The following is a 94,872-nucleotide window of genomic DNA, read 5'->3' as shown; positions in this document are numbered from 1 at the left end:
TTGCGGAAGTGGCGGAATTGGTAGACGCACCAGATTTAGGTTCTGGCGCCGCAAGGTGTGAGAGTTCAAGTCTCTCCTTCCGCACCATTATCTAGATAGCTTTTGCTATCACCCCGTAGGTCTATCGCCAAGCGGTAAGGCAGCGGCTTTTGATGCCGCCATTCCCTGGTTCGAATCCAGGTAGACCTGCCATATTCAACGTTATTGAGATTTTACCAATTGTCTTGATAACTACGATTAAGTTGCGGAAGTGGCGGAATTGGTAGACGCACCAGATTTAGGTTCTGGCGCCGCAAGGTGTGAGAGTTCAAGTCTCTCCTTCCGCACCATACTTAATCACTTGGCTACGTAGCTCAGCTGGTTAGAGCACATCACTCATAATGATGGGGTCACAGGTTCGAATCCCGTCGTAGCCACCATTAATTTAGATTGCTAGCTAAGGCTAACAGTCCTGTAGATTCAAGACGCGGAAGTGGCGGAATTGGTAGACGCACCAGATTTAGGTTCTGGCGCCGCAAGGTGTGAGAGTTCAAGTCTCTCCTTCCGCACCATCTTGATATAATCTACGTAAACAATTTATGCGGAAGTGGCGGAATTGGTAGACGCACCAGATTTAGGTTCTGGCGCCGCAAGGTGTGAGAGTTCAAGTCTCTCCTTCCGCACCATAAATTGAATAGTCTTTTGACTATGCCCTGCAGGTCTATCGCCAAGCGGTAAGGCAGCGGCTTTTGATGCCGCCATTCCCTGGTTCGAATCCAGGTAGACCTGCCATATTCAACGTTATTGAGGCTTTACCAATTGTCTTAGTAACTACAAATTAAGTTGCGGAAGTGGCGGAATTGGTAGACGCACCAGATTTAGGTTCTGGCGCCGCAAGGTGTGAGAGTTCAAGTCTCTCCTTCCGCACCATTATATAGATAGCTTTTGCTATCACCCCGTAGGTCTATCGCCAAGCGGTAAGGCAGCGGCTTTTGATGCCGCCATTCCCTGGTTCGAATCCAGGTAGACCTGCCATATTCAATGTTATTGAGACTTTACCAATTGTCTTGATAACTACGATTAAGTTGCGGAAGTGGCGGAATTGGTAGACGCACCAGATTTAGGTTCTGGCGCCGCAAGGTGTGAGAGTTCAAGTCTCTCCTTCCGCACCATACTTAATCACTTGGCTACGTAGCTCAGCTGGTTAGAGCACATCACTCATAATGATGGGGTCACAGGTTCGAATCCCGTCGTAGCCACCATTATTTTAGATTGCTAGTTCCGACTAACAATCCTGCAGGTTAAAACGCGGAAGTGGCGGAATTGGTAGACGCACCAGATTTAGGTTCTGGCGCCGCAAGGTGTGAGAGTTCAAGTCTCTCCTTCCGCACCATATCTATTGTAAAACCCAGCTTTATGCTGGGTTTTCTTTTATCTGAATAAAGCGTTTTACTCATTCTTTCCCCAGATATAAAAAATCCAGCCGAAGCTGGATTTTACTTAAAGTCATGACTTTCTAATATGCTACGAAATTACTTTCTTAGCCTAGAAGCCCCAACGCTGAGTTGGGCGCCTGCTTTGCTTGAGCAAGAACGGAGCTAGATGCTTGAGACAAGATCTGAGCTTTTGTTAGTGCTGTAGTTTCTTTGGCGAAATCAGTATCTTTGATTCGGCTCTTAGACGCATTTACGTTTTCGTTAATGTTATCTAAATTGTTAATCGCATGGCTGAATCGATTCTGGAAAGCACCAAGTTCTGCACGGTGGCTATCCACAAATTTCAACGCTGAATCGACAATCGCAACCGCTTCTTGAGAGCCTGCAACCGTAGTGACATCGATAGTATCAACCGTTACCGCTTGGGCTGGGCCCATGCTCAATTCACCAGCCAGTGCCCCACCGAATGTCACATCACCGGTGACACGGTTATTATCAGTAAAGACTTGTAAGTTACCGTCATCTCCAACAGATGCTTTGACCATATCAGTCTGACCATTGATGTACGTAGCCAGCTCTTCAATATCATCACCTTCTTTCGCATTTATAGTGATGTTTTGTTGCTCACCAAATACATCTGTCAGTGCAATAGTCAAGTCATTGGAACCTGCTTGCACAGCCCAGTCTTTGTCTTTGGCATTGGCCGCAGAATAGCTATTACCACCCATCATGCTGTTGTCACTACGCATGTTGTTCAGTGTCAGCATAACTGCTTCACCATTGTCAGCACCAATCTGGAATGACTTAGTTGAGAATGTACCGTTCAGTAGCTTGTTACCACCGAATGATGTGGTTTCAGCAATACGGTTCAGCTCGTCGTTCAGTGCAGTGATCTCTTCCTGAATCGCAACACGTTCAGACTTAGAGTTCGAGCCGTTTGCAGATTGTAGTGACAGATCACGCATACGTTGCAGAATGTTAGTCGTTTCATTCATAGCACCTTCAGCTGTCTGCGCCATGGAAATACCATCATTCGCGTTACGTACAGCAACGTCTAGACCTCGGCTTTGTACATTCAAACGGTTAGAGATCTGCAAGCCTGCTGCATCATCTTTAGCACTATTGATTTTAAAACCAGAAGATAAACGTTCCATTGAGGATTGCTGTGCATTAGATGCGCTATTTAGGTAGCGCTGCGCAGTCATTGCCGCAACATTCGTGTTTACATTAACCGCCATAGTGGTTACTCCTATTGATTTTCCGTAGATCGGAAGTTTCGAAAGGTTTCCGACGTCTCGGTAAACCAAGTTCTCTCAAAGTAACCTTATTAGCGACGATAAAATGATTATCTTTAGAGCAATTTTAAAAATTCCTACGAAAACTAGGGAGAAGAGTAAATATGTTGATCAAATCAGCAGATATGAAATCTATTGCTAAAGTTTTTGCTAAAACAGCCGGGGGAGTGAGAGGGTAAAAGGGTGTTTGTTTAAGAATAGCAGAGGTAGGCTAGCCTGTGTGACAGGCAAAAGAAAAGCCCCTTTTCCTTTGAGAGAACCGGGGCTAGTGTGGTAGCCATTGTGGAGATCGAGAGAAATGATCACAGCCTGGCTGCCGTGTGCATAAGTCACTTGGTTAATTAGAGCAGGTGTGAGAGAGAACTCTAATTACCTTATCACCTATGCTTGCCGAAACATCTTCGCTAGCCCCACGTCTAGGTTAATGCTAGTGAAGATATCTACTGCTACTGCAATAATGACATTGCAGAATTTGGCAACTGTTTTGCTTGGGCTAGAATCGAAGTACCAGCCTGTTGCAGGATTTGTGCTTTGGTCATCGCGGTCGTTTCTTTCGCAAAATCTGTATCGCGGATTCGACTGTTTGATGCCTCTACGTTTTCTTGGATGTTGGCCAAGTTATTGATACTGTGGCTTAGTCGGTTTTGCTTCGCACCTAAGTCTGCACGTTGGGAATCAACGTATCGCAGAGCTGCATCCACAATGCCAACCGCATTCTGCGCGCCACCAACAGTATTTACATCAATATTCTGAACAGTTGTGTTCAGGCCTGGCCCACCATTTAAACCCAGTTCTGAAGCAAGACCGCCGGAAATATTTAGGTTACCTTCCAAGTTCGGCTCTGCGGCAAAGATCTGCAGCTTACCTTCTTCATCCACAGACGCTTTCAATTTATCAGTCTGACCATTGATGTACGTCGCCAACTCCTCGATGTCATCACCATCTTTTGCAATGATGTCTAACGTGATTGCTTCACCATCTTTAGTCGTGAACTCAAACTTGAGATCTTTCGCAGTAGGAGGAACGCCCCAATCTTTATTCTTAGGTTGTTCAGCAATAAATGACTGTCCACCCATACGGAAATCATCCGCACGAATACTGGTTAGGCCCATGATAATTGCTTCACCTGAACTCGCACCTATCTGAAACGATGCCTCACCAAATGAGCCGTTAAGCAGTTTTCGGCCACCAAAAGATGTTGTTTCCGCAATACGGTTTAGCTCATCTTGCAGTGCTTCGACTTCTTCGTTAAGAGCCTGACGCTCAGACGCAGAGTTTGTTCCGTTCGCTGATTGCAATGACAAGTCACGTATACGCTGTAGGATAGATGTCGACTCGTTCATCGCACCTTCCGCTGTCTGGGCAATGGAAATACCATCATTAGCATTTCGCATGGCAACATCCAGACCACGAGACTGTGCTGTCAAGCGGTTAGAGATCTGAAGACCCGCAGCATCGTCTTTTGCACTGTTGATTTTCTGACCTGAAGACAATCTTTCCATCGAGGTGTTTAAATCACCTGTGGCCTTATTCAGATAACGCTGAGCAGTCATTGCCGATACGTTAGTATTTACAGTAATGGTCATAGTTTGCTCTCCTAATGAGTTCGCAAGTGCTTTGCGAAGCGGCCAGCTTAATCTCAGTTGGAAGCACTGACCGTAAATGACTTGCTAAGCAGGAAACGCCTGCTTAAAACCTGTTCGTTAAACTCTTGGTTTTATCAATACAAGTAGTGTGCCAACTTTAGAAAACGAATAATAAAATAATTTTATTCTTTATTTTCAATCCCTTAATGACAACCATACTTTATCGTATAGATGTTCATTTTATCGCCACACAGTAGCGGCAATGACCTTGCCGCCTATTTGCCACTTAGTTGCCATTGCCATACAGGCGATGTTTCTGACCAAAGGGCAATACCTGACTTCGCACATACGGCTTAGCACGTATGGCATTGAAGTTAGATGTAATTAAATAATGTTAAATCTTTGGTTTTACCGAATGCTTGTTGAGAAGCTTGAAGCGCCCGTGAGTTTTCATTGAACTCAATAATGGCATCGGCATAGTCGAGGTCTTCAAAGTTACTCTTGGATTTTGCCAAGGTCATTTTAAAGTCATCGTGTTGTTCTTCTTGAATATCCAGCGTATTCAGGCGAGCGCCGACATCAGTCCTTGCCTTGTTCAGATGAATAAATGCCGCATGGAACTCTTGAGTAATCTGATGAAGCTCCGCAGTATTTGACGTATCTGATACTGAGCCTTCTGCTAATTTCATCGCTTGCTTAAACGTATCAAAGATGCTGTACGTTTTTCGCGGCTCTAAGGTAATCGCATCACCTTTGGTTATTTGGCCCTTGACCTGAATCGTGACATCTTCAAACTTAATCCCAATTGCAGGGTCAAAGTTATCTGCTTTAACTACCGCCCCATCACGCTCAAGCTGATAGCCATAATTTCCATCAGGCATGTCAACAAACGTGACTTTGTACGTCGATTGGTCATCTGGATTGGTATTTATCGCTCGCTCAAGCAGCAACTCTGAGACACCTTTGAGATCATATTGAGGCTCAAAGTCTCCATAAGGATTGTCGATTTCCATAAACAGTTTGCTGCCCGGATCGTTGATTGGCATTTCCAAGCTGTTAGAGATCTTCATCTTACGTTGGTAATCATCACCGGCGTAAACCACATCACCATCTTTATCACGGAAAAACGGCTGGTTTTTCGGCTTAGTTCCAGCAAAGATATAGTTGCCTGATTCATCTTGCACATTAGAGAGGTTGAGGAAATTATTCGAAATTTCCAACAACTCACGACGCTTCGCGATTCGATCTTCAGGTGATAAAGAACCATTAATCATCTCCATGACAGTACGCTTAGCTTCATCAGCATACTGTTCCGCATTGGAAATAATTACTTCATGGTGCTCTAGACGGTTGCGACTAAGTACAATCGCATCGGTAAACTGGCGTAACTGCTCTTTCTGTTGACCGATGTTTTGGATGTAATGCGTCGCTAGCGGATCATCACTGGCTCGCATTAACTTCTTACCCGAAGCTAGCTGAGCTTGGTTGTGGTGAACTTTGGCTTCCTGGCGGCGTAAATCATTCTGTACCGATTGATAGTTATGGAAGCTGGAAATACGATTCATCATTTATCTGCCCCCCTATCTCAACGCCAATATGGTGTTAAAGGTATCGTTCGCCGCTTGCATAATGCGCGATGATGCCATGTAAGCCTGTTGAAACTTCATCATGTTGGCAGCTTCTTCATCGAGGTTCACCCCGGAGATAGAAGCGACCCTTTCTTGCGCGGCTTCTTTCTCCAGACGTGATACGTCGGTTAAGCGAGACGCCGTGGACATTTGCAGGCCTACGTCAGTATTCAGGTTGTGGTAGATATCCAATACCGTTGATTCACCATCATTGAGGTGTTTGTTGGTCTGGATATTCTGCATTTTAAGTAAGTTGCCGTTATCACCTTCGGATGGGACAAGGTTTGCGGTGAACTTGTCATTAGCAATCGCCCCTGCAGACAACTCAAACGTGGTGCCCTGTACAGTCACTGGTCCTGTTGGCGGGTAAGCCTGAGGCTGAAGTAGAATCTTGCCTTTGGTGTCTGTGACGGCAAACTGCTTCCCGTCCGGCGAGATGATCACTTCGAATTCGCGTAAATCGCCCGCAGTATCAATAGAGAAAGTCGCGCTACCTTGGGCAAACGTCGTTGAAGCTTCGTAACTCTGAGCGGCAATAGCAGATGGGTCATTAGTTGCCATCTTCATCTGCGCCGCACCGTTTCGTGTCGGTCTGATCAACACTCGTTCACCCGCTTGCAGGCCGTTGTTGATATCAATACGAATGCCGTCAAGTGATATTGAGTTTCCAACTACAGGAACAATCGACATATCTCCATTAGGGCGAGTTATATAGTAATCACCACCGTTAAACTGAAGCGAGTACTGACCACCTACCAATTTATTCGTATCTTCAATGTACACTTCCAGATCGGCAGTTGAATTAGATGATGTCACCACACGGGACTTGGCCACTACTTCAGAGTTCACATCAGTAAAAACTAACCCACCGATATTACCCCTAAGATCCAGACCTTGAGATTGAAGTGCATTCACATCATAAGAAAACGCGGTCGCCATCTTACCTAATTCGTCCATCAGGTACGGAATTTTCTCGTCACGCATCGTCAGCATCGCACCAAGCTTACCGTCGATATCTTTGGTAGTGATGGCTTTGATGCCTTTACCTTCGATCATCGCCAAACGACGCTGATGAACATCAGGGTAGCCATCAATCATTTTTAGCTGGCTAGCCTCAGTACCCGAGACTAGGGTGTGTCCGTTACCAATATGAACGTTAAAACCTTCAGCGTTTTTGCGCGGCGTTACCGTTACCTTTGTGTACTCAGACAGCTCCGCTATCAGCTTTTCATGCTGATCCATTAAATCATTATGCGGGCCAGGTGTACGCATCATTAAGCGATGCAGGTCCCTGATTTCAAGGGCAAGCTGGTTTACTCGCTCAATGCCGAGATCGAGTTTTTTGTTCGTGACATCAGACTGTCTGCGTATAGTTTCGTGGAAGTCATTGAGGTTCTGCGTAATCAGATCTGCTTTTTCCAGCACTACTTTTCGTGCGCCAACATCATTAGGGCTATCCGCTAGTGACTTGACCGCATCAAACCATTCATTGAGATTTTCAGGAATTTTTTTCGACGCGACGGATGACAACATGTTGGATAGCATTTCCAAGTTAGCCTCATCATCGACCTTGTGAGCGTAGTTAGTCGTTGAGATGTTCATCTCATTGACGGCAAACTGATCCCAAGAGCGGCGAACTTTTTCCACATGCACGCCCATGCCATAGGTTTCCCCGCCGTATTGGCGTGGCATATTCGCACCTTGGATCACCGACTGACGGCTATAACCCTCTGTATTTACATTAGAGATGTTATGACCCGTGGTGTTAAGTTGTCTCTGAGCCGTCAGTACGCTTTGCGAACCAAGATTCAGAAGATCAGACGCCATATAGCCCCCAGGAAACCCAATAAAATCAGTAGAACTGAATAACTTAGTTAACTAATAGCAATATATGTGCCAAATGCGGGATGCGGGATGCGGGATGCGGGATGCGGGATGCGGGATTATTTTGCTTTTCTGAAAGCTATTCCTGTCAATATTTTTGCGACAAAACAAAATTGTAGTCAGCACTCTCTGTAAAGCACCTGTGCTTAAAAAACAAACTCACCCGAAGGTGAGTCTGCTTACATCTGATCGATTTGCGCTTTAACTCTCAGTACCTTGCTAGCATACTGCGGGTCTGTCGCATAGCCTGCCTGATGAATACCATGAATAAACTGCTCGCTGTTGCCTTGGTGGCGAAGTGCCATGGTGTAGCGAGGGTTATCATTCAAGAAACGCACATAATCATTAAAGCTTTCTTCAAAGTTAGAGTACGAGCGGAATGCCGCTTTTTCTTTTACCGGCACACCTTGATGATATTCTAGGGTCTGCGTCGCAACCTTATCTCCAACCCAGCTCTTATCAGCTTTGATGTTAAACAAGTTGTTGCTGCTACCACGGCTATTACTGACCACTTTTTGCCCCCACCCCGTTTCCAACGCGGCCTGAGCCAATAGCAATGAAGAGTCCACACCCAATGCTCGTGCTGCTTTTTCAGCATACGGCTTCATGGATGTCACGAAAGACTCTGGAGACTCGAATGAAGTGGGTGTTGAAGCAGCCGCAGTAACAGGAGCAAGCTCTGCATTCTCTCGGCGAGACTGGCGGACATTATCAATTTTGTTCATCAAAGCTTCGAAGTCGGCTTCGCGACTGGCAGCATTAGGGTTTTCCACTGACCCAGAAGTAAGCTGAGCTACGATCATATCAGCCAGTCCAAGAGAGCCTGAGGAGCTAAGTTCACTCGCCATTTGTTCATCCATCATCTGGCGATAAAACTGCTGATTTTGGCTGTCCATCAACCCTGATTCAAACGTTGAGTTAGCATCACGCATCGATTTAAACAGCATGGAAGTAAAGATGGATTCGAACTGCTTGGCTGCCGCAGTCAGTGCTTCTCTTTCACTGTTTTCATCCCCATCCACCGCTTTCTGACGTAATTTGTCGAGATTAGCGATGTCGTGGATGAAACCGATGTCTTTTCCATTGTTAATCATAACGCTTCTCCTTAGATTACGATCAACTGACCTTCAATCGCACCCGCCTGTTTGAGCGCTTGGAGGATAGCCATAAGATCTGACGGTGCTGCACCAACCTCGTTTACGGCGCGGACCAAATCATCTAAGGTCAAGCCAGGTTCGAATTTGAACATCTTGCCCTGTTCTTCAGTAACTTCGATATCCGTATCGGGTGTCACCACCGTTTCACCACCACCAAATGCATTTGGTTGGCTTACATTAAGGTTTTCCTTGATTGCGACCGTCATGCCGCCATGGGTAATCGCAGCTGGTTTAAGGCGCACATGTTTACCAACCACAATCGTTCCGGTGCGAGAGTTAACAATAATTTTCGCTGAACCCTCGGCCGGATTAAACTCAAGGTTCTCGATGGCAGAGAGGAAAGAAACGCGTTGAGAGATATCACGTGGAGCACGGACTTTGACAGAAGTAGCATCAATCGCTTGAGCCATTTGTGGGCCAAGGAAATTATTCACTGCATCAGCCATACGCTGCGCTGTTGTAAAATCAGACTCAAGTAGATTAAAGGTAATGTAGTCGCCACGACCAAATGGTGACGGGATTTCACGCTCGACAATCGCACCATTAGAAATCATACCCGCTGTTGGGTTGTTACCAACGATTTTAGATCCATCCGCGCCAGTAGCACTAAATCCACTCACGACTAAGTTGCCTTGTGCAACGGCATAAATTTGCCCATCAAGACCTTTCAACATGGTCTGCATTAAGGTGCCACCACGTAAGCTTTTTGCTGAGCCGATAGAGGAGACTGTGACGTCGATAGTTTGGCCTTGCTTAGAAAAAGCCGCTAAGTCAGCCGTAACAATCACAGCCGCAACATTCTTAGATTTCGGCTTGGTACCAGGTGGAAGCTGAATACCGAAATTTTCGAGCATAGCGTTAAAGCTTTGATCGGTAAAAGGTGTTGATTCACCTGTACCCGGTAAACCCGTGACCAAGCCGTAGCCGACCAATTGGTTGCTTCGTACACCTGCCACCTGTGACACATCTTTGATACGTGCGGCATAAGCCGGTGTGGATGCAATGATCAAACTCGTCAATAACAGAATCAGCTTCTTCATCGGGATACCTTTCTTAAATACTCTGTGCCAAAACTTCGACTTCAGATGGCTTTATAAAGCCACATTAAAGAATCGTGCCAAGAATCCCGGCTCTTGCATATCTTGTTGAGTACCTGTGCCTGAGTAGCGAATTCTTGCGTTTGATATGCGGTTTGACGCAATTGTATTCTCATAAGAGATATCATCTGGACGGATCGTGCCGCTTAAGCGGATATACTCATCCCCCGTATTGAGCGTTAACCATTTCTCACCTCGAATCACAAGATTGCCATTGGCCAGTACTTCAACCACTTCAACAGTAATCGAGCCAGAAATGCTGTTACTCTGGTTGGCCGCTGCGCTACCACTGAATTTGTTATCGTTACTTAAATTGTATGAGAAGTTGTAATCGCCAATGTTAAGCTGTTGACCACCAACTTCAAGCGGGTCCATTGATGCGTCGTTGTTTTTCGACAGATCCGCATCCGAGCTTTTGGCTGCCTTAGTATTTTCATCCAAAGTTACGGTGATGATGTCACCTACACCACGCGGCTTGGAATCATCGTAAAGACTGCTTGCTTGAACCGTATTGAATAGAGACCCTGTCTCTGCCGCATAGTGCTCTGGCTGATGCTTGGGGTGAATTGGCGCCCAAGCGGGATCACCTGCAACCGGATCGGTTCTGCCGCGAAGCGTATCAACGATGCCTGAACTTTCGTCTTGAGACTTATCCCCTTCAACAGCATCTACCGTAGTCGTACCCTGAACAACATCGGATGTTTCAATTGGCGCTTCAAGCATCGAACAGCCCGATAACAGGGCAATAGCCAAAATGGTCAGTAAGCGATTCATTAGCAATTCCTCAATATTCCAGGCTTATAGTTGCTGGTTAACGAAGCTCATCATCTTGTCGACGGCAGAGATGACTTTAGAATTCATTTCGTATACACGCTGCGCTTCGATCATGTTGACTAGCTCTTCCGTCACATTCACGTTAGAGGTTTCCAACATGGATTGACGAATGTCACCAAACCCATCAAAGCCAGGAACACCTTCTTGAGGATCGCCACTAGCACCAGTTGGTAAGTACAAGTTTTGCCCGATTGGCTCAAGGCCACCTGGGTTAACAAAATCCACGGTCGCAATTTGCCCTACGACCTGATTATCTTGTTGGCCACGAACACGCACTGACACTTCACCGTCCGTACCAATCGTAATGCTGATTGCATCTTCAGGGATGGCGATTTCTGGCTCTAGTGGATAACCAGCACCTGAAGTCACCACGACACCTTCATCGTTAACAGTAAATTGGCCGTTGCGGCTGTAACCAATGTTGCCGTCTGGCATTAGGATCTGGAAGAAGCCATCACCTTCAATCATCATGTCAAGACTGTTATTGGTCGTTTGAGTATTACCTTGAGTGTGAACCTTTTGAGTTGCGACCACTTTAGAACCCGCACCCAACATCAAACCACTTGGTAACTCGGTGTTTTGTGAAGACTGACCACCCGGCTGATTAATGTTCTGATAAAACAGATCTTCAAATACCGCACGGCTCTTTTTATAACCAACCGTTGACGCGTTCGCCAGGTTATTTGAAATCGTAGAAATATTGGTTTGTTGGGCATCCAAACCCGTTTTACTTACCCATAATGCAGGATGCATATCTCTCTCCTAATAATCTGGTTAGCTCATACGAAGCAAAGAGTCAGACGCTTTGTCCATTTCTTCTGCCGTGCTCATCATCTTGACCTGCATCTCGAACTGACGCTGAAGGTCAATCAGATTGGTCATTTCGCCAATTGCATTGACGTTACTGCCCTCCAGCGCACCGGTCAGCAGTTTGACGCCGGCATCCATCTCGTATGCGGCATTAGGATCTTTGGAACGGAATAACCCGTTAACATCTTTGTATAGTGATTGATTATTAGTGCTAGTGAGCTTGATTCGATCGACGATTTCTATCGCATCGGCTGGCGCGCCCTGAGGGACTACAGAAATCGTACCGTCAGTGCCAACTTCAATTTTGCTGATTGGGATAGGTATCGTAATTGGCGCCCCAGTCTCTCCTAAGACTAAGTTGCCATTCCCCGTGGTAAGCATGCCATTGACATCAACTTTCATGTTGCCGTTGCGAGTAAGGCCTTCTTTGCCTGTGTTATCAAGAACAGAGATCCAACCTTGATCTTGAATGGTGACGTCTAAGTCCCGCCCAGTAGTAATCACACTACCCTGCTGGAAATTATGGCCCGGACGCTCTGTCATGCTGAATACGCGGCTTGGCATGCCATCACCGTATGCTTGCATAGAACGGGCTTGCGCCAAATCAGCACGGAAACCCGTGGTACTGACGTTTGCTAGGTTGTTCGCTCTAAGCTGCATAGCCTGCATATTCTGCTTTGCGCCACTCATAGCGAGAAACAGTGCACGATCCATAATTTGCTCCAATAATCACAATTCAGATCAATTAAAGCAAATGGTGTGCCAGTTTTATATACCGTTAATTATCAACAAGTTAACTAGTGATTTTGTATCATGAAGAGTAATAGATGAAAAGAATTGCCATAGGTGGCAATAATAGCAAGCTGGTTGTTGCCACTAGCCTGCTATTCAGATGATTGCGGAATGTCTTTAAACTCTCAGAACCGTGATTAACGAATCTGCAGGATGTTCTGTTGAGTTTGGTTGTGCACTTCCAGAGAACGTGAGTTCGCTTGGAAGTTACGTTGAGCAGAGATAAGATCCACCAGCTCCTGTGTCATATCGATGTTGGCTTGCTCAAGCACACCACTCGAAATCGTACCAAAGGAGCCCTTGTTTGATTCGCCCCAAATCTTGTTGCCAGAGAACTGAGTTGAATCCCACTGAGTACCACCTTTCTTATCCAGACCTTGCTCATTAGGCACTCGGACTAATGCAACTCGACCTAAGATAATGTTCTCACCATTCGAATAAGTGCCAAGCACGCTACCGTTCTCATCGAAATCAACTTTGGTCAGGAAGCCAGTCGTTGCACCATCTTCATCAAACTTGGTTAATTCAAATGGAGCGGCAAACTGTGTCGCATCCTGCAGGCCGAATGATAGCGCTTGGTTGACATCCGCACCATTTAGCTCTACTGGGGTTGCACCTGTACCAAGTGGCTCAGAAACAATATTCTGACCGTTGTTCAGGCTTGCTAACGTACCATCATTATTGAATCGCATAGTGTGACCAACATGACCCGTAGGCGCCGTTGCATCACCACCAACTATGTTGATTGGCTTCTCACCAGCGCTATCAGTAACGGTGTAATACGTTTGCCAAGTATTGGCTTGGTTCTGATCTTTCAAGTAGTAAGTCGTCAACTTGTACGACTGACCCATGGAGTCATAGATAGTCGAAGACGTTGAACGGTTGTAGGTTTCCGGATCAGAAAAATCAAACAATGCAGGGTCTTTCAACTCCCCACCAGCAGGCAAGTTAACGCCTACATCAATATTCGAAGTCTGCTTAGGTTTACCAAACTCTTTCGGGATATTAATTGGTGAAGGCTCGTAAGACAGTACATCGCCCGTGTCTTTGTTGACCTGATAACCTAACAGGAACTCATCATTCGCTGTTGTCATGTAGTTATCTTTGTTCAGGTGAAACGCGCCATTACGTGTCAACTCGTTGGTCGTTGGTGCCAGACGATCTTTAGCAACAGCAAAGAAGCCAGTACCAGAGACACGCAAATCCATTGGGTTATTGGTATAAATACTTGAACCTTCATGGAATTGCTGTGCAACCTTAGCGGCTTGTACACCCTGACCAGGCGTGGTCTTAGCATGGGTGAACAGTGAATTAGAGTAAACATCACCAAACTCGGCACGGGACTCTTTAAAGCCATATGTGTTCGCGTTCGCAATGTTGTTACTGGTTGTGTTCAGATCTAACTGAGCTGCGGACAAGCCGCTTAATGCAACATAAGACATTCCAAAATCTCCTATCTAGCCAGCGTGATTACGCTTTGCCAACTTCTAGTACTTCAGCAAGTCGAACTGGCGACTCAAAGCCAGCCAGATTGAGTAGTACGTTACCATCACCTTTACCAAGCAATACGCTATTTACGTTAGCGTAAGTCGAAACTTCAAAATCTTTCGCCTGCCCGTCCAACAAACCTGATGCTTTCACATTGTATTTGCCAGCCGGCAATGGATTACCGTTTTGATCTTTACCATCCCACTCAACGCGGTTGTCACCTGCAGGTTTAGAACCGACATCGAAGGTACGGATCAGCTGCCCCATTTGATCTTCTACTCGCACCATCAGGTTATCAACAGATTGAGGTAGTTTGACCATAGCAGCCATGGAGCCATCATCAGCCTTCACCCCTGCTGCACCCGGGACTAATACGTCTCGACCAACAAGTGATGATGCCTGAAGTGCTTGGTTAGAAGTCATCGACGCATTCAGTGTTTCAAACTGATTGTTCATTTTGCCGATGCCATCTACCGTCGCAAACGACGCCATCTGAGCAATCATCTGGTCATTGCTAACCGGCTTAAACGGGTCTTGCTGGGCAAGCTGCTTGGTGAGCAACGATAAGAAGTCTTCTTGTTTAAGATCCTGCTTACCTGTTGTTTCATCAGGCTTATTCTTGTCCTGAAGTTGTTTAAGCTGGTCAACATAGGACAAGCCACTCTGACCAACATTATTATTAATGCCCCCGGCCATATGTTACCTCCTATCCTTATTGACCCATCTGCAGCGTACGCAGCAGCATTTGTTTGCTTGCATCTGCTACTTGAACATTCGTTTGGTATGAACGAGAAGCAGAAATCATATTAGCCATTTCTTCCATCACATTAACGTTTGGCTTGTAGATATAGCCATCGTCATTTGCGAGTGGGTGCTCTGGGTTGTACTCCGCATCAAGCGGTTTATCACTTTCAACTATCCCTAACACTTGTACCGGCACCGTATGGTCTCGACCGTACTTAGCCTTACTTAACTCAGCACCAAACACAGCATGGCGAGCTTTATAAGTATCTTTCGCAGAGCTAGAGACACTGTCGGCATTTGCCAAGTTGCTTGAGGTGGTATTTAGACGAACAGATTCAGCGCTCATGGCAGAACCAGTTACATTGAAAACGTTAAACAAGCTCATCTAGTTACTCCCCTTTAATGCTTTAGTTAAGTTCTTGAATTTACTTCCTAAGAAGTCAAGTGATGCCTGGTGTCTGATTTGATTTTGCATAAACAAGTTACGCTCTAAATCTACATCCACCGTGTTGCCATCACCGGTGTCAGGTTGAGTCGGAAGTCGATAAAGCACTTCCCCTGTCACTTGCGTAGAGGCAGGAATATGCCGACTGTCGGTACGACTAAGCCCAATGCTTGCCCCCGATGTTGCCGCCTGCAATGCCTTTTGGAAGTCCATGCCTTTCGATTTGTAGCCAGGAGTGTTCGCTTGAGCAATGTTGGTGGAAATCACCTCAGCATTGCGCTCACGTACGCCCACCGTGTATTGGTGGATACCTAATGCATTGTCGAAAGATATAGCCATGTTAACCTCTACATAAAGAACTGACCGTTACTACTGAATAACAAAGCAATTAGCGTACCAACTTTAATTGAATCGTAATTTCTTTGTTATAAGCTCATCAGCAATTACCACGCCAAAATGTGAAATTGTGGAGCAATGGAATGTCATTGTAAGTATAGAGAAATAATCCAAATACGAAAAAGCCCAGCGAGTAGCTGGGCTTGAGTTAAATGGATTCGGCTTATTTAAGTTTATAAATAATACCTGGGTTACATCGGACCATCTCGAAACGGTCAGTTAGCCCAGTTAAAGACTCAGACGCCCCAAGTAGTAGGTATCCACCAGGGTTTAAACTGTTAGCCATCTGATTTAAAACCTGTGATTTCATGTCCGGAGAGAAATAAATCAATACGTTACGACAGAAAATGATGTCAAACTTGCCGAGCAAAGCGTAGCTGTCCATTAGATTTTGAGGGCGGAAATTAACTAGACGCTTAACATTGTCTTTAACTTTCATCCGGCCATCGCCAGCATCTTCAAAGAAATTGCGACGACGTTCAGGAGACAAACCACGCCCTAAGGCAAGATTATCGTAAACACCTGCACGGCACATATCCAACATACTTGCGGAAATATCCGTTGCCGTTACAGATACGCTCGGCAACATTCCTGGTTTACGCTGTTGGGTTTCGAGAATGGTCATTGCCATAGAATACGGCTCCTGACCAGAAGAACTTGCCGCTGACCAAATTTTTATTGGTCGTTTGTTTGCCGCCGCTTCCGGCAATAATTTATTAGCAAGGACTTCAAACGGGTAAGTATCACGAAACCACAGTGTTTCGTTGGTTGTCATAGCATCAACAGCGGCAACACGTAACTCTCGGTTACGGCCAGTGACAACATCTCGTAGCAGATCGGACAAAGAGCTGAGCTTAAACTTTGTCACAAGAGGGCTTAACCGGCTCCTCACTAAGTACTGTTTACTGTCACCTAGTACGATGCCACATTGAGATTCTAAGAAACGGCTGAAATCACGATACTCTTGATCGCTTATAGTTATCGCTGTCATTTACTTCTCTTTATTCAGTAAGCGCAGTCTTCACTGCATTACCAAGTTCATCAGGGTTGAATTTCGCAATAAAGGAGTTGGCTCCCACACGTTCGACCATCGCTTGGTTAAATACACCACTGAGTGATGAATGGAGAATAACATAAAGATCTTTAAGATCAGGGTTACGCCTTATTTCTGCTGTTAAGGTATAGCCATCCATTTCAGGCATCTCGATATCTGAGATAACCAAAGAAATCTGGTCATAGATACTACCTTCTGCTGCCATTTCTACCAGCTTCTCATAAGCTTGCTTACCATCAATAACAGCAATCGCTTCAAAACCCAGTGATGTAATTGCACGTTCAACCTGCTTACGCGCTACCGTTGAATCGTCAGCTATCAAAATACGGCGAACTATCTCTTTCTCTGATTCAACCTGGGCTATCTCCTCACCGATTGAAGCGTCCATTGTTTCATCCACTGGCGCGATTTCTGCAAGGATCTTTTCTACATCAAGAATTTCGACGAGCTCATTATCAATGTTGGTGACAGCAGTCAAATAGTTGGATTTACCAGCACCTTCAGGTGGTGGCAGGATCGCTTCCCAATGCATGTTGATGATACGCTCTACGGACGTTACAAGGAAAGCCTGAATCGTACGGTTAAATTCAGCGATCACAACAAAAGCTTTTTCAACGTCAGTAGTCGGACGGCCGCCAACAGCTAAACTTAAATCAATAACTGAAACAGTGTGGCCACGGATATGAGCCACCCCTTTGACTAGGTGGTGCAAGTTTGGCATTGAAGTAAGCTTAGGGCACTGAAGTACCTCTTTTACTTTAAATACGTTAATTCCATAACGTTGTCGCCCCATCAGACGAAACGTTAGGAGTTCCAATCGGTTTTGACCGACGAGTTGCGTACGCTGATTCACCGAATCAAGAATACCCGACATAAGCTCATCTCCATCTCAAACTTTCATGCTAAAAAAAATGGTAGTCTACTAACGGCCATGTAAAACTATTAGAGAAATAGAATGACATACTCAAAATCACACTTATGCTCATTTTCCATAACTAATTGTAGAGCTTTCTATAAAAACTTTTATAAGTCTATCGTCTTTTTATGCTTTTTCTTTAGTTTTTCAGCAACATCAGCCACGCCTGAGCAAATTATCAGTATTCAACAAGCAGCAGAAGAGTACGTCTTATCGACCATCGAATGGCCTACAGGCGGTACGTTAGAGGCAAGAGCGGCAAATATTGATAGCCGTGTCTTTGCCACCGATTGCCCAAGCAATTTAGACGCCTCTTCCTCCTCTACCAACCCCAACGCCAGTAACATCACTGTGTTAGTAGAGTGTAGCGAAGATAACTGGAAATTATATGTTCCTGTCAGACTGACGCGCTCTGGCCCTCAAGTTACGCTCGTTGGGCCGCTTAGCCGAGGCCAGATTATCTCACGACAAGATGTCACTATTAATATGGTAGACTTGCAACGCTTCAGGCGGCAAGGCTTTTCCAACATTGATGCCGTAATTGGCGCAAAAACAAAGAAAAACCTGCGTGCTGGCGAAGTTATTGAAAGCAATGATATATGCGTAGTTTGCCGCAATGAAACGGTCACAATCAAAGCCGTAAAGTCTGGTATGACCATCACAACTAAGGGCACAGCCCTCACAGATGGGTCACATGGTGAACAGATAAGAGTGAAAAATACAAAATCCAACCGTATAATTGAAGGGAGAGTCACAGGGATCTCGGAAGTGACGGTTATTTTCTGATCAATTTAAAAAAAGCCTAAAGTAATCCCTACTCTAGTCGATATTGACAACATAAGATTCTAAACACGAAAGGCTCACACATATGGCAGGCATTGATAACATACGCTCTGGGCAGACGGTAACAACGTCGACAAGAAGCACAGCGCGTAATGAAAATAGCCCTTCTGCAACTGATTCAGCAAAGAAGTCAGAAGTTGCACAAGACTCTGTATCCTTAAGTAAACAAGGTAAGGCAGTCGGTGAAATGCATACCCAACTTGCTAGCCAGCCAAGCTTTGACCAAGCAAAAGTTGCCGCTATCAAAGAAGCTATTGCAAATGGCTCTTACAGCGTTGACCCGCAAAAGCTGGCTGATAATATGATCAAGTTCGAGAAAGAACTTGGTGGTTTCGAGTAACGAGTTTCTGTCATGGCAGCCCTAAGCAGTTTAGTTGAGTTCCAACTCAAAAGCGCAACAGATCTTTCATTGCTGTTAGAGAAAGAGAAAGCTGCGATCGCTAGCAGGGTCGCTAAAGAAATCGAACAGCTTGCCAAAGAAAAACTCACTTTAATTAACCAGCTTCAACAGACTGACCAACGTATTAGCCAGCATCCCGATGTGGCGACTTTGACCAATGATCCAGAGTTGAGCCCTCTAGTCGATCAAATTCGTTCTATCGTCCATGATTGCCAACAAGCGAATGCAGTAAACGGTGAAGCTTTGCAACGCGCACAATTAAGCTTCAATAAGCTGAATAACCTAATGCAACAAACTCAGGGCAAACTGGGTATGACATACACAGCAGAGGGTCAAACCAAGAATGTCACTACCTTAGGCACTAATATCAAAGCCTAACCAACCTGAAAACAAAAAAGCGGCAATGATTGCCGCTTTTTTTGATCGAAGATTTAGAGAGAAATTTAGAAAAGAGTTTGTTGGCGTTTTTCCGGAACGACCTGCACTTCACCATAATCACGGAGCTTGTTCATCTTCTTGATGTCCAAACGCAATTCAGTAACGTAACTGTCGCCCACTTTGTAACTGCGCACCACTTCAGCACCACGAATGACACCATCTACAGCACCTGAGGTTAGTTCAGTCCCTAAACGTTGATCCTGTAAATCTGCACGTCCGCTCACTCGCATACCATATACTTGCTCAGCCAGTTCTCGATAGGCATCAATCTTAGAGGCGCGCATCGCTCGCACCTGACGCTCTTCATCTGTGCGGCCTTTCTGCTCACTGATATTGGCATAGCCAACCGCTGTTAACCAATCATCTGGGCGCATATTCTGCAAAGGTTGGCAGCCAACCATAATCAACGCAACCGCCAGTAAAAATAACTTCTTCATCTCAACTCCCTATGGACGCAGAATAACCGTGTAAGGTTGTCTTATTGTAGGGTCTGAGCGAATCAAAACGCCATCTTCAGTTCGGATACTGTTAAGTGTGTCTAGGTCACGGCCAATTCGATCCGCAGGTAAGAAACCTTGAGCAGTGGCAACGACCACACGTGACTGCATACCGACGACACGAGCGTTAACCAAAACACCGCCTTCTTGACGAAGCATGGTCCCTGTCAGGACATATTGGATATCTTGCTCCTGAGATAAATCTTTCCAGTCACGACTGAAGGCGAAGTCTCCTTGCTGCGTCACTTGGATAGATCCCGTCGTTTTGTAATCAACCACTTTAAAGCCACGGCGTTGGAATTGGTGAATGAACCCTTCTGATACCGAATTACCCAACCAGTTCGTCGCGTCCATATTTTGTAGATCAACAAAAGAGGTGACGGCAATTGGTGTCCGCGCAGACACACTGGTGTTCGAGATCATCAGATCTTCAGTCATACTCTCAATAAAGAAGTCAAGAGTATGACGCGGACTCTCCATCAGCATAAACTGGGAGCCTGGGTACGGTTCTTTACCGTTGTATATTGGGGCATAGGCACAAGCGGTGAGAAACACCACTGGCACTAGCGTTAGCCATCTTTTCATTCTCTAATCTCCGATACATATTAGGCACTGATTGGTTCCATTTCCTATCTCTCATAAAAAGTGGAACAGTCTTTGCTTTTCTAAATCTGCAACCATTCAGAACGGCAATGCCTAAATCAGCTAAGATAGAACAAGCAAAAAATGAACCAACTTGGAAGATGAATATGAAAAAATCGCTTCTTGTCCTGATTTCAACCATTTACGCCTCGCTGTACGCGAGTATAGCGTCTGCCGGATGGTATGAAGTGACCGGAACCGCCACTGTGGTTTCCTCTGAAGAAGTCGCTCGTATTCATGCATTGGAAGATGCTATTTATAAAGCCGTCAGCTTTTCTGGCGCCGATATCGGCAGCATTTCCAACTTGAGGCCGCTACTCGAAAGTGAGCGTAAAGAGTACCAATTCAGCAATACCGAAGTTCGCTATATCTTGGTCGATGAGCAGAAAGTCCGCAGTGGCGTCATGTTTGTCAAAGCGCGTATTGATATCTACCCATCGGCAACGGGTTGCCATGTCAGCCAGTACAAGAAAACGTTTTTGGTCGGCAATATCGATGTAGAGTCACCTCAACAAGCAGTAATGGGCCAGATTTATAGTGTGGGGGACGATTTTGCTATGGTAATTAATCGCCAACTTGACCAGCAATCAGCCAACTTTGTCTCTGTTGGCACCACAGACTATGAGATCAGCCAACGTTACCCTGAACGCCTCAAAATGATCGCGCAAGACACCGGCGCTCAATATATCATTGGTGGCGTCATCACCGACTTAACTGCCACTATTGAACAGAAGCTGTTAAGAGATGACATCATCAACCGTCAGTTTGCACTAGAGATGACCGTATTTGATGGAAAAACAGGTAATGAAGTTTATAACCGCAATTATCGTGAAGTTGCGCGTTGGCCATTCCCCAAAACCAGCCAAGTGGATACGAAAAGTGCCCGCTTCTGGGCGTCAACATACGGTGACATGATGCTCCGTGTCAGCCGTAACATCATGTTAGATCTGGAGTCAGAAGTGTCATGTAAGATCACACTCCCAGAGATCATTTCAAAGTGGAACAATGTCCTTACCATGGATTTAGGCCGTATCCACGGCGTTCAGCAAGGCGATAAACTCAAACTTTGGCACACAGGTTCCTTTATCGATCAACGTGGTTTGCCGCGTAATAAGGTGACAGAATCAGACATTACTCTCACCGTGTCTCGAGTGTATGAAAACGAAGCGGAGCTTACCGTTGATCAGCCTGAGCTTGCAGGCAGCATTCAAATTGGCGATGTTATGCACAAGATGCTTTAAATCAGTGAGTTAAGGTTTAACATCCTGTTTTAATTCAGTATGATGAACCCAAGCTCCCGTGGCACAGCTGGATAGCGCGATCCCCTCCTAAGGGATAGGTCACAGGTTCGAATCCTGTCGGGAGCGCCACATCATATACAAGCCAGATCTAACGTAAGTAGGTCTGGCTTTTTTGTATCTATAATTTTATCTCTCGCCTGTCTATTCCATCCATTACGACAACTTCTCTGTAAAGCAATAAAAAACCTCTTCCCAATCAGGGAAGAGGTCCAACAAGAAGAGTGTTGAAACAAGGATAATTAACATTGGTTCCATACCAAGGTGTTCATTAGGCGGATTCCAATAATGCCACCTGGCTAAAGTGGCAAGTTCGAACAATCGTCAGAGCACATAACCCATACCTAAAACCAGTTTAGCCATGAGAAATGAGTGCTTAGATCTCAATCTAAGCATTGTCCTACAAGAAGTGCTCACTGACACTTGAGCTTCTCGATGGAAAAAAGTGTAATATATGCATCAATTTGTTGTCAAACGTGAAACTTTTTTCAACAAAAAATAATCTCATACTGTGTAACAGTTCATAAAAAACGACTCGGAGAAGCATATTGAAAGATGTCACCACTATTGGCGGGCGGTTAAAAGAAATTCTTTTTGTTAAAGGCGTTTCTGCAGCTGAGCTATCTAGGAAAGTGGGTATTGAAAGAGGCTATATGAGCAAGCTTCTTAATAACAAAATTAAAAACCCACATAAGAACATGACCCAAATAGCGAAGACACTTAATGTATCCTACGAATGGCTGATGACCGGTGTTGAGCGCACTGGTACCTACGAACGTGATTATGATGTCGAAGGAATTGTTAACTCAAAGCTTCAAAAGATTGGTTTTTTTGAAACTGGTATGCCAATATCCAAGTTCCACAAACTCATTTACAATGATGAATCTATAAATATAGTCAGCACTAAGAAGCTTGGTGCTGGAAATTATTTATTTCAGAACGGTGAAGATATTATAGAGCTGTTTAGAGTTGACAATTTTATCAACTTAGCTTGGTATCCTCATGAACCTGAAAAAGACTATATTCCAATTGGCAAGGTTATAACAAAAATAAGTAAGGAACATATCAATGACAAGAAGCTTAAACTTGTTGAAGGTTGAAAATGGCTTAATATATTACACAAACGAAGACAATGACTATGTTTTAAGCTCACCAGCTAGAGGGCTTATCAACAAAGGACTGGTTGTATTTTTCAAAAAAGAGCATCGAGATTTGATCCACGCGATGGATCCTATTACCAAATTTGATATTAAATGGTATGGGTTCCTTACCGCGCTTTATCTCGCCTCTCTCTTAGTTGCGATTCCTATGTCGCCGCATAGTGTTGAAATATTCGGCACCTGGCAGCCTGCTGGTATTTTAATATTCCCATTAACCTTCCTAGTCCTCGATACGATCAACGCAACACTTAGATACGAGTATGCTAAATCGACAACCTATTTTGGCGCAGGAATGTGTGCACTCGCCTCTGGATTAATCGCGGTTACCTTTTTTACCTTTGATATTAAATCTCCTTATAAAGAGGTATTCGAGCCACTTATATATTTATACCTGATTAATAGCCTGTGTATTCTTGCTGCTGACCAAGCTAACAACTTTATTTTCAGAAAACTCAGTATGAAGTTGCATAAAGCGCCAATTTGGGCACGTTCTATTATTTCAAGTACTATTGGCCAAGCATTATATACTGTTATTTGGATCGGATTATTCTTTAATTCATCAACATCATTAACACTATTACAAAAGATTGCTGATAATTATTTATTTAAAGTCGGCTATGCTGTGGCACTAATTCCTGTACTTTATGCTTTAGTGTTTACTTACAACATTCTAAAAGCAAAGAAACAAAATGACTCTTCTGAGTTAGATGAAAACTCCAACTATGCTTAATTAGCCTTCTTCAAAACCAAAAAGCTCGGACTGTTGTCCGAGCTTTTTATTGTTCATGACTTACCTATGCTATCTGATCTAGTCATCACGACCAAAGCAAGCCAATATCCTAGAAATACTCACCTCGATACATTGCTGACTGCGTACCGTCTTATCGATAAAATTTTCTAGATCAGCAGCAAACGCTGGCGGTATCGGTAGAGAGTAGCTTTTCTCCGAGGTATACACTTTATATGCCCCTGACATGAAGAACTGTCTGAATTCCTCCCCACTAAAAGAATATTCAAACTCTTTTGGCATCATTGAAATCACACTAAAACCTCTCGACTCAAACATTTCACGGTATTCCCTCTCATGCTCTAAGTGCATACAGACCATGCGAAAGTCTCGCCCAAGTTGAGGGTAAAAGTCTCGAAAAAACTCACTCATTAGGTTTGAGACCTGTGGACACCAGTCTTGTTTATAAGGAGTCTGAAGCACAAACATACCATCTGGTTTCAGGGCCGTTCTAATTGCCGACAATGCGGCATCATAGTCTTGATACCACTGAAAAGAGGAATTCGATGTGATGACATCAAACCCTTCCTCAGAGGCATAATCAACAATGTCTGCATGCACGAAGTCAATCGGGCTGTCAGGGTAAAGGTGTAGTGCCTGTTCGAGCATTTCCGACGACACATCTATCGCCACCATGGTTTGAGGTGATGAGTGATCGTGTATCAAGTGAGCGACTTTACCTGAGCCACATCCGACATCAAGCAAACGCCCAACCTTAGTGGGTAAAAGTCGAATCAACTCTTTAGCGGCATCAAACTGTACGATTCCATTGCGATGGTATTCTTTGTTGTAATTCATAACGCACTCATCTCTGTTTCAGGCGCAAGATGATAATTCAAAAGCCACTGAGTAACTGTAAGATACACGTCAAATACCACGCTTCTTATCTGGCATTTACACAATAAAATAGGTGAGAACGTAAAGCCTTAATAAAAGCGCTTCCAACACTCAGCGTCTGATGAATCTCAACTACCAAAGATCGGGATGATTGAACACTTCGACACAAACAGGCTTACCTAAAACAGTGTCAAAAGCATTACCATTGAGTGAATTTGCAAGCCAGCCTTGCGGTTGAGTAAATGGGTACGGCGATGCAATGATGGATGTCTCCACCTGTTGAAAGCCCACTTTAGAATAAAAGTTTGGATCACCATAAGTCATTACCAATTCGACGCCTTTCTCTTTAAGCTCTTTCAAGGCGTAACCTATTAATGCCTGACCAATGCCCTTGCCCTGATACTGGGTAGCAATAGCGACCGGAGACAATAAATACGCACTCGCCTTAGAGTCAAAGTTCATTGTTGACAGCAAGATACACCCAACAATGCGGCTTTCTTCTGTAGCGACATAGACCTCAACCTTGGAGGCTTCGGTATTTTTCATCAAGTCAAACGCTAGATTCGATACAAGCAGCCCCTCACTTTCCCCCTCCGAATCGCTGAAAGTGTTTAAAAATAGTTGCTTGATCTCTTCAGCCTGACTCGGGTGATACAACGAATAATGCATAGATCTTTTTCCTTCTTCTCTTTCAAGATGAACGCATCATAAAGTGTGAAGCTTTAGACAGGTCAAGAATTACTCACGAACTTTTTTCCCGCGTGGGATTAATTATTCTCAACCCGACACGCACTGAAAATATCAAGTTTGCTCTGATACTCTTGTGTCGCTACGTCCATCATCCCAAGCAGCGAATGAAAGACATTGTCGTGAGAGTAGATACCCGTTTGTTGAGCCTCTTGCTGAAGGCAACGCGTATTAATGTGTTTCACTTGCTTGAAACCTGGCGACATCCACAACAAGAAAGGCACTCGTTTTTGAAAGTTTGGGGCAAGGCTATAAGGTAAGCCATGTAAGTAGATGCCTTCTTCACCCAGCGACTCTCCGTGGTCGGAAACATAGATGAGCGCCGTGTTGAATTGTTCCTGCAGTGCTTCCAGTTTGCCTATCGTCTGACTCACGACGTAATCGGTATAAAGGATGCTGTTGTCGTAGGAGTTGATGATTTGCTCTGGTGTGCAGTTTTCGATGTCGGAGCGTTCACAATCAGGAAAATACATTGCTCTGTCTTTCGGATAACGTTGAAAGTAAGTCGGGCCATGACTGCCAATCAAATGCATCACCATCATTCGGTTACCTTTAAGGGAATCGACATGTTGTTCAAAATTCTCAAGCAACGCCATGTCATAGCACGTAGTTCCATTGCATTGCGGATCGGTCGGTGCATGCGCTATCTCTTCCTTAGCAACATTTTTGGCTACCTGCTTATCACCACCATCATTATCACGCCAAAGCACATCGACTCCCGCCCGCTTTAGAATGTCTAAGACGTTATCTTGATTATCAGCGAGTTGGCGATCAAAGTGATATCGATCCATATTAGAAAACATACAGGGGACCGATACTGCAGTCGCGGTGCCACATGAACTCACATCTTGGAACGAAATCACGCCCATATCCCGAGTGTAAGGATTGGTTTCCCGGTTATAGCCGTTCAATTGGTAGTTTTGTGCTCGCGCTGTTTCACCGACCATAAATACCACTAACGTTGGTTTAGACTTGGCAGCTTCTAAAGCCTCGGCAGATTGTTGTGCGTCCAACCCCAACTGGTGGTATTTCACTGGAACGACAAAGTAATGCCTTTTAATATAACGAGAGAGGCTGGAAAAAAACTCGGTCGGAATCAACACTCGATTCAACGTATGATGATTGCGACCAACGGAAACATAATTCTGATAGTACAACCCAACAACACCCGTCACCACAACAATAGAGATCACCATCGAAAGCAACTTGCTTTGGATCAAACCCAATGGGTGAGGCGATTTAAATCTAATTTTAGCGACGGCCAGTGCTGGAAGCCCGCCCATCACAGCGACCCACCCAACAGAGTAAACGCTGATATAAGAAAGTGCTTCACTTTGATTGGTCTCAAACAGGTTAGCCATCATCGACAGGTCGAATAACACCCCATAATTGTATCCGGCATAGCTGACAATACTTGAGCAAATCAGCAGTACAATGAAGAAAGGCTTAGTCAGATACGGCCAACTAAAAAGACTAAACAGAAAGTTCAGAGATGCCCACAGAAACAGAGGAATAGACAGCAAGAAGCCAATATTTACAGTATCTGAGTGGCTGTATATCGTGTGCAACTCTTTGTAAAACGGTAAATTAACGACAACGGTAAAGTACAGTGCAAGTAAGGCGGTAAAAATGGCATAGCTGATGCCTTTCGACCTATCAGTATTCAATCCGTTCATAGCATTACATCATTTGTGTTAACCGGACAGGGAGCAACGCGTCGCTGCGCTACTCGCACAGAACTTGCATTGCTTAGCGTCATACTCTTGTGATGCCTTTAAAAGCAATCACTCAAGGTCATACACGGTATAACCTTTGTTGGCTAAGCACTTACGTAAGACCAAAGACTGAGTTTTCGTCGAGTCATTAGCGCCACCCAAAGCCCCAGCACTCGCGCCGACAGCGCCACCAGCCGCAGCACCAACAACCGCGCCTCCGACACCATCCTGAATAACGCCAGCCACGGCTCCAATGACAGCGCCTGATACTGCACCGTTTGTTGCTTCGGTTTTCGCCGCTTCTCCTTTGTCGACTTGCTCAGCGTACCCTTGGCAATACGTAAAATCGGCATCGTATTGCTGCTGATCGACACCAGCCATATCCACTACGGGTTTTTGGTTGTAAGCACATGCTGTCAAGCCGGCAGACAGCGCTATCACAGAAAATGTTCTCAACATTTCAAATACTCCCTCATAAATCTGAGATCAAATGTACAGTGTTTTATTATCGAATTCTGTCGTACTTGAGTAATGGAATGTCAGCCTATGTCATGCGCATATCAATGAAACGAGAAGGGACTACTCGAGCTAGTTCGTGAGAGAAAAATCGGGGCTTCAACAATTGCTGACATTCAACTAAAATAGTTATTAATAAAATTATTCATAAGAATTTAATGAAGAAAAGTAACTTGACCACCAACACTGGTCATCGCTTTATATCTAAAGCCAAAACCGCTTTTAAAATCCACATCCATACACCTGATGACACGGTGCTGCACCGTTCTGTGGGTTATGTTCGTATCGGTGAGAAGAAAGGGCTGCAGAAGGCAATTAAACTTCGTAACGAGCTTGGAAGTGAAATGTGGGGGAAATTTTGGCGTAAGTTGCTCAAAGACCCTTACTTAATGACCCGTTTGCCTCACTCTGTAGAACCTAAGATCATCTTTAAACCACGCCCAACCAAAACCAATCCTGACGCGAAAGATGAATGCTATATTGCTGCTTGGCGAACTTACGACAAAAGCGGCAAGCTAATCTATCAAAGCGTCGTATGTTCAATCAAAAAGCACGGTAGATTGGCTGCATACACCAAAACTAAGAAAGCGTTACTGGAAGCCAATAAAGACAACCTAGAAATTCTCGAATTCATGGGAAGACTAAACAGTATTGACCTCAAATAAAAACACCCCGAATTTTCATTCGAGGCGTTGTCATTAATAAGAACATCAATTAGTTATTGAGCTTGATACTCAAACGCTGGCACCATGATTTCTACACGACGATTCTGTTCACGCCCTTGCTGTGTTTCATTAGAAGCGATTGGGTTATTTTCCCCTTCACCACGAGCACTGATTCGAGAAGCATCAATTCCCTGCTCTTCTAGCGCATCAGCCACTGATTGAGCACGTCGCTCGGACAGTTTCTGGTTGTATGACGCAGCACCACTAGAGTCAGTGTAACCAACAACTTCAACCGTAGATTGCGGGAATTCCGTCATAAACGCGACCAACTCAGCTAGCATCGCTTTGCTTTCTGGTTTCAACTCTGCGCTATTTAAAGCGAAGCTGCTAGAGTCAACAACTTTGGTCTCAAACGTTTTCACGATAGGTTCAACAACCACTTCTTCTTCAACTACTTCCTCAACCATTAACTCTTCTTGTACAGGTTGTGCCGCAGGCTCATCACTGCCACCAAACTTAGCAATAAAACCTAGTGTTAAAGCGTTGCCTTTAAAGCGATGTGTATCAATGTTGATGTCAGTTAAACGCTGATACTCAAGTTGGAAATCGATGGTAGGCATAAAGGCATAGGTGACACCTAAAGCACCAAGAAGAGAGCTATCATCTTTGTTTCCGTATTCCACATAGGCACCACCAACTTTAGCAAACGCATCAAACTTTTGTGAAAGCGGCATGGTGAATCGCGGTGCAAGAGAGTAAGAACTCAAACCTGCATCTGTGTAACCATAACCAGTGGTTTCCCCCAGTGTATCAAGGCCCAGCTCAAGACTAATCATGTCATTGAACTCGTAACCTGCAAATGAACCTAGCGCCCAGGAGTTATCATCACAAGGGCCAGTCGAGCATGAATCATTGAGCCAAGATGCACCCGCTTTAGCACCAAGATAAAACTGAGCATTTGCAGATGTGGAAGCAAGAAGAAGTGTGGTGGAAATTACCGCTGCTAATTTTTTCATTGTTTTTTCCTTATATACCGACAACGCACGCGCGTTATAACTGACAACCAACACGATAACAATCATCTAGTTACAGTATGGCCACATTAACAGTACACCCTGACCCATAGAATGTACAAATCGGTTTATGGATTAATTTCACCTTTTGCATACTAGCAAGTAACTTTCTCATAAATATGACAAAGCCCTGTCAAAACAGGGCTTTGGTTCAAGAATGATTGATTCAGTCCAAACTATGGCTGAACTTCATATTCAAACTCATTCACGGTAACTTCTGCACGGCGGTTCTCAATGCGTCCGTCACGTGTTTCGTTGGTCGCGATTGGATTACTCTCGCCTGCGCCTTCAACATGAATACGTGATTGGTTCACACCGTATTCTGCAATCACATCGGCTACTGACTGAGCGCGCTGCTCAGATAACTTCTGGTTGTATACTGCCGGACCGCTGGTATCTGTGTAACCAACAACGTCAACCGTTGCCTGTGGGTATTCACCCATGAAAGAAGCCACTTCTTTAAGAGCCATTTCACTTTCAGGTGTTAGCTCCGCACTATCAAATTTGAAGCTCACTGAGTAAACCACTTCTGACTCAAACGTTTGGAATACTGGCTTAACAACAACCGTCTCTTCGACAGTTTCCTCTACCAGCATTTCTTCTTGTGCCGGTGCTTCAGCTTGCTCATCACTTCCGCCGAACTTAGTTGTAAAGCCCAGAGTAACGGCGTTACCAGAAATACCATGCGTATCAATATCGATGTCCGTCAGACGTTGGTACTCAACTTGAATATCAATGTTTGGCAACACGGTGTAGCTCAAACCAACGCCACCAACAAAAGAGCTGTCACTCTTGTTTCCATACTCAACGTAAGCACCACCAGCTTTGGCAAATGCATCAATATTTTCAGTCAGAGGCAAACTAAAACGTGGCGCCAATGAATACGAGACTAAACCCGCATCTTGATAGCCTGAACCTGTCGTTTCACCTAGCGTATCTAGGCCAGCTTCGAGCGCCAGGTAATCGTTAAATTCGTAACCAACAAATGAGCCAAGTGCCCAAGAGTTATCATCACACTCGCCCGTTGTACATAAATCATCTACCCAACTCGCCCCTGCTTTTGCACCTAGATAAAACTGCGCATTCGCTGACGCTGATGCAAGAAGGAGTGTGCCAGAAACTACCGCTGCTAATTTTTTCATTTTTCATACCTTATTAATACGCGCTAGATTTGCGACGCTATAGACAATCCGTACAAAAACAAATACATAGAGAGTTACCGTACAGATGTGCGGACACTACACCTTAACGAGATAAATAACAAATAACTTTGTGAGTTTTTATTTAATTTCATCTAATTAGATAACTTTGCGTCGTCCCGGCGCATTGTGAATAAGAAACTGGAACCATAATCACAGGCCGATTAAGGTGTTATCTAAGGTTTAAATTGTCTCATTAAAGTTGAGACACAAAAAAACCGCAGCCTGAAGCTGCGGTTTATATGCTGTATATTTGATTTTTTATGCGTTAGCTTCACGCTCTTCAATAAACGCAATCGCCATCTTGATACGAGCAATAACGCGCTCTTTACCTACAAGCTCCATGACAGCATCAACAGAAGGAGACTGGCCGCCACCTGTGACTGCAACACGCAGTGGCATGCCAATTTTACCCATGCCGATTTCTAGCTCTTCACAAACGGCTGCAATCACACCATCTTTGATGTTTGCTGTTGTCCACTCTTCTAGCGCTTCAACTTTTGCTAAAGCCAATTCTAGCGGGCCTTTAGCAACACCACGCAGGTGCTTCTTAGCGGCGCCAGCTTCAAACTCAGAGAAATCTTCGTAGAAGTAGCGGATTTGCTCTGCAAGCTCTACTAGAGTGTTACAACGCTCGCCCACAAGCTTGATCACTTCGGTGATTGCAGGGCCGTTTTCAATGTTTAGATTCTGGTTGTCTAGGTGCCATTGTAGGTGCTCAGCCACGTACTCAGGAGCCGAAGTTTTGATGTAGTGGTTATTCAACCAAAGTAGCTTTTCAGTGTTAAACGCTGACGCTGACTTCGAAATGGCATCTAGAGAGAATAGGTTGATCATCTCTTCTTGAGAGAAGATTTCTTGATCACCGTGAGACCAGCCAAGGCGCACTAGGTAGTTGTTTAGAGCATTTGGAAGATAACCTTCATCGCGGTATTGCATCACAGATACAGCACCGTGACGCTTAGACAGTTTCGCGCCGTCATCACCTAAGATCATTGCACAGTGAGCAAATGTTGGTACGGGTGCACCTAGCGCTTCGTAAATGTTGATTTGACGAGGCGTATTGTTGATGTGGTCTTCACCGCGAACAACGTGAGTGATACCCATATCCCAATCATCTACAACAACAACGAAGTTGTAAGTTGGAGCGCCATCAGTACGGCGGATGATTAGATCATCTAGCTGTTCGTTAGCGATCTCAATACGGCCACGGATTTGGTCTTCAAAGACTACGCTGCCTTCTTTCGGGTTACGGAAACGGATAACAAACGCATCACCTTCTTTCGCTTCTGCATTTGCAGCAACAATTTTCGGGTGGTTCGCATCGTAACGAGGCATCTCTTTTGCTGCTTCTTGCTCGGCACGGATTTCGTCTAGCAGCTCTTTAGACGCGTAACATTTGTAGGCTTTGTCTTCTGCTAGTAGCTTATCAACCATTTCGTTGTAACGGTCAAAACGCTTTGACTGGAAATAAGGCCCTTCATTCCACTCAAGACCCATCCACTGCATCCCTTCAAGAATTGCATCAACTGCTTCCTGAGAGTTACGCTCTAAATCCGTATCTTCGATACGTAGAACGAATTCACCGCCTTGGTTTTTAGCAAAAAGCCAAGAGTAAAGTGCAGTACGTGCACCACCAACGTGAAGGTAGCCTGTTGGGCTAGGAGCAAAACGAGTTTTAACCGTCATGTAAAATACCTTGATTGTCTAAATGACTGCACCATTCAATAGAGGCCATGAATGGTGCCAAAATTGCGCGTATTTTAGCACTGATGTACAAATCTACAATCCGTCTTGCGCAGAATTCATCATTCATTGAGGTGTTTTACTGCCCACGAGATAAACTCTTGGCGCTGTTGCGGTGTCATCTTAAGAAACTCGCTTTGTAAATCTGCACTCGCCGTCGTTTTTACCTCTGAAGTCGAGGCTGAGTCGATGGTAGACGCAGCGACCGCTTGCGTAGTGTGATTATCGCTACCATGAGCTTGAGACGAGAGCGATGCTATAGCGCCAGTTTGATTGTATTCTTCTATCGCAGCTTCATAGTTTTTGAACGAAGAGAAACCTTTCACCTGAATCAAATCCACTTGGTAATCAACAGGGCTACCATTTTTATCAACCAATGAGAAATCCAAAGTTTGGCGGAACTTCTTCGCCTGATCTATTTGACGAAATACCGGGTAGCTTAAAGTGAGTGGTTCTTGAGAAGATTCAAAGCGCATCACAACAGAAGGAAATACCAGCTTATTTCTTCGGCCGTCTTCAACCACAATCTGGTCTAACCCAAACAGCAACTGATTCTCGCCCTCTTTGAGATTGATAACTTGTCGACTTTGGAAATCGCTCGCTGACATTTCTTTGCCATTAAGTGCTAACGGTTCAATCTCATCAATAATCTTGAGTTCATTTGCGCTGACAGGCAAAGCGACAGCACCCAGTAAGATTGCAGGTAACCAATTTTTCATACTTTTCTCACACTAAATTTTTAAAACCGCGAAAGGCGGCATATCGCCGCCTTATCATAAAATGAAGCTAATTTAGAACCAGTATTCAATACCGACAGACGCTTCATCAAAGCTGTCTGATTTCCAGCGACCTTGGTAGCCTTCCCCTGTTTTACCCGTGTTTTCAAGATCATTGATAGCGTAACGCGCGTAAACCACCGCATTGGTATCAACCGCATACATTAGTTGCATAGAGGTTACGTTATCTTTCGTCCCCTCAATGTCTTGACCATCGACTTCTAGGCCAAGGTTTTCCGCTCGAGCAATCTTAGCTTGCCACTTATCACCTTCACCAAAGTTGTAAGTCAATCCAACAGAGTAAGAGTTTTCAGTCTCGTCACTGCCCAACGTATCTTGCGCTTCAGCAATACGGTAGTAAGCGAAATAACCAATGCCATTGTTGAAACCACCTTGAGCGCCCATTAGGTAGGTTTGGTTGTCCCAGTACTTCTCATTGTCACCTTGCATGGTGTCGTAGTTCATTTCATAAGCGAGATCTAACTGAACCCAACCCCAGTCACCATCAAATTTCTGGTGTGCGGCCATACCATGCCAATAGTTGCTCCCAGCTTCAGTACTCGTTGTGGATCCAGCACGGTCTGCACCAGCACCTACGGCGATATCCATGGTGAAGCCACTCCACAGCTCCTTGGTATCCCAACGAATGGTGTCAGACTGGCGATCGTTAAAGTTGTTACCACCAATGTTTCCGCCCCAGTCCCAGACGTTACCCATTCCAGGGTTAGTCGCAGGCCAGTCAATCAATTCATACATAGGAGTTAATACACGGCCCAGCCTAATCTGACCGATAGAGTCATGTTCAAAACCGACAAAAGTATCACGTCGACCGAGGTAGCCATTGCCCCCATCTTCGCCAGCAAAAGACTCATCGACGTAACCCGACTCGATTTGCCACAAAAAGGTCCAATCTTCTAAGCTGTCAAACTTGGCAGTACCACGCCAACCTAAACGGGATTCGTTGTTGAACTGAACACCATCATTTGCTGGTGAGTTGTCGTAGTCGCGGTTGGCCACCTGCATCGCAATCAAACCGTAAATGCCTTGTTCATACTTTGCTTCTAAATTTGTATCCGCTACTGCTGCACCTGAAAATGCCAGAATCGCACTGGAAACTGCCGCACCAACAAGTGTCTTTTTATAGTTAGACATACATTAACCCCTAGTCATTATGTTTTTCGTCGTTCCCCTCAGGCACTTTTAAGTTCATGTTTTGAAGGGAACTATTTATGGACAGGGATATGTTGGCAAACTTTTTTTTTGCCAAAAAATTGCGAGGAACAATATCTGATTAGCGTCAAAGTCTAAAAAAGAAAAAAACAATAAATCTATTAAAATCAGAATATTGAAATCAAAGGCAAAGAAATAAAAACGTCAAAACTGAACTATTAATCTTTTTAACAACCTTGCCCTCACTATATTTGCCTATCGGATCACGCCCAATTTTGAGTGATTTACCTCAATTGATATATTCCCTATAAAAAATTTGAAATGTCTCGCAAGATAAGACAAAGAAAACACTGTTCTATCGGGGGTTTTGACGTTTTGGTATTTGTTCATTGACAGTGCTTGACCTTCCCCTTGAGGTAAGGTTTATTCTCAGCAACAGTTCATCGTTGAGGGTTATGTTATGCGTCAGTTCGATATTCCACTATCAGGTTTAAGCTGTATGGGTTGCGCTCGGAAAGTTGAGCGAGAACTTACCTCTCAGCATCGGGTTAACATCCATGATTTAACGCCACAACATATCACTCTGGATAGCGACAGCCCCTTTGTAGATTTAGAACAATCAATTCAATCTCTGGGGTATAAGGCAGGTCATCAGTATCAGTTCCACCTATCAGGACTAAGCTGCGGTAAATGTGTGGCCAAGCTTGAGTCTGCTTTAGAAGAAAGTGACGATATTGGACAATTTGATGTATCGAAAACCACGCTTTCTCTTTCGACGTTACTAACACAGCAACAAGTGAAAGATCTTGTCGCCTCTCTCGGCTACCAGGCCAGCGAGTCTGAATCAGAAATAGAAGAGCCGGAGACTCAACCACAAGCCACTCAGCCAAGCTCGCACCTTCACTCTTCCAATAACAAAGAAACCCTTCATTTTTTGATATCAGGAATGACATGCGCCAGTTGTGTGGCGTCTGTAGAGCGAGCACTGACTCAGGTAGAAGGCGTAGACAAAGCTCAGGTTAACCTTGCGGAGCAAAGTGCCTTAGTTTTCAGTACCTCTAAAGACAACAAAACCATAAACACTATAGCCAATGCAGTAGAAGAAGCTGGCTATCAGGCTGAAATTGTTGACGATCCAGCAACACAACAAGAGAAGCAGCAGGCCCAACAAATGGCCGTGCAAGCTCATCATAAGAAAAGTGCGTGGGCTGGTATTGTGATCGGCGTACCACTCATGCTTTGGGGTGTGTTGGGTGGCAATATGATGATCCGTACCAGTCAGGATCAGTTAATTTGGGGCGTCGTTGGGATTATTTGCTTCTGGCTTCTTGCTACCGCGGGAAAAAGCTTCTTCTCCAACGCTTGGCAAGCTCTTACTCACAAGCGTGCAACCATGGATACCCTCGTTGCGTTGGGTACGGGGGCCGCTTGGCTGTTCTCAATGTTAGTAGTGGCTTTCCCAGATTGGTTTCCACCAGCATCACGTCATGTTTACTTTGAAGCCAGCGCGATGATTGTCGGTCTGATTTCTTTAGGCCACTACATTGAGGCAAAAGCGAAGGCCAAAACCACTCGTTCTTTGCAGGCTTTGATCAACCTTCAGCCCAATGAAGCTGTGTTGATTACCCAATCTGGCGACCAAGTGATTGCAATTGACCAGATAACAGAAGGCATGCAACTGCGAATCAAACCCGGTGAAAAAGCTCCTATCGACGGGCACGTCGTTTCAGGTGAGTCTTACCTCGATGAGTCTATGCTTACTGGCGAACCTGTCCCCGTCTACAAACAATCTGGCGATACGATTTCTGCAGGCACGTTAAATCAGGATGGCAGCTTAGTCATTGAAGCAACGGGAGTCGGTAGCAATACCATGCTGTCGCGCATTATTACCATGGTACGGGAAGCGCAAAGCAGCAAACCAGCCATCGCCAAACTGGCAGATCAAATTTCGGCTATCTTTGTCCCTGTCGTTGTCGCAATTGCTCTGTTCTCTGCCCTAGTGTGGTTTATGGTTGGCCCTGACCCGAAAGCGAGCTACATGTTGGTCGTTACCACCACCGTACTGATCATTGCTTGTCCTTGTGCGCTAGGCTTAGCGACCCCGCTGTCGGTGACTGTTGGTATTGGTAAAGCCGCTGAAATGGGGATCTTAATCAAAGATGCGGATGTGCTTCAATCTGCAAGCAATATCGATACGGTTGTATTTGATAAGACAGGTACATTAACTCAGGGAAAACCTGACGTTCAGCATATCTTTGCTCTTAATCAGGACGATAAACAACTGCTAACCGCAGCGGCTAGCTTAGAGCAATATTCAGAGCATCCACTAGCAAAAGCCATCGTAAAACACGCTCAAGAGCATCAGCTAAGTTTGGGTGAAGTTCGCGATTTCAATAACATGCGCGGCATGGGAGTGACTGGCGTATTAGAAAATGAAAGTATTGCGGTGGTTTCTTTGCCTTATGCTCAGAAACAAGAACTCAAGCTTGAAGGAATTGAACAAGAACTGCAGCGCTGTGCAGACAATGCCTGGACTCCAGTGATCGTCGTTCAGCAAAATCAGGTATCAGGTTTAATCGCCATTGCCGACCCAATTAAACAAGACGCGAAACAAGCTGTGGATGCCCTGTTCGCAATGCAAATTACTCCTGTCATGTTAACCGGTGACAACCAGCATGTGGCTAAAGCGATAGCCCAACAACTGGGTATCGAACAGGTGATATCTCAAGTACTGCCTGATGAAAAAGCAGGTCATGTGGCTCAAATTCAGGCAAGTGGAAAGCGAGTTGCTATGATTGGTGATGGTGTCAACGATGCACCGGCTCTCGCGCTCGCAGACATCGGTATCGCAATGGGTAGCGGTAGCGACGTCGCAATCGAAAGTGCACAAATGACCTTGCTTAACTCATCACCGCTGGCCGTTGTTAAAGCCATCGAACTTTCCAAAGCAACGATTAAAAACATGAAGCAGAATTTATTCGGTGCGTTCATTTATAACTCTTTAGGTATTCCGGTCGCAGCTGGCGTACTGTATCCAGCATTCGGATTTTTGCTCAGTCCAGTAGTCGCTGGTGCAGCAATGGCGCTCTCATCAATCACAGTCGTGAGCAATGCCAACCGATTAAGACTCTTTAAATCTTCGATTCGTTCATAGAGGTGTGTATGAAAACTCAAGTTATTTCCTTTGCGTCCCTTCTTTTACTGTCCGGTCACGTACTGGCGGCAGACGTGCTCAACCACAAGTCACCATATTGTGGATGCTGCACAGAATGGACCAAACACATGCAGGAAGCCGGATTCACGGTTGAAGAAAAATTGCACGATGATATGAACCCAATCAAACAAAAGCTGGGGATAAAGCCACAATTGGCCTCTTGCCATACAGCTGAAATTAACGGTTTTGTATTTGAGGGGCACGTTCCGGCACAGGACATTAAAGCTTTTTTAGAGAACCCACCTAAAAATGCTAAAGGTTTAGCCGTTCCTGGCATGCCGATGGGTTCGCCTGGTATGGAATATGGTAATGAAAAAGACGCCTATTCTGTTTATGCGTTTAACGAACAAGGTCAGGTATTTGAATACCGCTCTTACCCTGGAAATTAGTAATAACCATTTCTGTTGATGCTTTTATATTTTTAAACGCCTGACTTTGTCAGGCGTTTCTACTTTACACAGGCCAAAAAAAAACCAGCATTAGCAATTAGTTAGATGAAAAATGTAATTCTATTCAACTATTTGTAAATTTATTTTTCGCCTCTTTCAACATCCTCAGTTAACTTCCCTCCGGCGAAAAAGCGAGCATACGTGACGCATTTCTAATATTGCTGCTAATTGATGGCAACCACTGTTTCTCATCAAATCAGTCCAGGCAATCACAACTAAATACAACCAATTATTTGAGCGTAATACTATGAAAAAAACTCTACTTTTAGCGGCAACAGCTGCACTGGTTTCAATGCCTTCACTTGCTAATGAAAACTACATTGCAGTTGAACTAGGCGCTGGCTCTTACACCACGTCTGGCCAAGATGCCAACTCAGATGTTATCAATGACGATACGGGTTTTTTAAGCCTTAAAGCTGGCCATTATTTTAGCGATAACATCCGTGCTTATGGATACCTTCAAGCTGGTGCAGAATCTACCATCGAGTACCAAAACATCTTTGGCTATACCTATGCTAAGTCTAGTATTACCACTCATGAGTTTGGTGCAGGTGCTGATTATCTTCACAACCTAACAGACAAGTTCTACCTTCTAGCTGGTGGTAACCTAGGTATTTATAACAGTACCTATGAAGTCTCTGAGTTTGGTCTTTCAAAAGACAGTACCAACACGGGTTTAGCAGCTGGCGTAAACTTAGGTATGGGTTACAACTTTACGGATAACTTTAGTATGGAACTCGGCTACCGACACAGCCGTTTCTTCGGAAACGATCACGAGGTTGGTGTAATTAAGCTGAGTGTGGATGCTTCAAACACTGGCTACCTAAACGCTAGCTACTCTTTCTAAGCTAACGTCCATCAGGTGTGGTTGGACTCTCCACACCTGAATTTCCCATCTCTATCATTTAAAATTAAACAATCTCGGTTCAAGTTCTCATTTTTAAGACATCTAATGTCACATTCAGGACTTATAAGCAACATTGATATTGCGGTAGAATTCGCGTCCTCTGTTCAATCACGACGTACTTCGATAGCACTGCATGAATCTACTTGAAAAAGCTAAATCAGAACAATGCAATATTGCTATTGCAGATCTTACCTATAATCCAATGGATAAAACTCTCCATTCCAAACAAGGAGAAATATCTCTTGAACCAAGAAACTTGGCGTTACTGGAAATTTTACTCACAAACGTTGGGAACCCAACGTCAATTGAAGAATTTATAGAGTCGGTCTGGGAAAGTCAGTACATCTCCAAAAATGTGGTCACCAACAGAATTAGCCTATTGCGGAACCTCTTCCGTGAACACTCTGAAGAAGCCGATCCATCGAAGATCATCATCACTTACCCAAAACGGGGCTATTACATTCCAGAAAGCGGTGTTCAGCTTGTAGCAAAAACATCAGACTCAAACAAAGCTCCGCAAGCAGTTAACAAGAAAGTTGAAAAAAAGCAAACAGCGCTGCGCTATTTTTCCTGGAGTTTAAATTTGATTTTGAGTGCGATCGCTGTAGTGTTCGCGATCCACACTTGGTCTCATTTTGAAGAAGATAAAAAAAGGAATACTCTGCATATCCCTCAGGTTAGGCTGCTTCTCGATAGTATCAACCATGAAGAACAGAGCTTGAACCAAACCGTACTCAAATTAAAAGCACTGATCCTGCACTCACAAAGCTGTTCTCCGTATATCCATCTATCAAATATGAGTTCGCCAACCTACTACCTACAAAGCCTAAGCGAACATGAAAACTTCCCCGGCTCAGAAGCCTTTTATGACTCAGATTACACTCTGAGCTTTAATCTGTGGGAAGATACAAACGGAGTGTTGAACTTGGAGAGCCTTCTTCACCACTCTGCTTCTGGCCGAGTCGCTTGGCGCAAAATATATCATCTTCAGCCTCCCTACTTAGCTGCGACGATTAACCAGCTTAATGTGGATTTAAGTGAGTACTTCAAGCTCCCACAGCCGATAAAGCCGTTATCTTCGAAGTTGTCTAGCCAAATTGTACCTTTATCAGAGCTGACTCTTGAACAACTGCTCTCCCGCCAGCTATCTGGGATTGAAGTACTGTTTTATACTCGAGAGTTACTTTTCACTCAGCAATCTAGCGATGGATTAAAGAGTTGGATAAAAAAGGTGAGGAAGCAAACTCCAGTGCCTCCACCAGATCTGCATATGCTGCTGGCACTCCTTACTTATCGTTCGGGTGAAGTTGAACGCAGTTTACGAATGTTGCAAAGAGAGTATGTAACCGAGATACCAGAAAATGCGCTGATCTTGTTACTGCAAGCCAACATCAACCGAAAAATAGGCAACAAGCAAATGTATGTTGCCCACTATCTCAAAGCTATTTCAGCACTCACCAGTACCATTGAGGCTGAGCGGGTACTCGATCACTACTCTAGCCCCGACAGACAGCAGTCATGCCTCGATCTTTGGCGTGAGGTACTAAAAGACGTTAAGTACATTCAGGAACCGCAGTCGGTTCTATGGCAAGGTATTGAGCAATTCTGCCAACCTTACGATTAATTATTGAGGCACAAAAAATCCACCTCGTGAGGTGGATTTTCTAATCAAACTGAGCTGCCTAGCGACCAATAAGTTCAACCATCATCTGAATATGGAGATCATCATCGTTTAAACATGGAATGAAGTTAAAGACTTCTCCTCCTTGCTCAAGAAATACGTCTCTGCATTCTTCCGAAATCTCTTCCAAAGTCTCAAGGCAGTCCGAAGAAAAGGCGGGCGTCATGATATCCAGCTTCTTGATACCTTTTTCAGGCAACTTTTCCAGGGTTTTATCCGTGTAGGGTTGCAGCCATTCTTCACGACCGAAGCGGGATTGATAGGTCATTCCAATCTGCTCTTTGTTCAAGCCTAATTCCAATCTTAATAACTCTGTGGTTGCCTCACAATGCTTGGGATATATATCCCCGTTATCTGCGTAACGCTGAGGAATACCATGGTACGAACACAGTAAATAGTCACCACGTCCTTTTTCTGCCCAAGAACGCCTTACACTCTCTGCCAACGCTTTAATGTAAGTTGGATGGTCATGATAATCGCGGAGCATTTTATACCCTGGCATCACCGGAATATTTTTAAATGCTTTGGTTAAACCATCAGAAACTGCGGCAGTGGTTGTTCCCGAGTATTGTGGGTAAAGTGGCAATACAATCACCTCTTCCACACCCTTTTCTATCAAGGATTCCATCCCAGACTGAAGACTCGGATTACCATAAGTCATGCCAAGTTCGACTGGGATATCGATCGATTTAGCCAGTTTCTCAGCTTGGCGCTTAGAGTAAACCATAAGAGGAGAGCCTTCTTCCATCCAAACACTCTCATACAACTTGGCAACTTTGGGTGAGCGAATAGGCAAAATGACGCCATGTAGGATCGGACACCATAACCAACGTGTCATATCCACAACACGTTGGTCATGCAAGAACTGGCTGAGAAAACGCTTTACTTCAGGAGCTGTAGGTGCATCTGGTGTACCTAGGTTAACCAGTAGCACACCCTGTTTTTTATTGTTTTGCATAGGACCCTGTCGACACTTTAAAAGAGGCTTTACGTTGGAAACTTCTTTATCGATCAATATGTAGCGATAAAAAAAGCGACCCATCTGGGTCGCTTCAACTATATCAAACTTTTAAATTCTGCCGTTAGCAAAATTAAGCCAGTGCTTTCTCAATATCAGCGCTAACTTCGGCAACTTGTTTAGTACCATCGAACTTAAGGTACTTGGTGTTACCTGCTGCCGCTTCTTTACCGTAGTAGTCGATAAGCGGTGCAGTTTGCTCATGATAAACACCTAGACGAGCACGAACAGTTTCTTCTTTGTCGTCATCACGCACAACCAGGTCTTCACCTGTTACGTCGTCTTTGCCTTCAACTTTCGGCGGGTTGTACACTACGTGGTAAGTACGGCCAGAAGGTAGGTGAGCACGACGACCAGCCATGCGTTCAACGATAACGTCATCAGCAACGTCAAATTCAATAACGTAATCGACATCAACGCCCATTTCTTTCAGACCATCAGCCTGAGGAATCGTGCGCGGGAAACCATCTAGTAGGAAACCTTTTTCACAGTCATCTTGAGCAATGCGCTCTTTGATTAGACCTAGGATAATTTCATCAGAAACTAGCTGACCAGCATCGATAACAGCTTTAGCTTGTTTACCAAGCTCTGTACCTGCCTTGATAGCAGCACGTAGCATGTCACCAGTAGAGATTTGCGGAACACCGTATTTTTCCATGATGAAATTTGCTTGTGTGCCTTTACCTGCACCTGGAGCACCTAGAAGAATGATGCGCATGTTGAATCCTCTTAAGATAATGATGATTTATACCGAAGCTCACTATGGTGTTCATAACAAACAACAGCCTTAGCTCACGGTAAGTTTCGGTATAACTGTTCTTTCAATTGACAATAAAACAGGCGTGCACATTACACGCCTGCTCACTTTGTTTCAAGATTGCATTCTATCACACAATCTGTTCGCGTAGCGCAGCTTACGACTAAAGAATGCTTAAACACTCACATTAAGCTGTAAACTTACGTTGTTTTATTCACGATAAGCGCAAATAAATCAAAAAGCCCGCATAATGCGAGCTTTTTGTTACCGTTTGACTATTAGCCCTTAGTCAAAAGCGAGTTGATGGCGCCTACAAATTGAGACGGGTCTTCCATCGAACCACGCTCAGCTAGCATTGCCTGACCAAGAAGCACTTCGACCCAACGACCAAACGCTTCTTCATCGGCTTCGTCTGCCATGCGTTTGACAAGCTGGTGTTCTGGGTTGATTTCGAAGATGTACTTCACTTCAGGTGCAGCCTGACCAGCGGCTTCAAGCAGCTTCGCCATTTGTGTACCCATTTCAAAATCATCGGTCACAACAACCGCTGGAGTTGAAGCTAGCTTGAACGTAGTACGTACTTCTTTTACGCGTTCGCCTAAGTAGTCCTTCGTACGTTCAACAACAGACTTAAACTCTTCTTCCGTTTCTTTCTGCTTTTCTTTTTCTTCTTCGTTCTCAAACTTGCTGAGGTCAAGGCCTGCTTTAGTGATCGACTGGAACTGCTTACCATCAAACTCTGTTAGGTAGTTCATCAACCACTCATCGATACGATCAAACATCAGAATGACTTCGATGCCTTTTGCTTTGAACTGCTCCAAGTGGGGGCTGTTCTTCGCAGCAGCGTAGCTATCTGCTGTCAGGTAGTAAATCTTGTCCTGACCTTCCTTCATACGCTCAACGTAAGAGGCTAAACCGACCGTTTGCTCCGAGGAATCCACTTCTGTAGAAGCAAAACGCAGCAAACCAGCAACTTTTTCTTTGTTGCTCATGTCTTCTGCAGGGCCCTCTTTTAGAACCAGACCAAACTCTTTCCAGAATGACTGATACTTCTCTTCGTCATTTTTCGCCATGCGCTCAAGCATCGTAAGAACACGCTTAGTACAAGCGTTGCGCAGAGATTGCGTCACTTTGTTGTCTTGTAGAATTTCACGTGACACGTTCAATGGCAGATCGTTTGAATCAATTAAGCCACGAACGAAACGCAGGTAAGAAGGCATGAATTGCTCAGCGTCGTCCATGATAAATACACGCTGAACGTACAGTTTGAGACCCGATTTGTGGTCACGGTTCATCATGTCCCAAGGCGCTTTTGCTGGGATATACAGTAAGCTGGTGTAATCGTTCTTACCTTCAACACGGTTGTGGCTCCACACCAGTGGATCAGCGAAGTCGTGAGAAACGTGTTTGTAGAACTCTTGATACTCTTCTTCAGAGATATCAGATTTGTTGCGTGTCCAAAGTGCTTGAGCTTTGTTGATTTGCTCCCACTTCTTCTCACCTGTTTCTTTACCTTCTTCGTCGCGCTCGGCAGTCTGAATGGCAACAGGGATGCCAATGTGATCCGAGTACTTGCTGATCACTTCACGCAAGCGCCACTCGTTTAGGAACTCTTTACCTTCATCGCGCATGTGAAGAACGATATCAGTACCACGAGATTCTTTTGAGATTGTCTCGATGGTGTATTCACCTTCACCAGCAGAATGCCACTGAACTGCTTCATCAGCTGACAGGCCAGCAGCACGAGTACGAACTGTTACTGCATCGGCAACTATAAATGCAGAGTAGAAACCAACACCAAACTGACCAATCAGTTGAGAGTCTTTAGATTGGTCTTCCGACAGCTTTGAGAAAAATTCGGCTGTACCTGATTTTGCAATCGTACCCAAATGCTCGATCACATCATCACGGCTCATACCAATGCCGTTATCAGAAATAGTTAGGGTATTTGACGCTTCATCAAATGAAAGTTTTACACCTAATTCAGCATCGCCTTGATATAAATTAGGATTAGATAGCGCCTGAAAACGTAACTTATCTGAAGCATCAGATGCGTTCGAAATCAGTTCACGCAAAAAGATCTCTTTATTGGAATAAAGAGAATGAATCATTAAGTGAAGTAGCTGTTTTACTTCAGATTGAAAGCCACGAGTTTCTTTGTTTTGTGTTGCTGTATCGCTCATGATAGCTCCGTAACATCTATATTTATCAAGCCTCCGCATTGTCAACGGGGGCGATACTGAGATAATCTGCAAGTTAACATGAGGGTGACAATTGTAAATTCAAGGTCAAAAATCATAAAAACAGTGTTTTTTTGATCTTATTTTGACTATTCTTGCACCTCAAAAAATCAAAAAAACTAAACGTCACCTCCCTGATATAGGGATTTTTGCGCGCATCTGATGAAATCTATACAACAATAATGGTCATATCCAATGAGTAACATAGGCACTAAGTTCAATCTTGCTAACAGATTCACTTTTGACCCCAATACGAACTCTCTGGTGGACAAATCAAACGACAATGAAGTCATTCGTCTGGGAAGCAATGAAAGTCGCATCCTTCTTTTACTGTCAGAAAAACCCAATGACATCGTATCCCGCAACGAACTGCATGACTTCGTCTGGCGAGAACAAGGCTTTGAAGTCGATGACTCCAGCCTAACTCAGGCGATTTCGACATTACGCAAGCAGCTTCAAGACTCAACCAAGTCTCCTCAATATGTCAAAACAGTACCTAAGCGCGGCTATCAACTTATTTGTAATGTAGAACGTGCAACCCCATTTATGAGTGGAGACACTTCAGTAGCGGAAGAGGAAGCACTTGAAGCAGAAGATGTTTCGGTTGAACTACCTACAGACTCTCATGTAGACGAAGTCAGCCCACTTAAGTCGACCGTTACGGAAACAAAATCAGCACCAAGCGTCGCAAAGCAAGTTAAGCCTCAATCAAGATGGGCTATGCGTATTATGTTGGTTTTGGCACTGCTTATCCCTTTGTGCGTTGTACTATTTACCAACCCTGCAGAATCAAAATTCCGCCAGGTTGCGGTTTACGATAATACTCCGGTGAAAACGCCGATTAATCATCCTGATCTCAGTGAGTGGTACCCATCAATTGAGCAATGTGTGAAACGTTACAATGCCGCTCATGCAACCGTCGCTCCCGTCGAAGTAATCGCGACTGGTGGCCAGAACAATCAGTTAGTACTGAACTACATTCATTCACTAGACAACTCTGGTGAAAACATCACCGTTCGTATTTTTGCTGAACAACAAGACCTCAGTAAAGTTTGCCAATAGGAATAACGACATGAATCAGAAAATCGCAGCTGGGTTACTTGTTCTGTCAGCTCTGTTCAGTGGCTGGCTATACTGGGGCAGTGATCTAAAAGTTGAGCAAGTGCTGACCGCGAAGGAATGGCAGTCAAAAATGGTGACAGTAATTACAGACAGCCTTCAAGAAGAGTCAGTTGGCCCGCTTCGCAAAGTAGATGTCACCTCTAACGTGAAGTACCTACCTAACGGTAGCTACATTCGAGTTGCTACTGTTCGTCTGTATGCTAACAATGCAGAAAGTGAAAACGTCATCAACATCTCTGAAACGGGCGAATGGGATATCAGTGATAACTACCTGCTGGTCTCACCTATCGAGTTCAAAGACGTTTCTTCAGCACAAAGCAAAGACTTCACTGCCGATCAGCTAAAACTCATCACTCAGATCTTTAAGATGGATGCTCAACAGAGCCGCCGAATAGACATTGTGAATGAGAAAACATTACTTCTAACGAGCTTAAGTCACGGCTCTACGGTACTTTTCTCTAACTAATTTCTACCTAAGGGGAGCATGATGCTCCCCTAATTTTATCTTACTCATCATGGATTGGATTCACTCAATTGGGCTATTGATCGGCTCATTTATCTCAAATACGCTTGCTTCCTTGTCTGGCGGGGGTGCTGGACTTTTGCAATTCCCGTTGCTCATTTTCTTCGGCCTACCATTTTCCGTTGCGCTTGCAACTCACAAGGTCGCCAGCGTCGCGCTTGGTATTGGTGCAGCTTTCACGCACATTAAGCAAAAAACGATAGACTTCAAAGTCGCTCTGTATGTGATTACGGTAGGCAGTATCGGCGTCATCATCGGCGCCAATATCGTGTTGATGATTCCCGAGAAGCTGGCCGAAACGTTATTGGGGCTGATGATTCTAGCTATCGGTATCTACTCTCGCTTCAAACGACAATTGGGCCAGCAAGAACTTCCAACCAATCGTCATACGCTAGGTTGGATATTCGGCGGGCTGGGCCTGATTCTAATTGGGATAATGAATGGCTCTCTCACGGCGGGCTCTGGGCTATTAGTGACTATCTTCTTAGTTCGCTGGTTTGGTTATAGCTATAAGCAGGCTGTCGCGTTAACAATGATTTGCGTCGGGCTATTTTGGAACGGTATTGGCGGTGCTGCGGTGGCACAAGCAGGCGCCCCAATTTACTGGCCATGGCTACCTATTTTATTGCTCGGTTCCTTCCTTGGCGGAGGACTAGGAGCTTACCTGAGCACTCGTTATAGTAATCAGGTTATTAAGGTTTGTTTTGAATTGCTGACCTTTGCGGTCGGCATCAAGTTATTACTGTGAGTGTTTATGGACAAAGCAAAAATCGATATTTATTACTGTCGCCAATGCAATTGGATGTTGCGATCTACATGGTTATCTCAGGAGCTGCTACATACTTTCAGTGAAGAGCTCGAAACCGTCTCCTTGCATCCCGATACAGGCGGTCGTTTTGAGATTCATTGCAATGGTCTTCTTATTTGGGAAAGAAAGCGTGATGGTGGCTTCCCAGAAGCGAAAGTACTGAAACAGAAAGTCCGAGATATCATAGATCCAGAAAGGGACCTTGGCCATTCTGATACTAAGTAAAAAATGCCCGTTTTAGCGGGCATTTTTTATAGTTGAATCGAGGCTAGCACCTGATTATCGAAGGTCACCACTTTTAGCTCTCCTTCTTCATAGACACCGAAACTAGGTTCAAAACCATTACGTGGGAACGTCACTGAGCCTGGGTTAAAGATGACTTGTTCCCCTTGCCACTGCGCAGCAGGCACATGGGTATGACCATGTGTAATCACGTCCCCACGCTTTAAAGGAGGACGTTTGTCCGTGTTATACAGATGACCATGAGTAACAAACAAGCGATGGCCGCTCTCGAGCAACACCCATGCGTAATCCATCATCATAGGAAAAGAGAGCAGCATCTGATCAACTTCGCTGTCACAATTACCTCTAACAGCAATAATCTTCTGCGCATATTGATTGAGTCGTTCCGCGACTGCTGGAGGGTTGTAACCTTCTGGTACCGGATTGCGCGGCCCGTGATTAAGAATATCGCCCAATAAAACTATAGTCTCAGCGCCAGATTGGTCGAACTGCGCAAGTACTTTCTCGGTTGCAGGCAAACTGCCATGCAAGTCTGAGGCAAAAAACAATTTCATGACATCATTTCCTCAAAATAACTGAGGCTATTTTACGGACTCAACGATGTTTAGTCATCTCTCGCCATGCCATTAATCACAATATTGTTGTAGCTTACCATCCCTATAACCTGACCATCTTCAATCACAGGAGCTCGACTGATACCAAAGCGTTCGAATAAACGAGCGCAGTATTTCACATTCATATCAGGATCCACCGATAATGCTGGTTTTGTCATAATCTCATAAATATTGATCCGATCAGGCGAGCGATTCTTTGCCAGCACTTTTTTCGCAATGTCATTCATTAGCACCAGACCGAACTCATCGTCTTCATTCCGTTTGTTCACAACCAAAGCTTTCACTTCATGGCTGCGAGCTAGCTGAATACCTTCTCTGACGGTTGTCAGGCCATCAATCATGACGTAAGTACTCGCCATCACATCACGTACACGGATTTTTTCATGACTGCTCATAATTCGTCCTCTACTACTTTGGTTAGTTTTTCCACCTGATGAGCAACGCCGACTGCATCTTCAATGTCGATCTGTACCGCTATTCCCTGCCCAGACTCCTGATCAAATTCTCCAACCTCACTGATGGTTTCAAGAATATGACGAGAAAGGTGCTCTTCGACAACGAACAGCAATACGTCTTTTTGCACTTCTAGGGTCAGACCAAAAAAGGTGCGCTTCTTATTTAGGCCTTCCCCTCTGGCGTGATTGATCACGGTAGCGCCTGTTGCACCTGCACTCCTGGCCGCATCCAGTACCGTTTCAGTTTTACTGTCTTCGACAAAAGCCAGTATCAATTTAAAGCGCATTTTCACTATCCTCCTTCGTCGACTCTTTGTTGAGCCAACGAGTGATTTGGGCATAACCCATAACAGAAATCATCGGGAACAAACTGGCAAAGGCAATCAGGCCAAAACCATCAATCATTGGGTTTCTTCCTGGAACGGTAGAAGCAAGCCCTAACCCTAAGGCGGCGACCAAAGGCACGGTGACTGTGGATGTCGTGACGCCGCCAGAATCGTAGGCCAGCGGGACAATTAACTTGGGAGCGTAAAAGGTCTGTATAACGACCACAATGTAACCAGCGATAATGTAGTAATGGATTGGATCGCCAACAACGATCCGATAACTCCCCAAAGAGATGCCAATTGCTACTCCCAACGCCACGGCGATGCGTAGGCCGTTCACACTGATAGAGCCACCCGACACTTGGTTAGCCTTAATAGCGACAGCAATCAGAGAAGGCTCAGCAATTGTCGTACTAAAGCCAATACAGAAGGCGAATAAATACACCCAGTAGTAATCCTGCCACCCAATAGCGCCCGATACGCTGGTTCTGAATTCTTGTAAAAAGGCAGGGGCCGTCAATTGGGTCGCCATCGTTTCCCCGAGTGGGAACAACGCCAGCTCTAAACCGATAAGGAACAAAGATAAACCAAGAATCACGTACCCGAACCCAAGCAATACTTTGGGTAGATTCGTTACTGGGCGGCGTAATACTGTAAACTGAAAGCCGAAAATAATAGATGCGATAGGGATGACATCGCTAATAGTGCCAAGGAAAGTGTCAACAAAGTGCGACCATTCAATCATGCCACCACCATTCCATAAACCATCACAAACATCATAGGTAACAAGGACGCAAAGGCGATTAACCCGAAACCATCTATCATCGGATTGCGACCTTTAATGGCCGATGCAAGACCAACGCCGAGAGCTGTCACCAAAGGGACTGTGATGGTTGATGTGGTCACGCCGCCAGAATCGTATGCCACACCAATAATGGCATCTGGTGCAAACATGGTCAGTACGACAACCCCGATGTATCCGCCGATAATCATGTACTGAATCGACCACCCTTTAAGAATACGGAGTACCCCAAGCATGATGGCTATCCCTACCGATAAGGCGACGGTGTAGCGCAAACCATTAGCATAGTCGTCCTTCGCCACTTCTCCAGAAGCAATCATCCCCCCTTCAGCCGCAACTTCTGCTGCTTCATCGGCTACAGCAGTGAGGGCGGGTTCAGCTACCGTGGTACCAAACCCCAAACAAAACGCGAAGATCATCAACCAGAAAACGCTGCCCTTTCTAGCAAACGCCTGTGCCATGGACTCACCAATCGGAAACAGCCCCATCTCCAACCCGAAGATAAAAAACGTCAACCCCATGACAACCAACATTAGACCGAACAATATCGATAACATATTGGGCAGCGGCTCTTGCAGCACCACCAGCTGAAAAAAAGCAATTACGGCAACAATTGGCAACAGATCCCGCATGCTGCCCAAGAACGCTTTTAGCAGCGCAGTAATTGCCTGCATAGAAACCTCTTTATCCGTGAAGTACTTGTTTATGATGACAAATGGATTGCACAGTTGATGTGACTCGCATAGCGGGATGGCCAACAAAAGTAACAAAATGTTAATTTTGTGATAATCATTAGTTTTGCATAATCAATGATCCTAATAGCTGCTAACTCGCTATAATTACTAGAATTACCATAAATACCACCTGAGTAATCTGGCATTTATGGAGGAGCAAAGGAGAGCGAAATGAAAGTACTACTCACTGGTGGCACAGGTTTTATTGGCAGGGAATTGCTGAAGCACTTCACAACGTACGAAGTCGTTCTGCTCACCCGCTCTCCCGCCAAAGCAAAAGCGGCCGTCAACCATGCTGATTTAGGTAACATCACCTACCTATCAGACTTAGAGCAGTACCATGACCTCAATGAATTCGATGCCATCGTTAATCTAGCGGGCGAGCCCATCGCTGACAAACGCTGGAATAAGAAACAAAAAGAAGCCATTTGTAAAAGCCGTTGGGCTACCACAGAAAAAATCGTTGATTTGATCCATGCGAGCACATCTCCTCCCTCTGTGTTTATAAGCGGTTCTGCAGTTGGGTACTATGGCGACCAGCAGGATCACCCCTTCGACGAAGGACTGCACGTTCATAATGAAGGGTTTCCTCATCATGTTTGCGCAAAGTGGGAGCAGATCGCTAATCGAGCTCGTTCCGAATCCACTCGAGTATGCATACTCAGAACGGGAGTCGTGCTAGGGCAAGACGGTGGAGCACTGGATAAGATGCTGCTGCCTTACAAGCTTGGCCTAGGTGGGCCAATCGGCAATGGCCGACAATACATGCCGTGGATACACATGCTGGACATGGTTCGCGGTATTGTCTATTTACTCGAGACCGAGCATGCCCATGGAGAATTCAACTTATGTGCACCTCACCCTGTGACCAACAAGCAGTTTAGCCAAACATTGGCGAAGTCACTCAAACGTCCTCACCTCTTGTTTACCCCAAAATGGGCTCTGCGTTTAGCTATGGGGGAAAGTTCAGTATTGCTGTTTGATAGTATTCGAGCTAAACCCAAAAAGCTTACGGAGCTCGGGTTTCGTTTCAGTTACTCCCGATTAGAGCCCGCTCTGAAAAATCTATTACAACATCATGAATAATCTTTTACTCTAAGCTATCTCCGTTGCGCTAGAAGAAAGGATCTCATGTCTAAATCTATACTCATCACTGGTTGCTCGACTGGTATTGGTTACGTTTGTGCGCACGCACTCAACCAAAAAGGCTATCAAGTCATTGCGTCATGTCGACATACTGATGATGTTGAACGTCTGCGCAACGAAGGGCTAACGTGTATACAGCTAGATCTGGCTGATAGCGATAGCATTTCAAGCGGCGTTAAACAGACACTAAAACTGACGAACGGCAAGCTTGATGCTCTATTTAACAATGGGGCTTATGGTCAGCCGGGTGCTTTGGAGGACCTTCCCACTCAAGCTTTAAGAGAACAATTTGAAACCAATTTCTTTGGCTGGCATCAGCTAGTATGCGAAATTTTGCCGGTTATGCGCCAGAATGGGCACGGCAGAATTGTTCAGAACAGTTCCGTTCTTGGCTTTGCAGCGATGAATATAGAGGTGCGTATAACGCTTCCAAGTTTGCGCTTGAAGGCTGGACAGACACACTTAGATTAGAACTGCATAGCAGCGACATTCACATCAGCCTAATAGAGCCGGGGCCAATTGAGACTGAATTCAGAAAAAATGCACTCCAAGCTTTTCTAAAGTGGATTGATATCAAAGACAGCGTCCATCATCAGCAATACCAAAATCAATTACAGCGATTAGAAAAGGAGTCTTCTAACAACTCCTTCGTTTTACCAGCTGAATCTTGTATTGCGCCTCTTCTACACGCATTAGAATCAGACAAACCTAAAATTCGCTACAGAGTCACCACACCAACCAAAGTGTTTGCCGTGTTAAAACGGTTACTGCCTAGCCGATTATTGGATGGTATTTTGCGACGCGCTGCTTAAAAATAAATCACCGAGTGTAATTTTTTCGTAACAATAAGACGCTAACTTACACCCTGAAGTTGTTCACTTCATGACCTCATTTAAGCGTTGCATTCGGTAAAAGACATGACATTAAACCAGTTAAACTGGCTAAGTGTGGGTGTTGCGCTAACTTTGTTTATCGTTTTATAAACACCTTCGCTTGCATTAGGCAGCAATCACACCGCTTTCACAAGCGGTGTTTTTGTATCTGCTATTCCCTTGATATCTATAGCAACCGCCCATATGTTTGTTGTATCCAACTCTTTGCAAGGAATCACCAGATGCAATCTCCTTTTATTGTGGAACTGAGCGAACAGAACTTCCGTCAAGTACTGGAAGGCTCAATGCAAACGCCCGTACTTATTCATTTCTGGGCCCCAATGAGCCAAGAAAGCACTCAAATTATTCCCGAGCTGCAAAATCTTGCTCAACAATATAATGGAGCGTTCACACTGGCATTGCTCAACTGCGAACAGGAGCAGATGATCGCAAGCCAGTTTGGTGTACAAGCTCTGCCCACCATTGCATTGTTTGTGAATGGTCAACCTGTCGATGGCTTAGGCGGTCCTCAAGAGCTCCCTGCAATTCAAGCTATGCTTGCCAAACATCTACCGAGCCAAGATGAGCTTAATCTAAAACAAGCTGTAGAATTTCTTCAATCAGGCCAGCATGCTCAGGCTTTAGCACTTCTTCAGGCATTGCCAGATGAGCTAAAACAGAAAGGCGACGTAAAGCTCGCTTTAGCAGATTGCTTACTAGAAACTCAAAGCTTTGATCAGGCTAAAGCCTTGTTAGATACCATCCCTATGGAATATCAGGACAACTACTACAAAGGCTTAGTGGCAAAACTGGAGCTACACGATCAAGCGGCGAACAGCCCTGAAATCCAGTCTCTTGAGAATACGTTGAAAGAAAATCCAGCGGATGCCAAGAACGCCGCAGAACTCGCACTGAGCTACCATCAAGTTAATCGTGACGAAGAAGCACTCGAATTACTATGGACCTTCTTACGCAGTGATTTAAATGCTCTTGATGGCGACATGAAAAAGCACTTTATGGATATTCTCGCAGCACTAGGTCAGGGAAACCCAATTGCCGCGAAGTATCGTCGACAGCTCTACTCTGTACTCTATTAACCTTCCCTCAAATCACCTTTAAAGCCGGCATGTCCGGCTTTAATTTTGCGCGAATTTAGCACTGGTTCTCATTTATGTCATTGTGCTGCCACATGAATTAAGCAACAATCGACATAATAACTTATACAAGGACTCAGATATGGCTATCGACTCTCTCATTACCATCGGCATTTTTCTCATTGTCGCTATCGCGTTCATCATGGCAGGGGTCAAGACTGTACCTCAGGGTAACCACTGGACCGTCGAACGTTTTGGCCGCTACACCCTGACTCTGAAACCAGGTTTGAACATCATCATTCCTTTTATTGACGGTATAGGTCATAAAATCAATATGATGGAGCGCGTGTTAGACATCCCCGCTCAGGAAGTCATTTCTAAAGACAATGCTAACGTCACTATTGATGCCGTCTGTTTTGTTCAAGTCGTCGATGCAGCCAAAGCCGCGTACGAAGTTAACGACCTAGAGCACGCCATTCGCAACCTGACACTGACTAATATCCGTACCGTCTTAGGCTCTATGGAGCTTGATGAGATGCTGAGTCAACGTGATATGATCAACAGCAAGTTGCTGTCTATTGTCGATGAAGCAACCAACCCTTGGGGTGTGAAAGTAACACGTATTGAAATCAAAGATGTGCAACCACCAACGGATCTAACCGCTGCCATGAATGCTCAAATGAAAGCAGAACGTAACAAGCGTGCTGAGATCTTAGAAGCTGAAGGTATCCGTCAGGCAGAAATCTTAAGAGCAGAAGGTCAGAAGCAATCTGAAATTTTGAAAGCGGAAGGTGATAAGCAAGCCGCGATACTTCAAGCAGAAGCTCGTGAACGAGCAGCTGAAGCCGAAGCGAGAGCAACAACTATGGTATCGGAAGCAATTGCCCAAGGTGACATGCAAGCTGTGAATTACTTCATTGCCCAAGGCTATACGGACGCATTACGAGCGATTGGCCAAGCCGAAAATGGCAAGATTATCATGCTACCACTTGAGGCATCAGGACTGATGGGTTCCGTGGCTGGTATCGCAGAAATGTTCAAGCATAAATCCGATCAGAATAAATAGAGGTGCTCTTGTTCGAACTACTAGATTCTCTCAATTATTGGCACTGGCTTGCCTTCGGGCTAGCTTTACTGGCTGTGGAACTGCTTGGTACTGCTGGTTACTTTCTTTGGCTGGGTTTGTCGGCTTTAATCGTAGGCCTACTACTTACTTTACTTCCGATGAGCTGGCAACTGCAGTGGATTGCTTTTAGTGTATTTTCACTCATGACAACCTGGCTATGGTGGAGACGACAATTTAAGAAGGACTCCTCCGACGACCTAAACCGAGACTTAAACCAGAAGCAGAAACAACTCATTGGCCAGACAGTTCTGGTTGAAGAAAACCTAGCGCCAGGAAAGCATCGCATAAAAGTGGGGGATACCACTTGGTCAGCGCAAACTGAACACGCGATACCCGCAGGTACACTCGTAGAAATAACTCAAGTGAACGGTATTATTCTCACTATAGAAGAAAAAAAATAATCTCTATCTCAGGCTCTTTGCTTAACAAAGAGCCTTTTTTCTTCTAGAAACACTTCCCTTGAAGTAACAAGTGATAGTATTCAAATACTTAACGCATTATTGTCTTGAATTAAGTTGCTATTTATACCGACAAATAGCATTAATCAAAATCAATCTTCTCATTTCAAACAAAATAACATTCTAACCATATCATTTAGTTATTAATTAGTTTCTCACAAAAAGTAAGAGTTATTTATTAAAGAAAATTTTAAATAACTAAACTTTTTTTTGATCTTTTATCGTTAAGCGACATACTGATAAATATCTCTTTAATGGGATCTTTAGTGAGGTGTTTATTATGAAATATTTCGTTGCGTTAGCATGTAGTCTTATTTTTAGTTTTTCGGTAGCAGCACAATCACCCGTAGGAAGCACTGCTTCGGGCCCAATAGTGAAATGTGAATTAAGCTCAGGGGTAGTTGAACGTATGCCAATAGTTATATGTGAAAATAGCGATGGTACGGTAATGAGATGAAAAAAGGAGCCTTTTCGGCTCCTTCTCTTTTTATAATTCTAGCAGTTGTTTAATGACTGCTTTTCTTTCTTCTTTCGTTGCTTTTCCATACCAGTAACCAAACATTTCTTGTTGCTTGGAATCAGTTGTAAGCGTCAGTTTGGTTGAGTTGCGATTTTCAACCGCCCAGCTCAATAGATCATCACGTTGTTCTTTTGGCGTTTGCTCAAACCAATATTGTGTCATCTCTATCGCTTTTGAAGACGAGCTGTGAGCTACAGGAGTCGCGGCAGCAACAGGAGCAGCTACCACAGCCGGATCTACATTAGAATTGGCACTGTTCACAATCGCTTCAATGTAACCTGAAGGGATAGAGAAAGTAATGTTATTAGCATTTGAAGCGGTTACATCAAATTTAAGATCTTGATACGGCTGCTGTGCGAGAAGCTGGCTAGACACTGGAAATCTGACATACTGAGTTTGAGTACATACATCACTACAGGTTTCCGCTGATGCAGCGTAAGGCTTTAGAGCAACCTCTTTATTGCTACCTTCAACCTTTACTGTTTTAAATTCGTTATAGTTTTTAAAGTACTGCAATTCCATTTTAATAAAGGAATCTGGTACATTTTTTTTCTGTGTTGGAGTTACATAATTCAACTCTAGTGATGACTTCACCAACTGACTACCATTCACTTCAAGTGCATTCGGCGTTAGTGATTTACCAACAATAATTTGATAGTTCTGTTTAGATTCAACTCGTTTTACAACATCAGTAAAATCGCTCGTTGAATCTAGTGTGGTACAACCTACCATCAATAAAGGAAGTGACGCTAAAATAATTTTCTTCATATAAACCACCCTGGAAATTACTCCGTTATATACTATTCGAATTACCCTTTATCTTCAGGCTCTACCTCTCAATACAACAAACGCTGGCCAACAAGGGCCAGCGCATTTTATTAAGAACAAATTGGAAAACTCTTAGAAACCGTACTCTAGACCAACACGAACAACAAATGTTTCTGTGTTTGTTAAACCATCTGAAGAAAGGATATCACGCTGTGCAATACGCACGTATGGTACGAAACCATTGTGAACATACATTAACTGACCAGATACAACACTATCTTCGTTGTTTGTTTTAACACCTGCAGTTTCTGAATCCATATTGGCTGCGTAACCTAGCTTGAAGCCCCATGGTCCAGTCCAGTATTGACCGATAACAGAGTATGAAGCCTGTTCCGATTTTGCACCACCTTGCTCATCAGACTCACCAGCTTTATATGCTCCAGAAATACCAAAGCCTGCAGGAAGAGACGCTTCAAAGCCGACTAGGTAACCAAACGTATCAGCCAGAGTACCAGCATCTGCATCAGTTTGACGATCCGTTTCAGTTTCCAGCGCAGCATGGAAAGTTAGGCTGTCATTCAGACGATAGTGCGCGGCTGCACCGTAGAAGTAGTTGTCTTTTACGCTTGCATCACCACGACCAGTTGCCAGATTGAAAGTGAAACCGTTGTAATCAACCGAATCGTAGCGAGCCATATCACCATGACGGTCACGGTTGTATTTAACATCACCGCCCCAGTCCCATACAGCACCTAAACCAGGGTTCGCGTAAGGCCAGTCAATTACTTCATACATAGGTGTCAGCATACGACCAAAGCGCACTTTACCCCAATCGCCTTTTAGGCCAAGGAAAGTATCACGGTTACCCAGTGATGCGCCATCGCCATTTTCACCAACGTAGCCAGATTCAATCTGCATGAAAACATTTACGTTCTCGTACATATCTTTGCTAGCACGGAAACCAATACGTGATTCGTTTTCGTAGTCATAGCCGGTACCAGTATCTTTAGTAACACCTGCTTTCGTCTCTTCAGAGTCGTAGTTTACGATCGAGATCGCTGCCACACCGTAAGCTTGGACATTGAAGTCAGAGATAATACCAACCTGAGATGATTCAGCTGCTAATGCACCTGTAGAAACCATCGCCACTGCTGCACCAAGAAGAGTGCGTTTGAACATTTTTTCCATGGAAAAACTCCTAAAAATGGATATAGCTGTTTTTGTTGTTCTCACCTTAAGTTGGCCGCCGAAGGGAGAATCATTTCCTATGACGAAAGCAAAAGATTAATCATTAATTCCTCACTTTCTAATTCTGCATACACCCGGTGTATCCATGGCTTTAAGACTAACTTCGCGACAAAAAACATCAATCAGAACTTAATTTCTAAATAAAAAAATATGACCAGCTACAAATTTTTCTAAACATAGTGATCAAGATCCACCTACCCTAATAACAATTAAGATAAAAACAAAATAATCATTAGAAATCAAAAACTTAAACATAAAAACAGATAAATTAACTTTGAAGTGACTCGCATAAAAATAATGAAAAAGGGAACTTTCTCAGTTATAAGATCTTGATCACTGCATTAATTTTGGCCTCTACAACCGTTAAAAACATCAGTATTTTTACCACAAAAAAAAACCACCCATATGGGTGGCCTTTCTACTATTGTAACTAGATTTAGATCAGATCGACTAAGTCCTGCTCTGTTTTGATTTCTATACCTAACTCTTGTGCTTTTGCTAGTTTAGAGCCTGCATTTTCACCAGCAAATAAAATGTCTGTTTTTTTGCTCACACTACCCGTTACTTTCGCACCTAGCGCCTGCAGTGCAGATTTCGCATCATTTCTAGATAACTGTGACAAGGAGCCCGTAAGAACCACCGTTTTTCCAGCTAACGGCTGGGGAGTGTCTTCACTCTGCTCTTCAATCTCAGGCCATTCTATCCCTTGGTCGAGAAGATCTTGGATGACTTGTTGGTTTTTATCCTGTGCAAAGAAAGCAATAACATGGCTCGCAACAATGTCACCAATATCAGAGACCTCAATGAGCTGTTCGTGATTAGCAGCTTTTACTGCATCCAGAGTTTTAAAGTACTGAGCGAGATTCGCTGCTGTGGCTTCGCCAACTTCCCGAATGCCAAGGGAGTAGAGGAATCGAGGCAGTGTTGTCAACTTAGCCTGGTTTAATGCATCAACAACATTCTGCGCCGATTTCGGGCCCATACGATCTAGGACAGTTATTACCCCTGCAGATAGTTTGAATAAGTCTGCTGGTGTTTCGACCATCTCACGATCCACTAGCTGTTCAATCACCTTTTCTCCGAGTCCATCAACATCAAGAGCTTTGCGCGACACGAAGTGTTTAAGAGCTTCCTTACGTTGCGCCTGACACACTAAACCGCCAGAGCAACGAGCAACCGCTTCACCTTCAATACGTTCCACTTCTGAGCTACACACAGGGCACCGCTCAGGGAATACGATGTCGCGAGCATTACCTGGTCGACGCTCTTCAATCACAGAAACAATTTGTGGAATCACATCTCCTGCACGACGAATGATCACGCTATCACCAACTTTCACGCCAAGGCGTTCAATTTCATCCGCATTGTGTAAAGTTGCGTTACTTACTGTCACACCGCCAACAAACACGGGTTCCAGTTTGGCAACAGGTGTAATCGCTCCAGTCCGTCCGACTTGGAACTCAACATCATTAAGCAAGGTGATCTCTTCTTGCGCAGGAAACTTGTAAGCAATCGCCCATCGTGGTGCTCTAGCAACAAAGCCTAATTGTTCTTGTAATGCAATATCGTCGACTTTAATCACAACCCCATCGATTTCATACGGTAAAGCTTCTCGGCGCTCTAGTATATCTTGATAGTAGGCTTTTACTTCGGTCAAATTAGCAACTCGACGAGTTTCAGGACACATTGGCAGCCCCCAGCCTTTCAGTTGCAGAAAGCGCTCATAGTGGCTTTCAGACAATGCAATTCCTTCCACAACACCAACGCTGTATGCGTAGAAGCTAAGAGGACGTGTGGCCGTAATACGGGAATCCAACTGACGCAGACTTCCTGCTGCTGCGTTACGTGGGTTGACAAAGACTTTCTCACCCTTTTTCTGGGCTTGTTGGTTCAATTTGTCGAAGCCTTCTTTTGGCATAAAGACTTCACCACGTACCTCAATACGTTGCGGCCAACCTTGACCACTCAACTTCAGCGGGATCGATTTGATAGTACGAACATTCTCAGTAATGTTCTCACCAGTAGTACCGTCGCCACGAGTAGCAGCCTGAACTAAGATGCCATTTTCATACAATAAGCTTACGGCTAAGCCATCTAGCTTAGGTTCACAACAAAAGACATTGAATTCTGCTGTTGGAATACGATCAGACATGCGCTTGTGAAAACTTTCTAACTCTTCGTCATCGAAAGCGTTGTCCAGAGACAGCATCGGAATTTCGTGCGTCACTGACTGAAATCCGTCAAGCGGTTGCCCGCCGACTCGCTGACTTGGAGAATCAATACTCACCAAATCTGGATGCTCTGCCTCAAGTTCCAATAACTCACGCATCAGACGATCATATTCCGCATCAGGAACCTCTGGATTGTCTTCTACATAGTACTTGACTCCGTGGTAATGGAGCGTTTCGCGTAATTGATTGAGTCTTTCTTGAATCTCTTGTGACATAAATAACTCTGTACTTAATCGTTTTAACGACCGATATCATATCGATGTCGGGATATAATTTGCAGGAGTATGAACAGGCTTTGTCTGGTTCGCAACTATACTTTGTTCAAAAAAGAAAGGCTCCGGATTCGGAGCCTTGAATGAATTATGGGTAGCTTACGCAGATTCTGCTGTTTTAAAACTCTGAATTTGCGCTCGGTAAGCATCCAGACGATTTGGCGTCATTAAGTTACGAGCGTCATCGAGTACGTTTGCGCCTAAATCATCTGCAATCTGCTGAGCTGTTTTTAGCATCAACTTAAAGTTCTGCTCTGGGTCACCATAACAAGGTAGCGTCATAAAGAATGAAATACCTTTGGTTGTAAACTCTGCTGGGTCTGCATGCTCAAGCGTACCAGGTTGCATCATATTAGCAACGCTAAACAGCACCTTGCCTGTTCCGGATAGATCTGAATGACGATGGAATATGTCCATTTCTCCATAAAGCAGGCCATTTTGCTGCATGCTATCAAACAACTTAGTTCCAACAAACGGCTCGCTTCCAGCACAATGGACGTTAAGCACAATCACTTGCATTTCCGGCTCAGCAACGGTGGCTTCAGGCTCAACTGGCTCGTTGATTCCCGGCAAAGGTTCTGTGTCTTCTGGCTCTGAGGCTACAACTGTTTCCACGCTCGCTTCAATCTCATCCAGCGCTTTGGTAGAAATTGATGGCACGTCTAGATCAGGCTCTTCGATTACCTTTTGCTCAACTTTCTCAGAAGGCAACTCAGGCTGAGATTGAGGCTCAAGAGCAACGTCTGGCTCAACATAACCATCGATCAATGGATCGGCTGTGAGTTTCTCTTCAGCGAAATCGGGTTCTTTGCGCTCTTTACGAATGATTTCAAAATCGTCTTCAGGTGCAAATGCACGTTCTGGCATCGCCTCAGGATCATCCTCTTTATCGGCATCCAATTTACGAAGAGGCTTACTGCCAAACTTGGCCTTTCCTTCTTTTTTGCTTGTCCATAAACCGTGGAACAATAGCGCTGCTATTGCTAAAGCTCCGACAATTATGAGTACAAATCGCAATTCCTGCATTTTTCGCTCTCAAATTACTCGATATACCTAGTCCGTAAACCAACTTATCGAATTTGGTTAAACCTTTCTATAAGTAACTCTACCAAAACTCTCCCCTGTTTTAGAACAACTTAATGTGAGAAGTTCACGCAATGTTGTGATTTTGAACACGCTTTTTTCTTGTTAAGATAAAAAGCGTTCGATTTTACACCACCAACAGTCAGGGCTTATGAATTCAAACATACAACAACGATCCGGTTTTGGTTACTTCTTCTACGGACTTGAACTCGCAGTCAAGCCCGGTATCCGTCAATTTGTTCTGCTTCCTTTATTAGCAAATGTCTTGCTTGTGGGTGGTGCGCTGTTTTATCTGTTTTCACACTTAGATGTTTGGATAGAGCAGTTAATGGGGCAACTACCCGGATTTCTTTCCTGGTTAAGTTACATATTGTGGCCTTTGCTGGTCCTGACCATACTTGCCACCTTCTCCTACTTCTTTAGTACGCTGGCTAATTTCGTTGCCGCACCATTTAACGGTCTATTGGCCGAAAAAGTAGAAGAGCATCTGACAGGTAAAGCCGTTAACGACGATGGGATGTTAGCCGTAGTCAAAGACACTCCTCGTATTCTTGCTCGCGAATGGAAAAAGCTACTTTATGTTTTGCCAAAAGCTATCGGCCTGTTCATTTTGCTTTTGATTCCCGCTTTGGGTCAGACGCTTGGGCCAATTCTTTGGTTTGGGTTCACCGCTTGGATGCTGGCCGTTCAGTATTGCGATTACCCTTTTGACAATCACAAAGTGCCATTTAACGAAATGCGTAACAGTTTGAAACAAAAACAAGGCAAGGCTTACAGCTTTGGAGCGTTGGTGGCCATCTTTACTACCATCCCGATCTTAAACCTTATCGTGATGCCCGTTGCAGTCTGTGGTGCGACAGCCATTTGGGTTGCTGAGTTCAAACGTTGAGTAACAAATAGTGCATGTTAGATGAATAACATGCACTTCATCCCATTCTAATAAGTTATAACTTTTTAATCCTTCTCTAGAATTTTTAGCTAGCCTACTCTTCTATCCACGAACTCTATAATGAGCACACATATTACCAGCTAATCGCTCTCGTTTTTTCAGAGACAAATTAGCTTTTAACAGATGAAGGATCACGACATGAGCAAAATCTACGAAGATAACTCTCTTACCATCGGCAACACACCACTGGTACGCCTGAACAAGGTCAGTAAAGGTAAAGTATTGGCGAAAATTGAAGCTCGTAACCCAAGCTTCAGTGTTAAATGCCGTATCGGTGCCAACATGATTTGGGAAGCTGAAAAAGCTGGTACGTTGAAACCAGGCGTAGAGCTTGTTGAACCAACCAGTGGTAATACAGGTATTGCTCTTGCATTCGTTGCAGCTGCTCGTGGTTACAAACTTACATTAACGATGCCCGAGTCTATGAGCCTAGAACGCCGTAAACTGCTAAAAGCGCTAGGTGCAAACCTTGAGCTGACAGAAGCAGCAAAAGGCATGAAGGGCGCAATCGCTAAAGCAGAAGAAATTGTTGCGGCTAACCCAGACAAATATCTACTTCTTCAGCAATTCAACAACCCAGCCAACCCTCAGATTCACGAAAAAACCACAGGTCCTGAGATCTGGGAAGCAACTGATGGCGAAGTTGACGTATTCGTTGCTGGTGTGGGTACAGGCGGTACTATTACAGGTACAAGCCGATACATTAAGGGTGAGAAAGGTAAGAACATTGTTTCTGTTGCCGTGGAGCCAGCAGAATCACCTGTCATTGCACAGGCACTTGCAGGCGAAGAAATCCAACCTGCACCACACAAAATTCAAGGTATCGGCGCTGGCTTCATCCCTGGTAACTTAGATTTAGAGCTTTTGGACCGTGTTGAGTCAGTCACTTCTGAAGAAGCTATCGAAATGGCACGTAGACTGATGGAAGAGGAAGGTATTCTAGCAGGTATCTCTTCTGGCGCGGCTGTTGTCGCTGCTAATAGACTGGCAGAACTACCTGAATTTGAAGGAAAAACTATCGTAACCGTACTTCCTAGTTCAGGTGAGCGTTACTTAAGTACAGCGCTGTTTGCGGGCATCTTTACAGAGAAAGAGAACCAACAGTAATTCGTTGCCAAATCAATTTTTAGTCTAAAAAAGCCCCTTTATGGGGCTTTTTTGTTGATCCCTGCCTCACCTTTGGTAATATCAGGGCAGTTTTATTTTTAGCTTCAAAATAAAAGCTAAATAAGAATTTATCCCAGTGATGATATCCAGCACAGATTGGAATCATGACTGGAAAATTTGCAATCAGTATCGACTATGACACTAAATGAATATTGTGTATTTGGCACAAAGCGACATTCGGGGTTAAGCTGAATCTGATTTAGAAACTATCAAAATATAAATCAATTGGGGTATATAACATGTACGAGAAGCAAGTAGAAATCACTGCAGAAAACGGTCTTCACACTCGTCCAGCTGCACAGTTTGTTAAAGAAGCAAAAGGCTTTGATGCAGACATCACTGTGACTTCTAACGGTAAAAGCGCTAGCGCGAAAAGCCTGTTCAAACTTCAAACTCTTGGCCTAGTAAAAGGTACGCAGGTTACTATCTCAGCTGAGGGCCCTCAAGCTCAACAAGCTGTTGACCACCTAGTTGCTCTAATGGATCAACTACACTAATCCGGTCTCCTATTTTCAAAGCCATTTTGTGAAAGCAAAATGGCTTTGTTGGAAATAGGCCAAGATTTAAGCTACACATTATCGTTAGCGCACTCATATTTTCTCCCGTTTAAAGTTGACCAATTTAAGGTAAGGCTATGATTTCAGGCATCCTAGCATCTCCAGGTATTGCTATTGGTAAAGCACTACTACTTCAAGAAGATGAAATTGTCCTAAACACTCACTCAATTGCTGATGCTCAAGTTGAAGCAGAAGTAGCTCGCTTTTTTGACGCACGTAACAAATCAGCAGCTCAGCTTGAAACTATCAAGCAGAAAGCCCTTGAAACATTCGGTGAAGAGAAAGAAGCGATCTTCGAAGGTCACATCATGCTTCTTGAAGATGAAGAGCTAGAAGAAGAAATCCTAGCACTGATCAAAAACGACAAGATGCACGCCGATAACGCGATTCACACGGTTATCGAAGAACAAGCGACTGCTCTTGAATCTCTAGACGACGAATACCTAAAGGAACGTGCAACGGATATCCGTGATATCGGTACACGTTTTGTTAAAAATGCTCTTGGCATCAATATCGTTTCACTTAGCGATATCAATGAAGAAGTAATCCTAGTTGCTTACGACCTAACGCCATCTGAAACTGCACAAATCAACCTAGATTACGTTCTTGGTTTTGCTTGTGACATCGGCGGTCGTACTTCTCACACTTCAATCATGGCGCGCTCTCTTGAGCTTCCAGCTATCGTTGGTACTAACGACATCACTAAGCAAGTGAAGAACGGCGACATGCTGATTCTTGATGCGATGAACAACAAAATCGTTATCAACCCATCGGAAGCTGAACTAGAAGAAGCGAAGGCGGTGAAATCGGCATTCCTTGCTGAAAAAGAAGAGTTAGCGAAGCTAAAAGATCTCCACGCAGAGACTACTGACGGTCACCGTGTAGAAGTGTGCGGTAACATCGGTACGGTTAAAGACTGTGATGGCATTATCCGTAATGGCGGTGAAGGTGTCGGTCTGTACCGTACTGAATTCCTATTCATGGACCGTGACGCTCTGCCAACTGAAGAAGAGCAGTACCAAGCGTACAAAGAAGTTGCGGAAGCAATGAACGGTGAATCAGTGATCATCCGTACAATGGACATTGGCGGTGACAAAGATCTTCCATACATGGATCTACCACAAGAGATGAACCCATTCCTAGGCTGGCGCGCAGTTCGTATCAGCTTAGACCGTCGTGAAATCCTTCGTGACCAGCTACGCGGCATCCTACGTGCATCTGCACACGGTAAACTTCGCATCATGTTCCCAATGATCATCTCTGTTGAAGAGATCCGTGAACTGAAGAAAGCTATCGAAGAATACAAAGCAGAACTTCGCGCTGAAGGCCATGCATTTGACGAAAACATCGAAATCGGTGTAATGGTTGAGACTCCAGCAGCCGCTGCTATCGCACACCACCTAGCGAAAGAAGTCGCATTCTTCTCTATCGGTACTAACGATCTTACTCAGTACACACTAGCAGTAGACCGTGGTAACGAGATGATCTCACACCTATACAACCCGCTGTCTCCAGCTGTACTTACAGTAATCAAGCAAGTGATTGACGCTTCTCACGCTGAAGGTAAGTGGACTGGTATGTGTGGTGAGCTAGCAGGTGATGAGCGTGCGACACTTCTACTTCTAGGTATGGGGCTAGACGAGTTCTCTATGAGCGGCATCTCTATTCCTAAAGTGAAGAAAGTGATTCGTAACTCGAACTTTGCAGAAGTAAAAGCAATGGCAGAAGAAGCGCTTTCTCTACCAACAGCGGCAGAAATTGAAGCCGTTGTAGAAAAATTCATCGCAGAGAAAACTCAATAATTGACTGATACCATTAAGATAGACGGCTAAAAATAGTCGTCTATCTTGTGAGATTGGTATACTATAATTCGACAGAATTAAATAAAACGTTAGGAGCATGACACAATGGGTCTGTTTGACAAACTTAAGAAGCTAGTATCTGACGACAGTGCTGACGCAGGTGCAATTGAAATCATCGCGCCTCTGTCTGGTGAAATCGTAAACATCGAAGATGTGCCAGATGTCGTTTTCGCTGAGAAAATCGTTGGTGACGGTATTGCTATCAAACCTGCTGGCAGCAAAATGGTAGCTCCTGTAAACGGTACAATCGGTAAGATCTTTGAAACTAACCACGCATTCTCAATCGAGTCTGATGACGGCGTAGAGCTATTCGTTCACTTCGGTATCGATACTGTTGAACTAAAAGGCGAAGGCTTCAAGCGTATTGCAGAAGAAGGTCAAACAGTTAAAGCTGGCGACACTATCATCGAGTTCGATCTAGCGCTTCTAGAAGAGAAAGCAAAATCAACTCTAACGCCTGTCGTTATCTCTAACATGGACGAAATCAAAGAGCTGAACAAACTATCTGGTTCAGTATCCGTAGGTGAAACACCAGTCCTACGCGTAACTAAGTAATTTTTACTTAGCCAAATACAAAAAAACGCAGCGACTCAGCTGCGTTTTTTATTGCCTTTATCTTAGATTATTTTAGCCCCAACGCATACTTCAACACCTGACTTTTTAACGGCCCAGCATTCTCAGCCACTTTCAATGCCGCGTTGCGGACAAATTTCAGTGGAGCCAGATCGTTACTAAAACTCTTGTAGAAAAAGTCCATGCCCGATTGCATAAGCAGGTTATCAGGGCGACGTTTACGTTCGTAGAGCCTGAGCACTTCCTGCGAAAAATGTATTTTTCCTTCTGTCACTTCAAGTAACGCTTCAACATCTTTAAAGCCAATATTCACCCCCTGCCCTGCCAGCGGGTTTATTGTATGCGCCGAATCGCCGGCAAGCACACAACCAAGCGCTGAATAGGACTGTGCGTGTCGTCTGGTTAGAGGGAATGAACCAGCTTGGAGCACTTTAATATCGCCTAATTCGGCAGGAAAATGACTCAGAACCTCTTGCCTTAGCTGCTCATTGGTCATAGAGCACAGCTGTTTGATTCGCTGAGGAGAATCATACCAGACCAATGACCCCTGATTACCGCATAACGGAAGAAACGAATGCGGTCCTGATGGCGTAAATTGCTGCCAGGTAATGTCTTGCTGTGGAAGTTCTGTCTCAACATTGATCAACATACAATGTTGACGATAGTCCCATGCCGTCACGCCAATCCCAGCCAGAGTTCTGACCTGAGAATTTGCTCCATCAGCCCCCACAACTAAGTCAGCCTGAAAGGACTGACCGGAATTTAAGCTAACAGAGCAAGGTTGACCAAACTCAATATGCTCTAATCGGTCTGGGCAGCAAAGCGTAATATTAGAGTAACGCTCAAATTCCCCCCACAGCCCCAACTGAATCAAGCGGTTTTCGACAATGTAGCCAAGCCGCTCCATATTCAGTGCATCAGCATGGAAGCGGGTTCTGCATTCTGGATGTTCCCAAGTTTCCAGCCTACGATAAGGACATACTCGCATCTGTGATATTGCCTGCCATGCACCCAGCTCTTCCAATATCGATACAGAATGCTCTGAGATCGCCGAAACTCGAATATCCATCGACTGCTCTGCTGAAAACGCCTGAGGAGCCGTGCCTTCTACGACAACAACGGTTCTGCCTTGCTTGGCGAAACCGATCGCAATCGCCGCACCAACCATACCGCCACCGATAACGGCAACATCATATCTGGTCATAATTTGTACTTTATTTGTTGATTATCTGGCTGATTTTCATTGTACTTTTTCATTACTAAAATGTAACTAAAAACCTCAACACAAATAAGGGCAAATCCCTTGCACTACATAGGATTTAACTGAATGTGTGACAGCACTAGTCAGTAGGTTTTTAAAGCAGTACAATACGCCGCTTACCGCCGAGAGGGCGGCTAAAATATAGTCAACCACATGAAATATGCAGCGTTGACACTGTTCCACACTGGGCGATTTGCTCCCTTAATTTAAACTAACGATCGAGCGAACAACATGAGTAAAAAACTGCTAATTAAAACCTGGGGCTGCCAGATGAACGAATACGATTCATCTAAGATGGCCGATCTACTGAATGCTGCTAACGGCTATGAGCTGACGGAAGAACCAGAAGAAGCAGACGTACTACTACTGAATACCTGTTCTATCCGCGAAAAAGCACAAGAAAAGGTATTCCACCAGCTAGGTCGTTGGAAAACCCTTAAAGATAAAAAAGAAGGTGTTGTTATTGGCGTGGGGGGCTGTGTAGCTACTCAGGAAGGTGACCACATTCGCGAGCGTGCGCCGTTCGTTGACGTTATCTTTGGCCCTCAAACATTGCACCGTCTGCCTGAAATGATCAAGCAGTCACAAAGTAATGAAGCGCCTGTTATGGACATCTCTTTCCCTGAGATTGAGAAGTTTGACCGTCTACCAGAACCTCGTGCAGAAGGCGCAACCGCGTTTGTTTCCATCATGGAAGGTTGTTCGAAGTACTGCACCTACTGTGTTGTTCCATACACGCGTGGTGAAGAAGTCAGCCGCCCAATGGATGATGTCTTGTTCGAAATCGCGCAGCTAGCAGAACAAGGCGTTCGTGAAGTAAACCTTCTCGGCCAGAACGTTAACGCATACCGTGGCCCAACGCACGAAGGTGATATCTGTAGCTTTGCCGAGCTACTTCGCCTTGTCGCTTCGATTGATGGTATCGACCGAATTCGTTTCACCACCAGTCACCCACTTGAGTTCACAGATGACATTATTGCTGTTTACGAAGACACACCTGAGCTTGTGAGCTTCCTGCACCTGCCAGTGCAAAGTGGTAGCGACCGCATCCTAACAATGATGAAGCGTCCGCACACAGGTATCGAATACAAGTCGATTATCCGTAAACTGCGTAAAGCACGTCCTGATATCCAAATCAGCTCTGACTTTATCGTCGGTTTCCCAGGTGAATCCGATATGGACCACCAAGCAACAATGAAGCTGATCAAAGATGTCGATTTCGACATGAGCTTCAGCTTTATCTTCTCTCCGCGTCCAGGGACGCCAGCTGCCGACTATCCATGTGATCTGTCAGAGCAGACCAAGAAAGAGCGTTTGTACGAACTTCAGCAAACCGTGAATGCGCAAGCAATGCGTTTCTCTCGTCTGATGCTTGGTACAGAGCAACGCGTTTTGGTTGAAGGCCCTTCGAAAAAGAATCTAATGGAGCTTCGCGCACGTACTGAGAACAACCGCGTAGTGAACTTCGAAGGCAATGCTGAACTCATCGGTCAGTTTGTCGATGTGAAAATTACTGATGTCTTCGCTAATTCATTACGTGGTGAAATTGTGCGTACAGAGAAAGACATGGATCTGCGTACTGTGATTTCGCCAACTCAGATGATGGCAAAAACAAAACGCGAAGATGAGCTAGGTGTAGCAACCTTTACGCCTTAAGCTTGAAAATACCTATCTGAGTGACCATCTTAGATATAGGTATATAAAGCCATTGGAAGCCCGGTCTAAATCGGGCTTCTAGGAAATGGCCAATAATGAGAGGCAACTTTGAGCAATAAAATTGTGACTCTAGAGATTGATCTAGAACCTTCTGACAACCGCCGTCTAGCGAGTCTGTGCGGTCCTTTCGATGATAACATCAAACACTTAGAACGCCGTTTAGGTGTCGAAATCAGCTACCGAGGCAACTTCTTTACCATCGTGGGTAAACCTCATACCTCAGCGGCTGCACTGGAAATCATCAAAACCCTTTACGTCAATACTGCGCCTGTCCGCGGCAATATTCCGGATATTGAACCAGAAGAAATTCATTTGGCTATCAAAGAGACGGGTGTACTTGAACAAGACACTGAGTCCAACCTTGAGCATGGTAAAGAAGTCTTTATCAAGACCAAGAAGGGCGTGATTAAACCGCGTACACCGAATCAAGCTCAGTATCTGGTCAATATGGTCACACATGACATCTCTTTCGGTATTGGCCCTGCCGGTACAGGTAAGACGTACCTTGCCGTTGCTGCCGCCGTAGATGCTCTAGAGCGTCAAGAGATTCGTCGTATTCTACTAACACGTCCTGCTGTCGAAGCGGGCGAAAAGCTGGGCTTTCTCCCAGGTGACCTAAGCCAAAAAGTCGACCCGTATCTACGTCCACTCTATGACGCGCTTTTCGAGATGCTTGGCTTTGAAAAAGTCGAAAAGTTGATTGAACGTAACGTCATTGAAGTTGCACCGTTGGCTTATATGCGTGGTCGTACACTAAATGACGCTTTTATCATTCTCGATGAAAGTCAAAACACCACTGTAGAACAGATGAAGATGTTCCTGACTCGTATCGGTTTTAACTCCCGTGCAGTCATCACTGGTGACGTCACTCAGATCGATTTACCACGCGGCGCAAAATCAGGCCTTCGCCATGCGATTGAAGTGCTGAATGAAGTGGATGAAATCAGCTTTAACTTCTTCCAGTCTGACGACGTCGTTCGACACCCAGTGGTTGCACGTATCGTCAATGCCTATGAAAAGTGGGAAGCGCAAGATCAAAAAGAGCGTAAAGAATACGAAAAGCGTCGTCGTGAAGAGCGCGAAGCAAAACTTCAGGAAGCGCCAGCGGCTCAGTCTTCTGTGACTCCGGAGACGAAACCGTCATGAGCATCGAACTAGATCTTCAATTAGCAGTCGAAGATGAAAAAGGCTTACCGAGCTCTGAAGATGTTCATCTCTGGTTAACTTCGGCTGTGGCAAAGTTTCAGCCTCAAGCCGAAGTTACTGTCCGTATTGTCGATGAGCAAGAAAGCCACCAGCTTAACCATGACTATCGCGGCAAGGACAAACCAACCAATGTGCTGTCTTTTCCTTTCGAAGCACCTCCGGGTATTGAAATGGATTTGCTGGGTGATCTGATCATTTGTAGACAGGTGGTTGAGCAAGAAGCCGATCAGCAATCTAAGCCATTAATGGCACACTGGGCGCATATGGTTGTACATGGTAGCCTGCATCTGCTAGGTTATGATCATATCGAGGATGACGAAGCCGAAGAGATGGAGTCCCTCGAAACAGAAATCATGCTGGGTATGGGGTTTGAAGACCCATATATAGCTGAAAAAGAGTCACCTTAGGGTCACTCGCATGTGAGGGTTTGAGAGTTCATTATTTACCTCTCTCATACCCTCAACGTGAGCTATCACACTTCTGATAGCGTTACTTAATTGAGAAACAATGAACGAAGACAATTCGCCCTCTTCTCTAGAAGGTAAAAAAGAAAAATCTGAAGGTCCGAGTAGAAAGTCCTTCTTCGGACGCCTAGGTCAACTATTTCAAGGCGAACCTAAAGATCGCCAGGAGCTTGTGGAGGTATTCCGCGACTCAGAAGAAAATGACCTGATTGACCATGACACCCGAGACATGCTTGAAGGCGTTATGGAAATCGCAGAAATGCGCGTGCGCGATATTATGATCCCACGTTCACAAATGGTTACCGTTGACCGTAGCGACGATTTAGACGCATTGGTTAACCTTATCACTGACGCTCAGCACTCTCGCTACCCAGTCATCAGTGAAGATAAAGACCATGTTGAAGGCATCCTGTTAGCGAAGGACTTACTTAAATATTTAGGCTCAGGCAGTGCGCCATTTGATATCGAACAGGTGATCCGCCCTGCGGTCGTTGTTCCTGAAAGTAAGCGAGTAGATCGCCTATTAAAAGAGTTCCGTGAGGAACGTTATCACATGTCCATTGTCGTAGATGAGTTCGGTGGAGTTTCTGGTCTTGTGACTATCGAGGATATTCTCGAAGAAATCGTTGGAGAAATCGAAGATGAATTCGACGATGAAGAAGAACTGGATATTCGTAAACTCAGCAAACACACCTATGCAGTAAAAGCCCTAACGACAATTGAAGAATTCAATGACACTTTCAACACTTCATTCAGTGATGAAGAAGTCGACACAGTTGGTGGCATGGTAATGACAGCTTTCGGTCATCTTCCTTCACGCGGTGAAGTGGTTGAATTGGAAAATTATAGCTTTAAGGTTACCTCTGCGGACAATCGTCGCGTGTTACAGCTTCAAGTAACCATCCCCGACGAAGAGCCTCTTCCGGAACCAGCCGAAGAGTAACGCTAATTTCCCGAACTGGGATACTCAGAAGTATAACGATGATAAAAACACTTTTTCATCGCCTAAAACGGCCGCTTGCGGCCGTTTTTGTTGGCGCCCTCACTACATTCGCATTTGCTCCGTTTCAGCTCTGGCCTTTGGCGATCCTTAGCCCACTGCTATTGTTGGCCTTAATTCATCAACAAAGTGCAAAGCGTGCTTTATGGATTGGCTACGCGTGGGGAATTGGTCAATTTGCAACTGGGATCAGTTGGGTACACATCAGCATTGACAATTTTGGTGGTATGCCGAAAATCGCCAGCGTTTTTCTCATGGCGCTACTGGTCGGCTATCTTGCAATTTATTCTGCGCTGTTTGCTTGGAGCCTTAATCGTTACTTTCCACACAGTAACCGCACACGCTTTCTGCTTGCCGCTCCAGCTATTTGGCTGATTTGTGACTGGCTGCGCGGTTGGGTCATGACAGGGTTCCCATGGTTATGGCTTGGCTACAGCCAAATCGACAGCCCCCTCGCGAATTTTGCTCCGATTGGTGGCGTTGAGTTACTGACTCTACTGCTGATAATCAGTGCTGGCAGTATCATCTATGCCTTTAGCCAACGACAGTGGCTTCATCTTCTCATCCCTGCTGTTATTTTTTCCACCGGCTATGGACTTAAGTCAGCCAATTGGGTAACAGTTGACCCAAATAGCACCACCAAAATAGCCCTCATTCAGGGCAACGTCGATCAAGCAAAGAAATGGTTACCACAAGAACGCTGGCCGACCATCATGAAATACACTGATCTGACGCGCGAAAACTGGGATGCTGATATCATCATATGGCCAGAAGCCGCCATTCCAGCGTTTGAGTTTGAAATCTCTTCCTATCTGAGTAACTTAGACTCGGCCGCTAAAATGAACAATAGTGCTGTCATAACAGGTGTGGTTAATCAAGGAGAAGACCGTCAGTTTTACAACAGCATACTTACTGTCGGTAAAACACCTTATGGCGATTACAGCTTTGATATGAGCGAGCGCTACCACAAGCATCACCTGTTACCATTCGGTGAGTTTGTGCCTTTTGAGGAGATTTTGAGGCCGTTGGCGCCATTTTTTAACCTGCCGATGTCCTCGTTTAGTCGTGGCGACTTTATACAGCCTAATATTGAGGCTAATGGCAAGCAGATGGCACCGGCACTGTGTTATGAGATTATTTTCAACGAGCAAGTGCGTGAAAATGTCACAGATGACACTGACTTTATCCTCACTCTATCCAACGATGCATGGTTTGGTAAATCAATCGGCCCATTGCAACATATGGAAATTGCTCGAATGCGAGCGCTTGAGCTAGGTAAACCTGTCATTCGCTCTACCAATAATGGCGTCACCGCAGTGACCGATTACAAAGGCAACATCACCACACAGATCCCTCAGTTCGAGACGGAGGTATTGCGCGCAGAGGTCACCTCTACCCAAGGGCAGACTCCCTATCGAGAGTTCGGTACTTGGCCACTCTACATCTGGGTAATACTAAGTTTGGTTACCGGTTGGCGTTTGAGAAAGTAATAGTAGATTAATCGCAAGGGTGACGTGCAAACGTCACCCTTTTTGTCAGTAGTAGGAACACTTCATTTAGGGTTTCAGAAGCTGGCGGCTAAAGCCCTTCCCACCACATTTCGTGCATGGAATGATCACGGTTGGATGGTTGTATTGCGTTTTATGACCACATTCGTCACACACTAAAATACCTAACCCAATCACTTCACCGGCTTGATACAACCCTTGGTGTTCTAAGTCAGCAAACAATTCAACCCATTCGACCTTTGTTCGGTCTGTGATATCCAATAGCCCCTGCCAGATAGAGTCTGCCACCATAAGATAAAAAGGCCCCCCTTTCGATTCCTCGTAGCTATCAGCAAACTCTTTCAAATCTGACTTCACATACGCTGACACCAAAGCCAGTTCATCTTTAGTCAAATCGTTGGCCGCCTCAACGACCTTTTCTGAGGTTTCAAAAACGTGGTTGACTTCATCTGGGCTATGTTTGAGCGCTTCCACAACATCCTCAAACATCTCCTCATAACCTGCTTTACGTTTTGGCATAGTGACCTCCTTCTAGCGACTCGGGAGAATTGCGCCCGTAGGCTATTGTTGTGCTCCTCTCCTTTAGGTATTCTATGACGATCTATTTATGTCTGTTCTAACTGAACTCACAATTTCCAAGATAACCGGATATCATCGATGCAAGAGCAATACAACCCGCAAGATATTGAACAGAAAGTTCAAAAGCACTGGGATGACAACAAGACCTTTGTTGTAAGTGAAGACCCAAATAAAGAAAAATTCTACTGTCTCTCTATGTTCCCTTACCCAAGTGGTCGACTGCACATGGGTCACGTGCGTAACTACACCATCGGTGATGTGGTATCTCGTTTTCAACGCCTGCAAGGTAAAAACGTAATGCAACCAATTGGTTGGGATGCATTTGGTCTACCAGCAGAAAACGCAGCGGTTAAGAACAACACGGCACCTGCACCATGGACTTACGAAAACATTGAGTACATGAAGAACCAGCTTAAAATGCTTGGTTTGGGTTACGACTGGAACCGTGAATTCGCAACTTGTACGCCAGAGTACTACCGTTGGGAGCAAGAGTTCTTCACTAAGCTTTACGAAAAAGGCCTAGTTTACAAGAAGATGTCTACAGTTAACTGGGATCCAGTTGACCAAACAGTTCTTGCGAACGAGCAGGTTGTTGACGGCCGCGGCTGGCGTTCAGGCGCAATCGTTGAGCAGAAAGAAATTCCTCAATGGTTCATCAAAATTACTGAATACGCTCAAGAACTGATCGATGACCTAGACAAGCTAGATGGCTGGCCGGAAATGGTTAAAACCATGCAGCGTAACTGGATTGGTCGCTCTGAAGGTGTTGAACTCAAGTTCGAAGTAAAAGGTCAAGCTGACCTAGAAGTTTATACAACACGCCCAGACACACTAATGGGTGTGACTTACGTAGGCATCGCAGCAGGTCACCCTCTAGCAGCAGAAGCCGCTAAAACTAACCCTGAGCTAGCTGCTTTCGTAGAAGAGTGTAAGAACAACAAAGTAGCAGAAGCTGAAATGGCGACAATGGAGAAGAAAGGTATGGCGACTGGCCTTACTGCTATTCACCCATTGAACGGCCGTGAGGTTCCTGTTTACGTGGCTAACTTCGTACTGATGGACTACGGTACAGGCGCTGTAATGGCAGTACCTGCACACGACCAACGTGACTACGAGTTCGCGACTAAGTACGGTTTAGACATCATCCCTGTGATCAAGCCTACTGACGGCAGTGAACTGAACATCTCTGAAGAAGCGTACACAGAGAAAGGTGTACTGTTCGATTCAGGTGAGTTCGACGGTCTTGAATTCCAAGCAGCATTCGATGCAATCGCAGCGAAGTTAGAAGCTGAAGGCAAAGGCACTAAGACAGTTAACTTCCGTCTACGTGACTGGGGTGTATCTCGTCAACGTTACTGGGGCGCACCAATCCCAATGGTAACCACTGAAGATGGTGAAGTTCACCCAGTACCCGCTGACCAACTGCCAGTAGTCCTTCCAGAAGACGTGGTAATGGACGGCGTAACCAGCCCAATCAAATCTGATAAAGAGTGGGCGAAGACGACATTTAACGGCGAACCAGCTCTACGTGAAACTGACACGTTCGATACCTTCATGGAGTCTTCTTGGTACTACGCACGTTACTGCTCACCACAAGCTGACGACATCCTAGATCCAGAAAAAGCAAACTACTGGCTACCAGTAGACCAGTACATCGGTGGTATCGAGCACGCTTGTATGCACCTACTGTACTCTCGCTTCTTCCACAAATTGCTACGTGATGCGGGTTACGTAACCTCTGATGAACCATTCAAGCGCCTACTATGTCAAGGCATGGTACTGGCTGATGCATTCTCTTACGAGAACGAGAAAGGCGGTACTGAGTGGGTTGCACCTACTGACGTGACTGTTGAACGTGACGGTAAAGGCCGCATCACTTCAGCGAAAGACAACACTGGCCGTGACGTTGAACACTCAGGCATGATCAAGATGTCTAAGTCGAAGAACAACGGTATAGACCCACAAGAAATGGTAGACAAATACGGTGCTGACACAGTACGTCTATTTATGATGTTTGCATCTCCAGCAGACATGACACTTGAGTGGCAAGAGTCTGGCGTAGAAGGGGCTAACCGCTTCCTGAAACGTGTTTGGAAACTCGTAAACGAGCACGCATCGAAAGGCGCGGCAGAAGCAGTGGATACCTCGGCACTGTCTAGCGACCAAAAAGCACTTCGTCGTGACGTTCACAAGACTATCGCGAAAGTGACGGATGATGTTGCTCGTCGTCAAACGTTCAACACAGCAATCGCAGCGATCATGGAACTAATGAACAAGCTAGCGAAAGCACCACAAGAATCTGCACAAGATCGTGCAATCCTTGATGAAGCGCTAAAAGCAGTTGTTGCAATGCTTTACCCAATCACTCCTCATATTTCTAGCGAAATGTGGGTAGGTCTTGGTGAAACTGACATCGACAACGCAACATGGCCAACTCACGATGAAAAAGCCCTTGTTGAAGACGAGAAGCTAATCATCGTTCAAGTTAACGGTAAGCTACGTGCGAAACTGACTGTTCCGGCCGATATTTCTAAAGACGATATTGAAGCTCTAGGTCTAAACGATGAGAACGTAACTAAGTTCACTGACGGCAAGACTGTGCGTAAAGTAATTTACGTACCAGGTAAGCTTCTGAATATCGTTGCAAACTAAGCATTTGCAAAGTAAAGAAAGTGTTGCGAACTAATTCGTTAAACTAAAGTCTTAAGCAGGGTATATTTACCCTGCTTTACTTATCTCAGCCTATTCACTGAGTAGCCTTAGATAAGTATTCAAATAATCGAGAAACATCAACTAATGCGCCTATTTTCAATCTCAACTATTAAGCTCACCAGCGTTGTACTTGCAGCGAGCCTGCTGTCTGCCTGTGGTTTCCATCTCCGTGGTGATTACTCTATCCCGGAAGATCTCGACACGATGTCTCTTACCAGTTATGACCAGTACAGTACGTTTACCCGAATGATGAAAGCCCAACTGCGTATGAGTGAGATTGAAGTTGTTCCGCCTTCTGACAATATCCCGAATCTTCATTTAGCAAGTGAAGGTGTTGGTGAACGTACACTTTCTCTTTATCAAAATACTCGTGCAGCAGAGAAGGAACTTACCTTCCGAGCGTCTTACCGTGTAACTATCCCTGAACTAGGTTCGAAGACTTTTTCAACCAGTGTTACTCGCAGCTACTTAGATAACCCGCTAACAGCACTGGCGAAGTCAGTGGAACGCGATATGATCGAAGATGAAATGCGTAAACTGGCTGCAACTCAGATCATTCGTCAAATGGCACGTTTAAAGGCAGATATCGAAGCTAACGAGCTTGATATGGAAGAGCAAGAGATCCAACTAAAAACAGACGAAGAGCAGTACCGAATCAAAACCTATTCGTCAGATGAGCCTCAAGGAGCGTCTGACAGTAACTCAGCGGTTCAATAGAATCCTATGCGAATCTTCGCAGATCGGCTGGTGGAGCAGCTCAATAAGCAGCTCCACCCTACTTACCTGATTTTTGGCAATGAGCCATTACTACTACAAGAATCTCGTCAGTCCATTCAAAAAGCCGCTTACACTCAGGGCTTTGAAGAACGACACCGTTTCGCAGTAGACAACAGCTTTGATTGGAACTTGGTGTATGACAGTTGCCAAGCATTAAGCCTGTTTTCATCGCGCCAATTGATTGAGTTAGAGCTCCCAGAATCAGGAGTAAACGCGGCGATTGCAAAAGAGCTAGTAGGCATTTCAGAAGTGTTGCACAGTGACATCATTTTAGTCGTGATTGGCACTAAGCTCACCAAAGCCCAAGAAAATGCTAAGTGGTTTAAAGCCTTATCTTCCCGTGGCTGCTGGGTAAATTGTCTTACGCCAGACCTCAGCCGCCTGCCTCAGTTTGTCCAGTCACGCTGTAGAGCACTGAACCTGAATCCGGATGCGGAAGCGATTCAAATGTTAGCTCAGTGGCATGAAGGCAACTTGTTTGCATTGACACAAAGCTTGGAAAAACTCGCCCTTTTGTACCCCGATGGGCAGTTAAATCTTATCAGACTCGAAGAATCATTGAGCCGACACAATCATTTTACTGCATTCCACTGGTCAGATGCTCTGCTAGCAGGTAAAGCTAACCGAGCTCAGCGAGTATTAAGACAACTAGAAGCGGAAGGCGTTGAAGCGGTAATTTTGCTTCGAACCATTCAGAAAGAGTTGACTCAGTTACTCTCGATGCAGCAACAAATGCAATCGCAAGCTATAGGACAAGTATTTGAACGCTACCGGATATGGCAATCAAAGCGGCCACTGTACTCTGCGGCGTTAAACCGTCTTTCACAGACAAAGATCACTCAGCTAATCCAGTTAATTGCTAAAGCCGAAGTTATCTCTAAAACTCAATATGAGATTTCCAGTTGGCCACTATTGCATCAGTTAAGTACTGAGATGTGCTTGCCACAAGTGAAGCTTTAAAAAGCGTGATATACTGCGCCGCTTTGATTTTAAACCGAATAAACAAACGAGGAACTGACTTTGCAACTTGAAGAACTGAATGATTTTCTAGTAGATAAAGCCGACGACATGAAAGCACAGGACATTAAAACACTTGATGTTCAAGGCAAATCCAGCATCACAGACTACATGATTATCTGCACAGGCACTTCAAAACGCCACGTTGCCTCTATTGCTGAACACGTAGCAAAAGAATCAAAAATGGCTGGACTTGAACCACTAGGCATAGACGGTGAAAGTGAAGGTGAGTGGGTCGTCCTTGATATGGGCACGACCATTGTTCATGTTATGCAGGAAGAACAACGCGAGCTATATCAACTGGAAAAACTCTGGGGCTAAGCGATGAAACTGCAATTGATCGCCGTTGGCACTAAAATGCCTAAATGGGTTGAAGAAGGCTTTCAAGAATATAAGCGCCGGTTTCCTCACGATATGCCACTGGAACTTGTTGAAATTCCAGCCGGAAAACGGGGGAAAAACGCCGATATTGCAAGGATTCTGCAAAAAGAAGGCGAAGCCATGCTGGCTGCGGTGCCAAAAGGCAATCGAATTGTTACCCTAGATATTCCCGGCAAAAAGTGGGATACCCCTCAGCTGGCGCAGCAACTAGACAGTTGGAAGTTAGATGGCCGCGATGTCTCCATTCTTATTGGCGGCCCGGAAGGGTTAGCTCCAGCTTGTAAAGCGGCGGCCGATCAAAGCTGGTCGCTGTCTGCACTCACCTTGCCCCACCCTCTGGTTCGCATCGTGATGGCAGAAAGCCTGTATCGAGCCTGGAGTATCACTGCTAATCATCCATATCACCGAGAATAAGCGTTAATGTTAAGGAAGCGTACCCGAATCAGGGATTATCAAGAAGAAGCACGGCTGTTTAAAAGCCGGGCTATTGTCGCTTTCATTGGTATTGTCACTATGGTTGGCTTGTTAGTGGCCAACCTCTACAACATCCAGATCAATCAATACCAAGATTACAAAACTCGCTCAAACGATAACCGTATCAAAGTCGTTCCTATCGCACCAAACCGCGGGTTGATCTATGACCGCAATGGCCAATTACTTGCTGAAAATCGACCTGTCTTTAATTTGGAAATTACTCCAGAAAAAATTAAAGATATGGAAGCCACTATCGCTGGTCTTCAAGAGTTCATTGAAATAACTCCAGAGCAAGTCGAACGCTTCGAGAGGGAAAGACGCCAGACCCGACGTTTCAAATCAGTGCCAATACTGACTCAGCTCACGCAAGAACAGGTCGCCAAGTTTTCGGTCAATCAGCATAAGTTTCCCGGTGTCGCTGTCAACGCGAGCTTAAAACGTCATTACCCATACGGCGATGTTTTGACCCATGTGATTGGTTATGTGTCGCGCATCAATGACCGCGATATGCAGCGGTTGATCCGCGAGGAAAAAGACGCTAACTATCAAGCAACACGTGATATCGGTAAGCTTGGTATCGAGCGTTATTACGAAGATCTGCTTCACGGAACAGCTGGTTATCAGGAAGTCGAAGTCAATAGCCGTGGTCGTATTATCCGCACCTTGAAGTACATTCCGCCAGTTCCTGGAAAAGACATCGTTCTCAATCTCGATATAAATTTGCAGCTCTACATTCACGAATTACTCGCTGGACGCCGTGGTAGTGCCGTAGTGCTCGATCCCAAAGACAACGGTGTGTTGGCTATGGTCTCGAGCCCAAGCTATGACCCCAATGCTTTCGTACATGGCATTTCTGGCAAAGCCTACAGTGCTCTTCTCAACGATAAGAACCGTCCATTGGTTAACCGAGCCACTCTCGGCATTTATCCACCAGCATCGACAATTAAACCATTTTTAGCGGTAGCGGCTCTGGAAGAAGGCGTCATCACTCCATACACCACGCGTAATGACCCTGGTTACTGGAAGATTCCTAACTCTAAAACAAGGCCTTTCCGAGATTGGCTACGTTGGGGACACGGTAAAGTTAATATCGTCAAATCGATAGAAGAGTCCGTGGATACCTTCTTTTATCAGATAGCCTACGACATGGGCATCGACCGAATCTCTCGCTGGATGATGATGTTTGGTTTTGGTGAAAAAACCGGCATCGATATCTATGAAGAGAGCAAAGCAAACATGCCAACTCGTGAATGGAAAATGGCTCGTCACCGTGTACCTTGGTATCAGGGAGACACCATTCCTGTCGGCGTAGGCCAAGGGTATTGGACAGCAACACCTATGCAAATTGCGAAAGCGACCTCTGTGTTGGTTAACCGAGGCGAAGTGATCGCACCTCACCTATTGAGAGCAACCATCGACAATGGCCAGCAATTCGATAAGCAAGTGATGTCTGAGATCGAGACTTACCCGCCAATTACTGACGTTAAAGAAAAATTCTGGGATTTGTCGATAGAAGGGATGCGACTGGTTAACCACGGTAAAAAAGGCACAGCAAGACGCTCCTTCTACAATACGCCTTACGTCAGTGGCGGTAAATCTGGTACTGCGCAGGTATTCGGTCTAGCAGAGGATGAAGAATACAACGCAGATGAAATTGCTGAGCACTTAAGAGATCACGCTCTATTTACCGGCTTTGCTCCATTGGAAGAACCTGAAGTGGTAGTGACGGTCGTACTTGAAAATGCGGGCGGAGGCTCTTCACAAGGTGGCCCTGTGGTCAGGCAGGTCTTTGACCGCGTGTTAGTAGAAGATAAAGAGGCGAAAGAATAATGGATTTTGATCCTGCTACAGGCCAAAACCGAGCGCTGTTCGAGCGCTTCCATATCGACTTGCCTTTACTGCTAGGTATTTTGGTATTAATGGGCTTCGGTCTGGTCGTAATGTACAGCGCCAGTGGCCAAAGCTTAGCGATGATGGATCGACAAGCGATGCGTATGGGGCTATCACTCGGTGTGATGGTAATTCTCGCTCAGATACCTCCCAGAACCTATGAATCTCTAGCTCCTCTAATGTTCATTGTCGGCGTTCTGCTGCTGTTCGGGGTTCTGTTTTTTGGTGAGGCTTCAAAAGGCGCGCAGCGTTGGTTAAACCTAGGCTTTGTTCGTTTCCAGCCTTCAGAGCTACTCAAACTTGCTGTTCCATTAATGGTTGCGCGCTTCATTGGTAAGCGTTCACTACCCCCAACGTTTCAGACTCTTGTGATGTCGTTGGTGATGGTCTTTGTACCAACCATTTTGATCGCGAAACAGCCCGATTTAGGCACTTCGATTCTAATTGCCGCCTCAGGAATTTTCGTTATCTTCCTTGCCGGCATCAGCTGGAAAATCATCTTCGCAGCAGCCTGTGGCCTCGGCGCATTTTTGCCAATCTTGTGGTTCTTCTTGATGAGGGAATACCAGAAAGTCCGAGTTCGTACTCTGTTCAACCCAGAGTCTGATCCTCTTGGCGCTGGTTATCACATTATCCAGAGCAAGATTGCCATTGGTTCTGGCGGCATCGCTGGTAAAGGTTGGCTACAAGGGACTCAGTCTCAACTTGAGTTCTTACCAGAACGTCACACCGACTTTATTTTTGCGGTGATAGCCGAAGAATGGGGCCTGATTGGTATTCTGATTCTGCTTAGCTTGTACCTGTTTATCATCGGACGCGGCCTAGTGCTAGCAAGTAAAGCGCAAACAGCTTTTGGCCGTATGATGGCCGGCAGTATCGTGCTCAGTTTCTTTGTTTATGTTTTCGTAAACATTGGTATGGTGAGTGGCATCTTGCCAGTCGTAGGTGTTCCGCTGCCTCTGATTAGCTATGGCGGTACGTCCATGGTGACCTTAATGGCAGGCTTTGGCATATTAATGTCGATCCACACTCACAGAAAAGCATTTTCGAAGGCAACTTAAATGACAATAAATAAAGCTCTGCTAGGCACGCTATGCGCCGTAACCATTCTAGCAGGTTGTTCCTCTGCGCCTTCAAAGCGTTACACGATAGACGACGATATTGCACCGGATGCCCCGATCTCTGTCGATCATATCGAAGATGCAAACCCTCAGTACGAACCGTACAGTTTGGGCGGCAATAGCGACTATACGCTTCGTGGACAACGCTACCAGATCATAAGAGAGCCCAAAGGATTTACTCAGGAAGGACAGGCATCTTGGTACGGGAAGAAGTTCCACGGTCACCTAACTTCCAACGGCGAAGTGTACGATATGTATTCCATGACGGCGGCGCATAAGACCTTACCGATACCGAGTTATGTCAAAGTAACCAATCAAGATAATGGTAAAACAGCCATTGTACGCGTTAACGATCGTGGTCCCTTTCATGAAGGTCGGATTATCGACCTCAGCTTTGCAGCCGCCACCAAATTAGATGTGGTCCGTACAGGCACTGCCAATGTGTCAATAGAGGTCATCTCTGTCGACAAGCCAACGGAAGTACATAAACAAAAAGCACTACCAAAGTTCGTTGTTCAGGTTGCGTCTTCACAACATGAAGACAGAGTACGAACTTTAGCGCAAGATCTGAGTCAAACACTTTCGGTAAAGAGCTATATCAGCTCGGATAAAAACCTTCACCGCGTGTTTTTGGGCCCGTTTGATGACTATATGCTGACGCAAAAGGCCTTAGAACAAGTTAAGCTGATGGGCTATTCGAGTGCTTTTATAAAATCCCAGTAGTCCTCAATCCAGTGTGAGGTACGCCGCACACTGGTTTGAGCGATTGTTTCTGTTAATATATGGACAGTTAATAAAAACCTGTAGTCAATATGAAAAAAACAACGCTAATTAAATCCGTTTTTGCGTCTTCTATTGCGCTTTCTGCAACTTTCGCATCATCTTCGTTTGCCACCCCAATTGTTGTACCAGACGCTCCTCAAATCGCTGCGAAAGGCTACGTTTTGATGGACTATAACTCAGGTAAGATCCTCGCAGAGAAAGAGATGAACACTAAGTTGTCTCCTGCAAGTCTGACCAAAATGATGACCAGTTACGTGATCGGCCAAGAACTAGAGCGTGGTAATATTTCGCTTCAGGACGACGTAACCATCAGCAAGAATGCGTGGGCTAAAAACTTCCCAGATTCTTCAAAGATGTTTATCGAAGTCGGCACGACAGTTAAAGTCGAAGAACTTAACCGCGGCATCATTGTTCAATCGGGTAACGATGCATGTGTTGCTATGGCAGAGCATATTGCAGGGTCAGAAGATGCCTTCGTTGATCTGATGAATGCTTGGGCGGATACGTTAGGCATGAAAGACACTCACTTTGCTAACGTTCACGGCTTAGACAACCCTAACCTGTACTCGACGCCTTACGATATGGCTCTACTTGGCCAAGCGTTAATTCGTGACGTGCCAGACGAGTACCGTATTTATTCAGAGAAGAAATTCACCTACAACGGCATTACCCAATACAACCGCAACGGCTTGCTTTGGGACAAGAGCATGAACGTTGACGGTATCAAAACCGGTCACACAAGCAATGCTGGTTATAGCCTAGTGAGCTCGGCGACTGAAGGTAAAATGCGCCTTGTTGCCGTCGTCATGGGCACTAAGAACGCAAACGCACGTAAATCAGAAAGCAAAAAGCTACTGAGTTACGGCTTCCGCTTCTTTGAAACCGTTGCTCCACATAAAGCTGGTGAAACCTTCGTTGAAGAAAAAATCTGGATGGGCGACAAAGATACTGTTGCACTGGGTCTAGATCAGGATACTTACGTTACCCTTCCTCGTGGGCAGGCCAAAAACCTCCAGGCGAGCTTCGTACTTGAAAAAGAGCTGGAAGCCCCAATTAAGAAAGGTGACGTAGTTGGTAAGCTATACTATCAACTAGAAGGCGAAGATGTTGCTGAGTACCCACTTCTGGCATTAGAAGATGTCAATAAAGGTAGTCTGTTCAGCCGTCTGTGGGATTACATCGTGATGCTGTTTAAGAGCTTCCTGTAATTCAAACCACACATTCATCGAAAGCCGCATAATGCGGCTTTTTTTGTTCCTGCCAAACACAAGTCGGCAGGATCTTGAGATTTAAAATTAATGGCAGTACTATTCCGCGCTGCTAAAACGACTTTCCAACTTGGAGTTTCAACATGTTGACTATCAACTCAGATGCAAAACTGAAAGACCTGCTTGAGTTCCCTTGCTCATTTACTTACAAGGTGATGGGCTATGCGAAACCTGAACTGCCAGAGAAGGTTCTAGAGGTGATCCAACGCCACGCTCCAGGTGATTACAGCCCTAGTGTAAAACCTAGTGCGAAAGGCAACTACCACTCAGTGTCTGTGACGATCACAGCGACTTCCATTGAACAGGTAGAAACGTTATACAAAGAATTGGGCGAGATTGATATCGTGCGCATGGTTCTATAATTTTATTTGATAAAGTAAAATTATTTTGAAAGCAGCGTAAGCTGCTTTCTTTTTAGATATCAAACAGATAATAATCCTGTATTTTATCAAGGGTTAAAAATGTGTTACTGGTATATAGTTCATTGACCAGAACCAGTTTATAATCCACAAACTTTATTTACGGGCAATAGGATTAGGGATGCACAACCAGCTTGTTGTTAAACACTTAGGTAGGCAAGATTATGAGCCTATCTGGCAAGCCATGCATGACTTCACAGACACTCGTACAGAGGACACCTGTGACGAAGTTTGGCTGGTTGAACACAACCCAGTGTTTACACAGGGACAAGCAGGTAAAGAAGAACACTTGATCAATACGGGCGACATCCCAGTTGTTCAAAGCGACCGAGGCGGTCAGGTTACCTACCACGGTCCAGGTCAACTTGTGGCTTATTTCCTGATAAATTTACGTCGTAAAAAACTCGGTGTTAGAGATCTCGTCACTCATATTGAGAATCTCGTGATCAACACACTTAAAAATTACAATATTGAGTCAGCGGCACGACCGGATGCACCAGGCGTCTATGTTGATGGTAAAAAGATCTGCTCACTAGGATTGAGAATTCGTAAGGGATGCTCTTTCCACGGTTTAGCACTCAACGTAAATATGGACTTGTCACCATTTCTACGTATCAATCCATGCGGCTATGCTGGCATGGAAATGGTTCAGGTTAGCCAGCTTGGCGGCCCGGATGATCTTACCCAGGTTGAGAAGACACTAGTCGAAGAACTTGTCACTTTGCTTAACTACGAGCAAGTGGAATTCAGCAAAGAGGCCTCTCCTACGCGATGAGAAGCAAAGAGAAGTAAAGAAAGCATGAGTAAACCAATCCAAATGGAAAAAGGCGTTAAATACCGTGACGCCGACAAGATGGCACTGATTCCAGTCAAGAACATGCCAACTGAGCAAAAAGAAATTCTGCGCAAACCAGACTGGATGAAGATCAAGCTGCCTGCTGACAGCCAACGTATTCAAGATATCAAATCGGCAATGCGTAAAAACAACCTTCACTCGGTATGTGAAGAAGCCTCTTGTCCAAACTTGGCTGAGTGTTTTAACCACGGCACGGCGACCTTTATGATTCTTGGCGCAATCTGTACTCGCCGCTGTCCATTCTGTGATGTCGCACATGGCCGCCCGGTTGCTCCAGAAGAGAATGAACCACAAAAGCTGGCTCAGACTATCTCCGACATGAAGCTAAAATACGTGGTTATCACTTCCGTAGACCGCGACGACCTTCGTGACGGTGGTGCCAAGCACTTCGCCGATTGTAACCGTGAGATTCGTGCCAAAAATCCAAACATCCGCATCGAGACTCTGGTTCCAGATTTCCGCGGCCGTATGGATGTAGCACTTGAATTAATGAAAGACAATCCACCAGATGTCTTCAACCATAATTTGGAAACGGCCCCTCGTCTGTATCGCAAAGCTCGTCCTGGTGCAAACTACAAATGGTCGCTGCAACTGCTTAAGAAATTCAAAGAGCAGCATCCAGATGTACCGACTAAATCAGGCTTGATGATGGGCCTAGGTGAAACCAAAGAAGAGATCGTCGAAGTCTTGAAAGACCTGCGTGCGCACGGTGTGACGATGCTGACTCTAGGCCAGTATTTGGCACCAAGTCGCCACCATCTTCCAGTGGAGCGTTACGTACCACCTTCAGAATTTGATGAGCTCAAAGAGATTGCTTTGGAGCTCGGCTTTACCCATGCTGCGTGTGGACCATTTGTCCGTTCTTCTTACCACGCTGATCTTCAGGCACAAGGTGTGGAAGTAAGCTAAGTGTTCTTTTAGTTAATAGAAAGGGCTGACTGCATAAGTCAGCCCTTTTTAATTTCGTTTCTTGAATGAGACACAACTCTTCTATAGGCTTACCCCTAACAACACTAAAAAGTACATCTTCCAAGGAATTATTATGAAAAAATTAGGTTTTGTTGCTGTCGCTCTTGCCGCACTGACAGCAGGTTGCGCTTCTAATACACAGCAAGACAATTTCCGTGAAGCTTCTTTTGAGCTGTGTAATACAGAGGTTGAGCTTTACTCTGTAAGCGATGATGGTCGCGTACGTATCGTTTGTGCTGACGGTTCTAAATTTGCTCTAACTAGTGAAGCTACTCTAGAAACCATGCGTGACATCAACATCGATTACTGTGATGGTGAAGGCCTAGGTAAGTTCAGCGAAAGCCGCAAGTACTACTCTTTCAATGTAAGTCAGGCACTCTGCTGAGCATTTCAAAATAAGCTCAAGCTAGAATCAAAAAAAGGTTGATATGATATCAACCTTTTTTATTGCATCTCATCCGTGGATTAAGCTACTTAAACGTCCTTACCGACAACACCTTACCGTTGCTGCCCCCCATGCTGGTCACTTCAACTTCTAGCGAGTTCATCGAGATAATGCCATCCGTTGAACAGATCACGAAGACATAGGCGCACGAAAATTTGTCTTCAAAAGGCATAGGAATACGGTTCCAGTAGAACTCGCTTGCTTTCGCATCAGTCCGAAATTTGCGGTAATCGGCTGGAGCCGTAGAACCACTCTGCTTAGCAATATGCGCAGCAAAGACACGATTCTGGTCCTTATCCACACCAATAGCCATTTCACAGCCGCTGAAAGGGCCAGATGCCAACCAACCAACACCGCTGCCCGTGTAACGCCCTACTACCGCTTTCGTTTCAGCATAAGGCACCCATACGCCGGCATCGACTGATGAATCATCACGAGTCAAAACAACTTTACCATCGCGCTCCAGCAAAGTGACGCCATATTGCTTCTCCAAATAGCCATTTTCGCTGTTCTCTGGCCGGCATGATAGGCGTATATCCATTTCAATGTTTTTGCCTACTAAAGCGGTCAGGTTTTCTTTCGTTGGACGCATTCAACTCTCCCTTATGAATTACCAATTAAGACTAAGTATATAGATTTAAACTCAATGCCAATCAATTATAGATATGAAACATTGTGATTATGTTTTAGTTTTTAATCGTTAATGAATGAGCAATATGTATGATAGGGGAAGTTAGAGGAATACTGGTTTATCCAGTTGATCTTTATGAAGTAAACTCGCAAAAAGTAAAAATCCACCTGCATAGCAGGTGGCTTTGGTTGGCCCCCTATAAGGGGGCTCACTGCTATTTATCTAACCCTAGAAGCATTTGTCGCTCCTCTTCTTCTTTCCCCACACGATCTTGGTGCCTGACATATCTACGTATAATTTCCTCGTTCATCCCTACCGAATCAACAAAGTAACCTCGTTGCCAGAACTTATTACCCCAGAGCTTTTTCTTTCTCAAATACGGAAATTTGTTAAACAACCTAATCGCTGTACGACCTTTAACAAACCCCATGTAATTTGAGATACTCATGCTCGGCGGAAGCCTCACGACTAAATGGACATGATCAATTTGGACGTTAAGCTCGACAACCTTGCATTTCTTCATATTGCTGTAAACGTAGATACTTCGATACAGCTCTTTGCCTAAATTTCCTTTCAGAATCTTTAGTCGATATTTAGGTGTCCAAACAATATGATATTGGCACCGATGATAAACGTGTGAAGCGGATTCATATCTGCTCATGTTCGTTATTTCCTTCATTTGTTGGTTGCAAACGAGGACATCTTGAACATGAGCGTTCTTCGGGCAAAGCCCAAAAGAACGATCACCACCTTCTAAAGAAGGTGGTTTAGGGCCAGAAAATAAAAAGCCTCCCGAAGGAGGCTATTGCAGCATACAGTTAGTGAAACCAAAAACTGGAAGTTTTATGGTTCTATGCTGAGTGCTATTTAAGCGTAAACAGGTAGACGCTTACAGATCTCTAGAACCTTGGCTTTAGTTGCCGAGATAACATCATCATTTCCGATGTTATCTAGAACGTCACACATCCAGTTCGCTAGCTCTTTGGCATCTTCTTCAGTGAAACCACGACGAGTGATTGCTGGAGAACCTACACGGATGCCAGAAGTCACAAACGGGCTACGTGGATCGTTTGGTACTGAGTTCTTGTTTACCGTGATGTTTGCAGCGCCAAGTGCTGCATCTGCATCTTTACCTGTGATGTCTTTGTCGATGAGGTCAACTAGGAACAGGTGGTTCTCTGTACCGTTAGAAACGATCTTGTAACCACGCTCTTGGAACTGGGCAACCATCGCTTTAGCGTTCTTCACTACGCGCGCTTGGTATGCTTTGAATTCCGGCTCCATTGCTTCTTTGAACGCTACCGCTTTACCTGCGATAACATGCATCAGAGGACCACCCTGACCACCAGGGAATACCGCTGAGTTCAACTTCTTGTACATATCTTCGCCAGCGTTAGACAGGATTAGACCACCACGTGGACCTGCTAATGTCTTGTGCGTAGTCGTCGTCACTACGTGAGCGTGAGGGACTGGCGTTGGGTATTCGCCTGCTGCGATTAGACCCGCAACGTGCGCCATGTCTACGAACAGGTACGCGCCGGCTTTGTCTGCGATTTCACGCATGCGAGCCCAGTCAACGATTTGAGAGTAAGCCGAGAAGCCGCCGATAATCATCTTAGGCTTGTGCTCTAGAGCAAGTTGCTCCATTTCGTCGTAGTTGATTTGACCCGCTTCGTCGATACCGTAAGGAATCACGTTGTAGTGTTTACCAGAGAAGTTTACTGGTGAGCCATGAGTCAAGTGACCACCATGCGCTAGGCTCATGCCTAGAACAGTATCACCTGGATTTAGCAATGCCATGTACACAGCGCTGTTTGCTTGTGAGCCCGAGTGAGGTTGAACGTTAGCGTACTCACAGCCGAATAGCTGACATGCACGATCAATTGCCAAAGCTTCCGCTTTATCAACGTATTCACAACCGCCATAGTAACGCTTGCCAGGGTAGCCTTCAGCGTATTTGTTTGTTAGCTGAGAACCTTGAGCTTCCATTACACGTGGGCTCGTGTAGTTTTCAGAAGCGATTAGTTCAATGTGTTCTTCCTGGCGAAGAGTTTCTTCTTGGATTGCTGCGAACAGTTCCGCATCGTAATCTGCGATGTTCATATCACGCTTTAGCATCTGTATCTCCTGACTCAGATTTAAACTGAAATTTGCAAAAAACCTACCAATGACCCTATTAATCTACGTAAATTGATTCACGCAAACGTTTGCATCACGTTAATAGCGCGCATTCTACATAATTTGATCTTGGCCATAAAGAGAAAGTTTTACTTTTTCTCATGCAGATTCTTCATGTGGTTCTACAAGGATTGTCATATTGTCACCTTTCTAAATCGTATAAATATGAAAAGTGTCAATTTTTCCCTTTACACCCCGTAAAACGATAATTACATAGGTTTACCTTAAATTTGCTTCTCAAGCTACCGAAAACCTCATTTTTTAAATAGTATGCGCGCCATTATCTACTGTAAAAGTTTCAAATTGATGGAAAAACACTCACGCAAAGAAGATTGGATTGCTATTTTAACTGGAACATTTCTGGTCGCTCAGGGCGTTTTCTTCCTCCAATCTGCAAATCTGTTAACCGGAGGCACCACAGGTTTGGCCCTGCTTATGAGCCAGTTTGTGTCACTTTCCTTCGGTACGCTTTACTTTTTGGCCAACAGTCCTTTTTATTTACTCGCGTGGAAGCGTTTTGGCTCAAGATTTGCCTTCAACAGTGCTATTTCTGGTGCCTTGGTTTCTGTGTTTGCAGACCACCTATCTCTGGTCGTCAGCCTTGAAACGGTCAACGTTGTGTATTGCGCGGTTGCCGGTGGGTTACTGATGGGTTTGGGTATGCTTATACTGTTCCGTCATCGCTCAAGTCTCGGCGGTTTCAACGTACTTTGCCTGTTTATTCAGGATAAGTTCGGCATTTCAGTGGGCAAATCTCAGCTAGCCATCGATTGTTGCATCTTGTTCGCTTCATTCTTTTTTGTCTCTCCTGAAGTCATCGGGTTATCCATTCTGGGCGCTATCCTGCTCAATGTTGTGTTAGCTATGAATCACAAACCAACCCGTTATTCCGTCAATTACGGTTGAGAACCACTAGATAAAAAAAGCCCGCGAATTGCGGGCTTTTTTGCGTTATTAGTTGCTGCGATTAGTGTGAGGTTCTGGCCTTCACATCGTGACTTAGCTCTTTGTTCAGTTCAGCTTCCACATGTCCCGGTGATTGCGTACTTGCTGAAATCAATCGGTACATCGCAGGAATAACAAACAAAGTCACCAGCGTTGCGAAGCCCATACCGAAGAAGATCACCGTACCTACCGCCACTCGGCTTTCATAACCTGCCCCTGTCGATAAGAGCAACGGAATTGCACCAGCAAGCGTAGTAAATGCCGTCATCATGATTGGGCGCAGACGACGTGCCGCAGCATCGACTATTGCTTTCTCAAATTCGAAGCCGCGATCACGAAGCTGGTTCGCAAACTCAACGATCAGGATACCGTTCTTGGTCACCATACCAATCAACATGATCATGCCAATCTGGCTGTAGATATTCAGCCCCTGACTCATAAAGAACAAGCCCAAGAAGCCGCCAAATACCCCCATAGGGACAGTGAACATCACCACCAGTGGGTTAATGAAACTTTCAAACTGCGCTGCCAAGACTAGGTACGCGACCAGCAGTGCTAAGCCAAACACCACCAGAATACTGGATTGGTTCTCTTTATAATCTTTCGATTCACCAGAGTAGCTGACTGAGATATCGCCCGGCAGAATTTCCACCGCTTGTTGATCTAGGAAGTCCAGTGCCTGACCTAAGGTATACCCGTCAGACAAGTTAGCCGTTACGGTAATCGATTTCTGTTTGTTGTAGTGTGACAAACGAATCGACGAAGCCACTTCTTCAATCTTGGTGACCGCATCCAGTGTCACCAACTCGCCAGAGCTGGTTCGCAGATAAATCTGGCTTAGATCCGTCGCGTTATTGAAGCTGTTCTCATCACCGCGTAAATAAACATCATATTCTTCACCACGCTCGACAAAAGTCGTTTCACTCTTACCGCCAAGCATAATTTCTAAGGTCTCAGAAATCTCTGATACGCTGATACCCAACTCTGCCGCACGTTGTTTATCAACCGTCACCACCAGCTCAGGGGTTCGCTCAGAATAGTTAATGTCCGCCCCTTCCATGATCGGAGACTCTTCCGCTAACTGCTCAAGCTTTTCGGCCCACTGTTTCAGCTCAGGGTAATCAGAACCACCTAACACGAACTGGACGGGCTCACTAGAACCACCTCTGAAGCCTGGCATAAATGGGAAGACACGAACATCAGGAATACCAACCAGCGCCTTTCTTACCTCTCCTAGCGCCTGCTGAGCCGTTACATCACGATCATTCCAGTCATCCAGAATCATGATGACAAAACCCGTCTGGTCACCGGCGTTACCGCCAAAGGCTGGCGATTGAATACTGAAGGACTTAAGGAAACCTTCGCCCAGTAGCGGCAACAAGCGCTCCTCGACGATATCCATGTTCGCAGCCATGCGGTTGTAACTGGTAGCATCAGCGCCACGAACAAAGGCAAAGATCACCCCGCGGTCTTCAGATGGCGTGAGCTGAGAAGGCACTTGCTTCATCAAGCCCCAACTTCCGCCGATACAGGTCAAAATGATCAGAGGCGCTGCCCATTTCCATTTCAAGGCTCCACGCAATACTTTACGGTAACCGCTTTCCAAACGACCAAACATGCGATCGATGAAACGGTTAAAGCGGTTTGGTTTCACGTTAGCCTTTAATAGTTGGCTGCCCAGTACTGGAGTCAGTGTCAATGCAATCAGTGATGAGAAAATCACCGACATCGCCAACAGTACCGAAAACTCGGTAAACAGCAGGCCGACCATACCATCCATAAACGAGATGGGCAGGAAAACCATGACCAGTACCAGAGTTGTCGCCACAACGGCAAAGCCAACTTCACGTGTCCCTTTGTATGCCGCTAATAGTGGTTTTTCACCCCGCTCGATATGGTGGAAGATGTTCTCCACCACCACGATGGCGTCATCGACCACCAATCCAATCGACAATATCAGCGCCATCAGCGTGATAAGGTTGATGGAAAAACCGAAGTAGTAAGCGGCCATGAAGGATGAAATCAAAGAAACAGGCACCGTTACTGCTGGGATCAGCGTGGCTCGTGCCTGACCAATGAATATGTACAGCACGAGAATGACCAGACCACCGGTAATAAACAGAGTGCTATACACTTCTGCTATCGAACGCTCAATAAAAACGGTTGAATCATAGTCGATGGCAAGACGAGTTCCCGATGGAAGGAATTGCTGGATTTTCTCCACTTCATCATGCACTAAGTCTGCCACTTCAAGCGGGTTAGCGTCCGATTGAGGCACAATACCCATGCTGACATTTACAACACCATCACTCTTAAAGGTCGAATTTTCGTTCTCCGCGCCAATATAGACATCAGCCACATCTTTCAGATAGATGGGGGTATTGTCACTGGCACGCTTAACCACCAAATATTCAAAATCTTCAGCCACGTTGTAGCTGCGAGCAGTACGAACCGACATTACGATCTGATCGTTACGTACCTCGCCGCCCGGGCTTTCAATATTTTCATTATTCAGTGCCGCAGTAATGTCAGAAGTCGTAACTCCACGCCCCGCCATCTGGGCTGGTTTCAGCTTAACGTACATGACTTTGTACAAGCCGCCAGACACGTCCACCGAGCTTACACCCGAGATCAAACTGAATCTGTCGAGCAGAACTCGGTCGACATAGTCCGTCAACTGGGTCCGATCCATTTCTGAAGAACTCAGATTGATGTAGAGAGACGCTTCACCGGAGCCATTATTCTTATAAACAATGGGATCATCCGCCTCATCAGGCAAGGAACGCTGCGCACGTGCAACCGCATCCCGAACGTCACTGACACCAGTATTGAGATCATAACCAAGTTCAAAAGTAATCGTGATTCGTGAGCTGCCATTACGCGTGGTCGATTCAATTTCATCAATACCGCTGATACCAGAAAGCTGGTCTTCCAGTGCAGTCGTAATTTGGCTTTCAATAATGGTCGCTGAAGCGCCTTCATAACGGGTACTGATTGAGACAACCGGACTTTCAATATCCGGCATTTCGCGTACCGCCAGTTTACTGAAAGAGACAATACCAAATACACACAGCAGCAAGCTGAGAACGACCGCCGCAACGGGTCGTTTTACTGAAGCATCAGATAACCACATTAGCTGTTACCTTCTTGCTCATTATTCAGTGGTTTGCCATCTTCACCCAGTTCACTCACGGCAACGCCATCGCGCATGTTCACAATGCCTTGAACAACGATTTTCTGGCCAATATCCAGGCCTTTTTCAATCACGACCTGGTTGCCGATACGAGCGCCTAAGAAGACTTCAGTGCGAACCGCTTTGTTGTCGTCACCAACCACGTAGACGTAACGTTTGGTGCCAGAATATTCGAGTGCCTGAACAGGAATAATCGGCGCTTCCATTGGAGGAAAATCCATATCCGCAGCCACTAACATGCCCGGTTTGAGGCTTTGTTTCGGATTGTCAAAGTGGATACGAACCCTTAAGTTAAGGGTTTCTTCATTGATTCGTGAATCGATACCCACGACTTCGCCACTGAACACAGCATCATTCCATGCTGCCGTCTTTGATGTTACTTTCATGCCTTTAGAGATCTGAGATAGATAGCGCTCCGGCACTTGTAAATCTAACTGCATTACTGAAAGATCATCCAGTGCCACTAATTCATCACCCGCACTGACCATTTTGCCTAAGCTGAAATCCACAAAGCCAACCGTGCCGGAAAACGGTGCAGTAATATGTAGGTCACTCAAGTTAGCATTCGCGGCATCAAGACGTGCTTTAGCGATTTCTACGCTGGTTTTCTGCGCGTCTATTTCTGTCTGAGTAATCGCATTGCGCGTCACCAAACGTTCAAATTCTCTCAATTTGCGTTCTTCATCTTTCAGGTACGCTTGAGCCTCCGCCACGCTGGCTCTGGCCTTATCATCGTTAAGCTGAATCAGCATCTGGCCTTGTTTGACCTCCTGATTCGCCTTAACAGCAATGACATCCACCTTTCCAGTCACTTCCGAAGAGACCACAACAGATTGCTCGGCTTCCAGCTTTCCAACTAAAGACAGTGACTGAGAAACCTGATGAACCTGGACCTGTTCAGTCACCACAGTAACTGTCTGTGGACCTTGTCGTTTAGCCTGCACACCAGGTGCTGCGGCCAGAATAGACAACGACAAAATGCTCAGAATAATTTTATTTTTCATGTTTAAATTCTGCCTCAAAAAACTCCGTACATTGTACTCGTTAAACCGCGCTGGAAACGTCAAGTAATGTAAAGAGAGAGCAATAAACTGTAAGTTTAGACGTTGATTACGTGAGCTTTTAGGTTAATTACTGGCATCTTTGCCCAAAAAGCCAGCATTCAATTCAAAATCATAAGAAAAGGCTTTACAGGTTTAGCGAGTTTGCT

Annotated in this window: 87 protein-coding genes, 13 tRNA genes and 2 pseudogenes; 57 read left to right on the top strand and 45 right to left on the bottom strand. The window is 45.0% G+C overall.

Annotated features, from left to right (window positions below; genetic code table 11):
* Positions 1-2 precede the first annotated feature (2 nt).
* From VIC_RS01840 to VIC_RS01785, 12 genes are all read left to right on the top strand, one after another.
* Positions 3-87: transfer RNA gene (locus VIC_RS01840), tRNA-Leu, on the top strand.
* Positions 88-117: 30 nt separating this feature from the next.
* A tRNA-Gln gene (locus VIC_RS01835) sits at positions 118-192 on the top strand.
* Positions 193-244: 52 nt separating this feature from the next.
* Positions 245-329, top strand: a tRNA-Leu gene (locus tag VIC_RS01830).
* A 13-nt stretch (positions 330-342) separates the two neighbouring features.
* Positions 343-419 (top strand) — tRNA-Met (locus VIC_RS01825).
* 47 nt (positions 420-466) lie between these two features.
* Positions 467-551: transfer RNA gene (locus tag VIC_RS01820), tRNA-Leu, on the top strand.
* Positions 552-580: 29 nt separating this feature from the next.
* Positions 581-665 (top strand) — tRNA-Leu (locus VIC_RS01815).
* Positions 666-696: 31 nt separating this feature from the next.
* Positions 697-771: transfer RNA gene (locus tag VIC_RS01810), tRNA-Gln, on the top strand.
* A 53-nt stretch (positions 772-824) separates the two neighbouring features.
* Positions 825-909, top strand: a tRNA-Leu gene (locus tag VIC_RS01805).
* Positions 910-939: 30 nt separating this feature from the next.
* Positions 940-1,014, top strand: a tRNA-Gln gene (locus VIC_RS01800).
* Positions 1,015-1,066: 52 nt separating this feature from the next.
* Positions 1,067-1,151, top strand: a tRNA-Leu gene (locus VIC_RS01795).
* A gap of 13 nt (positions 1,152-1,164) precedes the next feature.
* Positions 1,165-1,241: transfer RNA gene (locus VIC_RS01790), tRNA-Met, on the top strand.
* 46 nt (positions 1,242-1,287) lie between these two features.
* A tRNA-Leu gene (locus VIC_RS01785) sits at positions 1,288-1,372 on the top strand.
* 147 nt (positions 1,373-1,519) lie between these two features.
* On the opposite strand, the gene VIC_RS01780 is transcribed toward VIC_RS01785, so the two are convergent.
* The 15 genes from VIC_RS01780 to VIC_RS01710 all read right to left on the bottom strand — a co-directional run bounded on the left by VIC_RS01780 (position 1,520) and on the right by VIC_RS01710 (position 17,499).
* Complete coding sequence (locus VIC_RS01780) at positions 1,520-2,653, bottom strand: flagellin (protein ID WP_006957429.1); 1,134 nt, start codon at positions 2,651-2,653, stop codon at positions 1,520-1,522.
* Between the two features lie 503 nt (positions 2,654-3,156).
* Positions 3,157-4,296, bottom strand: coding sequence for a flagellin (locus VIC_RS01775; protein ID WP_006957428.1), 1,140 nt, complete (start codon positions 4,294-4,296; stop codon positions 3,157-3,159).
* A 374-nt stretch (positions 4,297-4,670) separates the two neighbouring features.
* Positions 4,671-5,864 carry a flagellar hook-associated protein FlgL gene (gene flgL / locus VIC_RS01770; protein WP_006957427.1) on the bottom strand — a complete coding sequence of 398 codons (1,194 nt, stop codon included), beginning with the start codon at positions 5,862-5,864 and terminating at the stop codon, positions 4,671-4,673.
* A 12-nt stretch (positions 5,865-5,876) separates the two neighbouring features.
* Positions 5,877-7,751 carry a flagellar hook-associated protein FlgK gene (gene flgK, locus VIC_RS01765; RefSeq protein ID WP_006957426.1) on the bottom strand — a complete coding sequence of 625 codons (1,875 nt, stop codon included), beginning with the start codon at positions 7,749-7,751 and terminating at the stop codon, positions 5,877-5,879.
* A gap of 236 nt (positions 7,752-7,987) precedes the next feature.
* Positions 7,988-8,902 (bottom strand): flagellar assembly peptidoglycan hydrolase FlgJ, encoded by a 915-nt coding sequence (gene flgJ / locus VIC_RS01760; protein ID WP_006957425.1) that lies wholly within the window; start codon positions 8,900-8,902, stop codon positions 7,988-7,990.
* Between the two features lie 11 nt (positions 8,903-8,913).
* Positions 8,914-10,005 carry a flagellar basal body P-ring protein FlgI gene (locus tag VIC_RS01755; RefSeq protein ID WP_006957424.1) on the bottom strand — a complete coding sequence of 364 codons (1,092 nt, stop codon included), beginning with the start codon at positions 10,003-10,005 and terminating at the stop codon, positions 8,914-8,916.
* Between the two features lie 51 nt (positions 10,006-10,056).
* Positions 10,057-10,836 (bottom strand): flagellar basal body L-ring protein FlgH, encoded by a 780-nt coding sequence (gene flgH, locus VIC_RS01750; RefSeq protein ID WP_006957423.1) that lies wholly within the window; start codon positions 10,834-10,836, stop codon positions 10,057-10,059.
* Positions 10,837-10,860: 24 nt separating this feature from the next.
* Positions 10,861-11,649: a flagellar basal-body rod protein FlgG gene (gene flgG / locus VIC_RS01745; RefSeq protein ID WP_006957422.1), complete on the bottom strand. Its 789-nt coding sequence runs from the start codon at positions 11,647-11,649 to the stop codon at positions 10,861-10,863.
* Positions 11,650-11,670: 21 nt separating this feature from the next.
* Positions 11,671-12,420, bottom strand: coding sequence for a flagellar basal body rod protein FlgF (locus VIC_RS01740; RefSeq protein ID WP_006957421.1), 750 nt, complete (start codon positions 12,418-12,420; stop codon positions 11,671-11,673).
* Positions 12,421-12,635: 215 nt separating this feature from the next.
* On the bottom strand, positions 12,636-13,940 hold the full coding sequence (gene flgE, locus VIC_RS01735) for a flagellar hook protein FlgE (RefSeq protein WP_006957420.1): 1,305 nt from the start codon (positions 13,938-13,940) through the stop codon (positions 12,636-12,638).
* Positions 13,941-13,968: 28 nt separating this feature from the next.
* Positions 13,969-14,682 carry a flagellar hook assembly protein FlgD gene (gene flgD, locus VIC_RS01730; RefSeq protein WP_019274764.1) on the bottom strand — a complete coding sequence of 238 codons (714 nt, stop codon included), beginning with the start codon at positions 14,680-14,682 and terminating at the stop codon, positions 13,969-13,971.
* A 16-nt stretch (positions 14,683-14,698) separates the two neighbouring features.
* The gene (gene flgC, locus VIC_RS01725; RefSeq protein ID WP_006957418.1) at positions 14,699-15,115 is read right to left on the bottom strand and encodes a flagellar basal body rod protein FlgC; all 417 of its coding nucleotides are present in this window, start codon (positions 15,113-15,115) and stop codon (positions 14,699-14,701) included.
* A complete protein-coding gene (gene flgB / locus VIC_RS01720) occupies positions 15,116-15,514 on the bottom strand; it encodes a flagellar basal body rod protein FlgB (protein WP_006957417.1) in 399 nt (132 codons plus the stop codon).
* Between the two features lie 220 nt (positions 15,515-15,734).
* Complete coding sequence (locus tag VIC_RS01715; protein ID WP_006957416.1) at positions 15,735-16,562, bottom strand: protein-glutamate O-methyltransferase; 828 nt, start codon at positions 16,560-16,562, stop codon at positions 15,735-15,737.
* Between the two features lie 10 nt (positions 16,563-16,572).
* On the bottom strand, positions 16,573-17,499 hold the full coding sequence (locus VIC_RS01710) for a chemotaxis protein CheV (protein WP_006957415.1): 927 nt from the start codon (positions 17,497-17,499) through the stop codon (positions 16,573-16,575).
* An 81-nt stretch (positions 17,500-17,580) separates the two neighbouring features.
* On the opposite strand from VIC_RS01710, the gene flgA reads away from it, so the two are divergent.
* From flgA to VIC_RS01695, 3 genes are all read left to right on the top strand, one after another.
* The gene (flgA, locus tag VIC_RS01705) at positions 17,581-18,327 is read left to right on the top strand and encodes a flagellar basal body P-ring formation chaperone FlgA (protein ID WP_006957414.1); all 747 of its coding nucleotides are present in this window, start codon (positions 17,581-17,583) and stop codon (positions 18,325-18,327) included.
* A gap of 82 nt (positions 18,328-18,409) precedes the next feature.
* Positions 18,410-18,724, top strand: a complete 315-nt coding sequence (gene flgM / locus VIC_RS01700) for a flagellar biosynthesis anti-sigma factor FlgM (protein ID WP_006957413.1) — start codon at positions 18,410-18,412, stop codon at positions 18,722-18,724.
* A gap of 12 nt (positions 18,725-18,736) precedes the next feature.
* Entirely contained in the window at positions 18,737-19,162 is a 426-nt protein-coding gene (locus tag VIC_RS01695) for a flagella synthesis protein FlgN (protein WP_006957412.1), read from the top strand.
* A 65-nt stretch (positions 19,163-19,227) separates the two neighbouring features.
* Here the strand turns inward: VIC_RS01695 and flgP are convergent, their stop codons facing one another.
* Both flgP and VIC_RS01685 read right to left on the bottom strand, forming a co-directional pair.
* Positions 19,228-19,659 carry a flagellar assembly lipoprotein FlgP gene (gene flgP / locus VIC_RS01690; protein ID WP_006957411.1) on the bottom strand — a complete coding sequence of 144 codons (432 nt, stop codon included), beginning with the start codon at positions 19,657-19,659 and terminating at the stop codon, positions 19,228-19,230.
* A 9-nt stretch (positions 19,660-19,668) separates the two neighbouring features.
* On the bottom strand, positions 19,669-20,304 hold the full coding sequence (locus tag VIC_RS01685; protein WP_019274762.1) for a FlgO family outer membrane protein: 636 nt from the start codon (positions 20,302-20,304) through the stop codon (positions 19,669-19,671).
* Positions 20,305-20,468: 164 nt separating this feature from the next.
* On the opposite strand from VIC_RS01685, the gene VIC_RS01680 reads away from it, so the two are divergent.
* From VIC_RS01680 to VIC_RS01665, 4 genes are all read left to right on the top strand, one after another.
* Positions 20,469-21,602, top strand: coding sequence for a flagellar assembly protein FlgT (locus VIC_RS01680; protein ID WP_039951160.1), 1,134 nt, complete (start codon positions 20,469-20,471; stop codon positions 21,600-21,602).
* A 52-nt stretch (positions 21,603-21,654) separates the two neighbouring features.
* Positions 21,655-21,731, top strand: a tRNA-Arg gene (locus VIC_RS01675).
* Between the two features lie 476 nt (positions 21,732-22,207).
* Positions 22,208-22,759 (top strand): helix-turn-helix domain-containing protein, encoded by a 552-nt coding sequence (locus VIC_RS01670; RefSeq protein WP_006957408.1) that lies wholly within the window; start codon positions 22,208-22,210, stop codon positions 22,757-22,759.
* Complete coding sequence (locus VIC_RS01665) at positions 22,728-23,549, top strand: VUT family protein (protein WP_006957407.1); 822 nt, start codon at positions 22,728-22,730, stop codon at positions 23,547-23,549. The genes VIC_RS01670 and VIC_RS01665 overlap by 32 nt, the downstream gene beginning before the upstream one ends.
* Positions 23,550-23,627: 78 nt before the next feature.
* Here the strand turns inward: VIC_RS01665 and VIC_RS01660 are convergent, their stop codons facing one another.
* The 4 genes from VIC_RS01660 to VIC_RS01645 all read right to left on the bottom strand — a co-directional run bounded on the left by VIC_RS01660 (position 23,628) and on the right by VIC_RS01645 (position 27,364).
* Positions 23,628-24,404 (bottom strand): class I SAM-dependent methyltransferase, encoded by a 777-nt coding sequence (locus VIC_RS01660; protein WP_006957406.1) that lies wholly within the window; start codon positions 24,402-24,404, stop codon positions 23,628-23,630.
* 171 nt (positions 24,405-24,575) lie between these two features.
* Positions 24,576-25,112: a GNAT family N-acetyltransferase gene (locus VIC_RS01655; RefSeq protein WP_006957405.1), complete on the bottom strand. Its 537-nt coding sequence runs from the start codon at positions 25,110-25,112 to the stop codon at positions 24,576-24,578.
* 98 nt (positions 25,113-25,210) lie between these two features.
* On the bottom strand, positions 25,211-26,866 hold the full coding sequence (locus VIC_RS01650; protein ID WP_006957404.1) for a phosphoethanolamine transferase: 1,656 nt from the start codon (positions 26,864-26,866) through the stop codon (positions 25,211-25,213).
* A gap of 108 nt (positions 26,867-26,974) precedes the next feature.
* Positions 26,975-27,364 carry a glycine zipper family protein gene (locus VIC_RS01645; RefSeq protein WP_006957403.1) on the bottom strand — a complete coding sequence of 130 codons (390 nt, stop codon included), beginning with the start codon at positions 27,362-27,364 and terminating at the stop codon, positions 26,975-26,977.
* Positions 27,365-27,579: 215 nt separating this feature from the next.
* Here VIC_RS01645 and VIC_RS01640 point away from each other — a divergent pair, with 215 nt between their 5' ends.
* The gene (locus VIC_RS01640) at positions 27,580-28,086 is read left to right on the top strand and encodes a hypothetical protein (protein WP_006957402.1); all 507 of its coding nucleotides are present in this window, start codon (positions 27,580-27,582) and stop codon (positions 28,084-28,086) included.
* 53 nt (positions 28,087-28,139) lie between these two features.
* Here VIC_RS01640 and VIC_RS01635 read toward each other — a convergent pair whose 3' ends face one another.
* The 5 genes from VIC_RS01635 to VIC_RS01615 all read right to left on the bottom strand — a co-directional run bounded on the left by VIC_RS01635 (position 28,140) and on the right by VIC_RS01615 (position 34,032).
* Positions 28,140-29,102: an OmpA family protein gene (locus tag VIC_RS01635; RefSeq protein ID WP_038510084.1), complete on the bottom strand. Its 963-nt coding sequence runs from the start codon at positions 29,100-29,102 to the stop codon at positions 28,140-28,142.
* A 233-nt stretch (positions 29,103-29,335) separates the two neighbouring features.
* Complete coding sequence (locus VIC_RS01630) at positions 29,336-30,301, bottom strand: OmpA family protein (protein ID WP_006957400.1); 966 nt, start codon at positions 30,299-30,301, stop codon at positions 29,336-29,338.
* A gap of 318 nt (positions 30,302-30,619) precedes the next feature.
* Positions 30,620-32,047 carry a glutamate--tRNA ligase gene (gene gltX, locus VIC_RS01625; RefSeq protein ID WP_006957399.1) on the bottom strand — a complete coding sequence of 476 codons (1,428 nt, stop codon included), beginning with the start codon at positions 32,045-32,047 and terminating at the stop codon, positions 30,620-30,622.
* A 119-nt stretch (positions 32,048-32,166) separates the two neighbouring features.
* Positions 32,167-32,823, bottom strand: coding sequence for a YccT family protein (locus VIC_RS01620; RefSeq protein ID WP_006957398.1), 657 nt, complete (start codon positions 32,821-32,823; stop codon positions 32,167-32,169).
* A gap of 72 nt (positions 32,824-32,895) precedes the next feature.
* Positions 32,896-34,032, bottom strand: coding sequence for a porin (locus tag VIC_RS01615; protein ID WP_006957397.1), 1,137 nt, complete (start codon positions 34,030-34,032; stop codon positions 32,896-32,898).
* A gap of 478 nt (positions 34,033-34,510) precedes the next feature.
* Between VIC_RS01615 and VIC_RS01610 the strand changes: the two genes are divergently transcribed.
* The 4 genes from VIC_RS01610 to VIC_RS01595 all read left to right on the top strand — a co-directional run bounded on the left by VIC_RS01610 (position 34,511) and on the right by VIC_RS01595 (position 40,244).
* Positions 34,511-37,204 carry a heavy metal translocating P-type ATPase gene (locus VIC_RS01610; RefSeq protein ID WP_006957396.1) on the top strand — a complete coding sequence of 898 codons (2,694 nt, stop codon included), beginning with the start codon at positions 34,511-34,513 and terminating at the stop codon, positions 37,202-37,204.
* Between the two features lie 8 nt (positions 37,205-37,212).
* The gene (locus tag VIC_RS01605) at positions 37,213-37,653 is read left to right on the top strand and encodes a DUF411 domain-containing protein (protein WP_006957395.1); all 441 of its coding nucleotides are present in this window, start codon (positions 37,213-37,215) and stop codon (positions 37,651-37,653) included.
* A 307-nt stretch (positions 37,654-37,960) separates the two neighbouring features.
* Positions 37,961-38,560, top strand: coding sequence for an outer membrane protein (locus VIC_RS01600; RefSeq protein ID WP_006957394.1), 600 nt, complete (start codon positions 37,961-37,963; stop codon positions 38,558-38,560).
* 193 nt (positions 38,561-38,753) lie between these two features.
* Positions 38,754-40,244: a winged helix-turn-helix domain-containing protein gene (locus tag VIC_RS01595; protein ID WP_006957393.1), complete on the top strand. Its 1,491-nt coding sequence runs from the start codon at positions 38,754-38,756 to the stop codon at positions 40,242-40,244.
* A gap of 58 nt (positions 40,245-40,302) precedes the next feature.
* On the opposite strand, the gene hemH is transcribed toward VIC_RS01595, so the two are convergent.
* The 3 genes from hemH to htpG all read right to left on the bottom strand — a co-directional run bounded on the left by hemH (position 40,303) and on the right by htpG (position 44,259).
* The gene (gene hemH / locus VIC_RS01590; protein WP_006957392.1) at positions 40,303-41,259 is read right to left on the bottom strand and encodes a ferrochelatase; all 957 of its coding nucleotides are present in this window, start codon (positions 41,257-41,259) and stop codon (positions 40,303-40,305) included.
* 133 nt (positions 41,260-41,392) lie between these two features.
* Complete coding sequence (gene adk / locus VIC_RS01585) at positions 41,393-42,037, bottom strand: adenylate kinase (protein WP_006957391.1); 645 nt, start codon at positions 42,035-42,037, stop codon at positions 41,393-41,395.
* A gap of 317 nt (positions 42,038-42,354) precedes the next feature.
* Complete coding sequence (gene htpG / locus VIC_RS01580; protein ID WP_006957390.1) at positions 42,355-44,259, bottom strand: molecular chaperone HtpG; 1,905 nt, start codon at positions 44,257-44,259, stop codon at positions 42,355-42,357.
* 252 nt (positions 44,260-44,511) lie between these two features.
* On the opposite strand from htpG, the gene VIC_RS01575 reads away from it, so the two are divergent.
* The 4 genes from VIC_RS01575 to VIC_RS01560 are packed head-to-tail and all read left to right on the top strand — an operon-like array spanning position 44,512 to position 46,994.
* On the top strand, positions 44,512-45,378 hold the full coding sequence (locus VIC_RS01575) for a winged helix-turn-helix domain-containing protein (protein ID WP_038510058.1): 867 nt from the start codon (positions 44,512-44,514) through the stop codon (positions 45,376-45,378).
* A gap of 10 nt (positions 45,379-45,388) precedes the next feature.
* Positions 45,389-45,904, top strand: a complete 516-nt coding sequence (locus VIC_RS01570; protein ID WP_006957388.1) for a regulatory protein ToxS — start codon at positions 45,389-45,391, stop codon at positions 45,902-45,904.
* Between the two features lie 49 nt (positions 45,905-45,953).
* Positions 45,954-46,709, top strand: coding sequence for a sulfite exporter TauE/SafE family protein (locus VIC_RS01565; RefSeq protein ID WP_039951157.1), 756 nt, complete (start codon positions 45,954-45,956; stop codon positions 46,707-46,709).
* A gap of 6 nt (positions 46,710-46,715) precedes the next feature.
* Positions 46,716-46,994 carry an Rdx family protein gene (locus VIC_RS01560; RefSeq protein WP_006957386.1) on the top strand — a complete coding sequence of 93 codons (279 nt, stop codon included), beginning with the start codon at positions 46,716-46,718 and terminating at the stop codon, positions 46,992-46,994.
* Between the two features lie 26 nt (positions 46,995-47,020).
* On the opposite strand, the gene yfcE is transcribed toward VIC_RS01560, so the two are convergent.
* Genes yfcE through VIC_RS01535 form a run of 5 tightly spaced genes read right to left on the bottom strand, consistent with a single transcriptional unit; the run spans position 47,021 to position 49,883 of the window.
* Positions 47,021-47,566 (bottom strand): phosphodiesterase, encoded by a 546-nt coding sequence (yfcE, locus tag VIC_RS01555; protein ID WP_006957385.1) that lies wholly within the window; start codon positions 47,564-47,566, stop codon positions 47,021-47,023.
* A 50-nt stretch (positions 47,567-47,616) separates the two neighbouring features.
* Entirely contained in the window at positions 47,617-48,021 is a 405-nt protein-coding gene (locus tag VIC_RS01550) for a CBS domain-containing protein (RefSeq protein WP_006957384.1), read from the bottom strand.
* Positions 48,018-48,368, bottom strand: a complete 351-nt coding sequence (locus VIC_RS01545; protein WP_006957383.1) for a P-II family nitrogen regulator — start codon at positions 48,366-48,368, stop codon at positions 48,018-48,020. The genes VIC_RS01550 and VIC_RS01545 overlap by 4 nt, the downstream gene beginning before the upstream one ends.
* Positions 48,358-49,152, bottom strand: a complete 795-nt coding sequence (locus VIC_RS01540; RefSeq protein ID WP_039951155.1) for a DUF1538 domain-containing protein — start codon at positions 49,150-49,152, stop codon at positions 48,358-48,360. Before VIC_RS01540 ends, VIC_RS01545 begins: the two co-directional genes overlap by 11 nt.
* Positions 49,149-49,883 (bottom strand): DUF1538 domain-containing protein, encoded by a 735-nt coding sequence (locus VIC_RS01535; protein ID WP_021457029.1) that lies wholly within the window; start codon positions 49,881-49,883, stop codon positions 49,149-49,151. Before VIC_RS01535 ends, VIC_RS01540 begins: the two co-directional genes overlap by 4 nt.
* Positions 49,884-50,114: 231 nt before the next feature.
* Here VIC_RS01535 and VIC_RS01530 point away from each other — a divergent pair, with 231 nt between their 5' ends.
* From VIC_RS01530 to VIC_RS01510, 5 genes and pseudogenes are all read left to right on the top strand, one after another.
* Positions 50,115-51,029, top strand: coding sequence for a TIGR01777 family oxidoreductase (locus tag VIC_RS01530; RefSeq protein WP_006957382.1), 915 nt, complete (start codon positions 50,115-50,117; stop codon positions 51,027-51,029).
* A 45-nt stretch (positions 51,030-51,074) separates the two neighbouring features.
* A pseudogene (locus tag VIC_RS01525) lies at positions 51,075-51,901 on the top strand (SDR family oxidoreductase).
* 302 nt (positions 51,902-52,203) lie between these two features.
* On the top strand, positions 52,204-53,058 hold the full coding sequence (locus tag VIC_RS01520) for a co-chaperone YbbN (RefSeq protein ID WP_006957380.1): 855 nt from the start codon (positions 52,204-52,206) through the stop codon (positions 53,056-53,058).
* Positions 53,059-53,197: 139 nt separating this feature from the next.
* Positions 53,198-54,121 (top strand): SPFH domain-containing protein, encoded by a 924-nt coding sequence (locus VIC_RS01515; RefSeq protein ID WP_006957379.1) that lies wholly within the window; start codon positions 53,198-53,200, stop codon positions 54,119-54,121.
* Between the two features lie 8 nt (positions 54,122-54,129).
* Positions 54,130-54,582 carry an NfeD family protein gene (locus tag VIC_RS01510; protein WP_006957378.1) on the top strand — a complete coding sequence of 151 codons (453 nt, stop codon included), beginning with the start codon at positions 54,130-54,132 and terminating at the stop codon, positions 54,580-54,582.
* A gap of 544 nt (positions 54,583-55,126) precedes the next feature.
* Here VIC_RS01510 and VIC_RS01505 read toward each other — a convergent pair.
* The 4 genes from VIC_RS01505 to zipA form a co-directional block, all read right to left on the bottom strand.
* A complete protein-coding gene (locus VIC_RS01505; RefSeq protein WP_006957377.1) occupies positions 55,127-55,927 on the bottom strand; it encodes a hypothetical protein in 801 nt (266 codons plus the stop codon).
* Between the two features lie 132 nt (positions 55,928-56,059).
* Positions 56,060-57,115: a porin gene (locus tag VIC_RS01500; RefSeq protein WP_006957376.1), complete on the bottom strand. Its 1,056-nt coding sequence runs from the start codon at positions 57,113-57,115 to the stop codon at positions 56,060-56,062.
* Positions 57,116-57,611: 496 nt separating this feature from the next.
* Positions 57,612-59,621, bottom strand: coding sequence for an NAD-dependent DNA ligase LigA (ligA, locus tag VIC_RS01495; protein ID WP_006957375.1), 2,010 nt, complete (start codon positions 59,619-59,621; stop codon positions 57,612-57,614).
* A 156-nt stretch (positions 59,622-59,777) separates the two neighbouring features.
* Positions 59,778-60,704: a cell division protein ZipA gene (zipA, locus tag VIC_RS01490; protein ID WP_006957374.1), complete on the bottom strand. Its 927-nt coding sequence runs from the start codon at positions 60,702-60,704 to the stop codon at positions 59,778-59,780.
* 208 nt (positions 60,705-60,912) lie between these two features.
* On the opposite strand from zipA, the gene cysZ reads away from it, so the two are divergent.
* From cysZ to crr, 5 genes are all read left to right on the top strand, one after another.
* Complete coding sequence (gene cysZ, locus VIC_RS01485) at positions 60,913-61,650, top strand: sulfate transporter CysZ (RefSeq protein WP_006957373.1); 738 nt, start codon at positions 60,913-60,915, stop codon at positions 61,648-61,650.
* Between the two features lie 198 nt (positions 61,651-61,848).
* Positions 61,849-62,817 carry a cysteine synthase A gene (gene cysK / locus VIC_RS01480; RefSeq protein WP_006957372.1) on the top strand — a complete coding sequence of 323 codons (969 nt, stop codon included), beginning with the start codon at positions 61,849-61,851 and terminating at the stop codon, positions 62,815-62,817.
* A 299-nt stretch (positions 62,818-63,116) separates the two neighbouring features.
* A complete protein-coding gene (locus VIC_RS01475; RefSeq protein WP_006957371.1) occupies positions 63,117-63,374 on the top strand; it encodes an HPr family phosphocarrier protein in 258 nt (85 codons plus the stop codon).
* Positions 63,375-63,511: 137 nt separating this feature from the next.
* Positions 63,512-65,236: a phosphoenolpyruvate-protein phosphotransferase PtsI gene (gene ptsI, locus VIC_RS01470; protein WP_006957370.1), complete on the top strand. Its 1,725-nt coding sequence runs from the start codon at positions 63,512-63,514 to the stop codon at positions 65,234-65,236.
* Between the two features lie 105 nt (positions 65,237-65,341).
* Complete coding sequence (gene crr, locus VIC_RS01465; RefSeq protein WP_006957369.1) at positions 65,342-65,851, top strand: PTS glucose transporter subunit IIA; 510 nt, start codon at positions 65,342-65,344, stop codon at positions 65,849-65,851.
* A gap of 67 nt (positions 65,852-65,918) precedes the next feature.
* Here the strand turns inward: crr and VIC_RS01460 are convergent, their stop codons facing one another.
* Positions 65,919-67,073 (bottom strand): 2-octaprenyl-3-methyl-6-methoxy-1,4-benzoquinol hydroxylase, encoded by a 1,155-nt coding sequence (locus VIC_RS01460; RefSeq protein ID WP_006957368.1) that lies wholly within the window; start codon positions 67,071-67,073, stop codon positions 65,919-65,921.
* A gap of 288 nt (positions 67,074-67,361) precedes the next feature.
* Between VIC_RS01460 and miaB the strand changes: the two genes are divergently transcribed.
* The 5 genes from miaB to lnt all read left to right on the top strand — a co-directional run bounded on the left by miaB (position 67,362) and on the right by lnt (position 73,006).
* Positions 67,362-68,786, top strand: coding sequence for a tRNA (N6-isopentenyl adenosine(37)-C2)-methylthiotransferase MiaB (gene miaB, locus VIC_RS01455; RefSeq protein WP_006957367.1), 1,425 nt, complete (start codon positions 67,362-67,364; stop codon positions 68,784-68,786).
* Positions 68,787-68,894: 108 nt separating this feature from the next.
* Positions 68,895-69,992, top strand: a complete 1,098-nt coding sequence (locus tag VIC_RS01450; protein WP_006957366.1) for a PhoH family protein — start codon at positions 68,895-68,897, stop codon at positions 69,990-69,992.
* Positions 69,989-70,459, top strand: coding sequence for an rRNA maturation RNase YbeY (ybeY, locus tag VIC_RS01445; RefSeq protein ID WP_006957365.1), 471 nt, complete (start codon positions 69,989-69,991; stop codon positions 70,457-70,459). The genes VIC_RS01450 and ybeY overlap by 4 nt, the downstream gene beginning before the upstream one ends.
* A 100-nt stretch (positions 70,460-70,559) precedes the next feature.
* Positions 70,560-71,459, top strand: a complete 900-nt coding sequence (gene corC, locus VIC_RS01440; RefSeq protein ID WP_006957364.1) for a CNNM family magnesium/cobalt transport protein CorC — start codon at positions 70,560-70,562, stop codon at positions 71,457-71,459.
* A gap of 38 nt (positions 71,460-71,497) precedes the next feature.
* Positions 71,498-73,006, top strand: coding sequence for an apolipoprotein N-acyltransferase (gene lnt / locus VIC_RS01435; RefSeq protein ID WP_006957363.1), 1,509 nt, complete (start codon positions 71,498-71,500; stop codon positions 73,004-73,006).
* A gap of 66 nt (positions 73,007-73,072) precedes the next feature.
* Here lnt and VIC_RS01430 read toward each other — a convergent pair whose 3' ends face one another.
* The gene (locus tag VIC_RS01430) at positions 73,073-73,543 is read right to left on the bottom strand and encodes a zinc ribbon-containing protein (RefSeq protein WP_006957362.1); all 471 of its coding nucleotides are present in this window, start codon (positions 73,541-73,543) and stop codon (positions 73,073-73,075) included.
* A gap of 138 nt (positions 73,544-73,681) precedes the next feature.
* On the opposite strand from VIC_RS01430, the gene leuS reads away from it, so the two are divergent.
* From leuS to VIC_RS01365, 13 genes and pseudogenes are all read left to right on the top strand, one after another.
* Positions 73,682-76,255, top strand: coding sequence for a leucine--tRNA ligase (gene leuS, locus VIC_RS01425; RefSeq protein ID WP_006957361.1), 2,574 nt, complete (start codon positions 73,682-73,684; stop codon positions 76,253-76,255).
* Between the two features lie 144 nt (positions 76,256-76,399).
* On the top strand, positions 76,400-77,032 hold the full coding sequence (locus tag VIC_RS01420) for an LPS-assembly lipoprotein LptE (RefSeq protein ID WP_006957360.1): 633 nt from the start codon (positions 76,400-76,402) through the stop codon (positions 77,030-77,032).
* Between the two features lie 6 nt (positions 77,033-77,038).
* Positions 77,039-78,052, top strand: coding sequence for a DNA polymerase III subunit delta (holA, locus tag VIC_RS01415; RefSeq protein ID WP_006957359.1), 1,014 nt, complete (start codon positions 77,039-77,041; stop codon positions 78,050-78,052).
* Between the two features lie 60 nt (positions 78,053-78,112).
* Positions 78,113-78,430 (top strand): ribosome silencing factor, encoded by a 318-nt coding sequence (gene rsfS / locus VIC_RS01410; protein WP_006957358.1) that lies wholly within the window; start codon positions 78,113-78,115, stop codon positions 78,428-78,430.
* Between the two features lie 3 nt (positions 78,431-78,433).
* On the top strand, positions 78,434-78,904 hold the full coding sequence (gene rlmH, locus VIC_RS01405; RefSeq protein ID WP_006957357.1) for a 23S rRNA (pseudouridine(1915)-N(3))-methyltransferase RlmH: 471 nt from the start codon (positions 78,434-78,436) through the stop codon (positions 78,902-78,904).
* Positions 78,905-78,910: 6 nt separating this feature from the next.
* The gene (gene mrdA, locus VIC_RS01400) at positions 78,911-80,794 is read left to right on the top strand and encodes a penicillin-binding protein 2 (protein WP_006957356.1); all 1,884 of its coding nucleotides are present in this window, start codon (positions 78,911-78,913) and stop codon (positions 80,792-80,794) included.
* Positions 80,794-81,915 carry a rod shape-determining protein RodA gene (rodA, locus tag VIC_RS01395; protein WP_006957355.1) on the top strand — a complete coding sequence of 374 codons (1,122 nt, stop codon included), beginning with the start codon at positions 80,794-80,796 and terminating at the stop codon, positions 81,913-81,915. Before mrdA ends, rodA begins: the two co-directional genes overlap by 1 nt.
* Positions 81,916-82,698 (top strand): septal ring lytic transglycosylase RlpA family protein, encoded by a 783-nt coding sequence (locus VIC_RS01390; RefSeq protein WP_006957354.1) that lies wholly within the window; start codon positions 81,916-81,918, stop codon positions 82,696-82,698.
* A gap of 89 nt (positions 82,699-82,787) precedes the next feature.
* Positions 82,788-83,966, top strand: coding sequence for a serine hydrolase (locus tag VIC_RS01385; RefSeq protein ID WP_006957353.1), 1,179 nt, complete (start codon positions 82,788-82,790; stop codon positions 83,964-83,966).
* A gap of 143 nt (positions 83,967-84,109) precedes the next feature.
* Positions 84,110-84,388 (top strand): DUF493 family protein YbeD, encoded by a 279-nt coding sequence (gene ybeD / locus VIC_RS01380; RefSeq protein ID WP_006957352.1) that lies wholly within the window; start codon positions 84,110-84,112, stop codon positions 84,386-84,388.
* Positions 84,389-84,566: 178 nt separating this feature from the next.
* Positions 84,567-85,220 carry a lipoyl(octanoyl) transferase LipB gene (gene lipB, locus VIC_RS01375; RefSeq protein WP_006957351.1) on the top strand — a complete coding sequence of 218 codons (654 nt, stop codon included), beginning with the start codon at positions 84,567-84,569 and terminating at the stop codon, positions 85,218-85,220.
* Positions 85,221-85,244: 24 nt separating this feature from the next.
* Positions 85,245-86,210, top strand: coding sequence for a lipoyl synthase (gene lipA, locus VIC_RS01370; protein ID WP_006957350.1), 966 nt, complete (start codon positions 85,245-85,247; stop codon positions 86,208-86,210).
* Between the two features lie 133 nt (positions 86,211-86,343).
* Positions 86,344-86,669 (top strand): annotated as a pseudogene (locus VIC_RS01365) (hypothetical protein).
* 71 nt (positions 86,670-86,740) lie between these two features.
* Here the strand turns inward: VIC_RS01365 and VIC_RS01360 are convergent.
* The 3 genes from VIC_RS01360 to glyA all read right to left on the bottom strand — a co-directional run bounded on the left by VIC_RS01360 (position 86,741) and on the right by glyA (position 89,464).
* The gene (locus tag VIC_RS01360) at positions 86,741-87,307 is read right to left on the bottom strand and encodes a hypothetical protein (RefSeq protein WP_006957348.1); all 567 of its coding nucleotides are present in this window, start codon (positions 87,305-87,307) and stop codon (positions 86,741-86,743) included.
* A gap of 253 nt (positions 87,308-87,560) precedes the next feature.
* Complete coding sequence (gene tnpA, locus VIC_RS01355; protein WP_039951144.1) at positions 87,561-88,007, bottom strand: IS200/IS605 family transposase; 447 nt, start codon at positions 88,005-88,007, stop codon at positions 87,561-87,563.
* Positions 88,008-88,213: 206 nt separating this feature from the next.
* Complete coding sequence (glyA, locus tag VIC_RS01350) at positions 88,214-89,464, bottom strand: serine hydroxymethyltransferase (RefSeq protein ID WP_006957347.1); 1,251 nt, start codon at positions 89,462-89,464, stop codon at positions 88,214-88,216.
* Positions 89,465-89,830: 366 nt separating this feature from the next.
* On the opposite strand from glyA, the gene VIC_RS01345 reads away from it, so the two are divergent.
* Positions 89,831-90,430: a YitT family protein gene (locus tag VIC_RS01345; RefSeq protein ID WP_006957346.1), complete on the top strand. Its 600-nt coding sequence runs from the start codon at positions 89,831-89,833 to the stop codon at positions 90,428-90,430.
* 61 nt (positions 90,431-90,491) lie between these two features.
* Here VIC_RS01345 and vexH read toward each other — a convergent pair whose 3' ends face one another.
* Positions 90,492-93,602, bottom strand: coding sequence for a vibriobactin export RND transporter permease subunit VexH (vexH, locus tag VIC_RS01340; RefSeq protein ID WP_006957345.1), 3,111 nt, complete (start codon positions 93,600-93,602; stop codon positions 90,492-90,494).
* Positions 93,602-94,666 carry an efflux RND transporter periplasmic adaptor subunit gene (locus VIC_RS01335; RefSeq protein ID WP_006957343.1) on the bottom strand — a complete coding sequence of 355 codons (1,065 nt, stop codon included), beginning with the start codon at positions 94,664-94,666 and terminating at the stop codon, positions 93,602-93,604. The genes vexH and VIC_RS01335 overlap by 1 nt, the downstream gene beginning before the upstream one ends.
* Positions 94,667-94,872 lie beyond the last annotated feature (206 nt).

It is taken from the genome of Vibrio coralliilyticus ATCC BAA-450, assembly GCF_000176135.1.
In the GTDB taxonomy this organism is placed as follows: domain Bacteria; phylum Pseudomonadota; class Gammaproteobacteria; order Enterobacterales; family Vibrionaceae; genus Vibrio; species Vibrio coralliilyticus.
This window is presented reverse-complemented; position numbering and strand designations above follow the sequence as displayed.

Excerpts from the sequence above, each read along its gene's own strand:
- VIC_RS01780 (WP_006957429.1), bottom strand. The coding sequence starts at position 2,653 with ATGGCGGTTAATGTAAACACGAATGTTGCGGCAATGACTGCGCAGCGC.
- VIC_RS01775 (WP_006957428.1), bottom strand. The coding sequence starts at position 4,296 with ATGACCATTACTGTAAATACTAACGTATCGGCAATGACTGCTCAGCGT.
- flgL (WP_006957427.1), bottom strand. The coding sequence starts at position 5,864 with ATGATGAATCGTATTTCCAGCTTCCATAACTATCAATCGGTACAGAAT.
- flgK (WP_006957426.1), bottom strand. The coding sequence starts at position 7,751 with ATGGCGTCTGATCTTCTGAATCTTGGTTCGCAAAGCGTACTGACGGCT.
- flgJ (WP_006957425.1), bottom strand. The coding sequence starts at position 8,902 with ATGATTAACAATGGAAAAGACATCGGTTTCATCCACGACATCGCTAAT.
- VIC_RS01755 (WP_006957424.1), bottom strand. The coding sequence starts at position 10,005 with ATGAAGAAGCTGATTCTGTTATTGACGAGTTTGATCATTGCATCCACA.
- flgH (WP_006957423.1), bottom strand. The coding sequence starts at position 10,836 with ATGAATCGCTTACTGACCATTTTGGCTATTGCCCTGTTATCGGGCTGT.
- flgG (WP_006957422.1), bottom strand. The coding sequence starts at position 11,649 with ATGCATCCTGCATTATGGGTAAGTAAAACGGGTTTGGATGCCCAACAA.
- VIC_RS01740 (WP_006957421.1), bottom strand. The coding sequence starts at position 12,420 with ATGGATCGTGCACTGTTTCTCGCTATGAGTGGCGCAAAGCAGAATATG.
- flgE (WP_006957420.1), bottom strand. The coding sequence starts at position 13,940 with ATGTCTTATGTTGCATTAAGCGGCTTGTCCGCAGCTCAGTTAGATCTG.
- flgD (WP_019274764.1), bottom strand. The coding sequence starts at position 14,682 with ATGGCCGGGGGCATTAATAATAATGTTGGTCAGAGTGGCTTGTCCTAT.
- flgC (WP_006957418.1), bottom strand. The coding sequence starts at position 15,115 with ATGAGCTTGTTTAACGTTTTCAATGTAACTGGTTCTGCCATGAGCGCT.
- flgB (WP_006957417.1), bottom strand. The coding sequence starts at position 15,514 with ATGGCTATATCTTTCGACAATGCATTAGGTATCCACCAATACACGGTG.
- VIC_RS01715 (WP_006957416.1), bottom strand. The coding sequence starts at position 16,562 with ATGACAGCGATAACTATAAGCGATCAAGAGTATCGTGATTTCAGCCGT.
- VIC_RS01710 (WP_006957415.1), bottom strand. The coding sequence starts at position 17,499 with ATGTCGGGTATTCTTGATTCGGTGAATCAGCGTACGCAACTCGTCGGT.
- flgA (WP_006957414.1), top strand. The coding sequence starts at position 17,581 with ATGACATACTCAAAATCACACTTATGCTCATTTTCCATAACTAATTGT.
- flgM (WP_006957413.1), top strand. The coding sequence starts at position 18,410 with ATGGCAGGCATTGATAACATACGCTCTGGGCAGACGGTAACAACGTCG.
- VIC_RS01695 (WP_006957412.1), top strand. The coding sequence starts at position 18,737 with ATGGCAGCCCTAAGCAGTTTAGTTGAGTTCCAACTCAAAAGCGCAACA.
- flgP (WP_006957411.1), bottom strand. The coding sequence starts at position 19,659 with ATGAAGAAGTTATTTTTACTGGCGGTTGCGTTGATTATGGTTGGCTGC.
- VIC_RS01685 (WP_019274762.1), bottom strand. The coding sequence starts at position 20,304 with ATGAAAAGATGGCTAACGCTAGTGCCAGTGGTGTTTCTCACCGCTTGT.
- VIC_RS01680 (WP_039951160.1), top strand. The coding sequence starts at position 20,469 with ATGAAAAAATCGCTTCTTGTCCTGATTTCAACCATTTACGCCTCGCTG.
- VIC_RS01665 (WP_006957407.1), top strand. The coding sequence starts at position 22,728 with ATGACAAGAAGCTTAAACTTGTTGAAGGTTGAAAATGGCTTAATATAT.
- VIC_RS01660 (WP_006957406.1), bottom strand. The coding sequence starts at position 24,404 with ATGAATTACAACAAAGAATACCATCGCAATGGAATCGTACAGTTTGAT.
- VIC_RS01655 (WP_006957405.1), bottom strand. The coding sequence starts at position 25,112 with ATGCATTATTCGTTGTATCACCCGAGTCAGGCTGAAGAGATCAAGCAA.
- VIC_RS01650 (WP_006957404.1), bottom strand. The coding sequence starts at position 26,866 with ATGAACGGATTGAATACTGATAGGTCGAAAGGCATCAGCTATGCCATT.
- VIC_RS01645 (WP_006957403.1), bottom strand. The coding sequence starts at position 27,364 with ATGTTGAGAACATTTTCTGTGATAGCGCTGTCTGCCGGCTTGACAGCA.
- VIC_RS01640 (WP_006957402.1), top strand. The coding sequence starts at position 27,580 with ATGAAGAAAAGTAACTTGACCACCAACACTGGTCATCGCTTTATATCT.
- VIC_RS01635 (WP_038510084.1), bottom strand. The coding sequence starts at position 29,102 with ATGAAAAAATTAGCAGCGGTAATTTCCACCACACTTCTTCTTGCTTCC.
- VIC_RS01630 (WP_006957400.1), bottom strand. The coding sequence starts at position 30,301 with ATGAAAAAATTAGCAGCGGTAGTTTCTGGCACACTCCTTCTTGCATCA.
- gltX (WP_006957399.1), bottom strand. The coding sequence starts at position 32,047 with ATGACGGTTAAAACTCGTTTTGCTCCTAGCCCAACAGGCTACCTTCAC.
- VIC_RS01620 (WP_006957398.1), bottom strand. The coding sequence starts at position 32,823 with ATGAAAAATTGGTTACCTGCAATCTTACTGGGTGCTGTCGCTTTGCCT.
- VIC_RS01615 (WP_006957397.1), bottom strand. The coding sequence starts at position 34,032 with ATGTCTAACTATAAAAAGACACTTGTTGGTGCGGCAGTTTCCAGTGCG.
- VIC_RS01610 (WP_006957396.1), top strand. The coding sequence starts at position 34,511 with ATGCGTCAGTTCGATATTCCACTATCAGGTTTAAGCTGTATGGGTTGC.
- VIC_RS01605 (WP_006957395.1), top strand. The coding sequence starts at position 37,213 with ATGAAAACTCAAGTTATTTCCTTTGCGTCCCTTCTTTTACTGTCCGGT.
- VIC_RS01600 (WP_006957394.1), top strand. The coding sequence starts at position 37,961 with ATGAAAAAAACTCTACTTTTAGCGGCAACAGCTGCACTGGTTTCAATG.
- VIC_RS01595 (WP_006957393.1), top strand. The coding sequence starts at position 38,754 with ATGAATCTACTTGAAAAAGCTAAATCAGAACAATGCAATATTGCTATT.
- hemH (WP_006957392.1), bottom strand. The coding sequence starts at position 41,259 with ATGCAAAACAATAAAAAACAGGGTGTGCTACTGGTTAACCTAGGTACA.
- adk (WP_006957391.1), bottom strand. The coding sequence starts at position 42,037 with ATGCGCATCATTCTTCTAGGTGCTCCAGGTGCAGGTAAAGGCACACAA.
- htpG (WP_006957390.1), bottom strand. The coding sequence starts at position 44,259 with ATGAGCGATACAGCAACACAAAACAAAGAAACTCGTGGCTTTCAATCT.
- VIC_RS01575 (WP_038510058.1), top strand. The coding sequence starts at position 44,512 with ATGAGTAACATAGGCACTAAGTTCAATCTTGCTAACAGATTCACTTTT.
- VIC_RS01570 (WP_006957388.1), top strand. The coding sequence starts at position 45,389 with ATGAATCAGAAAATCGCAGCTGGGTTACTTGTTCTGTCAGCTCTGTTC.
- VIC_RS01565 (WP_039951157.1), top strand. The coding sequence starts at position 45,954 with ATGGATTGGATTCACTCAATTGGGCTATTGATCGGCTCATTTATCTCA.
- VIC_RS01560 (WP_006957386.1), top strand. The coding sequence starts at position 46,716 with ATGGACAAAGCAAAAATCGATATTTATTACTGTCGCCAATGCAATTGG.
- yfcE (WP_006957385.1), bottom strand. The coding sequence starts at position 47,566 with ATGAAATTGTTTTTTGCCTCAGACTTGCATGGCAGTTTGCCTGCAACC.
- VIC_RS01550 (WP_006957384.1), bottom strand. The coding sequence starts at position 48,021 with ATGAGCAGTCATGAAAAAATCCGTGTACGTGATGTGATGGCGAGTACT.
- VIC_RS01545 (WP_006957383.1), bottom strand. The coding sequence starts at position 48,368 with ATGCGCTTTAAATTGATACTGGCTTTTGTCGAAGACAGTAAAACTGAA.
- VIC_RS01540 (WP_039951155.1), bottom strand. The coding sequence starts at position 49,152 with ATGATTGAATGGTCGCACTTTGTTGACACTTTCCTTGGCACTATTAGC.
- VIC_RS01535 (WP_021457029.1), bottom strand. The coding sequence starts at position 49,883 with ATGCAGGCAATTACTGCGCTGCTAAAAGCGTTCTTGGGCAGCATGCGG.
- VIC_RS01530 (WP_006957382.1), top strand. The coding sequence starts at position 50,115 with ATGAAAGTACTACTCACTGGTGGCACAGGTTTTATTGGCAGGGAATTG.
- VIC_RS01520 (WP_006957380.1), top strand. The coding sequence starts at position 52,204 with ATGCAATCTCCTTTTATTGTGGAACTGAGCGAACAGAACTTCCGTCAA.
- VIC_RS01515 (WP_006957379.1), top strand. The coding sequence starts at position 53,198 with ATGGCTATCGACTCTCTCATTACCATCGGCATTTTTCTCATTGTCGCT.
- VIC_RS01505 (WP_006957377.1), bottom strand. The coding sequence starts at position 55,927 with ATGAAGAAAATTATTTTAGCGTCACTTCCTTTATTGATGGTAGGTTGT.
- VIC_RS01500 (WP_006957376.1), bottom strand. The coding sequence starts at position 57,115 with ATGGAAAAAATGTTCAAACGCACTCTTCTTGGTGCAGCAGTGGCGATG.
- ligA (WP_006957375.1), bottom strand. The coding sequence starts at position 59,621 with ATGTCACAAGAGATTCAAGAAAGACTCAATCAATTACGCGAAACGCTC.
- zipA (WP_006957374.1), bottom strand. The coding sequence starts at position 60,704 with ATGCAGGAATTGCGATTTGTACTCATAATTGTCGGAGCTTTAGCAATA.
- cysZ (WP_006957373.1), top strand. The coding sequence starts at position 60,913 with ATGAATTCAAACATACAACAACGATCCGGTTTTGGTTACTTCTTCTAC.
- cysK (WP_006957372.1), top strand. The coding sequence starts at position 61,849 with ATGAGCAAAATCTACGAAGATAACTCTCTTACCATCGGCAACACACCA.
- VIC_RS01475 (WP_006957371.1), top strand. The coding sequence starts at position 63,117 with ATGTACGAGAAGCAAGTAGAAATCACTGCAGAAAACGGTCTTCACACT.
- ptsI (WP_006957370.1), top strand. The coding sequence starts at position 63,512 with ATGATTTCAGGCATCCTAGCATCTCCAGGTATTGCTATTGGTAAAGCA.
- crr (WP_006957369.1), top strand. The coding sequence starts at position 65,342 with ATGGGTCTGTTTGACAAACTTAAGAAGCTAGTATCTGACGACAGTGCT.
- VIC_RS01460 (WP_006957368.1), bottom strand. The coding sequence starts at position 67,073 with ATGACCAGATATGATGTTGCCGTTATCGGTGGCGGTATGGTTGGTGCG.
- miaB (WP_006957367.1), top strand. The coding sequence starts at position 67,362 with ATGAGTAAAAAACTGCTAATTAAAACCTGGGGCTGCCAGATGAACGAA.
- ybeY (WP_006957365.1), top strand. The coding sequence starts at position 69,989 with ATGAGCATCGAACTAGATCTTCAATTAGCAGTCGAAGATGAAAAAGGC.
- corC (WP_006957364.1), top strand. The coding sequence starts at position 70,560 with ATGAACGAAGACAATTCGCCCTCTTCTCTAGAAGGTAAAAAAGAAAAA.
- lnt (WP_006957363.1), top strand. The coding sequence starts at position 71,498 with ATGATAAAAACACTTTTTCATCGCCTAAAACGGCCGCTTGCGGCCGTT.
- VIC_RS01430 (WP_006957362.1), bottom strand. The coding sequence starts at position 73,543 with ATGCCAAAACGTAAAGCAGGTTATGAGGAGATGTTTGAGGATGTTGTG.
- leuS (WP_006957361.1), top strand. The coding sequence starts at position 73,682 with ATGCAAGAGCAATACAACCCGCAAGATATTGAACAGAAAGTTCAAAAG.
- VIC_RS01420 (WP_006957360.1), top strand. The coding sequence starts at position 76,400 with ATGCGCCTATTTTCAATCTCAACTATTAAGCTCACCAGCGTTGTACTT.
- holA (WP_006957359.1), top strand. The coding sequence starts at position 77,039 with ATGCGAATCTTCGCAGATCGGCTGGTGGAGCAGCTCAATAAGCAGCTC.
- rlmH (WP_006957357.1), top strand. The coding sequence starts at position 78,434 with ATGAAACTGCAATTGATCGCCGTTGGCACTAAAATGCCTAAATGGGTT.
- mrdA (WP_006957356.1), top strand. The coding sequence starts at position 78,911 with ATGTTAAGGAAGCGTACCCGAATCAGGGATTATCAAGAAGAAGCACGG.
- rodA (WP_006957355.1), top strand. The coding sequence starts at position 80,794 with ATGGATTTTGATCCTGCTACAGGCCAAAACCGAGCGCTGTTCGAGCGC.
- VIC_RS01390 (WP_006957354.1), top strand. The coding sequence starts at position 81,916 with ATGACAATAAATAAAGCTCTGCTAGGCACGCTATGCGCCGTAACCATT.
- VIC_RS01385 (WP_006957353.1), top strand. The coding sequence starts at position 82,788 with ATGAAAAAAACAACGCTAATTAAATCCGTTTTTGCGTCTTCTATTGCG.
- ybeD (WP_006957352.1), top strand. The coding sequence starts at position 84,110 with ATGTTGACTATCAACTCAGATGCAAAACTGAAAGACCTGCTTGAGTTC.
- lipB (WP_006957351.1), top strand. The coding sequence starts at position 84,567 with ATGCACAACCAGCTTGTTGTTAAACACTTAGGTAGGCAAGATTATGAG.
- lipA (WP_006957350.1), top strand. The coding sequence starts at position 85,245 with ATGAGTAAACCAATCCAAATGGAAAAAGGCGTTAAATACCGTGACGCC.
- VIC_RS01360 (WP_006957348.1), bottom strand. The coding sequence starts at position 87,307 with ATGCGTCCAACGAAAGAAAACCTGACCGCTTTAGTAGGCAAAAACATT.
- tnpA (WP_039951144.1), bottom strand. The coding sequence starts at position 88,007 with ATGAGCAGATATGAATCCGCTTCACACGTTTATCATCGGTGCCAATAT.
- glyA (WP_006957347.1), bottom strand. The coding sequence starts at position 89,464 with ATGCTAAAGCGTGATATGAACATCGCAGATTACGATGCGGAACTGTTC.
- VIC_RS01345 (WP_006957346.1), top strand. The coding sequence starts at position 89,831 with ATGGAAAAACACTCACGCAAAGAAGATTGGATTGCTATTTTAACTGGA.
- vexH (WP_006957345.1), bottom strand. The coding sequence starts at position 93,602 with ATGTGGTTATCTGATGCTTCAGTAAAACGACCCGTTGCGGCGGTCGTT.
- VIC_RS01335 (WP_006957343.1), bottom strand. The coding sequence starts at position 94,666 with ATGAAAAATAAAATTATTCTGAGCATTTTGTCGTTGTCTATTCTGGCC.